The following is a 109242-nucleotide window of genomic DNA, read 5'->3' on the forward strand; positions in this document are numbered from 1 at the left end:
CCGAGCGTGCGCCGGCAGGGCGGGTGCGTCGCACCGGTCTGGCGGTGTGGCTGCTGCTGGTCGGCACGCTGCTGCCGGGACTGGCGGCCAAGCTGCTGGTCGGCAGTCTGGATGCGATCTCGGCGATCGCGCCACGGCTGGTGTCGGTGGCCGACACCTTCGTGGTGGCCACCTTCATCGCCGCCTTCATCGCCGCGCTGGCCGCGTGCCTGCTGGTGCCGACCCGACCGTCGTGGCGGTTGCTGGACATCGATGACCTGGCGGCGGTGCGCCTGCGCCGCTTCGCCTGGGGCGCGGCCTGGCTGACCTGGTTGACCATGCTGATGCGCGCGGTCAGCCGCGCGGCGCTGACTTCGAATGTGGGCACGATCACCCTGGACGGGCTGATCGCGCTGACCTACGTCGGCCTGATCATGAGCATGCTGGCCACGCTTGCCGCCCTGCACCGGCGCCGGTCGGCCGAAGCCGCGCAGGCCGAGCAGGAGGCCGAGGCGGCGGGCAAGCCGCACGCCACGCGCGGGTCGCGCAGCGGCTGGCTGGTGGTGGCGCGGCTGGGTGGCCACCTGGCCGTGTTCGGCGCGTTGATCGCCACCTTGCTGGGTTACCTGAACTTCGCCATGTTCACCGCGCAGCAGATGGTGTGGGTGACCGTGGTGGTGCTGGCCACGCAGTTGCTGATGAAGTTCGCCGATGACTTCGCGCTGTGGCTGCTGGCGCCGGAGAGCGCCATCGGGCGCACGCTGCGGCTGTCCACCGGCCTGCCGCCGGGACGGCTGGAGCAGGGCGGGGTGCTGGTGTCGGCGACGCTGCGGGTGGTGCTGGTGATCGTCGGCATCACCGCCGTGGTGGCGCCATTCGGCAATGTCAGCGTGCTGTACGACTGGGTGCAGGCGCTGGCGGGTGGGGTCCGGATCGGCGGCAGCGTGCTGCGGCCGTCGTCGGTGTTCTGGGCGATCGTGGTGCTGCTGTGCGGGCTGGCGCTGATGCGCGTGGTGCAGCGCTGGCTGACCGAGACCTACCTGCCCAAGACCGACCTGGACACCGGCGCACGCAACTCGATCAGCACCGTGGCCCATTACACCGGCATCGTGCTGGCGGCCTTGTGGGCACTGGCGACGCTGGGCATCGGCTTCGAGAAGCTGGCGCTGCTGGCCAGCGCCCTGTCGGTGGGCATCGGCTTCGGCCTGCAGGCGATCACCCAGAACTTCGTGTCCGGCCTGATCCTGTTGGCCGAGCGCCCGGTCAAGATCGGCGACTGGGTGAAGATCGGCGACCAGGAGGGCGACATCCGCCGCATCTCGGTGCGTTCGACCGAGATCCAGGTGGGCGACAAGTCCACGCTGATCGTGCCGAACTCCGAACTGATCACCAAGACCATCCGCAACATGACCATGGCCAATGCGCTGGGGCGGATCCAGATCCAGTTCTCGGTGCCGCTGGGTACCGACGTGGGCAAGCTGCGCGGCCTGATGCTGGACATCTACGCGGCCAATGAAACCGTGCTGAGCGAGCCGGCGCCGTCGGTGTTCATCGATTCGATCAACGGCGGGCTGGTCGCGATCAACAGCTTCGCCTACGTGCCGTCGGCGCGGAGCGTGTACGGCACGCGCAGTGCGCTGCTGTTCGAGCTGTTGCAGCAGTGTGCGGCGAACGGCATCGCATTGGTCACGCCGACCGACATCCACCTGGTCCGCGACCCCCAGCCGTAGGCGCGGCCTCGGCCGCACCCCATCGCCCCCCCGGTTACCCCCCCCCCACCCCCCCCCTGCCCGGGGGGGGGGGGGGGGCGACACCGTCATGCGCACCGGGGTCGGCAGGCGCGGCCTTGGCCGCGAAGCCACCGGATCGTCTCAAACCCCGCCCGGCGGTGCAGCGCCCGGGTTGCTTCCCGCGCCCTCAGGAGCGCGGGAACCCCGTCGGTGCCGGCAGCAGCGCATAGCCTTCCACCGCCAGTGACTCGGCGTGGCTGAGCCAGGCGCGGATCTCCAGGTCGTCGATGTCATGGTCCACGCCCACCGGCATGGTGATGCGTCCCTGGCTGTCCGGTTGCACCCATTGCTGGGCCAGCACCACCTTGCGGCTGGAGGACACCGCTTCCACCCAGAACGCACGCGTGGGCCGCTGCGCGGCGTACAGCTCCAGCACGTACTGGCCCGGCTTGGCGTGGCTGGGCTGGCGGCTGATCATGCGCGACTGGCGCACGCTCGGGCGTGGTCCGGTGAACGGCTGCAGCGGTGCATCGATGGCGATGCCACGGCGCAGCTGCGCGTCGCGGAACATGCGCATGCCCTGGTCGGCATCGACCAGCAGCGCACACCACTGGCCGTCGGCCGAGCCGTCCTCGAAGGCGGTGCAGCGGTCCACGTAGGCCAGGCGATGCGTGGGGTCGGCCTCCTCGAACTTGCGCGAGGTGTTCTCCAGGTACATCGATGCCAACTGCCAGTCCTTGTCGTACTCCAGCAGCACCGGCGGCTGCACCTGCTGCACGCCGACCAGTACCTTCTCGTCCTCCAGGCGCAGCATGCGCGGTTGGTCGCCACCCAGCCACAACGAGCGCGCGAACGCACGGTACGGCGCGTAGCTGCTGCCGGCGTCGCCGCGCAGGGCCGCGACGCTGGCGCTGGCCGGGCGCGGCGAGGCCAGCAGCGAGCGGCCGAAGCCGATCGCCGAGATCGCCGGGTCGATCAGCTGCAGCGCGGTGGCGCCGGAATCCAGCGTGGTGCCCGCGGTGGCGGTGACCTGGCGCGGGGTGATGTCCTTGCCCAGGAACACCAGCAGGTTCTCGCGGCGCTGCTGTTCGAGCACGTGGCTCAGGTCGTTGGGCATGGCCAGGTGGTCGGAGGCCAGCACCACCAGCGTGTTGTCGCCGAACTCGCTGCTGCGGATGCGCTCGATCAGGCGCGAGATCAGCCGGTCGCTGCACTTGAGTGCATTGAGCAGGCCGATGTTGCCCAGCGCGCTGCGGTAGCGCGTGCCCTTGCAGGCCACCGGCAGGTGCCCGGCCGGGTGATGGGTGTCCATGGTCAGGGTGGTCAGCATGAACGGCTGGCCGCCGCGCGAGAGTTCCAGGAAGCGGTCGAACGCGCGGTCCAGCAGCACGTCGTCATGCACGCCCCAGTTGGAGAAGTGCTTGCGCGCGATGTCCTGCTGCTCGAACCAGGCCAGGTCACGCACGTCGTCGAAGCCGTGCGTGCGCAGGAAGTCCGCCTTGGCCGCGAACTGGCCGTTGGCTCCGCCCATGTAGTGGTTGCCGTAGCCCTGCTGCTTCAGGTAATCGCCCAGGCAGAACGCCTCGGGCAGGAAGCTGCCCATCCGGCCCATGCTGTTCTCGTCGCCCTGCGCGGTGGTCAATGGCACGCCGCACATCGAGGACACCAGCCCGGCGATGGTCCAGCCGCCGCCATCGGCCGAGGCGATGTCACGGAAGTCCAGGCCCTGGCTGGCCAGGCGCTGGATGTTGGGCATCAACCCGGGGAAGACGCGCTCGTCCAGGTAGGTCCGTTCTAGGCTTTCGCCGTAGATCCACACGATGTTCGGGCGACGCGCCAGCGGCGCCGAGGGCATCACGTATTCGGGCACCACGGCGCTGTAGTCCACCGGCTTCATCTGCTGCTGCAGGCGGCGCAGGTCGCTGTACAGCGGGCTGGCCAGCACGCAGGCCACCAGCAGCGCGGCGAAGCCGGCGAACACCGGCATGCCGAAGCGCGGCAGGCGCAGGCGGCGCACCCGCAGCAGCAGCAACGGCGAGAACGAGATGATCACCAGGCACGCGAAGCCGAGGATGTAGGCGCTGAAATCGCCGACGCCGGCACCGTCCATGTCGCTGCGCAGGTGGTAGAGCGTGGCCGAGTTGATGCCATCGCCACTGAGCTGGTCGATCAGCCACCAGCCACTGAAGGCCAACAGCAGCGCGGTGAGCAGGCTGGCCTTGGTCCGGGCCAGGGTGGAGGACAACAGCAGCAGGACGACAAGCGCCGCCAGATACAGCCCGATGATCCAATGCATGCGGTCACGTGGGTAGCGGAGGGAAAGCCTGCGGTGAGCGCAGGCCCGCACCATCGCTGCATTGCAGGCGTATGACGATGCGGGGAATCGATGTTGCCTACAGGAACCTGACTGAAATGTTTCGGTCAAAAACGGGCAATTCGCCTATTCATGATCCAGCCATGACGTGCTAGGCATCATTTTGTGCATCGCAAGGTGAAGTGGCGCCGCAGGCCATCACCGATCTCCGGGGAACAGCAGCTCTTACGGTCGCCATCGATGGCTGCCAGCAACAGGAGCCGGCCCCCGCCTCAAGGGGAAATCAATGGAATTGCAACGCATGCCGGCCTTGTTCGCCGGCCTGGAAGAGTTGTCCGTGCCTGGCTGGGATGCCGCCGCGTTGCAGCAGGCCACCCAGGCCTACCCGCGCCCGCGCGCGATCGTGTGTGTCTCGCCGCGTTGGCAGACGCGCGGGGTCTGCATCAGCATCGCGCCCGAGCAGGACAGCCTGCACGCGATGGAATCGGTATCCACGCGGGTGGCGCGCCGCGTCGCCGGCCTGCTCGACATGCCGAGTGCACGCCTGGACAGCAGTCATCCGCTGGATCCGGAAGTCGTGCAGCTGGTGCAGGCGCTATACCCGCAGGCGGATATCCCGGTGGTGCAGATCAGCCTGGATTCGGAGCTGTCGGCGCTGGAACATGCCGCGTTGGCGGCATGGCTGCGGCCACTGCGCGAGCAGGGCGTCCTGATCGCCGGCATCGGCACCATCTGCCCGGATGCTGACGATGCCACGCGCCAACAGGTGTCGTGCTTCCGTGACCAGGTGGGCCAGTTGATCGACGCGGGCGACATCGTGCGCCTGGCCGAATGCCGGCTGCCCGCGCCCGGTGGTGAGCGGGACATGCACCTGGCGCCGAGTGCGCTGCCGTTGCTGTATGCGCTGGCCGTGCGCGAGGCCGGCGACAGCGTCGAGTTCTTCAATGGCAAGTGCGCGGGCATGCCTGCGACGCCCTCGGTCGTGCTGCATCCCAAGGCTGCCTGAGCCTTCAGCGGTGGCCGCGTTCCTCGCGTTCGCGTGAGCGCGTGCGGCGATCGAACAACAACGCGCTGACGATCAGGCCCATGCCGATCGCCACGCCCAGCAGGAACAGCAGGATCGCGAACGCCGGGTAACCGAACAGCGTGAAGCGCGTGGGCACCTGCATCAGCAAGGCCGAGGAGAGCAGCAGCGCGGCGGTGATCAGCCCGGCGGCGATGCGGTTGGCGACCTTCTGGATGTTTTCCATCAGGCGCGACTCCTCCAGCCCGGTGACCTTCATCTGCAGGCGGTTCTCGGCGACCAGGCTGAGGATGTCGGACATGCGCCGTGGGCCGTCGCGCAGCAGGTGCTGCAGCTCCATCGCCTCACTGGCCAGGTTGGCGCGCGAAAGCGACTTGCGGAACCGCGCGCGCATCACGTGCTGGAGCTGCTTTTCCACCACCTTGCGCGTATCCATCTCCGGTGCCAGTACCCGGCACACGCCTTCCAGGTTGAGCAGCGCCTTGCCGAGCAGGCTCAGTTCCGGCGGCGTGCGCAGGTTGCTGGCGGTGGCGATGCGCACGATCTCCAGCACCACCTGGCCCTCGGAGACGGTGCCGTTGGCGGCGTAGCGGGCAATCATCTGCCCGGTCTCGCGCAGGTGGCGTTCCTCGTTGTAGTCCTCCAGCCGGGTGCTGATGGCGATGATCTCGTCGGTCACTTCCTCGCCGCGGCCATCGACGGCGGCGAACAGCAGCTTGAGCAGGCGTTCGCGCAGGCGCGGCGGCACGTGCGCGACCATGCCCAGGTCGAAGATGGCCAGTTGCCCGTCCGGGGTGACGCGCAGGTTGCCCGGGTGCGGGTCGGCGTGGATCTCGCCATGCACGAAGATCTGGTCCAGGTAGCCGCGCACCAGCGCCGCGGCCAACGGCAGCATCGGCTGTTCGGTACGGCGAACCGGCGGGATCGCGTCCACGCGCACGCCTGGCACCAGTTCCATGGTCAGCACGCGCCGGCTGCACAGGTCCCAGATCGGCTGCGGCACCCACAACTCCGGATAGGGCGCCAGGTGCTGGCCGAAACGCGCCAGGCTGGCCGCCTCGGCCTCGTAGTCCAGTTCCATGCGCAGGGTCTTGGCGAACTCCTCCAGCCAATCGGAGAAGCGCACCTTGCGGCCAACCCGGGTGAGGTGGTCGGCGGCGCTGGCGAAGCTGCGCAGCACGCCGATGTCCGAGCGCAGCTGCGCGGCGATGTCCGGCTTCTGCACCTTGATCGCCACTTCCCGGCCATCGCGCAGCTGCGCGCGGTGGACCTGGGCGATGGAGGCGCAGCCCAGCGGTTCGGGGTCGAACCAGTTGAACAGCTTGCTGATCGACGCGCCGAGGTCTTCCTCGACGATGGCGCGGATCTGCTCGACCGGGATCGGCGCGACCTTCTCCTGCATGCGCTCCAGCGCGGCCACGTACTCGGCGGGGATCATGTCCGGGCGGGTGGACAACACCTGGCCGAGCTTGACGAAGGTGGCGCCCAGCGCCTCCAGGTCGGCGACGAACTGGGTCGGGTCACCGGCGGCCGGCGCGCGCGCCAGGCGCGGCAGCTCGCCGTCGAGCGAGATGCCGGAGAACACGCCGGAGTTGCGATAGCGCAGCAGCAGGCGAACGATCTGCTGGCGGCGGCTCATGCCGCCAACGGTGGCCGGGCTGTCACTGGTGGTGGGCTGCTCGTTCAAACGCAGGGGTCCACAGGGGCAGGGATCCCCAGTGTGGCCGCGGAAGGGTGGGCGAAGGGTGAATGCGGCCCCCTCGCGTTGCGGCGCACCGATGAGTGAGAATCGGCAGCTCTTCCCCCTTCGGAACCTCCCCATGGCTGGAGCCAGCCTGTTCGCCCTGCTCGACGACATCGCCACCCTGCTTGATGACGTTTCCATCCTGACCAAGGTCGCGGCCAAGAAGACCGCCGGCGTGCTGGGCGACGACCTGGCCCTCAATGCCCAGCAGGTGACCGGGGTCAGCGCCAACCGCGAGTTGCCGGTGGTGTGGGCGGTGGCCAAGGGCTCGCTGCTCAACAAGGCGATCCTGGTGCCGGCGGCGCTGGCGATCAGCGCCTGGCTGCCGTGGGCGATCACCCCGTTGATGATGCTCGGCGGTGCCTTCCTCTGCTACGAGGGCGTGGAAAAACTCGCGCACAAGTTCCTGCATTCCAAGGACGAGGACGACGCCCACAAGGCCGAGCTGACCCGCGCGCTGGCCGATGACAGGACCGACGTGGTGGCCTGGGAGAAGAACAAGATCAAGGGTGCGGTGCGCACCGACTTCATCCTCTCGGCGGAGATCATCGTGCTGTCGTTGGGCGTGGTGTCCAGCGCGCCGTTCGGCCAGCAGGTGGCCACGCTGATCGCCGTGGCACTGGGCATGACGGTGTTCGTCTACGGCCTGGTGGCGGGCATCGTGAAGCTCGATGACATCGGCGCGTGGATGCTGGACAAGGGCAAGGCGATGGCCGCGCTCGGGCGCGGCATCCTGTATGCCACGCCGTGGCTGATGCGCGGGCTGTCGATCGCCGGTACGGCGGCGATGTTCCTGGTCGGCGGCGGCATCCTGGTGCATTCGATCCCGGCGCTGCACCACTTCGTGGTCGGGCTGGCCCCGTCCCACCTGGAGTGGCTGGCCAACGCGCTGGGCAGCGTGGTGGTGGGCGTGGGCATCGGTGCGGTGGTGCTGGCGGTGGTGACGTTGGTGCAGAAGCTGCGCGGTGGTTCCACGCCGGCGCACTGAGGTGCCGGCATGCAGCGCGGCCCGGGCCGCGCTGCATGCGATGACGCCCCGTGGCGTGGATCACGGCGGGGTGGAGAGCTCACGCAGGTGCTGTTGCGCGCGTGCCAGTGAGTGACCGGACAGGCTCTGCAGCAGGCACTGCAGGCCATGCGTTGGTGGCAGCCGACGCAGTGCCCAGCGCGCCAGCGCGGCGCTGGCGAGCATCGCCACGATGCCGAAGCCCAGCGTGGCAACGAACCATTGCGGCGCCAGCCGGTACAGGTCCAGGTGCAGCCACTGCACGCACAGCCACTGCGTGGCCAGCAGCCACAGGCAGAACCACGGCAGTCCCAGCGCCAGTTCGGTGGCTGCGGTGAAGCGTTGCAGCCGTGCCAGCTGCTGCATCCGCTGGAGGACCGGCGCATCGAGCATGTCGATGCGCAGCGCCAGCAGGGCGCGGGTGATGGACACCCAGATCGCGGCGATGCCATACACGTGGAAGGCCAGGCCGGTGAGCAGCAGGTGCGGGACGTCGCGATGCGCGATCCAGAACCCCGCCGCCAGCATCGTCACTACGATCCACGCCAGCAGCCAACCCAGCTGCAGCGCGCTGAAGCCGCGCAGGCGGCGGCGTACCTGCTGCTGGCGCGGTTGCCGCCAGGCCTCCAGCGCGGTGGCTTCCAGCGCGTCGATGCGTCGTGCCTGGTCGGCCCAGGCGGCCTTGAGCTGTTCCAGTTCCATCGGGGGCCTCGTCAGTCTTGGGAAGGGGACAGGTGCCGGCGCAGCTGCTGGCGCAGGCGGTGCAGGCGGGTGGCGGCATTGCCGGCGCTGATGCCGAGCACCTGGCCGATCTCCTGGTGGCTGCAGTCATCCAGGTGCAGCAGCAACAGGGCGCGGTCCAGTGGCGGCAGGGCGTGGATCACGGCATGCAGTTGCGCGCGCTGGGCAGCCTGCTCGGCGGTGTCCTCCACGGCCAGGCCTGATTCCATCGGGTCGGGGGCGAGCGTGCCGTGGTGGCGCTGCCGCAGCTGCCGGCTGCGCTGCTGGGAGATGGCCACGTTCAGGGCCACCCGGTACAGCCAGGTGCCGAACCGGGCCTTGTCCGGGTCGAACGAGGCGAAGCCGCGCCAGGCCTGGATGCTGATGTCCTGGACCAGGTCGCGGCGGTCCTCCGCTGCCTGGCTCCAGGCGCGGGCCACCTTGAGCACGATGCCCTGGTGCTGCTGCAGCAGGTCGGCGAAGTGGTGCTGCAGCGTGGCGTTGGCGGTCACGGGGATGTCCATGCAAGGGTGATTCGCACCAGCGCAGGGAATATCACAGCGGCGGGGAGGAGGCGGTCGCGGTCGGCCGGTGCCGGCCGCACGGCAGGCGGCTCAGTCGGCGTTGCGGATCTGGTCGCGGCCGGCCTGCTTGGCGGCGTAGAGCGCGCGGTCGGCGCGCTGCAGCAGCAACTCGGTCGGCTCGCCGGGGCGGCGTTGCGCCGTGCCGGCGCTGAAGCGTACGTGCACCCGCTGGTCGTCCTGCAGGAAGGGGCGCTGGGCCAGCGCTTCCTGCAGGCGGCGCAACTGGGTCTGTGCCTGCGCCTGCGGCATGGCGGGCAGCACCAGCACGAACTCGTCGCCGCCGAGGCGGGCGACGTGGCCGTGGCTGCCCAGTCGCGCCTGCGCGGTGGCGACCAGGTGGCGCAGCGCACGGTCGCCGCCGGCGTGGCCGAAGGCGGCATTGGTCTGGCTGAAGTGGTCCAGGTCCAGGAGCGCGATGCTGAGTGTGGCCCCGTCGTCGGGCAGGCTTGAAAGCAGGGCATCGAGCCCGCGCCGGTTCAGGGCGCCGGTCAGCGGGTCGGTGCGCAGTTGGTTGCCGGCTTCGGCCAGTTCGGTTTCCAGCTGGCGCACGCGCTGCTCGGCGGCCTGTGCTTCGGCGCGCGCATTGGCCAGGTGGTCACGCGCCCGCGCGGCCTGCGCTTGCACGCGCGCGGTGTCCTGCAGCACGTCCTGCAGCAGGCTGGTCAGGTCGGCGATGCTGCGGCTCTGGCGCACGGCGATGGCATAGCTGGCGATGCGGTCGTGGTACTCGCCGGTTTCGGTGGCCATGCCGTCGACCTGGTCGATGAAATCGACCATCAGTTCCTTCATCGCCTGCTTGGATTCGTCGATGCCCTGGCGCAGCAACCCCTGCCGGTAGATCACTTCGCGCAGGTCATTGCGGGTCTGCTCCAGCGCATCGCCGTCCAGCGGACCGGACAGCAGCTGGCGCACGCTGCGGATCTGGCCGTGCAGCCAGCTGTCGGCGTCGAGCAGCTCGGTGATGTTCTCCAGCAGCAGATCGAACAGGCTCAGCAGCAGGTCGCGCTGCTCCTGCAGGCCCTCGCTGCGCACGCCGACCTGGTGGCACAACTCGCGCAGGTGCTGGGCCACCGGCTGCAGGGCCTGGCCGCTGCGCCAGGCCCGCAGTTCCTCGCCCATCCGCCGTGCCTGCTGCTCCAGCTCGGGCGAATGCTGCATCAGGCTCGCCAGCACCGCATCGAGCGTGTTGGCCAGCAGGTCGCGCAGCTGCGCGGCCTCGCCATTGCCGACGGGCGGCTCCTGCTCGATGGTGCGGATGTACTTGTCGATCAGCTGCCGCATCAGGCGGCCATAACGCTCCCAGTCCCGCTCGGCATGCGCGCTGTGCAGGCGCTGGCCCATGTCGCCCAGTTCACCCGGCAGGCTGCACATGCCCTGGGCAAAGGCACCGAGCAGCGGCTCGGGGCTGTCGGCGCCGACGAACAGGCGCTGCAGCAGGGCCATGCCGGGGTTGTCCAGCGTCGCCGGTTCGGGCCGCGGCGCAGAGCTGGTCCGACGCGACAGGATGCGTCCCAGCCCGAGGCTGCCTGGTGCGGAGGAATCGGAGCTGTCGGCCATGGCGCGCGGGTTCGGGTGGGGGTGCGGGGGCGCGCAGGCGCCCCCGGGCGGGGTGGTATCCAAGCCTCATTATCGGCAAGGTGGTGGGGGGCTTGAATCGCAGTCGATCACAGGAGCGGGACATGCGGGTGCTGTTGGCGGGGGCGACCGGGTTGGTCGGGGCGCAGGTGCTGCGGCGCCTGCTGGCCGATGCGCGTTGCAGCGCGGTGGTGGCGCCGACCCGGCGGCCATTGCCGGTGGTCGATGCACGCCTGCACAACCCGGTGCAGGATTTCGCCGCCTTGCCGCTGGACGCGCCGTGGTGGCAGGTGGATGCGGCGATCTGCGCACTGGGGTCGACCTTGAAGCAGGCCGGTTCGCGCGAGGCGTTCCGCCAGGTCGACCATGGCTACCCGCTGCTGATCGCCCGCACGGTACGGGCGCGGGGCTGCGCGGTGTTCGCGTTGAACTCGGCGATGGGAGCCGATGCCGGTTCGTGGTTCTTCTACAACCGGGTCAAGGGCGAACTGGAACGCGACCTGCGCGCGCTGGGGTTCGATGCGTTGACCTTGGTCAGGCCCGGGCTGATCGGCGGTGAGCGACTGGAGAAACGTGCCGGTGAGCACGCCGCCCTGGTGGTATTGAGCGCGCTGGGGCCGGTGCTGCCCAAGGCCTGGCGGATCAATCCGGCCGAACGGATCGCCGGGGCGTTGGTGGAGGCGGTATTGGCACCCACGCCGGGCGAACGGGTGGTGGGCTCGGCGGCGTTGGCGTGAGTTCTGGAGGGCGGGGGGACGTTGTTTCTGACGCAGGCTCGCGGTCGAAGCCGTTCCTACGCCCCCTCCCTTTGCCGCAGGCAAGGGGAGGGCTGGGGAGGGGTGCTCTCGTGCAGGAACCCTGATCGGCTTCGTGACCGAGGCCGTTCCTGAGAGGGTCACGCAGGCAGCGATTGGCCGCCATCCACCGCCAGCACCTGCCCGGTGATCCAGCGCGCCGCCGGCGAACACAGGAACAACGCTGCCTGCGCCACGTCCTCGACATCGCCGAAGCCGCCGAACGGGATCCTGTCGCGGATCCGTGCGTACAACGCCGGCTCCTCGCTGCGGCGACGCTCCCACAGGCCACCGGGGAATTCGATCGAGCCTGGCGCCAGGGCATTGACCCGGATGCGCTCGTGCGCCAGCTCGGTGGCCAACGCGGTGGTGTAGTAGTTCAGCGCGGCCTTGGCCGTGGAGTACGCCGCCGCGCGTGGGGTCGGCACCGAGGCGTTGATCGAGCTGATGTTGAGGATGGCCGGCATCGCGCTGCGGCGCAGGTGGGGCAGCACGCAGCGGTTGGTGCGCACGGCCGCCATCAGGTCGATGTCGAAGCCGGCCTGCCAACTGGCATCGTCATTGCCGTTGCCATAGCCGGAGGCGTTGTTGACGACGATGTCGATGCCGCCAAGCGCGGTGGCCGCGGCGTCCACCCACTGCGCGATCTGCGCCGGATCGGCGAGGTCGCAGGACTGCGCATGGACCGCCTGCGCTCCGGTGGCCTCCAGCAGCACGGCGGCCTGCTGCAATATCTGTGCATTGCGTGCGCACAGGCTGATGCGCGCGCCGGCGCGGGCAAAGGCGTCGGCGATGGCCAGGCCGATGCCGCGGCTGCCGCCGGCGATCAGCACGCGGGCACCGGTGAGGGTGGGAACGGACATTGGCTGCATCTCCAGGGAAGGCTGCGCGGATTATCCGATGCCGTGGGTGTTCACTCCCAGACGCGCGGTGGCGCGCCCTGCTCGGGGTGATGCATGCGTACCACGCAGAAACGATGGCCCGTTGGCGCTTCCATCACCCACCAGCGCTTGACGAAGCCGATGCGGCGGGCGCCCAGGGCTTCCAGGCGGTCGGCCTCGGCGTCGATGTCGTCCGCTTCGATGTCCAGGTGCACGCGCGAGGCGTGGCTGACACGCTGCACCTCGACATTCAGGTGGCCGGGGGCATCGCGCAGGCGGCTGTACTGCGAACCATCGGTGTTGGATTCGCTGGGCTCGGCCTCCAGCCCCAGTGCGGCGCCCCAGAACGCGGCGGCGGTGTCGCTGTCGGTGTCCTGGCAATCGATGATGAATCCGGCAAGACGGCTGCGGTGGCTCATGGAGGGCTCCGGGTGGCAGGGGAGCCGGCAGCTTACCCGCGTGTGGTTGCAGCGCCGGTTGCGATGGCGCGCGGGCCGGCCAGGTGCCAGGCGGCGCTGCACAACGCCCCGTAGACCAGCCATTCGGCCAGGCGTTGCAGCAAACCGCGCACGTCAGCCAGCGCGGGAGTGCCCATCAGCAGGAACAGCAGCAGCCAGGCCATCGCCAGTGCGATCCACAGCAACCGGGTGGCGGGCCGCAGGCCGGGCGCGGCCGCCATCAACACCAGTCCCAGCGTGGTGCCCAGGTAGGTCAGCACGCCCAACAGGTTGTGCAGCACCTGCCAGACGCTGCCGCCGTGCGGGCAGCCCAGGTCACATGGCGCCAGCGCCGAGCCGATCCAGGCCAGGGGTTCGCACAGCAGCAGCCAGTAGCCGACGCGCCCGATACCCACCAGCGGTACGCGCGCGGCCATCACCACCAGCAGCACCGCGCCCAGCACGCCCACCGGGATGAAGCCGGCCAGGCTGATCAGCCGCGCGTGCGCGCTGCCGGTGGCACCGAGTTCACTGATGTACTGCGCCACCGGCGAATACCCGGGCTTGAGCGCCGCGCCGCCCAGCAACATGGCCAGGTAGACCAGCACGAACAATCCGACCAGCCAGCGCCTGTCCTGCATCGGCGCGCCTTACTGCGGGCTGCTGGACAGGAACAGTTCCACCTTGCCGCACGACGGGCAGGCGTACAGGTCGAACTCCTCGCGGTGCACGAACAGTTCGCCCAGTTCGCCGAGCAGGAACGGCATCGCCTGCGCGCCCTCGTGGAAGCGGCGGCGACCGATGAAGGCCATTTCGCTGTCGGTGCAGCGCAGGCAGGTCATCTGTCGCGGCCCCTGGACATGCACGACGCCCGGCGCGTGCGCCTCGGGGTCGGGGGCACTGCCGTCGGCATGCGTGCCGCAACGCCAGCACACGCGTGCCTCGATGCCATTGCGTACACCGCATTGCGTACAGATCCAAGCGTCCATGGTGTTTACCGAATCGTGTGCGTGGCTTGCCGGCCCATCGTAACGCCGGAGGATGACACCGCGGTATCCGCCGGCCCGGCAACGATCAGTGGATTGGCGGCGCGTGCAGCTGGGCGAACAGCAGGTTCTGCGCCTTGCGGGCCATTGCGCGCGGCACGCTGGCGACGAAGCTGCCACCGCTCAGGGCCATGTCACCCTTGATGATCAGGCCGTTGATGCGGGTGTAGCTGCGGAAGGTGTAGCGGTTCCCGTCGCGGCTGACTTCCAGGAACATCGGTGCGGTCAAGAAGCCTTTGCCCTTGCGGTAGACGCGGTTCGGGCCGGCTTCGCTGGCAAGGTGGTAGCCATTGGCCTGTGCCCAGGTGGCGACCTGCGCCAGGACGTCCTCATCGCTGGTCAGCGTGGTCTGGTCGAACGGCCGGCCGCTGTTCCTGGCGATCAGTGCCATCACGTTCAATGCCCCCAGCCCGATCACGGCGCCGACAACCATCCCTGTCATTATTCCCATTGCGTTTTCCCATTGAAGTAGCGGGCCGTATGGTAACGGCCCGCAGGCGTGCATGCGTGTTCAGCAGGGGGGAACCGCTGCATCGATCCCAAAAAAAGGGCCCGCATCACTGCGGGCCCCGGGACTGCGGTGGCAGGACCGGTCAGTTGGCCCGTGCCAGGTCGTCGATCAGCGCACGCAGGAAGCGGGCGGCTTCGCCGCCGGTGCAGGCGCGGTGGTCGAAGGTGACGGACAGCGGGATGACCTTGTGCGTTTCCACGCCACCCATCACCGGCGTCAGCTGGAAGCGGGCGCGGCCGGCGGCGACGATGGCCACGCACGGCGGCACGACGACCGGCGTTGCGTAGCGGCCGGCGAACATGCCGAAGTTGGACAGCGAGATGGTGTAGCCGCTCAATTCCGAAGCGGCGATCGAGCGGTCTTCCACCTGCTGGCGCAGGCGGTTGATGCCCTCGCGCACGCCACGGGCGTCGAGCATGTCGGCATTGCGCAGGGCCGGCACGAACAGGCCGTCGTCGGTGTCCACCGCGATGCCGATGTCGACCTGCGCGTGCAGGGTACGGGTGAGGTTGTCGCCGTCGAACCAGGCATTCATCGCCGGCACGGTCTGGCAGGCGACCACGATCGCGCGCACCAGGCGCGAGGTCATGTCATTGCCCGGTGCCCAGGCGTGGATGTCGGCGTCGTCGGTCAGCGTGGTCGGCACGACCTTGCTGTGCGCATCGGCCATCACCCGCGCCATGTTGCGGCGCACGCCCTTGAGCGGTTCCGGCTGGCCCTTGGCGACCACGCCCGGCGGCGCGGTACGCATCGGCTTGCCGGCGGCGGAAAGCGGGGTGCGTGCGGCTTCATCCCTTCCACCGCCTGCGGGGGAAGGTGCCCGCAGGGCGGATGGGGAAGCGCCCTCACCCGGCGCACGCTGTGCGCCGACCTCTCCCGCACGCGGGAGGGGTGCGCCGACGCGGGCGGTACCGGCTTCGGCGGCCTGCTTCACATCGTTCATCGTCACCGCGCCGTCGGCGCCGGTGGCACGCACGCGGGCCAGGTCCACGCCCAGCTTGCGCGCCATCGCGCGCACGGCCGGCACTGCCTTGACGCCACCGACGGCCACGGCCTGCTCGGTGTGCACGGCATTGGAGCTGACCATCGCGCCGACCACGGTGCCTTCGTCGGCACGTTCGGCGGCGGCAGCCTGTGCCGGCGCTGCGGCAGGTGCAGGTGCCGCAGCGGCCGGTGCCGGGGCGCCGTGGTGGTGGCCGGTGTCCTGGCCTTCGGCTCGCTGTGGCAGGTTCGGGTCGATCTCGAAGTGCGCCAGCATGTGGCCGGTGACCACGATGTCACCCGGCGCGCCGGCCAGCTTCAGTACCTTGCCGGACACCGGCGAGGGCACCTCGACCACGGCCTTGGCGGTCTCCATCGAGACCAGCGGCTCGTCCAGCTTGATCACGTCGCCTTCCTTGACGAACCACTCCACGATGGTGGCGTCCGGCAGGCCTTCGCCCAGGTCGGGCAGGTTGAAGCTCTTGGTCTGGCTCATGTGCAGTTCTCTTCCAGCAATTCAAGTTCGCGTGCCGGTAGCCAGCCCTGCGTGCCATCGGCACGCTCGGACCACCACCAGCCGCCATGTTCATGGTGCAGCCGCACCTGCTCGCCACGGTCCACGTCCAGTTCGCGCGCGCTGTAGTCGCGCAGCACTTCGGCGCGGCCGTCGTCGAGCATCCGCAACCAGGCAATCGGCGTCCATCCGGCATCGCCGGCGTCGGTGGTCACCCACGCGAACGCCGGCCATTCCTCGTCACGCACACCCAGGGCGACGATCTGCCCGGTGTGCACGTGCAACGGATTGCGGTACTGGCTGCGGTGGCTGCCGGTCAGGCGTGCCTGCATGTCAGCCCGCCGCCACCGCGCGCTTGGCCGCCGCCACGATCCGCTCCACGCTCGGCAGGTACTTCATTTCCAGGCGGAACAGCGGGATGTGGGTGTCATAGCCGGTGACGCGCTCGACCGGGGCGAGCAGGTCGTACATCGACTCCTCGGCCAGGCGGGCGGCGATCTCGGCGCCGAAGCCGGCGGTCTTGGGCGCTTCCTGCACGATCACGCAGCGGCCGGTCTTGGCCACCGACTCGGCGATGGTGGCGAAGTCCAGCGGGCGCAGCGTGGCCACGTCGATCACCTCGGCGCTGATGCCTTCGCCGGCCAGCTTGTCGGCTGCTTCCAGGGCTTCCTTCACCTGCGCGCCCCAGGTCACCAGGGTCACGTCGGTGCCGTCGCGCAGCACGAAGCACACGTCCAGCGGCAGTGCCTCGCCGTCGTTGGCGACCACTTCCTTGTACTGGCGGTAGATGCGCTTGGGCTCCATGTAGATCACCGGATCCGGCTCGCGGATCGCGGCCAGCAGCAGGCCATAGGCACGCTGCGGGCTGGACGGCAGCACCACGCGCAGGCCCGGCACGTTGGTGAAGATGGCCTCGTTGGCCTCGCTGTGGTGCTCCGGTGCACGGATGCCGCCGCCCCACGGCACGCGCAGCACCATCGGGCAGTGCAGGCGGCCACGGGTGCGATTACGCAGGCGCGCGGCGTGGCAGATGATGTGGTCCACCATCGGGTAGACGAAGCCGTCGAACTGGGCCTCGGCCACCGGCTTCATGCCCTGCGCGGCCAGGCCGACGGTGAGGCCGGCGATGGTGGTCTCGTCCAGCGGGGTGTCCAGCACGCGCTGTGCGCCGAACTGCTGCTGCAGGCCGGCGGTGGCGCGGAACACGCCGCCGTTGACGCCCACGTCCTCGCCCAGCACCAGCACCGACGGGTCGTGTTCCATTTCCCATGCAAGGGCCTGGGTGACGGCTTCGATGAGGGTGATCGGGGTGGCGGTCATGGTGGTTTCTCCGCTGTTGCTGGCCGCGCTGTGGGCCACGTCGTGGCCGGCCGGGGTTCCGGGAAGGGCGCGCTTGATGTCATCCATGGCGCTGCTCCAGGGCGATGGCGGCGGCGCGCTGGGCCAGCAGGTCCGGCGGCGGATCGGCGTACAGGTAATCGAACATGGCCTCGACCGGCTGCACCGGGCAGTTGAGGTAGGCGTTGACCTCCTCGTCCACGCGGGTGCCGCACTCGGCGATCCAGGCCTTCTCTTCCTCCTCGCTCCACACGCCGGCGGCGGTGAGGTACTTGCGCAGGCGGATCAGCGGCTCGCGCTGCCAGGCGGCCTTGACCTCGGCGTCGTCGCGGTAGCGGCGGGCGTCGTCGGCGGTGGTGTGGTCGGACAGGCGATAGGTGAGGAACTCCAGCACCGTGCCGCCCTTGCCGGACAGGGCACGTTCGCGCGCCTGCTCCATGGCCGCCAGCACCGCGATCAGGTCGTTGCCGTCCACCTGCAGGCAGAACAGGCCGCCGGCCAGGCCCTTCTGGGCCAGGGTCTCGGCACCGGTCTGGGCCGAACGCGGCACCGAGATCGCCCAGCCGTTGTTGACCACGCACAGGATCAGCGGCAGCTGGTAGGCGCCGGCCGAGTTCACCGCGGCGTAGAAGTCGGTCTTGGAGCTGCCGCCGTCACCGCAGACGGTGACCGCCACCTGCGGCAGGCCGCGCAGCTTGAACGACAGCGCCGAGCCGGCCGCGTGCAGGCATTGGGTGGAGATCGGCACGCAGATCGGGAAGTCGCGGACGGCGTCGCTGTCGCGGTCGTAGTCACTGCCGCGCTCGTCGCCGCCCCAGTACATCAACACGTCGCGCGGGCGCACGCCGCGCATGAACATCGCGCCGTACTCACGGTAGCTGGGGGCGAACACGTCGCCGCTCTTCATGGCTGCGCCGATGCCGACGTGGGCCGCTTCGTGGCCCAGGCAGGAGGCGAAGGTGCCGAGTTTGCCGGTGCGCTGCAGGGCAACCGCCTTGGTGTCGAACACCCGGGTGGCCAGCATCTGCTTGAACAGCGGCAGCAGGCTGCGCGGGTCGCGCAGCGACTCCGGCAGGTCGTCGCGTACCAGGCTGCCTTCGGCATCCAGGTACTGCAGGTATTCGATTTGGAACTGGGCGGAAACCGTCATTGCAGCAACACCTTGAACAGATGGTTTCAAATGATAGGAATTGCGCATGGTAAGGAATCAGGCTGGAAAAGCCGTCCTGCGGCGCAGCACGACTGACCGTACAAATGCCGGATTCGTTCCATGGCCCTCGCCACGGCCGAGCAAATACAGCGTATTCAGCAAGGCCGCGCCAAGGCAGGGCATTGTCGCGCCGGTTGCCATCGCAAGTGTTCTTATTCCGTTTGCGCGGAACCGCACCGTGGGGGATGCCCGCCGGGCCGGGCCATGCCCGGCAGGCGATCCCGGCAATGTCCGGCGGCGCCGGGCGCCGCGCTACCGGGCGTGCGGCTGCGTTACCCTTTGCGCCCCGCGCAGATGGCAAGGCCGATGACCGTAGAAAAGAACCAGCGTGAGCTCGAGGCAGGCATCCACACCGACCTGCAGGGCCGGCTCACCTACGGCGGCTACCTGCGCCTGGACCAGTTGCTGTCGGCCCAGCAGCCGCTGTCCAACCCGCCGCACCACGACGAGATGCTGTTCATCATCCAGCATCAGACCTCGGAGCTGTGGCTGAAGCTGCTGGCCCACGAGCTGCGCGCCGCGCGTGCCCACCTGCAGCGCGACGAGGTCTGGCAGTGCCGGAAGGTGCTGGCCCGTGGCAAGCAGGTGCTGCGCCTGCTGACCGAACAATGGGCGGTGCTGGAAACCCTGACCCCGTCCGAATACATGGGCTTCCGCGACGTGCTCGGGCCCTCGTCCGGCTTCCAGTCGCTGCAGTACCGCTACATCGAGTTCCTGCTCGGCAACAAGAACGCGGACATGCTGGGCGTGTTCGCCCACGACCCGGCCGGGCAGGCGCAGCTGCGCGAGGTGCTGGAGGCCCCCAGCCTGTACGAGGAGTTCCTGGCCTACCTGTCGCGCTTCGGCCATGCCATCCCGGCCACCTACGAGGGCCACGACTGGACCCAGTCGCATGTCAGCGACCCGGCGCTGCGCCATGTCTTCGAGAACATCTACCAGGACACCGACCGCTACTGGCGCGAGTACTCGCTGTGCGAGGACCTGGTGGACCTGGAGACCCAGTTCCAGCTGTGGCGCTTCCGCCACATGCGCACGGTGATGCGGGTGATCGGCTTCAAGCGGGGCACCGGCGGCTCCAGCGGCGTGGGGTTCCTCAAGCAGGCGCTGGAGCTGACCTTCTTCCCGGAACTGTTCGAAGTCCGCACCAGCATCCGCGCCGATCCGCCGGCGGGCGCCTGAAAATCCAACGTATTCAGCAACTTGCAGGGGCGCCTCGGGGCGCCCCTGCGGCGTTTCCGGCCGCCGCAGGCCGGCCCGGGCAAGCCGTCTGTGGATTTGACGTGAAGCCGGCCCTTCGGTGATGCTCGCCCGTCGCGCCGGTTCCGGCCGACTTCTTTCGCATCACTTGCCCATCGAATGACTCAGGGGACACCCGCATGAGCGCTGCCGCGCCCAATTCCGCATCCAACCCGGCGCCCGTGCCGGCGTTCACCAACCTCCTCGGCCATCCACGCCCCCTGTGGATGCTGTTCATGACCGAGTTCTTCGAACGCTTCGCGTTCTACGGCATCCGCTGGGCGCTGACGCTGTACATCGTCGCCCAGTTCTCCGAGAGCCAGGCCGGTGCCAGCAAGCTCTACGGCGCCTACCTGGCGCTGGTGTATGCGGCAGCCCTGTTCGGTGGCTTCGTCGCCGACCGGATCATCGGTTACCAGCGTTCGATCCTGATCGGTGCGGCGGTGATGTCGCTGGGCCTGTTCCTGATCGCCATCCCCAACGACCAGGTGTTCCGTATCGGCCTGGCCACGGTGATCGCGGGCAACGGCCTGTTCAAGCCGAACATCTCCAGCATGGTCGGGCAGCTGTACGGCATCAACGACTCGCGCCGTGACTCGGGCTTCACCATCTTCTACATGGGCATCAACGCCGGCGCGCTGGTCGCACCGGTGCTGACCGGCATCCTGGCCGAGAACGTGTTCGGCACCGAAGCCATGCCGGCCTACAAGTACGTGTTCATCGCCTCGGGCGTGGGCATGCTGATCAGCCTGGTGTGGTTCTGGTTCGGCCGTCGCCAGCTCGGTGACATCGGCAAGCCGCCGGCCGGTGCTGAAGGTATGGGCCGCACCATCGCCGTGCTGGTGGGTTCGCTGGTGGCCGTGCCGGTGGCCTATGCGCTGCTGTCCATCGACGCCGGCATCCTGGGCTGGATCCTGGGCGCGCTGTTCACCGCGCTGTGCGTGATGATCCTGGTCGAGGGCATCCGCGAGGGCAAGGTGGCCCGTGACCGTGCCATCGCCATGCTGATCATCTTCGTGTTCAACGTGCTGTTCTTCATGTTCTTCGAACAGGCCGGCAGCTCGTTCAACTTCCTGGCGCAGAACATCGTCAACCGCGACCTGGGCGGCTGGACCTTCCCGATCGGCTGGTTCCAGTCGGTCAACTCGGTGGCCATCCTGGCCCTTGGCCCGATCTTCGTGTGGTTGTGGACCGCGCTGGGCAAGGCCAACCCGTCGATCCCGCGCAAGTTCGGCCTGGGCCTGATCTTCAACGGCCTGGCCTTCCTGCTGCTGATGTACGCGCTGTCCTCGCTGGTCGACGGCGCCGGCAAGATCCCGTTCTGGACCCTGTTCATGGTCTACGTGATCCAGACCGTCGGTGAGCTGTGCCTGTCGCCGATCGGCCTGTCGATGACCACCAAGCTGGCCCCGCTCAAGGTCGTGGGCCTGGCGATGGGCGGCTGGTTCCTGTCTACCGCCATCGGCAACAACCTGTCGGGCATCTTCGCCGCGGTGGTCAGCGGCGAGAGCGGCATGACGGTGGAATCGGCCCTGAAGGGGTATACCTTCGGCTTCTGGTCGCTGCTGGGTGCAGGCGTGCTGTTGTTCCTGATCGCCCCGCTGGTGCAGAAGCTCATGCATGGCGTGAAGTGAGGAAAGACCGATGAACAAGCTGTTTGGAGTGGTCCCGTTGGTGTTCGCCATGGCCGTGGCCGGTTGCAACCAGCCGCCACCGCCGGTGGAGAAGGTGCAGCCGCTGGACACCTCCGAACAGAAGGCGCCGGTGGCTGACACCAGCCAGCCGGTGTCCTCGGGCAACACCCCCACCGCGGCGGATATCGCCGCGGTGGCCGCGCTCAACGCGCAGTTCGACCCCGCCCGCAACCCGGTCGCCGACCTGGAAACGGCCAAGGTCGAGGCCCAGCGTGGCGGCAAGCGGATCATCCTGGACGTGGGCGGGGAGTGGTGCTCGTGGTGCCACCTGCTGGATGCCTTCATGGAAGGGGATTCGGAGATCCGCCGCTTCCGTGATGGCAACTACGTGTGGATGAAGGTCAATTTCAGCGAAGAGAACGAGAACACCGCGTTCCTGTCCGGCTACCCGGAGATCAAGGGCTACCCGCACCTGTTCGTGCTCGATGCCGAGGGCAAGCTGCTGCATTCGCAGTTCACCGGCGACCTGGAGAAGGGCAAGGGCTACGACCGCGAGAAGTTCTTCGCCTTCCTCAAGCAGTGGGCACCGCCGGCCGCGCAATGAGCCGTGGCGGTGGGGATGACAACGGCGCCGGAAGGCGCCGTTGTCGTTTGCGCACGGGCCTCACGGCCGAGGCGCTCCTGCGTGGCAGGCGCAGCTCGCCGTGATCTGCCCTCCCTTTCGCGCAGCGAAGGGGAGGCTGGGGGAGGGGTAGCGCCGCATGCCTTCATATTCCCCCCGCGCTGCCGCTAACGGATGCATCTCCGCCTGCGCACGGCCCGCTCCGTCTTCGCCATGCAGCCTGCTTCTGATTCCCCCTCCATCGTCGATACCCCGCCCGTCGCGTCGGCCAGCGTCAGCCTGCCAAGCGTGGACGAACTGCTCGACGAGACGCCGGCCGCCGAGGACACCTCGCCGGTACCAGCCTCCTCGCGCCTGCCGCAGGCTGCGGTGCCGCCGAACATCATGCTGCAGTCGGCGGTGATACGGCTGGTCGAGCAGAAGGAGCAGATCGACCGGGTGGCCCGCAATGGACTGCTCGCTGGCCTGCTGCCGCCGGAGTGGAGCAGCTCGCCCGGCAATGAACTGCGCGCCTTCGTCGCCTCGGTGTTGCCGTTCGCATCGGACAGCGCCCGCGGCGAGACGGTTGCCGCGCGGGTGCCGTTGAAGTTCCTGCTCGGCCATTCGCAGCGCTGGGGCAAGGCCGATGTCGCCGAGCCGCGTTCGCTGGCGGCCTACCTGGCCAGTGACGAGCGCGCCACCGCCGGGGGCACCGATCTGGCCGAGGTGATGCTGCTCTCGCCCCTGGGCGTGGCGTGGACGCAGACCGGCCGTGCCCGCGCCGGCTTCCTGCGCGCGATGGGCGTGGAAACCCTGGCCGCACGCGTGACCGCATTGCCCTACCCGGCGGCCGAGCAGCTGTCGTTGTACCAGGTGCACAGTGGCGGACGGGCACAGGTCTGGTGTGTGCTGGACAAGCGCCGGCTGCGCGCGTTGGCCGTGCCGGCCCTGAGCCTGCCGGTGCTGTCGGCCTATGGCGTGGAAGCGCCGCAGGCATGGCCTTCGAACTGGCCGGATCCTGCGGAAGTTGACGCCGAGCTGGCGTTGGCGGCGGCCGGCAAGTCCGTGCCGGAGGTCGATCTGGTCAAGCTGGTGGACAAGATAGGACGCAGCAGGGCCAGCGAAGCCTGGGTGGGCGCCAGCCTGATGCAGCTGCACACCTGGGTGCCGCGCTGGCGGTTCTTCCTGTCTTCGTTCATCGGGTTGCCAGCGGTGCTGTTGCTGCTGGCGGCGCTGGCATTGCCCGGCAGCATCGAAGCGGCGGCGGTGGCCGCTGCGCTGGGCTTTGCCGGTGGCGCGATCGCCGCGTTGGCGGCGCCGTGGATCTATGCCCAGCGCAAGCACCTGAGCTGAGCCGCGCGGCCGCGTACCCTCCGCCGCCGGCCCGCGGCCGGCGACGTCTCAGGCTTCGCTCATGCGGGGCAGGCCGGCATCGGCCAGGCGGGTGATCAGGCGCTCGAGCACCTGTTCCTCTTCCTCGCTGAGCACTGACATCAGCCGACGTTCCATCTCGATCACCAGCGGAGCGATGGTCTCGTAGACCTCGAAACCGGCCGCCGACAGCGCCAGCACCGAGCGACGGCGGTCATCGCCGTGCGTCTCGCGCTTGATGAAGCCGCGTTCCAGCAGGCGGGCCACGGCGCGGCTGACCGCCACCTTGTCCATCGCGGTGCGCTCGGACACCTCGCTGGCCGAGGAGCCGGGGTACAGCGCCAGGATGGTGATCACCCGCCACTCGGGGATGGCCAGGCCGTAGCGGTCGCCGTACAGCCGGGCGATGTTGCCGCTGACCCGGTTGGACAGGACGCTGATGCGGTAGGGCAGGAACTGCTCAAGATCCAGCAGGACGTGCGAGGCCCGGATGCTGGTGGACTTGCTGTAATCGGAAGAGCTCATGCTGCAGTGCACCTTGATGGTGGTTTCATGTGAAACTATAACCTTCGGTCCAGACCCGCGTTTGCGCGTGTCTTCCTGTTTTTTACACCGCCGGCACCCGGCAGTGGTCACGCAATCGGAGGCAACCCATGAATACCCAAGCCCACGCCGCACCCCACGCGCCCAATCCGGGCATGCAGGTCACCACCTTCGAAAACCCGATGGGCATTGATGGTTTCGAGTTCGTCGAGTTCGCCGCGCCGGCCGGGCAGGCCGCCCAGCTGCACACGTACTTCCGGAACATGGGATTCACTGCCGTGCTCCGCCACCGGCAGCGTGCTATTACCGTCTACCGTCAGGGCGGCGTCAACTTCCTCGTGAACGAGGAGCCGGATTCCTTCGCCGCCGACTTCGCGGCCAAGCACGGCCCCTGCGCCTGTGGCTTCGCCATCCGCTTCCAGAAGCCGGCCGCCGAGGTGCTCGCCGCTGCGCTGGGCAACGGTGCCGAGGAAGTCAGCCTGCTGGCCGACACCCGTGCCGTCCCGGCCCCGGTGATCAAGGGCATCGGCGACTGCATGCTGTACCTGGTCGACCGCTATGGCAAAGGCGGCAGCATCTACGACACCGACTACGTGCCGGTCGACGGTGCCGAGCAGGACCCGAAGGGCTTCGGCCTGACCTTCATCGACCACCTGACCCACAACCTGTACCTGGGCAACATGCAGCAGTGGTCGGACTACTACGAGCGGCTGTTCAACTTCCGCGAGATCCGCTACTTCGACATCAAGGGTGCCAAGACCGGCCTGGTGTCCAAGGCGATGACCGCCCCGGACGGCATCGTGCGCATCCCGCTCAACGAGTCCTCCGACCCGAAGAGCCAGATCAACGAGTACCTGGACGCCTACAAGGGCGAGGGCATCCAGCACATCGCCTGCTTCACCGACAACATCTATGACACCGTCGAAGCCATGCGCGAGCACGGCATCGAGTTCCTGGACACGCCGGACACCTATTTCGACGTGGTCGACCTGCGCATCCCGGACAACGGCGAGGACGTGCCGCGCCTGCGCCGCAACAAGATCCTGATCGACGCCGACCCGGAGACCAAGCAGCGCAAGCTGCTGCAGATCTTCACCCAGAACTGCATCGGCCCGATCTTCTTCGAGATCATCCAGCGCAAGGGCAACGAAGGCTTCGGCGAAGGCAACTTCCAGGCGCTGTTCGAGAGCATCGAGCGCGACCAGATCAAGCGCGGCGTGCTGTAAGGCATGTGCCCTGAAGCCCCTCTCCCACCGGGAGAGGGGTTGGGGAGAGGGTAGGCTCTGCGGGTGAAATGCCCAAAGGATGCCGGATGGTCAGGATGATCAAGCCCCCGCTCCCCTGCGCCACGCTCGACACTGCCAGGTCCCTGCGAAGGGCGATGACGGATGCAGAGCAACGCCTATGGCAGTACCTGCGTGCGGGCCGCTTGGCGGGCTTCAAGTTCCGACGCCAGCACCCCGTGCCGCCATATGTCATGGATTTCTGTTGCGTTGAGGCGGGAGTGGTGGTTGAACTGGATGGTTCGCAACACAATGCGCAGGTGGACGCTGGGCGCACCCGTTACCTGCAGGCGCAGGGATGGCGGGTAGTGCGTTACTGGAACAACGAGGTGTTGTTGCAGACCGGCGAAGTACTGGAAGAGATTGAACGCATCACGCGTAGTCGTACCCTCTCCCCAACCCCTCTCCCGGAGGGAGAGGGGCTTTGAACACAGGAAACAGGCGGGCAAATCCATGGTCACCAACGGTTATCAATCCGGCTTTGGCAACGAATTCGCCACCGAAGCAGTGCCCGGCACCCTGCCGGTCGGGCGCAATTCACCGCAGCGCGTCGCCCATGGCCTGTATGCCGAACAGTTGACCGGCAGCGCCTTCACCGCGCCGCGTGGCAGCAACCGGCGCAGCTGGCTGTACCGCATCCGCCCGGCGGTGATGCACGGGGAATTCACCCCGTTCGACCAGCCCAACCTGCATGGCGAGTTCAGCCACGCGGCGGTATCGCCCAACCAGCTGCGCTGGAGCCCGTTGCCGCTGCCGTCCACGCCCACCGATTTCATCGAAGGGCTGTACACGATGGGTGGCAACGGCGCGCCCGATGCGCATGCCGGTGCCGGCATCCACATGTACGCGGCCAATGCCGACATGCGTGGCCGCTATTTCTACAACGCCGACGGCGAGCTGCTGATCGTGCCGCAGCTGGGCCGGCTGCGCCTGCGCACCGAGATGGGCGTGATCGACGTCGAACCGCAGCAGATCGCGGTGATCCCGCGTGGCGTGCGTTTCGCGGTGGAGCTGCCCGACGGGCAGGCGCGCGGCTATGTCTGCGAGAACTTCGGTGCGCTGCTCAAGCTGCCCGACCTCGGCCCGATCGGCAGCAACGGCCTGGCCAACCCGCGCGATTTCGAAACCCCGGTGGCCGCCTACGAGAACGTGGAAGGCCCGTTCGAGCTGGTCGCCAAGTTCCATGGCCGGCTGTGGCGCGCGGACATCAACCACTCGCCGCTGGACGTGGTCGGCTGGCACGGCAACTACGCGCCGTACCGCTACGACCTGCGCCGTTTCAACACCATCGGCTCGATCAGCCATGACCACCCGGACCCGTCGATCTTCCTGGTGCTGCATTCGGCCAGCGACACGCCCGGGACCAGCAACCTGGACTTCGTGATCTTCCCGCCGCGCTGGCTGGTGGCGCAGGACACGTTCCGCCCGCCGTGGTTCCACCGCAACATCGCCAGCGAGTTCATGGGCCTGATCCACGGTGCCTACGACGCCAAGGCCGAGGGCTTCGTGCCCGGCGGCGCGTCGCTGCACAACTGCATGAGCGGCCACGGCCCGGACGCGGCCACCTTCGACAAGGCCTCCAACGCGGACCTGTCCAAGCCGGACGTGATCACCGACACCATGGCCTTCATGTTCGAGACCCGCGGCGTGATCTGCCCGACCGAGCAGGCCATCGCCGCACCGCACCGCCAGCGCGAATACCAGGCCTGCTGGAGCGGCCTGCGCGACAACTTCGCCCCGCCCAGGGGCTGAGTTTCAGGCCGCCGGCAGCGGCGTGGCCTGCAGCACCGTCGCCAGGTGCGGCTCGGGCAGTACTTCCTGCAGGCGGCCACGCACGCGTTGCGCGTAGCCGTCCGAGGTCATCGCCGGTAGGTGCGCCAGCGCCAGCCGGATCGCGTTGACCGTCTCGCCTTCCTCGCGCGAGGACTGCAGTTGCCGGTGCAGTTGCTGCGCGGTGGGGTTGCGCTGCAGCGCCAGGATGTCCAGCACATAGATCCGCGCAGCCACCATCGAGCGCCGGCGCTCGGTGGCAGGTGCCGCCGCTGCTGCCGGCGCAGGCGCCGCCATGACCACCGGCGCGGGGACGGCCGGTGGGGCGTCGGGGGCATCGGCCAGCAGGTAGCCGTCGCGGATCAACTGCGCGACCAGCGCCGGCGCATCGTTGCCCAGCAACTGGGACAGGTCGTCCAGGCTGCGCTTGCCATCGCACAGGATCAGGGCACGGCGCTGGCGCAGGTCCAGCGGTGCCCGATGGGCCTGCAGGACGGAGAGGGCGAGTTCGGTTTTGCGCGGATGCATGGGACGTGACACGGCGGCGCGGACGCCCAAGCCTGGGTCCGGCAGGTGAAAGCACGATGACAACCGGCATGCCGCTACACTCGGCCCCGGTCCTCCCTGGAGTTGTCGCATGACCCGCACCGTCCTGTCTTCGCTTGTCCTGCTCGCCCTGCTGGCCGCCTGCAACCGCACCCCTGACGCGCCGGATGCGCCGGTGGCACCGCAAGCCCCTGCGGCAGCGGGCTCGCCCGCGCCGACCCCGGCAGAGGCCGCGGTGACCGGCAACGCCGATTGGCAGGGCTATGGCCCCCTGCAACTGGGGATCGATGCCGAACAGATGCGTGCGGTCTGGGATGGCGAGCTGCAGGGCGATGCCGTGGCCGACGGCGGCTGCTATTACCTGCAGCCGGCCGGACAGGGGGCCGACGGCGTGGCCTTCATGCTCGAGGGCGGCAATTTCGTCCGCTACGACGTGCGCGCCGCCGACGTGCAGGCCCCGGGCGGCGGCAAGGTCGGCATGGCGCTGGGCCCGCTGCAGGCACTGTATGCACAGGCCGAAGCACCCCAGCCCCACAAGTACGTGGAAGGCGGCAAGGTGCTGCGGGTTCCCGCCGCCGATGGCAGCCAGGGCTGGCTGGTGTTCGAACTGGGCGCCGACGGCAAGGTGACGGCGTGGCGGGTTGGCCTGCCGCCGCAGGTGGATTACGTGGAAGGGTGCAGCTGAGTTCCTGCGGAAAGGCGATGACTGCGCCTAGAATCAGCCGCATTGCCGTCGGGAGAGACGCGGATGTTTGAAGCCATTGGATTGTTCGTACTTGGCTTGGTGCTGCTGGCGCTGGGGGGCGACTCCATCGTGAAGGCCGCGTCGGGGCTGGCCCAGCGACTGGGGGCCTCGCCATTCGTCGCCGGCCTGCTGCTGGTGGCCTTCGGCACGTCGCTGCCGGAACTGGTGGTCAATGCCCGCGCTTTCGCGGTGGGGGCACAGGAACTGGCACTGGGCAACGCAGTGGGCAGCAACATCGTCAACGTCGGCCTGACGCTGGCGCTGGCCGCGCTGGCCTACCCGCTGGTGGTGCGCACGCGCCTGCTGTCGCCATTGCTGGTGCTGCTTGCCGTGGCTTCGCTGGCGCTGATCGTGTTCGGGCTCGACGGTGCAATCAGCCGCGTGGAAGGCATCGTGCTGCTGCTTGGCTTCGTCGCGGTGCTGGTGTTCGTGCTGGCGCGCGCCCGGCGCGAGCCAGCCGCGCTGCAGGAAAGCATCGCCGCCTACGCGGCGACCCGCACCGAACTGGGGCTCAACCTGATCCGGCTGGTGATTGCCGGCGTGGTGCTGTACTTCGGCGCGCGCTGGGTGGTGCAGGCGGCACCGGTGATCGGCGCCGGCTGGGGCATGTCGCCGCTGCTGGCCGGCCTGCTGCCGGTGGCCATCGGCACGGCGCTGCCGGAAGTGGCCGCCGCGATCGCGGCAGCGCGGCGCGGCCAGGGTGACATGGTCGTCGGCCACGTGATCGGCTCGAGCCTGTTCAACCTGCTGGTGGTGGTCGGTGGCATGGCGGCATTGCGCCCGATGCCGTTGCCGGCCTCGTTCGTGCGCCTGGAACTGCCGGCGGCGATCGTGCTGGTGCTGATGCTGTACCCGATGCTGCGCGGCGACCTGAAGATCAGTCGCGGCGAGGGCGCTGTGTTGTTCGTCGCGTTCCTGGCCTGGGTCGGCCTGGAACTGGCGCTGTTGAACTGACCGGATTGAGGCAAGGATGCGGAAGTTTCTGATGTTGGGGTTGATGTCGGCGGTATTGGCAGGGTGCGTGCACAGCGGGCGGGCTCCGTCCGCCTGGATTGACCCGGGAATGGCGGTGCAGTTGGCCGCTGCAGCAGGGTTGGGACGTGGCGTGGATGGTGTGTTCGCGCTGAACGTGCGGGCAACGGGGGATGTCAGGGGTTCGTTGTTCCTCAATTCCGAGCGGGACTATCGGGACCCGCGGAACCTGAGCGTGGAACTCATGCCTGCTGCCAGGGCCGCGCTGGCGGACTGGCTGGGACGGGATCCCCGGCAAGCGCTGCTGGGCCGGCCGATCCTCGTGCGTGGCAGCGCACGACTGGTGAAGGTGGTTTTCATCGACGAGGGGCGTGTCATGGACAAGTACTACTACCAGACGCAGGTCATGGTCAGTGATGCTGCACAGGTTCAGCTGCGTTGACCCGGGTGCGCGGCCAAGCTGCGCGGGAACACTCCCGGTAGCGCAGCCATGCTGCGCCGGGGTACGACCGGGAGAGCTACCGCCGAGCGTTGCCCGGCGCTACCGGTGGAGTACGCCGGTCAAGGCTTGTCGCCCGGCGGCTCCGGGCGGCTTTCCATCATCAGCGACAGCGCCGCCTTGGCCATCAGGTGGGCGCTGATCGGTGCGGTGATGAACAGGAACACGGTGATCAGCAGCTCGCGCGGTTGCGGGTCCTCGCCGAGGAAGATGTGGTATGCCACCGAGCACACCAGCACGCAGCCCACGCCCAGCGTGCTGGCCTTGGTCGGCGCGTGCAGGCGCTTGAAGAAGTCGGAAAAGCGCACCAGCCCCAGCGCACCGACCAGGATGAAGAAGCAGCCGAAGGCCAGCAGCGCGGACAGGACGATCTGCAGGAAAGTGATCATTCGACGATGTCCCGGCGCAGTACGTACTTGCTCAACACCACGGTGCTGCAGAAGCCCAGCATCGCGATCACCAGCGCGGCCTCGAAGTAGATGGCCGAATCCAGGTAGATGCCGAACAGCATCAACTCGGCGATGGCGGTGACCGACAGCGTGTCCAGCGCCAGGATCCGGTCCGGGACGGTGGGGCCGCGCAACAGGCGCCACAACGCCAGCAGCATCGCGATGCCGACCACGTGCATGCACACCACCAGCGTGGTCTGGAATATCAGGTAACCGTTCACGGGAAGATCTCCATCAGCGGTGCTTCATAGCGGCTCTTGATCTCGGCGATCAGCGCATCGGCATCGTCCAGGTGCAGCACGTGCACCAGCAGGTGACGGCGGTCATCGGACAGCGCCGCGGACACGGTGCCGGGGGTGAGGGTGATGAAGCTGGTCAGCGCGGCGATGCCGTGGATGTTGGCGATGTCCAGTGGCACCCAGATGAAACCGGGCTTGAGCCGTTGCTCCGGGCCCAGCACCTGCATGGCCACGCGGATGTTGGACACCAGGATATCCCACAGCACCACGCACAACAGCTTGGGCACCGGCCGCAGCGTGCCCAGCCGGGCGAACTCGCGGTCCAGGCGTGCGGCGAACAGCGGCACCACCAGCCCGAGCAGCATGCCCAGCAGCAGTTGGCCCAGGTTGAAGCTGTCGGACATCAGCAGCCAGAAGGCGGTGACCGTCAGCGACAGTGCCGGCGAGGGGAACAGGCGACGCAGCAGGGGGCGGGGCGTACTCATGGCTGCCTCATCTGTGGCGTGGTGCCGCGCACGTCGTTGAGGTACTGCTCCGGCGACAGCAATTGCGTGGCGATGGCGTCGGTCTGTCGCATCAGCGGTGCAGCGAACACGCTCATCAGCACCACGTAGCCGAGCAGCAGGCAGGCCGCGGTGGTCTCGTAGGGGCGCGCCGGGGCCGCGGGCTGCGGCTCGGGTTCCGGTGCATCGTCCTCATCGCCGGGCACGTGCCAGAACAGGCGGATGCCGGTACGGGTCAGGCCCATGATCACCAGCAGGCTGCTGCCCAGCACCACCGCCCATACCACGCCGGTATGGGCCTGCGGCACGGCGCTCAGCAGCGCGGCCTTGGCCAGGAAGCCGGCCAGTGGCGGCAGGCCGGCCACGGCCACCGCGCCGACCAGGAACAGCAGGCCCGGCACGGTCTTGCCCGGCAGTACGGTCTGCTCGCCGTCACGTGGCTGGCCGCCACGGATGCGGCGACGACGGATCAGGTCGACCACCAGGAACAGCGCGGCGGCGGTGAAGGTGCTGTGTGGCAGGTAATACAGTCCGGCCGAGATCGTGCCGGCATTGCCCAGCGCGAAGGCGATGAACAGCGTTGCCGCCGAGACCACCACCAGGTAGGCCACCAGCACGCTCATGCGGGTGGCGGCCAGTGCGCCCAGGCCGGCCAGCAGCAGCGTGGCCAGCCCGGCCCACAGCAGCCAGTCGCCGCCGTAGCCGGCCAGTGCGCCGGCACCGGCGCCGAACCACAGCGTGCTGACCCGCAGCACGGCGTACAGCCCGACCTTGGTCATGATCACGAACAGGGCCGCGACCGCGGCCGGTGCACGTGAGTACGACTCCGGCAGCCACAGGTACAGCGGCAGCAGCGCGGCCTTGGAGCAGAACACCAGCAGCAACAGGCCCAACGCGGCCTTGGCCAGCTTCAGGTGCGACGGCGACAGGCCGGCGATGCGCTGGCTGATCTCGGCCATGTTCAGCGAGCCGAGCGTGGCGTACAGCATCGCCAGCGCGATCAGGAACAGCGTGGAGGCGGCGATGTTGAACATCACGTAGTGCAGGCCGATGCGCAGGCGCAGGCCACGGCCGCCGGACAGCAGCAGGCCGTACGAGGCGATCAGCAGCACCTCGAAGAACACGAACAGGTTGAAGATGTCGCCGGTCAGAAATGCACCGTTCAGGCCCATCAGCTGGAACTGGAACAGCGCATGGAAGTGCGGTGCGCGCCGATCCCAGCCGGTACAGGCATACAGCAGGCAGGCGATGGCCAGCAGCAGGGTGGTGCCGAGCATCCAGCCGGCCAGGCGGTCGGCCACCAGCGCCACGCCCAGCCGGGCCGGCCAGTCGCCCAGCAGGTAGGCGGTGATGCGGCCTTCACCGGTCTGCGCGACCAGCAGCGCCACCGACACCGCCAATGCGGTCATGCTGGCCCAGGCCACGCTGCGCTGCACCTTCGGGCCATAGCGGCGGTGTTCGACGAACAGCGACAGCGCCGCGCCCAGCAGCGGAATCAGGACCGGCAGGATCACCAGGTGGTTCATGCGCCGGCCTCCGGCTTGCCCGCGGTGGGCGGATCCGGCTCGTGGGCGTCGACGTGGTCGCTGTGGTTGTCACTGCGGCTGCGCATGGCCAGCACGATGCTCACCGCGGTCATCGCGAAGGCGATGACGATGGCGGTCAGCACCAGCGCCTGCGGCAGCGGGTCGGTGTAGTGGGCAAGGTCGCTGCTCACCCCGTCCTTGAGCACCGGCGCCTTGCCGGTGACCAGCCGCCCGGCGCTGAAGATCAGCAGGTTGGTCGCATACGACAGGAAGGTCATGCCGAGGATGACGTCGAAGCTGCGTGCGCGCAGCAGCAGGTACACGCCGATCGCGGCCAGCACGCCGATCGCGCTTGCCAGGGCCAGTTCCATCAGTGCATCTCCCCGGTGCGTGCCGAACGGCGGTGGATATCGATTTCGCCGTGGCGGGCGTTGCGGGTGCGCGAGGGCTTGATCGTGCCCATCATCGACAGGATCAGCATCACCCCGCCGAACACCACCAGGTACACGCCGGTGTCAAAGCCCATCGCGCTGGCCAGCGGCACCTCGCCAATCAACGGCAGGTGCAGGTCCAGGTGGCCACTGGTCAGGAACGGCACGCCGAACAGCATCGAGGCCATGCCGCTGAGCACGGCGACCATCAGGCCCAGGCCGATGCAGCGGATGTAGTCGAAGCCGAAGCGCGACTCCACCGACACGGTGCCCTGGATCACGTACTGGATCAGCAGCGGCACCGCCAGCACCAGGCCGGCGACGAAGCCGCCACCGGGCGCGTTGTGGCCGCGCAAGAACAGGAAGATGGACACCGTCAGGGTCAACGGGAACATGATCTGGGCCAGGTCGGCCGGCACCGGCAGCTTGATCGGCGGGCCGGGCATGATCTGTTCCGGCGCCATCCGCGAGCGCCGCAGCAGCGCGTGCACCACCAGTGCGGCGATGCCGAACACGGTGATCTCGCCGAAGGTATCGAAGCCGCGGAAGTCCACCAGGATGACGTTGACCACGTTCTGGCCGTAGGCCTCGGGCAGCGAACGCACCAGCATCTCGCCGGCCATGGTGTTCGGCGGCAGCGTCATCATCGAGTAGGCCAGCGCGGCCAGGCCGCCACCGGCGACGATGGCGATCAGCGCATCACGCCGCCTGCGCCAGCGCGAGCGTTCCGGCGGCGACTGCGCCGGCAGGTAGTTCAGGGCGAGCAGCATCAGCACCAGCGTGACCATCTCCACCATCAGCTGGGTCAGGGCCAGGTCCGGTGCCGACAGGAACACGAAGGTCAGCGCAACCATCAACCCGGTGCCGCCCATCACGATCACCGCCAGCAGGCGCTGCTGGAACAGGAACAGCCCGGCGAACGCGCAGGCCAGCATCACCAGCCACAATACCCAGCCCAGCAGCGGCATCGACTGCGGTGCCGGCCATGCCGGCATCGCCGGGCTGGCGATGAACGGTGCGGCGGCGACGATCACCGCCACCAGCACCAACGCCATCAGCATGCGCTGCAGGCTGCCGTTGGCCAGTGCGGCGGTGACGCGGTGGGCGATGCCGAACAACAGGTCCAGGTTGCGCTGGAACAGCAGCTTGCCGGTGGGGCGGTTGGCGGCGGCGTACAGGTCGGTGAAGCGGCGCAGGCCGAAGTACAGGGCGATGCCACCGGCCACGCCGATCGCGCTCATCGCCAGCGGCAGGTTGAAGCCGTGCCAGATCGACAGGCTGTACGCGGGCATCGCCGGGCCGAGGATGGCGCTGGCGCCGGCCTGCAGCACCGGTGCCACGGTCAGTGCCGGCGAGATGCCGACCGCCAGGCAGATCACCACCAGCACTTCCACCGGCACCTTCATCCAGCGCGGCGGCTCGTGCGGGACCACGTCCAGGTCAAGCGGGCCCTTGCCGAAGAAGGTGTCGTGCACGAAGCGCAGGCTGTAGGCCACGCCGAGGATGCCGGCCAGCAGCGCGGCAGCGCTCATCGCCGTGCGCATCCAGTGCGGACCCTCGGTGGCCAGTGCCTCGGCGAACAGCATTTCCTTGGACAGGAAGCCGTTGAGCAGCGGGATACCGGCCATCGCCAGCGAGGCGATGATCGCCAGCGTGCTGGTGATCGGCATCAACCGGCGCAGCCCGCCCAGCTTGCGCATGTCGCGGGTGCCGGTCTCGTGGTCGATGATGCCGGCGGCCATGAACAGCGAGGCCTTGAAGGTGGCGTGGTTGAGGATGTGGAACACGCCGGCCACAACCGCCATCGGCGTGGACAGGCCGAACAGCAGCGTGATCAGGCCCAGGTGCGAGATGGTCGAGTACGCCAGCAGGCCCTTGAGGTCATGCTGGAAGATCGCGCTCCAGGCGCCGATCAGCAGGGTGATCGCACCAATGCCGCTGACCACGTAGAAGAACAGCTCGGTGCCGGCCAGCACCGGGTGCAGGCGCGCCAGCAGGAACACGCCGGCCTTCACCATCGTGGCCGAATGCAGGTACGCCGAGACCGGAGTGGGCGCGGCCATCGCGTGTGGCAGCCAGAACTGGAACGGGAACTGCGCGCTCTTGGTGAAGATGCCGGCCAACACCAGCACCAGTGCCCACGGATACAGCGTGCTGGCGCGGATCAGCTCGCCGGAGGCCAGCACCACGTCCAGGTCGAAGCTGCCGACGATGCGGCCGATCAGCAGCACGCCGGCCAACAGTGCCAGGCCACCGCCGCCGGTGACGATCAAGGCCATGCGCGCGCCCTCGCGCGCGTCCTTGCGGTGCGACCAGAAGCCGATCAGCAGGAATGAACTGATGCTGGTCAGCTCCCAGAACACCATCAGCAACAGCAGGTTGCCGGACAGCACCATGCCCAGCATCGCGCCCATGAACAGCAGCAGGTAGCTGTAGAAGCGACGCGTGCTGTCCCTGGGCGAGAGGTAGTAATGAGCGTACAGCACCACCAGTGCGCCGATGCCCAGCACCAGCCCGGCGAACATCCAGGCCAGCCCGTCCAGGCGCAGGCTGAAGTCCAGCCCGATCTGCGGCAGCCATTGCCAGCTGTTGCGGATGACCTCGCCGTCGAGCACGGCAGGGGTCACGCTGCCCAGCAGCACCAGCCCGAGTACGGGCGCGGCACCTGCAAGACAGGCAGCGGTGGTCCGTGACAGGCGGGCATACAGGGCGATGACCGCCGCCAGCAGGAAGGGCAGCAGGAGAAGGCACAACAGGACTGGCGTCATGCGGAAGCGCAGGGGTGACGGGCAGGTTTTCCAGTCTAACAGGCGCTTTTTTCCGCCCGGAACCTTTTTATGAACGAGCCGTTCGGGTTCGGCGCGGTCAGTCGTCGTTCCCGGCGGCCGCCGCCAGCGAGCGCGGGTCGCGCACCAGCAGGGTGTCGGTTTCCAGCGTTTCGACGATGCGCCGCGCCACGCTGCCGATCAGCAGGTCGAACAGCGCGCCACGGCCGTGGGTGGCCACGATGACCAGTTCGGTGCCGGCGGACCGCGCGTGGTCGGCGAGGATGCGGGCCGGCTCGCCGGGTTCGATGACCGCGTGCACGTGCGCTTGCCCCAGCCGTGGCCGCAATTGCGCCAGCAAGGCCTGCGCCTGCGTGCGCGCGGCGCTGGCGGCCTGTTCCTGCAGGGTGTCGCGGTCGCCGCCGGGGAGCAGGCTGCCGGGGGCATCAAGTGCGTGCACCAATGACAACTGCAATGGCACATCGAACAGTTCCAACGCGCTGCCAGCCGCCTGCGCGGCGCTGTCGGAGAAGTCGCAGGCCACCGCGAGGTGGCGGTAAGGGCCGCGTACCCGGTCATGCACGATCAGCACCGGCAGCCGGCTGTGGCGGGTCAGCCACATCACGGTTGAGCCAAGCGTGGGCTGCTCGAACAGGGAATCACGGGCGATGCCGGTGATGATCAGGCCGCAGTCCTCCTGCGCGGCCAGCTGCAGCAGTGCACGACCGACGTGGCCGTGGCCGATGCGCAGCTCCACCTGCAGGTCATCGGCGTCGCCTTCCAGCAGGCGTTGCAGGCGACGTTCGGCTAGCTGCCGGGCCTGGCCGTCGTCGACCGCCGGGGCCGAGGACAGCAGCCCGCCGGTGATGCCGGTGGCCGCTGCGTCCGGCAACACGGTCGCCACCACTAGCCGTGCGTTCCATTGCCGCGCCAGCTGCAACGCACGGGCCAGTGCACGGTCGGTGCGGGCGCTCAGGTCGGTGGCGAGCAGGAGAGCGGTGGGGGTGGAGCTGGCGGTCATGGCGTCCTCGCGGCGATTCCTTTCATCCGGGCACGTCAGGATGCCTCATCGGATCGCCTATCCTGTGATGCATGGAAGATAGCACTCGTACCAATGAGGGACAGCGCAAGGCGCTGGTGTTTGGCGGCAGCGGTCAGATCGGCGAGCGCCTGCTGGACAACCTGCGCCGCGCGGGCTGGCAGGTGAGCGCGGTCTCGCGCACCGCCCGTCCGGCGCGGCCCGGCCTGGAATGGATTGGCGGTGATCTGTCCGGCCACTGGCAGGGCGCCCGCGATTTCGATGTGGTTTTCAGCTGCGGTCCGCTCGATCATTTCGCGCGCTGGTACGCGGCGTCGGATCTGGGGCCGGCACGCGTCGTGGCATTCGGCTCGACCAGCGTCGACGTCAAACAGGATTCGGCCGATCTGGCCGAGCGCGACGTGGCGCGCCGGTTGCGTGAGGCCGAAGCGACGCTGTTCGCCGCCGCGCAGGCGCGTGGCGTGGCCGCCACGGTGCTGCGCCCCACGCTGGTCTACGGTGCGGGGCGCGACAAGACGCTCAGCGTCATCGCCGCGATGGCCCGCCGCAGCGGTGTGTTCGTGCTGCCGGCATCGGCCAATGGCCTGCGCCAGCCGGTGCATGTGCAGGACCTGGCCGATGCGGCCATGCAGGTGCTGGAACAACCGGCCACCGCGGGCCAGGCCTATGCGCTGGGCGGCGGGGAAGTACTGGGCTACGGGGAAATGGTCCGCCGTGTGCTGGCTGCGTTGCAGCCGCCTGCACGGTTGCTGCGGATACCGACCCCGCTGTTCGCCCTCGCGCTGCGCGTGGCGCATGCGTTCGGGCGCCTGCGTGGCATGAACGCGGCCGCGCTTGCCCGCATGCAGGAGCCGCTGGCGTTCGACACCGCACCGGCACGGCGTGATTTCGGCTATGCGCCGCGTCCGTTCATGGTGGATGCGGCCATGCTCGGACTGGCCGACGCACCCGCCGGCGAGGCGTCACCGTAGCGCGGGTGGACACCCCGGACTGAAGGGGCCGGCAATGCCGGCCCTTTGCATCAGTAGCGCCAGCCGAACTGGCGGAACAGCTTGGCCAGCACCCAGATCGGCCCGATCAGCAGGTAGGTCAGGTCGGTCAGGAAGCTGGGCCGGCGGCCCTCGATCTTGTGGCCGATGAATTGTGCGATCCACGCCACCACGAACACGCCGATGGCGATGCGCAGCAGCATCGGGATGCCCAGTCGGTCTTCCAGCAGGCGGCACAGGCAGCCGCTGACGAAGAACAGGAACAGCATGCCGATGCCCAGCGGGCGGGACAGGCGGTTGTAGTAGGCCCAGGTGCCGAACATGGCCAGGGCGGCCCAGATCCCGTGCTGGAACCAGGGCATCAACGGCGGGATGCACCACAGCAGGGCGATCACCGACCACAGGATGGCCGGCACCGCGACCACGTGGATGGCTTGGTTGGTTTCATTGCGGTGGTCGCCGGAGTAACTGGCGAAATAGCGGTCCACCGGACGCGCGGTACTCATGTCCATACTCCCTCCCGGATGTGGCCGGCAGAGCATAGCGCGCCTTCCCTACGGGCGCGCATGGTTGCCCAGGCGCGCCCCCGGGGCGGGATCAGTCGAGGTGGATCCCGGCCAGCTTCTGCAGTGCCTCGGCGTATTTGTCGCGGGTACGCCCGATCACCTCGGCCGGCAGCGTCGGGCCCGGCGCGGACTTGCCCCAGTCCAGCGTCTCCAGGTAATCGCGGACGAACTGCTTGTCGTAGCTGGGCGGGCTGATGCCCACCTGGTACTCGTCGGCCGGCCAGTAGCGCGAGGAATCCGGGGTCAGCATCTCGTCCATGATGTACAGGCGGCCGTCGGCGTCGGTGCCGAACTCGAACTTGGTGTCGGCCAGCAGGATGCCGCGCTCGGCCGCGTACTCGGCGGCGAACTTGTAGATGCGCAGGGTGGCGTCACGCACCTTCTCGGCCAGGTCCGCGCCGACCGCCTTGACCATCGCGTCGAAGTCGATGTTCTCGTCGTGGTCACCGACGGCGGCCTTGGTGGACGGGGTGAAGATCGGCTCCGGCAGCTTCTCGGCCTGCTGCAGGCCATTGGGCAGCTGGATGCCACTGATCTTGCCGGTGCGCTGGTAGTCCTTCCAGCCACTGCCGATCAGGTAGCCGCGGGCGATGGCTTCCACCGGGACCGGCTTGAGCTTCTTGGTCACCACCGCGCGCTTGGCGTACAGCGCCGGGTCCACGCCTTCGGGCAGCACGCTGGCCACGTCGATGCCGGTCAGGTGGTTGGGCATCAGGTGGGCGGTCTTGGCGAACCAGAAGTTGGAGACCTGGCACAGCATCTCGCCCTTGCCCGGGATCGGGTCGGGCAGCACCACGTCGAACGCGGACAGGCGGTCGGTGGCCACGATCAGCAGGTAGTCGCCCGGGGGAGTACCGGCAGGCAGGCGTTCGCGCGGGATATCAAACACATCACGCACCTTGCCGCGATGGCGCAAGGGCAGGCCGGGAAGATCGGATTGCAACAGCGTGGTTGGCACGGGCACTCCTGGGACTTGGCTATGAAGCCGCCGGCACGGAGGGACCCTTGGGGCCCGCGGCAGGACGGCGGGCGGCCTAGTGTAAAGCCGGATTGGGCCGCTGTGGCATAAAATGCAGGGCCCGCCCGCCCTGAATCGCCACCCCGCCCATGCGCTGGTACGGAAAACTGCTTGGTTTCATCGCCGGGGCCCTGCTTTTCAGGCCCAATCCGCTGTTTGGCGCGGTGATCGGCCTGTTGCTGGGGCATGCCTTCGACAGTGACTGGTTCAAGCTGGGCAAGGACCTCCCGTACCGTGAACTGGGGGTCACCCGCGACGCCACCGACGCCGAGATCGACCTGGCCTACCGCCGCCTGATCTCCCAGTACCACCCCGACAAAGTGGCCGGCGCCGCGCCTGAACTGCGCGAACAGGCCGAAAAGAAGGCGCGGCAGATCAACGCCGCCTACGACCGCATCAAAACCCTGCGCAAGCGCTGAAAGGCTTTCCCATGTCCAACTGCATCATCGCCCCGTCCATCCTGTCGGCCAACTTCGCCAAGCTGGGCGAGGAGGTCGACAACGTCATCGCCGCCGGTGCCGACTGGGTCCATTTCGACGTGATGGACAACCATTACGTGCCCAACCTGACCATCGGCCCGATGGTCTGCCAGGCGCTGCGCAAGCATGGCGTGACCGCGCCCATCGACGTGCACCTGATGGTCGAGCCGGTGGACCGCATCGTGCCGGACTTCGCCGAGGCCGGTGCCAGCCTGATCAGCTTCCACCCGGAGGCCAGCCGACACGTGCACCGCACCATCCAGCTGATCAAGTCGCACGGCTGCAAGGCCGGCCTGGTGCTGAACCCGGCCACCCCGGTGGAAGTGCTGGACTGGGTGCTGGAAGACCTGGACCTGGTGCTGCTGATGTCGGTCAACCCGGGCTTCGGTGGCCAGGCCTTCATCCCGTCCACGCTGGACAAGCTACGTGCGGTGCGCGCGATGATCGACAAGCTCGGCAAGCCGGTGCTGCTGGAAGTGGACGGTGGCGTGAAGGCCGACAACATCGGGCAGATCGCCGCCGCCGGTGCCGATGCCTTCGTCGCCGGTTCGGCCATCTTCAATGCGCCGGACTACGCCGAGGTGATCGCGAAGATGCGCGGCAACGTCGCGGCGGCGCGGGGCTGACCCATGGCTGCGCGCGGCTTGCAGATCCGTCCGGCCACCGCCGATGACGCAGGCCTGATCCTGCATTTCATCCGCGAGCTGGCCATCTATGAGAAAGCCGAATCCTCGGTGCAGACCGACGAGGCCGGCATCCGCGCCAGCCTGTTCGGGCCGGACGCCAAGGCGCAGGCGCTGGTGTGCGAGCGTGACGGGCAGGCCATCGGCTACGCGGTGTTCTTCTACAACTATTCCACGTGGCTCGGCCGCAACGGCATCTACCTGGAAGACCTGTACGTGAGCCCGGAGCAGCGTGGCAGCGGTGCCGGCAAGGCGCTGCTCAAGCACATCGCGCGGTTGGCGGTGGCGCAGGGCTGCGGGCGCTTCGAATGGTCGGTGCTGGATTGGAACACGCCGGCCATCGCGTTCTACCGCGCCGCCGGCGCGTTGCCGCAGGACGAATGGACGGTCTACCGGCTGCAGGGGGATGCCCTGCGACAGTTCGCCCAATCCGAATGAGGGACAGTGCCGGGGCCGTGCGCGGCATCGGCCTTCCCGGCCATGTCCGGCGCAGCAGGGCTGCGCGCTGCGGGACGGGGCAAAAAGAAAGCCGCAGTGCTGCCACTGCGGCCGGGGAATTCATTCGGAGGCTGATCCTGCCTCCATCCGTCGTCCTTGCTATGGGCTCCCATTCTCCGGGGAGTTGATGACGGGCATGTGACATTCACCGGATGCATTGCCGGTGCCTGCTAGCCTGCGCGCCTTCGATGGAGAGCCGCATGCCAACGCCCCCCTGGTTCCTGATCCTCAACGGCAAGTCCGCCGGCGATGACGCCGTGCGCGATGCGGTCGCGTGCGTACGTGACCGTGGCCAACCACTGTTGGTACGGGTGACCTGGGAAGCCGGTGATGCGGAGCGCTACGTGCACGAAGCCATCGCCGCGGATGCGGCGGTGATCGTTGCCGGCGGCGGGGATGGCACCTTGAGCGAGGTGGCCGAAGCACTGGCACATACCGGCGAAGCGGCGGCCGCCTTGCCGGCGCTGTCACTGCTGCCGCTGGGCACGGCCAACGACTTCGCCACGGCAACGGGCATCCCGGTCGAGCCATTGGCGGCGCTGGATCTGATCAGCAGCAGCGGCGCACGGCCGATCGACCTGTTGCAGGTGGACGGCGACGGTGCGGTGCATTGGTGCGCCAACCTGGCCAGCGGTGGCTTCGGCACCGAGGTTACGGTGGAGACCCACGACGGCCTGAAGAAGATGCTCGGCGGCCTGGCTTACGTCATCACCGGCATCGCCCGGCTGGGCAGGATCGAGCCGATCCGCGCCCGCATCCATGGCGAGGGCTTCCAGTGGGAAGGCGGCTTCATCGCGCTGGGCCTGGGCAACGGTCGCCAGGCCGGTGGCGGCCAGGTGCTGTGCCCGGACGCGGTGCTGGATGACGGCCTGCTGGAGCTGACCGTGGTTCCCGAGCTGTCCGGGGAGCTGGTGTCGACCCTGGGCACCCTGTTCAGCGACGGCAAGCACGCTGCGCTGGAGCAGGTGGCCGAACGCGCCCGGCTGCGTGAGGTCTGGATCGAGGCCGAGCGGCCGATGACCCTCAACCTGGACGGCGAACCCCTGCAGGCGCGCCGTTTCCATGTGCGCTGCGAGGCGGGGCGGGTACGGATGCATCTGCCGGCTCCCACCCCCCTGCTGTCCGGATGAACCGTTTCCGTTGCAAGCAATGGATCATGCTGCGGACGCACACCGCGGCCCATTCTTGCGGTAGAGTTGCCCGGTGCCCATTCTGACGACCAAGCGTTCCCTTTCTTCCGCTCGCCGCTGGTGGCGATGGTGGCCCGTTGCCGTCGTCCGTCCCGCCACCGTCGTTTCCCGGAAGGAAAGCCGTCTTGATCTCGCAAGAGCAGTTCCAGCAGCAGGCCGCTGAAGGCCACACCCGCATCCCCGTCGTCCGCGAAGTGCTGTCCGACCTGGACACGCCGCTCTCGGTTTACCTGAAGCTCGCCGACGGCCCGTTCACCTATCTGTTCGAATCGGTCGAAGGCGGCGAGCGCTTCGGGCGCTATTCCATCATTGGCCTGCCGGCCCGCCGCATCTACAGCTTCCGTGGCCACACGCTGGAGACCAGCGAGCTGGGCGAGGTGATCGAACGTCGCGACGTCGCTGACCCGTTGGCCGAGGTGGAAGTGCTGCGCGCCCAGCATTCGGTGCCGCAGTTCGAAGGCCTGCCGGGCTTCACCGGTGGCCTGGTCGGCTGGTTCGGCTTTGAATGCATCCAGTACATCGAGCCGCACCTGGGTGCCGGCGACAAGCCCGACGAGCTGGGCACGCCGGACATCCTGCTGATGCTCTCCGAAGAGCTGGCGGTGTTCGACAACCTCAAGGGCCGGCTGTACCTGATCGTGCATGCCGATCCATCACAGCCGCAGGCGTGGGCGCGCGCCAACCGTCGCCTCGACGAACTGGCGCACCGGCTGCGCCAGGGCGGCGCCGGCTACCCGCAGGCGCAGGTGTCCGATGCGATCGACGAGCAGGACTTCAAGTCCTCCTTCACCCGCGAGCAGTACCACGACGTGGTGCGCAAGGCGCAGGAGTACGTGCGCGCCGGCGACATCTTCCAGGTGGTGCCCAGCCAGCGCCTGCGGGTGCCGTTCCGCGCGCGCCCGATCGACGTGTACCGCGCGCTGCGTGCGTTGAATCCGTCGCCGTACATGTATTTCATCGATGTCGGTGGCACCCAGGTGGTGGGTTCCTCGCCGGAGATCCTGGCGCGCCTGCGCGATGGCGTGGTCACCGTGCGCCCGATCGCCGGTACCCGCCCGCGTGGCGCCACCCCGGAGCTGGACCAGGCGCTGGAGGCCGAGCTGTTGGCCGATCCGAAGGAACGCGCCGAGCACGTGATGCTGATCGACCTGGGCCGCAACGACGTCGGTCGCATCGCCGAGCCCGGTACGGTCAAGGTGGGCGAGCAGTTCGTGATCGAGCGCTACAGCCACGTCATGCACATCGTCAGCGAAGTCACCGGCACGCTGAAGGCGGGGCTGAGTTACAGCGACGTGTTGCGCGCGACCTTCCCGGCCGGCACCGTCAGCGGCGCGCCGAAGATCCGCGCGCTGGAGATCATCCGCGAGCTGGAACCGGTCAAGCGCAACGTGTACTCCGGCGCGGTCGGTTACATCGGTTGGCACGGTGATGCCGACACCGCCATCGCCATCCGCACCGCGGTGATCCAGGACGGCCACCTGTACGTGCAGGCCGGTGGCGGCGTGGTCTACGACTCCGACCCGGATGCCGAGTGGCACGAAACCATGAACAAGGGCCGTGCGTTGTTCCGCGCGGTGGCGCAGGCGGCGAAGGGTTTGTGAGTCCTGCTTCAACGTCTTCCGTTTCCGGCGTCAATGCTGTTCCTCTCACCATGACAAGGAGTGCCGCATGAAGTTTTCCCGCATGTTGCTGTGGTCAGCGTTGCTGGTTGCCGTGGTTCCGCACGCGTGGGCCCAGGCCAACTCCGTTCCCTCGCAGCCGCATCTGCTGGTGAAGGGGGACGCAAGCCGCAAGGTGATGCCGGATCGCTTCGTGGTGAAGATCGCACTGGAATCGGTGGATATGCAGACAGATATCGCTCGCCGCAAGGTTCAGGACAATGCCGAGCGGATCGTGGGTTTGTTCGCCAAGCACGGTGCCATCGCCGAGACGGTGCGCATGGACAACCTGAGCATCGAGCCGTCCACGCGTTACAAGGAGGATGAGGAAGTGTTCGAGGGCACGGCTGTCAGCCGTGACCTGGAAGGCGCCTTCGGGAATCCAGAGCAGTTGCGGGACTTTCTTGCCGAGTTGAAGGCCAGCAAGGAGGTTCAGGTGCGGACCGCTACCCCGCTGTATTCGGGGGAGTCGCGCCTGCGCGCTGAGCTTAAGGCCGAAGCCGCTGCACAGACACGGGCATCGGCCAAGGGGCTTGCCGATGCCTACGGGGCGAAGATTATTGGCCTTTACACGATTTCCGACGTTGCCCCAAGTTTTGCCTACGGCGTGCAGGCCGGCAGCTGGCCGAGCGCCAACAACGGAGGGGATTTCTACGCGCGTGGCGGCTCGTTGGATCGGGTGCAGGTGTCCGGTAGCCGCAACCAGGCTGCGGCTGCGCCTGCAGCGGGCGAGCTGCTCACGGCCGCCCCCATCACCTACACCGAAAATGTTTACGCCATCTTCCTGATTAGCGACGGAAACTGAACCATGCTGTTGATGATCGACAACTACGACAGCTTCACCTTCAACCTCGTGCAGTACCTGCAGATGCTCGGTGCCGAGGTGAAGGTGGTGCGCAATGACGCGATGAGCGTCGAGCAGATCGCCGCGCTCAAGCCGTCGCACATCGTGGTCTCGCCAGGGCCGAAGACGCCCAACGAAGCCGGCGTGTCGCTGGAGGTGATCCGCCAGCTCGGCCCGAGCATCCCGGTGTTCGGCGTGTGCCTGGGCCACCAGAGCATTGGCCAGGTGTATGGCGGTGACGTGATCCGTGCCAGCAACATCATGCACGGCAAGACCTCGCCGATTCGCCATGAAGGCAAAGGCGTGTTCGCCGGCCTGCCGGACCGCTACGAGGCCACCCGCTACCACTCGCTGGTGGTGGACAAGGCCACGCTGCCGGCCGAGCTGGAGATCACCGCCTGGACCGAGAACCCGGACGGCTCGATGGAGGAAATCATGGGCCTGCGCCATCGCCGGTATCCCGTGGAAGGCGTGCAGTTCCATCCCGAATCCATCCTCACCCAGCACGGCCATGCGCTGATGAAGAACTTCCTGGATCGCACGGCATGATGATCGAGCCGTCCCAGCTGCTGTTGTTCATGCTGGCCGGCTGGGTGCTGAACCTGACCCCGGGCCCGGACGTGCTCTACATCATCAGCCGTTCGCTGCGTGGCGGGCGCCGTGCCGGCTTTGCCGCGGTGGCCGGCATCAGCACCGGTTGCCTGGTCCACGTGGCGCTGGCATCACTGGGGCTGGGCGTGCTGCTGGCCACTTCGGCGACGTTGTTCATGGTGGTCAAGGGCGTCGGCGCCGCCTACCTGTTGTGGGTCGGCATGCGCCTGCTGCTGGCCAAGGGCAGCCCGGACACCCTGCAACAAGGCGTGGATGCCGGCGGCGGCGCGGGCTCGTGGTGGCAGGTGTTCGCCGGTGGCTTCCTGACCAATGTGCTGAACCCGAAGGTGGTGCTGTTCTTCCTGGCCTTCCTGCCGCAGTTCATCTCGCCGTCGGTGCAGAACAAGACGCTGGCCTTCGCCATGCTCGGGCTGATCTTCACCGTCAACGCGCTGCCGATCACCGCGCTCTACGTGCTGGCGGCCGACCGCATGCGCAGCAGTCGCTGGGCCGCGCGCGGCATGCAGTGGCTGGACAAGGTGGCCGGCGTGCTGTTCATCGGCTTTGGCGTGCGCCTGGCATTGAGCGCGAGGCCGGTGCCATGAGTGATGCCGACCTGCGCCTGTTTGTGGTGATGCTGGGTGGGCGCCATGCCCGCGCCAACACCGAAGTGCACGACGTCGTGTTCGCCGTGGCACCCAGCATCGAGCAGAGCTACCCGCAGCTGCGCCAGCAATGGTTCGGCGAGCGGGCCGGGCTGCACCTGGATTCGTGGATGACCGTCGATGGGGTGGAGCAGTGGCAGGTGCGCCTGTCCACCGAAGCGCCCGCCGCCGAGGCACCCCGGCTGTACTTCGTGAACCTCGGTGGCTACGTTGCCGGCGAGTTCGGCGAGGCCCATCGCTACCTGCTGGTGGTCGCCGGCGACAGCGTCGATGCCAAGCGCAAGGCGCTGGCGCAGGCCGAAGCGGAGTGGATCAAGCCGCACCGTGACGCGCTGCTGGACGTGGACAGCTGCCTGCCGGTCGGCCCGATCGGCGGCCTGCACGTGCAGCTGCTGCCGGGCCCGCATGCCGGCATCCACAGCCAAAGCGACTACATCGTTATTTCCTGATTCCTGGAGTTGTCATGACCCTCACCGCGCAGGAAGCCCTGCAACGCACCATCGAGCACCGCGAGATCTTCTTCGACGAGATGGTCGACCTGATGCGCCAGATCATGCGCGGGGAAGTCTCGCCGACCATGACCGCGGCCATCCTCACCGGCTTGCGGGTGAAGAAGGAGACGGTCGGTGAGATCGCCGGCGCGGCCACGGTGATGCGCGAGTTCGCGTTGCCGGTGGCGGTGCAGGACAAGACCCACCTGGTCGACATCGTCGGCACCGGCGGCGATGGCTCGCATACCTTCAACATCTCCACCTGCTCGATGTTCGTGGTGGCCGCGGCCGGCGCCAAGGTGGCCAAGCACGGCAACCGCAGCGTGTCCTCCAAGTCCGGCAGCGCCGATGCGGTGGAGGCGCTGGGCGCGATCATCGAACTCAACCCGGGGCAGGTCGCGCAGGCCATCGAGCAGACCGGCATCGGCTTCATGTTCGCGCCGATGCACCACCCGGCGATGAAGGTGGTGGCACCGGTGCGCCGCGAGATGGGCGTGCGCACCATCTTCAACATCCTTGGCCCGCTGACCAACCCGGTCGGGGCCACCAACATCCTGATGGGTGTGTTCCATCCCGACCTGGTCGGCATCCAGGCGCGCGTGCTGCGCGAGCTTGGTGCCGAGCGCGCGCTGGTGGTGTGGGGACGCGACAACATGGACGAGATCTCGCTGGGGGCCGGCACGCTGGTCGGCGAACTGCGCGATGGCAAGGTGCGCGAGTACGAGATCCATCCGGAGGACTTCGGCATCGCCATGTCCGCCAGCCGCAACCTGAAGGTCACCAACCCGGAAGAGTCCATCGCCATGCTGCGCGGCGTGCTCGACAATGTGCCGGGCCCGGCCAATGACATCGTCGCGCTCAATGCCGGCGCGGCGCTGTACGTGGCCGGTGTGGCCGACAGCATCGCCGATGGCCTGGCCCGTGCCCGCGCGGTGATCGCCGATGGCAGTGCCCGCGCCCGCATGGAACAGTACGTGGCCGCCACGCGCCGGCTGGCCGCTGTCATTTGAACCCCGGGTCGCCCCGGTCCTCCCGATCACCCGCGCCCGCAACGCCCGTCTTCCAGGAAGCAGAACCATGAGCGACATCCTCAACACCATCCTCGCCCGCAAGTCGCAGGAGGTGGCGCAGCGCAGCGCCCGCGTGCCGCTGGCCGAGTTGAAGGCGCGCGTGGCCGACGCCTCGCCGGTGCGCGGCTTCGCCAATGCGCTGCAGGCGGCCATCGCCAACGGCGACCCGGCGGTGATCGCCGAGGTCAAGAAGGCCAGCCCATCCAAGGGCGTGATCCGCCCGGACTTCCGCCCGGGCGAGATCGCGGTGAGCTACGAGTTCGGCGGCGCCAGCTGCCTGTCGGTGCTGACCGACGTGGACTTCTTCCAGGGCGCCGACGCCTACCTGCAGGAAGCGCGCGAGGCCTGCACGCTGCCGGTGTTGCGCAAGGATTTCGTCATCGATCCCTACCAGGTGGTGGAAGCGCGCGTGCTGGGTGCCGACTGCATCCTGCTGATCGTCTCGGCGCTGGATGACCGCCAGCTGGCCGAACTGTCCGACCTGGCGATGCAGCTGGGCATGGACGTGCTGGTCGAGGTGCATGACATCGACGAGCTGGAGCGCGCCATCCAGGTGCCGGTGCCGCTGGTGGGCATCAACAACCGCAACCTGCGCACCTTCGAGGTCTCGCTGCAGACCACGTTGGCGATGAAGGATGCGGTGCCGCGTGACCGCCTGCTGGTCACCGAAAGCGGCATCCTCGGCCCGGCCGACGTGGCGACCATGCGCGGGGCAGGCGTCAATGCCTTCCTGGTCGGTGAGGCCTTCATGCGGGTCGAAGAGCCGGGCGAGGGCCTGCGTCAGCTATTCTTCCCGGCATGACCGAGTCCTACCCTGTTCCCCGCGACGATGCCCCGCTGGTCGTCTTCGATTTCGATCACACGCTCTACGACGGTGATTCCGGCAGCCACCTGTTCGCCTGGCTGATCAAGCGCAACCCGCTGCGGATGCTGGCCGCGCTGCTGATCACGCCCATCGCCGGCCCGCTCGTGGCGATGCTGCCGACCCGCCGCATCGGGATCTCCGCCTATGTGTGGGTGGCCACCTTCGGCCTGCACAAGGCACGCGAGTTCAACAGCGTGATCGACCAGTACGTGCTCAGGCACGAGGCGGAAATCCGCCGCAAGCTGCTGCCGCATGCGCTGGACGTGTTTGCCGCGCATCGCCGTGCCGGCGACCGGGTGGTGGTGGCCACCGGCGCGCCGCCGGAACTTGCCCGCGCCATCCTGGCCTTCGTCGCCCAGCAGGGCGTGCCGGTGATCGGCAGCGAGGTTGGCCCGCGCCTGGGCGCGGTGGGTGCCACCCGCCACTGCCACAACGAGGAAAAGATGCGCATGCTGCGCGAGCGCGGTTATGGCGACATCGCCATGGCCTATTCGGACAGCACCGCCGACCTGCCGCTGCTCAAGGCCGCCAAGGCCCCGGTGGTGGTCAATCCCAAGCATTCGCGCGTGGCGTACTTCGGCAAGGTGCTGCCGGCCGGCACGCCGATCCTCAACTGGGGCTGCGTCGGCCGCGGCGGCGATCCGCTGCCGAAGTAACGAACGGTTCTCCCGCGCGGGGTGAAGGCATGCGGCTTGCGAGCCATTGGCCCGTGCATGGCCGAACGCCACGCGCGCTGTGCGTGGCCGGGGCGCGCAGCGAGGTGCGCAACGGGCGGACGTGCGGCTTCTGTGCTCAGCCGGCGCGCAGCTTCAGCACCGCCATGCCGATCTGGAACAGGCTGATCGACAGCACCAGCACGCCCACGGCGACCAGCACCCAGCGCTCCTTGACCCGCTTCACCAGCAGCGCCGCCACCGGCGCGGCCATCATCCCGCCGACCAGCAGGCCGGCGACGATGGACAGGTGCTGCAGCCCCATCGAGAGCAGGAAGGTGATCGAGATCGACAGCGTCACCACGAACTCGGCCGCGTTGACCGAGCCGATGGTGGTGCGCGCCTGCCCGCCGCGGGCCAGCAGGGTGGAGGTGGCCACCGGGCCCCAGCCGCCGCCGCCGCTGGCGTCCAGCAGGCCGGCGAAGAAGCCCAGCACCGGTACCCGCTTCACTTCCTGGCGCGGCGCGAACCTGCCGGCCGCACGGGCCAGGATGAAGACCGCCAGCACCAGCAGGTAAAGATAGATGAACGGCCGGACCACCTCGCCGGGCAGCTGGGTGAGCACATAGGCCCCGATCGCCCCGCCGACCGCGCCGGACACGGCCAGGCGCAGGAACAGCCGCTTGTCGACGTTGCCGGCGACCAGGTGCGAGACCCCGGACGCGCCGGTGGTGAACACCTCGGCGGTATGGATGCTGGCGCTGACCGCCGCCGGTGGCAGCCCCATGCTCAGCAGGACCGAGGACGAAATCAGTCCGAACGCCATCCCCAGCGCGCCGTCCACGAGTTGGGCGCCCAGGCCGATCAGGATGAACCAGTAAAACTCGGTGCCGAATTCCATTCCCTGAGCCTGCGGGCTGGGGCAGGGTAGGTCAAGGCGCAGCGCCCAGGCTGACCGGCTTCAGTGACAGTGGCAGGCCGGGGGTAACGCTCCGGCAACGTCGTGGTCGTGGCCTACGGGCAAGCGACCGTGGGCGGTGCGGTTGTCGGCGCGATGGACCTGTCGGCCCTTTGCGGCAAAGGGCGTGAGGGTGTGAGATTCAACGGGGCGCCCAATGTTCGCCCCCTGTAGCAAACATCGGGTGGGGTGGGTCGGGCTCAGCGCGTTCCGTACAGGACCACGGTCTTGCCGCGGGCATGCAGCAGCCCGTCGGCCTGCAGCTTCTTCAGCACGCGCCCGGCCATTTCACGGGAGCAGCCGACCAGTCGGGCGATCTCCTGGCGGGAGACGCGCAGCTGGGTGCCCTGCGGATGGCTCATCGACTCCGGCTCCTTGGCCAGGTCGTGCAGGGTGCGGACGATGCGGTCGGTCACGTCCAGGAAGGCCAGGCGGCTGGCCTTGCGGCTGGTGTGCAGCAGCCGGCGGGAGATCTGCGAGCCGATGGCGTACAGCAGCTTCGGCGCGTCGGTGGACAGCGGCCCCAGGAACAGCTGGTGCAGCCGCTCGTAGCTGATTTCGGCCAGCTCGCACGGCGTGCGGGTACGCAGGATGACTTCACGCTTTTCCGACTCGATGAACAGGCCCATTTCGCCGACGAACTCGCCGGCGCCGAAGTAGCCCAGCACCAGCTCCCGGTCATCTTCCTCCTCGGCGATGATGCTGACCGAGCCGCTGACCACGTAGTACATGGTCCCGGCGGGGTCGCCCGGGCGGAACACATCGGTGCGGGCCGGATAGCGCCGGCGGTGGCTATGGGCCAGGAAGCGGTCGATGGTCGCGATATCCAGCGCAAGCGGGCTGGAGGCGAGGCGCACATTGGTCACAGTGTTTGTGTTCCCAGGGCTCATGTTTGGAGTCCATAAATGAATGAACTTGACGGAGTTCACAAAAAGAATGAACTTGCTTAATGGGCAAGCTTAACGAGCCCGATCATAAGGGGCAAACGGCCTTACGTGGGAACCGTATCGCGGGGGGGAACTTTGCCCCATAATTCGCGCTTTCCACCATCTACAGGATCGACCGCCGTGGTCAAGCCTTTGCCTCGCCTGAGGTTGCAAGGATTCAACAACCTCACCAAGGCCCTGAGCTTCAACATCTATGACGTCTGCTATGCGCGTACCGAAGAGGAGCGCCAGCGTTATATCGAGTACATCGACGAGGAATACAACGCCGATCGTCTCACGCAGATTCTCACCGATGTGGCCGAGATCATCGGCGCAAACATCCTCAACATCGCGCGTCAGGATTATGACCCGCAGGGTGCATCGGTCACGATCCTCATTTCCGAGGAACCGGTGATCGACAAGAAGGCCGCCGGCAAGGAGCTGATCTCCGACGCCGTGGTCGCGCACATGGACAAGTCGCACATCACCGTGCATACCTACCCGGAGACCCATCCGCAGGAAGGTATCGCCACGTTCCGTGCCGACATCGACGTGGCCACCTGTGGCGTGATCTCGCCGCTGAAGGCACTGAACTACCTGATCGAGAGTCTGGAATCGGACATCGTGATCATGGATTACCGCGTGCGTGGCTTCACCCGTGACGTGAAGGGCAAGAAGCACTTCATCGACCACAAGATCAACTCGATCCAGAACTTCCTGGCCAAGAACATCAAGTCGCGCTACGAGATGTTCGACGTCAACGTCTACCAGGAAAACATCTTCCACACGAAGATGCACCTGAAGGACTTCGACCTGGACCAGTACCTGTTCGAAGAGAAGGCCAAGAACCTGTCGTTCAAGGAACGCATGAAGATCGAGGCGCTGCTGCGCCGTGAGATCGAAGAGCTCTTCCACGGCCGCAACCTGGCCGAGTAAGCACAGGCAACACCGGCGGGACGGCCCGCCCTGCAGTCACTGCAGAACGAAACCGACGGCGGCCCGGTGCGGAAGTACCGGGCCGCTTTGTTCTTGAATGAGGAAAACAACGATGCCCTGGATCTACCTGCTGCTCGCCGGCGTGTTCGAGATCGGCTTTGCACTGGGCCTGAAGTACAGCGAAGGTTTCACCCGGCCGCTGCCCAGCGTGATCACCGTGGTGATGGCCGGCATCAGCCTGTGGCTGTTGACCCAGGCACTGCGCACCATTCCGGTGGGCACCGGCTATGCGGTATGGACGGGCATCGGCGCGATCGGCGTGGCCATCGCCGGCATGCTGCTGTTCGGCGACAGCACGTCGTGGCCGCGGCTGCTGTGCATCGCGCTGATCGTCTCCGGTGTCATCGGCCTGAAGCTGGTCAGCTGACCCGTAGTGCCGAGCCAGGCCCGGCAGGTTCTGAGGGCGTGTCACGGCCGGGCAGGCGCGCTCTACCCGGAATCCAGGGAATGCCGAGACACGCTCGGCATGGGCTTCACCGACATGTCGCAGCGAGGCATGACACCGGTCGGCCGGGCTGTCCCCCCCCTGACGAATGTCTCAAATTCGATACGCCACCGACTTCATCGCCCGGGAGGCCAGGGCCATCACCGAGGGGATCGGGAACGGCAGCTTGCGCGCGCCGGCATGCTCGGCGTGTTCGGCATGGCGGGCCTCGTCGAGCTTCATCACCTTCAGGATCTCGCGGCTGCGCTGGTCGGCCGGCGGCAGGGTCTCCAGGTGCTCGTCCAGGTGCGCTTCGACCTGGCGCTCGGTCTCGACCACGAACCCCAGGTTCCAGCCATCCCCGCGCAGGCCGGCCAGGGTGCCGATGGTGTAACTGCCGGCATACCACAGCGGGTTGAACAGGCTGGGGCGGCTGCCCAGTTCGCGCAGGCGATCGGCGCACCAGCTCAGGTGATCGGTCTCCTCCTGTGCGGCCGCCAGCAGGTGTTCGCGCGTGGACGGGTCGCGGGCGACCGCCGCCTGGCCGAAGTACAGGCCCTGGGCGCAGACCTCGCCGACATGGTTGATCCGCATCAGGCCCGCTGCATGGCGGGTTTCGGCGGCGTCCAGCACCACCTCGGGGGTGTCGCCGGCCGGGTTCGGGCGTGCGGCCGGCGGATTGCCGAACACCGTGTCCAGGGCGCGCTGGGCTTCGGTCAGCAGGTGGTCCAGGGGCGTCTGTATGCGGGCAGCGGTCATGGCGGGCCGGTGGAGTGGGGTGGCCCGATTCTCGCCCCTGGTCCCTGGCCTGCCAAGGGCACCCGGGCCAGGGGTTGGGGATAACTTGCGCCGGCCCGGCGACCCCGGTACAATCCCGCGCTTCTGTTTCACCATTCACAACGCGTGGCAAAGTTCCGGTGGGATCCTCCGCCGCAATCCGCCCGACCTACCTTGAGTTCTTTATGAGCACTTTCACTGCAAAGAACGAGACCGTCCAGCGCGACTGGTACCTCGTTGACGCCGCCGGCAAGACGCTGGGCCGTCTGTCCACCGAGCTGGCTCGCCGCCTGCGTGGCAAGCACAAGCCGACCTACACCCCGCACGTTGACACCGGTGATTACCTGGTCGTCATCAATGCCGAGAAGATCGCCGTCACCGGCAAGAAGCTGAAGGACAAGAAGTACCATCGCTTCACCGGCTACATCGGCAACCTGAAGACCGAAACCCTGGAGCAGGCGCTGGAGCGTCACCCGGAGCGCGTGATCGAGATCGCGGTCAAGGGCATGCTGCCGAAGGGCCCGCTGGGTCGTCAGATGTACCGCAAGCTCAAGGTCTACGCCGGCACTGAGCATCCGCACGCCGCACAGCAGCCGCAGGTTCTGGATATCTAATCATGGCTATCACTCAAAACTACGGCACTGGCCGCCGCAAGTCCTCCACCGCCCGCGTGTTCCTGCGCAAGGGCACCGGCAACATCACCGTCAACGGCCGTCCGCTGGACGAGTTCTTTGGCCGTGAGACCGCGCGCATGATCGTGCGCCAGCCGCTGGAACTGACCAAGAACACCGAGAGCTTCGACGTCATCGCCACCGCTGCTGGCGGCGGCACCACCGGCCAGGCCGGTGCGATCCGTCTGGGCATCGCGCGCGCGCTGGTCGAGTACGACGCAACCCTGAAGGTTGAGCTGCGCAAGGCTGGCTTCGTGACCCGCGACGCCCGTGAAGTCGAGCGTAAGAAGGTCGGCCTGCACAAGGCACGTCGCGCCACCCAGTTCTCCAAGCGTTAATCGCCTTGGGCTGGGATTCTTCGGAATCCCCCTGGGAAAGCAAAAGCCCGGCTTCGGCCGGGCTTTTGTCGTTTCCGCGGTGTGGATCCGGCGCGGGTGTTCACCTTGCTGGAATCTTCCGGGCCCGGTCGATGCATAAAAAAAGACCCGATCTTTCGATCGGGTCTTTCGTGTCTGGCAGCCCCGGAAGGATTCGAACCTCCGAATGTCTGAGTCAGAGTCAGATGCCTTACCGCTTGGCGACGGGGCTGTGGTGCAGCGCGATTATCGCACATCCGGCCCGATGGTTGGGCATTGGCGCGAGAGGGTGGAACAGAAAAGGCCTGATCTTTCGATCAGGCCTTTTTGTGTCTGGCAGCCCCGGAAGGATTCGAACCTCCGAATGTCTGAGTCAGAGTCAGATGCCTTACCGCTTGGCGACGGGGCTGTAGTGCAGGTGGAACCTGCGTTCCCATGGTGGCTATGGGTGGACTCGAACCACCGACCCCAGCATTATGAGTGCTGTGCTCTAACCGGCTGAGCTACATAGCCTTGGGAGCCGGTAATTCTGGTGGTGCCGCGTCATTCTGTCAACAGATTTTTTCGCGCTTGTGGCCTGCGCAAGGCCATGGCAGAGTCCTCGGCAGTAGAAATTTTAGGAGTCCGCATCGTGATCGATCCGGACGGCTATCGACCGAATGTCGGCATTGTGCTGATGCGGGAGGATGGGCAGGTGTTCTGGGCACGACGCGTGCGCCGGGATGGCTGGCAGTTCCCGCAGGGCGGAATGAATACCGACGAAACGCCTGTCGAAGCCATGTACCGCGAGCTGCAGGAGGAAACCGGCCTGCTGCCCGAACACGTCGAAGTACTGGGGGCGACCCCCGGATGGCTTCGCTACCGGCTGCCCAGCCGGGCCGTACGCCGCAACGAACGCCAGGTCTGCATCGGCCAGAAGCAGGTCTGGTTCCTGTTGCGCCTGACCGGCGACGAGGCGCATGTGCGCCTGGACCAGACCGAGACCCCCGAGTTCGATCATTGGCGCTGGGTGGATTTCTGGTACCCGGTCGAGCATGTGGTGATCTTCAAGCGCGGTGTCTATGCCCGTGCGTTGCGGCACCTGGCGCCATTGGCGCGGGGCATCGCCGGGTCCGGCGTGCAGTCGATGCCGACATCGGCGCTGGAGGCATGGCTGCCGGGCAATACCGCCGGGCACGACCGGCCGCGCAAGCGGCAGCGGCGGCAGGGGCCATGGCGGAAGAAGATTAATAATGATTAACGGCTGGAATTGACAACCATTATCATTTGCGGTGGAATGCGCTCAGCCAATCAAGGCTGTCCAACGAGCAAGCATCCGTGTACGTCTGCATCTGCAATGGGGTTACCGATCACCAGATCCGTGAAGCCGCGCTTGCCGGTTGTGACAGCGTGGCCGAACTGACCATGCGCACCGGATGCGGCTCCAATTGTGGCTCCTGCCTGGACATGGCCGCAGGCCTGCTGGAGCAGGCGCGGCTGACCCGCGAGTTGCCCTTGCCGATGTTGCAGGCCGCCTGAGCCTGCCCGCGCCCGCGGCGGCTAATGATCACGATTCGCGTTCCTTCATTGCGCGCCGACAACGGGTAGAGTTCGCCCGTTCACATCGTCGGAGTCCGTGCCATGAAAGGCGACGCCAAAGTCATCGAGTTTCTCAACAAGGTCCTCTACAACGAGTTGACCGCGATCAACCAGTACTTCCTGCACGCCAAGATGCTGAAGAACTGGGGCCTGAAGGAACTGGCCGAGCACGAGTACAAGGAATCGATCGACGAGATGAAGCACGCCGATGCGCTCTCCGATCGCATCCTGTTCCTCGAGGGACTGCCGAACTTCCAGGCGTTGGGCAAGCTGCGCATCGGCGAGAATCCGACCGAGATCCTGAAGTGCGACCTGGCCCTGGAGAACGAGGCCGTCGTGGTGCTGCGCGATGCCGTGGCCTACGCCGAGTCGATCAGCGACTACGTCAGCCGCGAGCTGTTCGTGAAGATCCTCGATTCGGAGGAGGAGCACATCGATTGGCTGGAGACCCAGCTGGACCTGATCGAGCGCATTGGTGAGCCGAACTACCTGCTGACCAAGATCGACGACTGAGTTCCGGCGTCTCGCCACGACGGCGTCATGTGCGGTGGATGACCGCGCATGGCGCCGTTGTCGTTTGTGCGGCTTGGTGCCTGGGGCGGCGTTGCCGTGTCGCGTTGAGCGGATGTGCCGGGTGCGGACGGGGTTGGGGACGGGGCCGGGATTCCATCCCGGCCCGCGCAACCGGTAGCCAAGGCGCAGGGCTGGCGGGGACCTTCGTCCCGCCGGTGTCAGGACTGCGGCAGGCCGTGCTGGTAGGCGGCCAGGGCGATGCGGGCGCGGGCGAATTCGGCGATCACCAGCGCGGCCATGACCGTCGGGCGTTCCAGCGTGCCGGTGCGCGCGGCGTGTTCGATGCGGCGGGCGGCATCGGACAGGGCCTGCGCACCGACATTGCCGCTGGAAGACTTCAGGCTGTGCGAGATCTCGCGGATGCGCTCGTTGTCCGCCATCGCGGCAGCCTGCTGCAACTGTTCGACCAGGCGGGGCGTTTCGTCCAGGAACAGGGCGATGATCGCGCCGGTTTCATCGCCGGCTATCTCGAACAGCTCGTCCAGCACGGTGGTGTCCAGCACGGCCATGGCCGGCACGTCGGCCGGGCCAGGTGACGGGGGCGCCGCGGGGGCGCTGGGGACTTCTGAAGGCATGGGCGTGTCGGTCGTGGTGGTGGCAGCGGGCGGCAGGTGCCGATGGCGTTGCAGGCAGGCCTGCAGTTGGGCGCGTGAGATGGGTTTGGAGAGGTAGTCATCCATGCCGGCATCCAGGCAACGCTGGCGGTCGCCGGCCATGGCGTTGGCGGTCATGGCGATGATCGGCAGCCGCGCGCTGCCGGTGCTGGCCTCGTGCGCGCGCCAGCGGCCGGTGGCGGCATAGCCGTCCAGTACCGGCATCTGGCAGTCCATCAGCACGGCCTCGTAGTCGTGCCGGCGCAGCTTGTCCAGGGCAATGGCCCCGTTCTCGGCGGCGTCGGGGATGCAACCCAGGACCTTGAGCAGCTTCTGCGCCACCATCAGGTTGACCGGGTTGTCCTCGACCAGCAGCACCTTCATGCCGGTCAGATCGACGTTGTCGGTCGCGGGAAGCGCCTCGGGCGCAGCCGGCATGAGCGTTGGCGCGCTGATAGCCGGCGCAGCTGGCGTGGCAGGGGGAGCGGGAACCGGCGGGGTCGTCGGTACCGCGTCGGGCGCGGCAGTGGCTTGAACGTTCGTGGCCGTGGCAACAGGTGCGATGCCGGTCGCAATCGATGCTGCCGGCGCATCGTCGTGGCGCGGTGCGACCACCCGTGGTGCCGCCAGCGCCTGGCGCAGCTGTGCGTCGGCCAGGTGTTTGGGCAGCAGTATCGCCGCGCCGGTCTGCACGTCCTCGGCTGGCAGCGCATCACCCTGCAGCCACACCAACCGGGGAGCGGTATTGCCCATGCGCTCGACGGCACGCCGCAAGGCGACCGCACTGCCGCGCTGGGACTCCAGGTCGCCGATGACGGCATGGAAGCTGCTGCTGGTGGCGGGGTTGCGCAGGTACTCCAGGGCTTCCTGCAGGCCCGGCGCCGCCAGCGGCTCGTAGCCCCAGGTGGCGAGGATGCGCTCGAAGCGCTGGCGCAGGCGTTGTTCGGGCAGCAGCAGCAGGACCTTGCGGGGCTTGCCGAGGTGATCGGGTTGCTGCAGGTCGCCGATGACCTTGAGCAGCGGGATCTCGAACCAGAACGTGGCGCCGCGCCCCGGCTGTGACTGCACGCCGATGGTGCCGCGCATCAGGTCGATGATGCGCTTGCAGATGGCCAGGCCCAGCCCGGTGCCGCCGTACAGGCGGGTGGTGGAGGCGTCGGCCTGGGTGAAGGCATTGAACAGGCGTTCCTGCTGCGCGCTGTCCAGGCCGATGCCGGTGTCGCGCACCTCGAAGCGCAGCTGGTGCTGCGCCGGGGTCTCGCCGAGCCGCTTGACGTTGACCTGCACGCTGCCGCGCTCGGTGAACTTGATCGCATTGACCAGCAGGTTGCCCATCACCTGGCGCAGCCGCACCGGATCGCCGCGCACCGGCAGGCGCACGGCCGGATCGATGTGCAGCGACAGGCGCAGGCCCTTGTGTTCGGCGGCGCGCTGCATCAGCAGCAACATGCCTTCCAGGGTCTCACGCAGGTTGAAGGTGGTGATCTCCAGCTCCAGCCGGTTCGCCTCGAGCTTGGAGTAGTCCAGGATGTCATCGACGATGCGGAACAGCTGCCGTGAACTCTCGGTGGCCGTGTTGAGCATGTTGCGCTGCTCCGGATCCAGCGGTCCCTGCGAGACCATCTCCAGCATCGGCAGGATGCCGTTGAGTGGCGTGCGGATCTCGTGGCTCATCGTGGCCAGGAATTCACCCTTGGCCAGCGTGGCGGCCTCGGCGGCCTGCTTGGCCTGCAGCAGTTCCTGCTCGAGCTTGCCGTGGCGCTGCTCGGCCTGGCGCAGGCGATTGCCTTCCAGCTGCAGCTCATCGTGCTGCAGCTGCAGGGCATGTGCAGCGCGTGCCAGGCCATTGCCGCTGATCGCCGCCAGCAGCGCGGCGATGGCCGCGGCGATAGCGGCCGCGCCACCGGCCACGGCCGGCACCTGCGGCAGCCAGGCGGTGGCAGCGGAGGCCGCCGCGCAGCCGGCGGCCAACAGCGCCCAGTTGCGCGCTCCCCCGTGGCCGGCCACTTACAGCACCGCGTTCTGGAAATCGAAATTGAGCTCGGCGCCGGCGTGCTGCACGACGTTGCCCTGGATGAAGTCCACGCCCCCCATCCACATCGCCGCGGCGGCCTGCGGGTCTTCGATCTGCTGGCCGATGATCTGCACGTTGGCGCGGTGGGCCAGGTCGATTGTGGTGCGCAGCTCATCGCGCAGCTTCTGGCTGGTGTGGCTGCCGGCGTAGCGCGCGGCCATGCGCACGTAGCTCAGCGGCAGCTGGGTCAGCAGGGCGTTGGCTTCATCGCCGGGTTCGAACTGGCTCAGGCAGAACTGCACGCCGGCCGGCATCAGCCGTGCGCAGAACTGCTGCAGGCCGACCACGTGCACGAGTGCATCGGACAGGCGGACGTCGATGACCAATCCGTTGCCGGCGACCTGGCGGTCCTGCAACGCCTTGAGCAGCCAGTCGGCATAGGCACCGCGGGCCAGCGTGCGCAGCGACTGGGACACGAACAGGCGCATCGGCGGGGTGGCGAACTGGTACAGGTGCAGCAGGCCGAGCGCGTGTTCGACCACCTGCTGGTCGAGGTCGGCGATGCGGCCGGCGGCTTCGGCGGCCGGGATCACCTGGCCGGCCGAAAGCAGGGTGCCGTTGCTCTGGCGCAGGCGCAACAGCAGCTGGTACTGCGCCGTGTCGCTGCCGGCGACGGCGACGATGGGCTGGTAGGCCAGCTCCAGCTGGCCGTCCAGCAGGGCCAGGTGTTCCTTGTTCTGGGCCTCGTCCTCGGGCACGTAGGCAGCGCTGCCGGTATGGCTCAGGCGCGCCTGCAGGGTAGTGCGCTCGACCGCTTCCAGCGCGTTGTCCGCGTCGGCGAAGCCCTGCGACAGGCGGGCATGGCCGACGGCGCAACGCAGGAAGACCGATTCTTCCTCGCGTGCGGAGAACGGCTGCGCGGACAGGATAGTGCGGGTGAACTGGGCCAGTTCCTCGACCTTGGTCTCGTCCAGGTCGCGCGCCAGCAGCAGGAAGCTGTTGTCGTTCAGGCGTGCCAGCTGGTAAGGCTTGAGCCCGCCGAACAGGCGCTGCGCGGCCTGCACCATCAGCCGTTCGAAGCTGGCGTAGCCGTAACGCTCGCGCAGGCCCAGCGCGCTGGCGATCTCGATGAACAGCAGTCCGCCGCTGGCCGAGGCCGCCAACGCCGCCTGCAGCTGCTGCATGACGTTGTGGCGCGTGGGCAGGCCGGTTTCCGGGTTGTTCAACAGCGGGCCGGGCTCGCTGCGGCCGGCCGGCTGCATGCGGTTGCGGCGGATCCGGTTGGCGACCGCGGCGACCAGGTGGCGAGGGCGGATCGGCTTGACCAGCACGTCGTCGGCACCGCAATCGAGTACTTCGAACTGGCGGTCCGGGTCGGCTTCACCGGTCAGGAACACGATCGGCAGCAGCTGCTGCTGCGGATGCTGGCGGATCATCGCGGTCAGGCGCATGCCGTCGATGCCGGGCATGTGCAGGTCCATCAGGATCAGGTCGGGGCGGTGCTCGGTGATGGCCTGCTGCACGCCGTCGACATCCATCTGCACGAAGGCCTGCATGCCGGCGCCATGCAGCACGCTCTGCGCGAACAGCGCCTGGGAGCGGTTGTCCTCGATGATCAGTACCCGGTACGGCGCTTCGGCATCGGTGGCCTGCGCCGGATCGGCGGCCGGGGCGTCCTCGCCGCTGCTGCGGATCTGCGCCTGCACGGCTTCGGCCGGCGGCGCATTGCGCACGCTCCAGCGCTGCCAGTAGCCGGCGGGCGGGGTTTCCGCACGAATGGGTCGGGCGGTCGGGGTCGGGGTGTCGGTGCTTGCCATTTCTGCTCCCGGTGGGCCGGGCGATTATGCGTTCAGGAAGAGGGTGGCAGCGACCGTTCGCCACTGCCGGAAAGGGGAGGCGTCGCCGCCGGGGCCGCGAACAGGCGCTTGAGGCCGCGCCACAGCATGCGCCAAACCAGCCAGACCACCAGCGCTCCGAGGATGCTGGCGCCCAGCACGAAGCACAGTGCCAGCCACGGATGCGCCAACGCCAGCGCCAGGCCGCCGACGACCACGGTGTCCTCGGCGACGGAGGCGACCCAGTTGCTGGCCGGCTCGGGCGAGGTGTTGAGCAGGGCGCGGGTGCCGGACTTGAGCCCATGGCTGGCCAGCGCGACGCCGGCGCCGGCAACGAGGGCGCCGGTGCCGAGCTGGCCGTCCGGCGACAGCGTGGCGGCGGCCAGGAACGCCCCGGCGGGCACGCGGGCCAGGGTCTGGACCAGGTCCCAGATCGAATCCACGCCGGGGATCTTGTCGGCGAAGAACTCGGCCGCGGCCAGCGCGGCGGAGGTGCCCAGCACCCACCACGATTCGGTGGCCTGCAGGGCCGGAGGCAGGTCCACCCAGCCCAGCAGCCCGGCCAGGCCGACGCCGAACACGGTCAGGTAGACACGGATGCCGGCCAGCCAGGCCAGCAGGATGCCGATGACGAATATGTGGGCTTCGGTCATGGGAGGGGCCGCGTGCGAACCGTGAGCAGGGTCCCAACTATCGGATATGCCCGCGATGATTGCCAGATGCGCGGGTACAGGCGTCGGCCATCGACTCTCGTTTACACTGGCCCGTCGTTAGTCAGACCGAGCAAGGCCGCCCTGCCGGGGCGCCGGAGCCTGCCATGAGCCCTCGACCCACTTCCCGTTTCCAGATCACCCCCCGTGGCGGCGCATCGGCGCGGCCGGGCTGGGTGCCGCTCGCGCTGCTGGCCGGTGCCTGGCTGTTGTCACTGCTGCTGGTGGGCTGGTTGTCGGCGCGCTATGCCTCCCCCGATGCCGGAGGCCTGCGCGAGAAGCTGCGCCAGGCCGAGAGCCAGGTGAAGGTGCAGCGGGACAAGGTCGAGGAACTGCAGCAGCGCCAGGCCACGCTGGAGGCCTCGGACAAGATCAGCCGCGCCGCCAACACCGAGGTGCAGGCCTCACTGGCCGAGCGCGACGAGGAAATCGCCGGCCTGCGCGCCGATGTGGCGTTCTACGAGCGGCTGGTGGGTTCGACCAGCCAGCGCAAGGGGTTGAACACCCATTCGATCGAGTTTTCCCCCGAGGCCGCGGGCAGTTGGCACTACAACATCGTGCTCACCCAGAACCTCAACCGTGGCGCGATCAGCCAGGGGCAGATGCGGTTCTCGGTCGAAGGCGTGAAGGACGGCAAGCTGACCACGGTCAGCTGGGACGACCTGCACCAGCAGAAAAGTGCACCCGGCAAGGACTATTCGTTCCGCTACTTCCAGCAACTGGACGGTAGCGTGATGCTCCCCCGGGATTTCACCCCGCAACGTGTGCGAGTCTCGCTCACCGGGCCTGGGGGAGGCGCCACACAGACATTTGATTGGAAACTCGCCGGCAACGGCAGAGGGGAGTAACTATGTTCGGAAGCAAGTCCAGCCGCGACAACCACCTGGTCGTGGACGCCCTGATCGGGCCGCAGGTGGAGATCAGGGGTGACGTCGTATTCAGCGGTGGCCTGTACGTGGAAGGCCGCATCCTGGGCAAGGTGATCGTCGAGGACGGTGGCAACGGCACCCTGACCCTGGCCGAGCAGGGCCATATCGAGGGCGAGGTGCGGGCCACCGTGGTGGTGCTCAGCGGCCGCCTGGACGGTGACGTCCACGCCAGCGAGCGGATCGAGCTGACCCCCAGCGCCCGGGTGACCGGCAACGTGCATTACCAGGTGGTGGAGATGAGCGCCGGCGCGCAGCTCAATGGCCGCCTGGTGCATGCGGCCGCGATGGCCGCGCTGCCGCCGCCGGAGGACAAGCCGGCCGGCAAGGCGAAGAAAACTGAAGCCTCCGAGGCTTGAAAGCCCGCTGCCCGGCCCCCATGCTGGGCAGCATGAGTACGTTAGTGTCCCTGCCCGGCGTCCAGCCGGCGCCTGATTACCAGTCCCTGGACCGCCCGCTGAACTTCACGGCTTCGGCGGCATCGAAGGTGCGCGAGTTGATCCAGGACGAGGGCAATGCCGCCCTGGCCCTGCGCGTCTACATCCAGGGCGGTGGCTGCTCGGGCTTCCAGTACGGGTTCGAGTTCGACGAGAACCGTGCCGAGGACGATCTAGCGGTGGTCACCGAGGGCGTGACCCTGCTGGTCGACCCGTTGAGCCTGCAGTACCTGATGGGCGCCGAGGTGGACTACACCGAGAGCCTGACCGGCGCGCAGTTCGTGATCCGCAACCCGAACGCCCGCACCACCTGCGGCTGCGGCAGCAGCTTCTCGGTCTGATCCGCTGATCCACGCCATGCGTGGCATCGCCGTGCTTGCGGTGGGCGCGCTTTGGCGGCAGGCTCTGGGCGATGTCGACTCCTGACCGTACATTTTCCGGATACGCCTTTGCCGGCGTGCCACTGGACCGTGCCGATGCACTGCGCGGTGATGCCGAAGCGCTGGCGCGGCTGTGGCCGCAGGCCAAGGTGCTGGTGCTGGATGCCGATGGCACCGCATTCGCCGATGGTGAAGGGCAACCCTTCATCGCCGAGGGCCACGCACTGGGCGGCGGGCCGGGTGCGGCGACCTTCCTGGGCCGTGATGGCAATGGCCACCCGTGGTTCGCCGCCGAGGCGACCGGGCTGACCCTGCAGGCGCCGGGGCGCATCGACCTGCGGCTTGCCGCGGCCACCTGGCCGCCGGAACTGGCCGATATCTTCTGTTACGCGCGCGGGATGTCGTACTGGCATTCGCGCAACCGGTTCTGTGGCGTCTGTGGCGCGGCGATCCGCTTTGGCCGCGCCGGCTTCATCGGCCATTGCGACCAGTGCGGCACCGAGCATTACCCGCGCGTGGATCCGGCGATCATCGTCGCGGTGGAAAACCAGGGCCGCCTGTTGCTGGGGCGGCAGTCCAGCTGGGCGCCGCGCCGCTATTCGGTGCTGGCCGGCTTCGTCGAGCCCGGCGAGAGTTTCGAGCAGACGGTGGCCCGCGAGGTGTTCGAGGAATCGCAGGTGCGGGTGCTTGCCTCGCGTTACCTGGGAACCCAGCCGTGGCCGTTCCCGGGGGCGTTGATGGTCGGTTTCATGGCCACCGCCGAGGACGACACGCCACGTGTCAACGGCGAGCTGGAGGACGCGCGTTGGTTCAGCGTCGAAGAGGTCGGTGCGGCGCTGCAGCGCGAGGCCAACGACGACGGGCAGGGCATCCTGCTGCCGCCACGCATCTCGATCGCGCGCAGCCTGGTCCAGCACTGGTACGAGCGGCAGGGAGGCTGATCCGGTGGCGATCCCGGGCGTACGCCATGTGATGGCAGGGCCTACAATCGCCAGCGGAGGAATCACATGTTCACGACCCTGGTAGCAGTGATCGCAGCACTGGTGGTGGGCCATCTGGCCCCGGCCATGATGGCGGCCGTGCGCGATTGGCGCTGGTTCGGCCGCTGGATGCACTGGCTGCAGGGGCAATCCGGCCAGGAGGGCGCCGGGCGCTACTGGCTGGCCCTGCCGATCCTGCCGTGCGTGGGGCTGGTGGCGCTGCTGCAATGGGCGCTGGACGAGCGCCTGTACGGGCTGCCGGCGCTGCTGTTCGGCGTACTGGTGCTGGCGGTGTGCTGGGGCCCGCGTGACCTGGACCGCGATGTCGAGGCGGTGATCGATGCCGAGGACGCGCCCGCGCGCGATCTGGCGATATCCCACCTGCAGGCCGCCGGCGGCAGCCTGCGCGAGGACGCGCCGTCGCTGGTCGAGGCGACCGTCATCGATGCGCTGCGGCGCTGGTTCGCGCCGTTGTTCTGGTTCCTGTTGCTGGGCCCGTTCGCGGTGGTGCTGTACCGGTTGCTGGCGCAGTCGGTGCAGGGGCCGCAGTCCGCGCAGGTGGGCCCGGCCAGCCGCGAAGGCGGTGGCTGGTTGCTGGCGGTGCTGGAATGGCCGGTGGCGCAGCTGATGACCCTGGCGATGGCGCTGGTCGGCAACTTCGATACGGTGTTCTCCGCGTGGCGGCAGGCAGGCGGCAACCGCTGGGCGCTGTCGTCGGCGTTCGTGGGCAAGGCGGCGCGTGCCGGCGTTGGTGCCGAGCTGGTGGATGAAGCCGAAGAAGCCCGCCTGTCGGGGCAGATGGCCCCGGACGAGCGTTACCCGGAGCTGCGCGATGCGATGAGCCTGGTCTGGCGCATGCTGCTGTTGTGGATGGCGCTGCTGGCCCTGTTGGTGATTGCAGGCTGGGTGGGCTGACCCCCGCAGGAGCGGCCTCGGCCGCGAAGCCGAGGCACTCTCAGTGGCACGGAACGCGGGACATCGTGCAGGTGATCACACGTACTGCCGGGACCGGCACGCAGTTTCTGCTTGGCGGCCGAGGCAACCGGGTCAGCCGGGGGCGAGCAGGTTGAAGGGGTACCAGGGCAGGTTGCGGGCGACCCAGTAGCCGAGCACCAGCACCAGCCACGGTATCGGCCGGGCGAACAACCGCACCAGCGGCAGCCATCGCGCGGGCCACAGGCCGGCGCCATGCAGGGCCATCACCAGTACCGGGATGATCGAGAGCACCAGCAGGGGGTTCATCGCCATGGCCTGCGGAAGGTCCAGGTGGACCAGTGCGTGCAGGCAGCGGGTGCTGCCACAGCCCGGGCACCAGATGCCGGTGAGGGCGTAGAACGGGCAGCCGGGGAGCGGATTGCCGGGGACGTTCGGGTCCACCCGGCGCAGGATCACCGCGGCACCGGCGCTGATGCTGGCAATCGCGGCCAGGGGCGCGTAACGGAGCAGGTGCTGCGGGAATTTCATGTCGATCAGGACCGGCCGGTTGCGGGCAACCGGCCGGCCAGGTGCATCAGTAGCTCGAAGCGCCGCTCATCGCGCCGCCCAGGCCCAGCATGGTGAACAGCACGAAGTACAGGATGGTCACGACGATGCCGGCGATGGCAGCGTAGATGGCCCACTTCTTGGCCTTTTCCGAGGCATCACGGGCACCGGCGATATCGCCGGCAGCCAGCAGGCCGTTGACCTTGGCGGCATGGATGATCGACACGATGCCCAGCGGCAGGCAGCAGAACAGGGTGGACAGGATCGCCCAGACGAGGTTGTTGGAAACGGCAGGACTGCTGGTATTCACGTAAAGCTCCTTGTAGAAAAAATCAGCGTGACTTGCAGGAATTTGCGGCAATGATCGGCGAAATGACCATGGTGGCCACCCAGCACAGCGGCCAGGTGATCCATCCGATGAACACGAACAGCAGCAGGAAATTGACGAAGGCCAGCGCCCAGTAACCGAACATGACGATCAGCCCGGTGACGACGTTGCCCGCATACAGGTGGCCGATGCCGAACACCTGGAACAGGCCGGGCACCACTTCCAGCAACGCAGCCACGCCACCGGACTTGTGCGGGTGGTAATAGTGATGCACCTGCTGCGGAGCGGCAGGTGGTGCCGGTGGCGGTACTGGCAATGTCGAGGTGGTGTTCTGGTCCATGAATCCCCTTTCGCGAGGCATGCCGCGATCCCCTTGCAGCACGCTTGGGCGGTAGGGTATCCAGTTGTCCTACTTCTGGAAAGCGTGATCTCTTACGCTTCACCACCTCTTAACGTCCGCACGAGCGTTTCCAGCCGTGCGGCGTCGGTGTCCTGCCCATTCACGGGAGCGGCGGCGACCACCTCCACGTGCGCGCGGAAGCGGCGCGGCACGCGCATCCGGCCCAGGCGGGTATCGCGGCGGCTCCACATGCTGGCCCACATGCCCTTCAGGGCCATCGGCACGACCGGAACCGGGCGGCGGGCCAGGATCTTCTCCACGCCCGACCTGAAGGCGGCGATCTCGCCATCGCGGGTCAATGCGCCCTCGGGGAAGATGCAGACCAGCTCGCCTTCGGCCAGCGCGGCATCGACTTCGTCGAAGGCACGCTGCATCAGCGCGGCGTCTTCCTTGGGGCTGGCGATCGGGATGGCCTTGGCGGTACGGAAGATCCAGCGCATCACCGGGATGTTGAAGATCTTGTAGTACATGACGAAGCGTACCGGGCGCGGGATCGTCGCCGACAGGATCAATGCATCCATGTAGCTGACATGATTGCAGACGATCAGCGCAGCACCCTCGTCCGGCACGTTGTCCTCCACGCCCCTGACGCGCAGCTTGTACAGCGTGCGCACCATCAGCCAGCTGAGGAAGCGCATCAGGAACTCGGGGACGATGCTGAAGATGTAAACCGCCACCACCACGTTGGCGATGGTCAGTACCAGCAGCAGTTGCGGGATGGTCAGGCCGGGCAGCGGCAGCGTGTAGCCGAACAGGGTCAGCTGCTTGAGCTGCAGCAGCAGTCCAAGCACGGCGGCGGCGACGATGAAGCCGGAGTTCTGGATGTTGAGCGCGGCGAACACGCGCGACATCTCCGACCGGGGCGTGCGGCTCTGGATCAGCGCGAACAGCGGCACCACGAAGAAGCCGGTGAACAGGCCGATGCCGAGCAGGTCGATGACTATGCGCGCGCTGCCGGGCTGCTGCAGGAAGCCGGCCACGTCCAGCCCGGCCGCGGTCACCGCGCCGGTGCGGGCGAAATACAGGTCCAACAGGAACACGCTCATGCCGAACGCGCCCAGCGGTACCAGGCCGATCTCGACGATGCGCCCGGACAGCTTCTCGCACAGCAGCGAGCCGACGCCGGTGCCCAGCGAGAACAGCGCCAGGGCGAAGATGTACAGGGTATCGCCACCGCCGAGGTTGACCACGGCATAGGTGGGCAGCTGGGCGGTCAGCACGGTGCCGAAGAACCAGAACCAGGACACGCCGAGGATGGCGTTGCGCACCGCCTTCTGCTTCCTGGCCAGGCGCAGCACCGCCAGCGATTCGGTCCACGGGTTCCAGTTGATCTTCAGCTCCGGCGCACCGGCGTCCAGCCGCGGGATCATGCGCGCGGCGGTGTTGCCGGCCAGGGCCAGCGCGATGATCGCCACCGCCGCGACGACCGGCCCGTGGCTGCCGGCCAGCGAGAAGATCAGGCCGCCGGCGATCATGCCGGTGAGGATGGAAATGGAGGTGCCCATCTCGACCAGGCCGTTGCCACCGGTCAACTCCTCCGGCTTGAGGATGGAGGGCAGCACCGAGTACTTCACCGGCCCGAACAGCGTGGACTGCAGGCCGGTACAGAACAGCGCGACCAGCAGGACCGGCATGCTCTGGGTCAGGAAGCCGACCGCGGCCAGCGCCATGATCACGATTTCCATCGTGGTGGTGATCACGATGAGCTTCTGCTTCTCCATGCGCTCGGCGACCTGCCCGGCCAGCGCCGAGAACAGGAAGTACGGCAGGATGAACAGCGCCGGGGCCAGGTTGGTGTAGAGCGTGCGTTCTTCGGTGCTGACGCCGAGGAAGAACAGCAGGCCGATGATCGCCTGCCGGTAGATGTTGTCGTTGAAGGCGCCCAGCGCCTGGACGATGAAGAACGGGAGGAAGCGCCGTTGCTTGAGCAGGGCGAACTGGTTGTGGCCGGACATCGTGTCTCCTCGGTGCTGCGCGGCACATTAGCAGAGCCGGGTCAGCCCTTGGGCGAGGGCAACAGCGCCAGCAGGGCGCGCGCGGCCGGGGTGGGATCGGCCCGCCAGACCGCGCAGGTGCGGAACTGGAAGGGTTCGTCCAGCGGCCGGGCGATCACGCCGTGCATGTTTTCGGCCATGCTGGCTGGCGTCACCGAGACCGCCAGCCCCGCCGCGACCAGCTGCCGCTGCAACTCGCCGTGGGTGACTTCGTACTGCAGCTGCGGGTGGATGTCGCGGCCAAGCAGGGCGTCATCGACCAGGCGGCGCACGCCGGCGCCGGGCACCAGCGTGGCGTAGGGCTGGCCGTCGAGCGCCTGCAGCGGGATGCGCTCCAACGCCGCCAGCGGATGCCCGGGCGGCAGCACCATCGACAGCCCTTCCTCGTGCAGCAGGCGGTGTTGCGGCGGCAGCGGTACCTGCGGGCCGACCCCGACCAGGGCCACGTCGAGCAGGCCTTCGGCCAGGTCGGCCAGCAGCGCCTCGCTCATGCCCACCCGCAGGTGCACGTCCACCGCGGGATGGGCGGCGCGGAAGGTGGCCAGCAGCGCCGGGACGTCGACCACGTGCAGCGAGGTGATCTGGCCGATGTTGATGCGGCCGCGCACGCTGCCCAGCGCCAGTGCCATTTCCTCCTGCAGGCGGGCGGCCGCCTGCAGGGTGAGCCGGGCATTGCGCACGAACACCTCGCCGGCGCTGGTCAGCCGCACCCGGCGTGGGCCGCGTTCGAACAGGCGGGCACCGAGGGCCTCCTCCAGCCGGGCGATCTGGTGGCTCAGCCCCGATTGCACGGTGTGGCAGCGGCTGGCAGCGGCGGTGAAGCTGCCTTCCTCGGCCACGGCCACGGCGAATTCCAGCTGGCGCAGGGTGAACATGCCATCACTGAAACAGATGGATTGAATGAAAACAATACATTTGTGTCATTGAAAGGTGGGGGCCAGACTGCGTGCACTTTCCCCCGGCGACCGCAGCCATGTCCTCCTCCCCCACTTCCGCCCCGACCCTGCCGCAATCGCGGGTACTGCTGCTGGCCATCGCGACCGGCCTGATCGTGGCCAGCAACTACTACGCCCAGCCACTGCTGCAACTGCTGGCCGGTGATTTCAAGGTCAGCGCCAGCCAGGCCGGCTGGGTGGTGACCACCGCGCAGTTGGCCTATGCCACCGGCCTGTTGTTGATCGTGCCGCTGGGCGACCGCGTCGAACGGCGGCGATTGATCGTCGGCCTGTTCGTGCTGGCCGCGGTGGGGCTGGCGATCAGCGGCAGCGCCGGGCACCTGGGCCAGCTGCTGGTGGGCACCGGCCTGAGCGGGTTGTGCGCGGTGGCCGCGCAGGTGATCGTGCCGCACGCGGCGACGCTGACCGCCCCGGAGCACCGCGGTCGCGTGGTCGGCACGATCATGGCCGGGCTGCTGCTGGGCATCCTGCTGGCCCGCACGGCCTCCGGCGTGCTGGCCGGGATCGGTTCGTGGCACACGATCTATTGGGTGGCCTGCGTGGCGCTGCTGCTGTCGGCGTTGGCGCTGGCCCTGTTGCTGCCGGCGCATCGGCCCAGCACGCAGCTGTCCTATCCGCGCCTGATCGGCTCGGTGCTGGCCCTGCTGCGCGACGAGCCGGTGCTGCGCCAGCGTTCGCTGCTCGGTGCGTTGCTGTTTGCCGGGTTCAGCGTGTTCTGGACGCCGTTGGCGTTCCTGCTGTCCGGGCCGGCCTATGGCTATTCGATCGCCACCATCGGCCTGTTCGGCCTGGTCGGGGCCGCCGGTGCGCTGGCGGCCAGCCGCGCCGGCCGTCTGAGTGATCGTGGCTACGGGCGCTGGGTGGCCGGCGGAGGCCTGGTGATGATGCTGGCCTCGTGGGGCGTGCTGCTGCTGGCGCCGGTCTCGCTGGCGGCGCTGGTGGTGGGCGTACTGCTGCTGGATGTCGCCGTGCAGGCGGTGCACATCAACAACCAGAGCGTGATCTACCAGTTGGATGAAAACGCGCGCAGCCGCATCACCTCGGCCTACATGACCTGCTACTTCATCGGCGGTGCCACCGGCTCGGCGCTGGGCACCGCGGCCTGGACGTCGCACGGCTGGATGGGGGTGTGCATGGTCGGCATGGTGCTGGCGCTGGTGGGCGTAGGCGTGTTCTTCCTGCCGGCCAGGGCGGGCGCGGGCGCAACGGCCCGGTAGCGCCGGGCCACGCCCGGGCGGTGGTACGCGATGACGTGCAGCGCAGCGTGGCCCGGCGCTACCGTTGGCGGGGTTGGATGGCTTCGGCGGCGGTGCCGCGCAGCCGCGGCAGCAGGCGCAGCATCAACGCCAGTTGGGTGCGGACCAGGCGTGCCTTGTCGTCGATGTCATCGGGCACCTGTTCCAGCGCATCGGCCAGGGCGATTTCCTCTTCCTGCGGCGAGGCCGCCTCGCGCCGGCCCAGCGCGTCGGCCAGTTGTGCCAGCGACTGCTGCAGCTGACGGTGGCCGGCATCGATGATCGGGTCGGCATCGACGCTGGCCGATTGCGCGCGGTGTGCCCCCAGCGCGGATAGGTAGCTGAGCAGGGTGTTGGACAGGGCGAGGAAGCGGAAGCCGCCATCGAGGTTGCCGCGGGCATAGCCGGGCTCGCGCAACATGTTGGACAGTGCCACCGACAGCGCGACGTCGGCGTTGTGCATGTCGCGGCGGGCAATGCGGTAGGGCAGGTCGTCGCGCATGCCACTGCGGTACTGGCCCAGCACCTGCTCCAGGTAGGCATTGCTGGTGGCCAGCACCTGCGCCATCACCCGGTGCAGGCGCCGGCCCTGCCAGTCGGGCAGGATCAGCAGCGAGGCCAGCGCGGCGATCGCGCAGCCGATCAGGGTGTCGAACAGGCGTGGCCAGATCAGCACGAATCCATTGCCGAGCAGGTTGAAGCAGACCAGCGCCATCACCGTGATCGCGGCGGTGGCGACCAGGTAGCGGTCGGTGCGGGTGAAGAAGAACAGCAGTGCCGCCGCCAATGCCAGCAGCAGCTGCAGCTCGGTGCCGGGGAACAACTGCAGCACTGCCCAGGTGACGCCAAGGCCGGCGAGGGTGCCGCCAATGCGTTCGAACAGGCGCCGCCGGGTGGCACCGAAATGCGGCCGGCACACGAACACGATGGTCAGCAGGATCCAGTAGCCGTTCTCCGGGTGCACCAGCTTCAGCACCGCATAGCCGGCGATCAACGCCAGGGCGATGCGCAGGCCGTGGCGGAACAGCAGCGAGCCGGGGGTGAGTGCCTGACGCAGGCGCGTGGCCATTTCGCGCAAGGTGTGCGGCGAGGAATCGCGCAGGCGGGTGTCCACGCCTTCCAGCGGCGTATCGGCCAGCGAGGCTTCGGACAACTGCCGCTCGATGCTGGCCAGGTTGTGTGCCAGCAACTGCAGCGAGCCGAGCAGGCGCGCCCAGTGCGGGCGCTGCTGCTCGCGCAGGTATCGCAGGGATTCGTGCAGGTCCTGGCCGGCCTGGCGTGCCTGCTCGCCATAGTCGAACGGCTGGCGCAGGCGGATGGCCTGGCCCAGCGCCTGGCAGGCCTTGCCCTGCAGCGACAGCAGGCGCCGGCAGCGGTACAGCACGTCGCTGTGGAAGAAAGTCTCGGCCAGCGCCTCGTAGGGGTAATGCGAGGAGCTGGCGCGCTCGTGGAAGTCCTGCGCCATGTAGTACAGGCGGAAGTACAGGCCCGACTGCACGCCGGGCCGGCCGGAGCGGCCGAAGCGGCTGAGGATGGCGCTCTTGGCTGTGTTCAGCGCCTCGACCACGCGCACGTTCTGCTCGGCCAGCGCCAACCGCCGCGCTTCCAGGTTGCTGTGCCGCACCGGCTCGAACAGATCGGCCTTGAGCTGCAGGAAACGGCCCAGCTCGAAGAACAGCCGTGCCAGCCGCTCACGTACCGGGCGGTTGGCGAACATCGCCGTCCACAGGATCGACAGCGCGCCGTACCACGCAGCGCCGATCAACAGGTGTGCCACCTCGCGCCAGGCCATGTCCGGGGCCTTGAGCTGGTCCATCGCCAGCATGGTGTAGATGGCCAGCGTCACCGTGGCCTGGCCGATCGAGGCGTAGCGCTCGCCCAGCGCGCCGAGCAGGGTCAGGCCGAAGGCGGCCAGTGCCAGCGCGCCGATGAACGGCAGCGGGTGCGGGAACAGGTACACCACCGACGCGGCGGCAGCGCCGAAGCACAGCAGCGAGAGCAGGACCGATTTGGTGCGTCCCCACCCGTTGTCGTCGGTCTCGGCGATGGCGCTGGCGATGATGCCCAGGAACAGGCCGGGGATGGCGGCGATCTGGTCGTCGTACCAGCCATAGGCGAGCACGGTGGACAGGGCGATGAACACGCGCAGGCCATAGCTGGCTTTTTCGTGGGCCCAGAGCTGGCCGAGCTGGCGTTCGAGGCGGGGCATATCGACAGAAGGCAAGGCCATTGCGGTGGAGGAAGCGTGCGGCATCGACACGATTACCATCACCGGGTTGGCAATGAAAGGAGAATGGGATGAGACAGCGTAGCGTGGGCATGCTTGTGGCCGTGCTGATGACGGTGCCGGCCTGGGGGCAGGCACAACCCTCGGCCGAGGTCAGTCAGGCGGTGCAGGCCGCCACGCCGCAGCTGCAGGCATGGCGACGTGACCTGCACCAGCATCCGGAGCTGGGCGGGCAGGAGCGGCGTACCGCCGACCTCGTGGCCAGGCACCTGCGCGCGCTGGGGCTGCAGCCGCGCACCGGCATTGCCGGCACCGGTGTGGCCGCGGTGCTCAAGGGCGGCCGACCGGGGCCGAAGATCCTGATCCGCGCCGACATGGATGCGCTGCCGGTACGTGAGGAAACCGGCCTGCCGTTCGCCTCGCAGGTGACGGCGACCTATCGCGGCCAGTCGGTGGGGGTGATGCATGCCTGCGGCCACGATGCGCACGTGGCGATCCTGCTGGGGGTGGCACAGGCGCTGGCGGCACGCCGCGACAGCCTGCCGGGCGAGGTGATGTTCGTGTTCCAGCCGGCCGAGGAAGGCCCGGCCGTGCCCGGTGCGCCGTTCGGCGCCAAGTTGATGCTCGACGAGGGCCTGCTGCGCGACTTCACCCCGGAAGCCGCGTTCGGCCTGCATGTGTGGGCCGGCCTGCAGGTGGGGCAGGTCGGTTTCAGGTCGGGGCCGTTGCTGGCCTCGGCCGATGAGTGGTCGCTGACCGTGACCGGCAAGCAGACGCACGGCTCGCGGCCGTGGGATGGCGTGGACCCGATCACGGTGGGCGCGCAGGTGCTGCTGGGCACGCAGAGCATGATCGCGCGCCAGGTCAACATCGCGCAGACCCCGGTGGTGCTGACCGCCGGCCAGTTCAACAGTGGCGTGCGCTTCAACATCATTCCCGAGCAGGCCACGCTGGTGGGCACGTTGCGCACCTTCGATGCGCAGGTGCGCGAGGACGTGATCGCGCGCTTCGAGCGCATCGCCACCGATTACGCGCATGCCGCCGGCGCCACCGCGGCATTGACCGTGGACAACAATGCACCGGCGACGATCAATGACCCGGTGTTGTCGCAGCGGGTGCGGCCGTCGTTGGAAAAGGTGGCCGGCGCCGGGCAGGTGGTGGAGATGCCGTTGCAGACCATCGCCGAGGATTTCTCGCAGTTCGCCAACCGCGTGCCGGGGTTCTATTTCCTGGTGGGTTCGACCGGTGCCGGGATCGATCCGGCACAGGCACCGGCCAATCATTCGCCGCGTTTCCTGTTGGACGAAGCAGCCTTGGCCAACGGCATGGCGGCGATGTTGCAGGTGACCACGGATTACCTGGAGGCCGGCGCAACCCGCTAGCGCGCCGGCATGCCGCGGCGCTACCGGTTCGCCGCGCGCATGAAGTCGATGAACACCCGCAGCTTGGGGGCGAGCTGGTCGCGCGACGGGTAGTAGAGGTGGAAGCCGGCGAAAGGCGGTTGCCATGCTTGGAGCACCGCTTGCAGATGGCCGGCGGCGATGTCGGCGCGCACGGTGTGCGCGAACACCTGCTGCAGGCCCAGGCCGCTGCGCGTGGCCTGCAGCGCCAGGTGGCTGTCGTTGAGCAGCAGCGGACCGTCGACTTCGACATGGAAATCGCGGCCGTCGCGGCTGAACTCCCAGGCCATGATGCGGCCATCGCTGCTACGGTGGCGGATGCAGGCATGCCCGACCAGTGCTTCCGGGCGGTCCGGGACGCCATGCCGTCGCAGGTAGGACGGTGCACCCACCACCACCAGTTGCAGCGGTGGCCCCAGCGGCACGGCGATCATCCCGGCGGCCAGCGATTCGCCCAGGCGGATGCCGGCATCGAAGCCTTCGGCCACGACGTCGACCATGGCCGGCTGCACCGACAGCTCGACCTGCACCTGCGGGTAGCGGGCGTGGAAGCCGGGCAGGAACGGCAGCAGCAGGTGCTCGGCCGGGAAGCGCGGGGTGGTGATGCGCAATTGGCCGCCGGGAACGTCACGGCTCTCCTCCACCGCCTGCAGCGCCCCACCGATGCGTGCCAGTGCGGGCACCGTTTCCTGCAGAAGACGCTGGCCGGGCTCGGTCAGCCCGACGGTACGCGTGGTCCGCTGCAGCAGGCGGGTGCCGAGGCGGCGCTCCAGGCTGCGGATGGTCTGCGACAGCGCCGAGGGTGACACGCCCAGTTCCGCCGCCGCCTGGCGGAAGCTGGCCAGCCGGGCCACGCAGGCGAAGGCGACCAACGCGGGCAGCAGGGCAGGGTCGATTGTGCGGTCTGGCTTCATGGTCAGTCCCGATTATGCGGGTTTATCGCCTGCCGGGCGCGGCCTACAGTGGCCGTCCCCCTGATCCTTGGAGTCGACGATGCAGACCCGCGTATTGGGCCGTGACGGCCCGGTTGTTTCCGCCCTTGGCCTTGGCTGCATGGGCATGAGTGCGTTCTATGGCGGCCGTGGCGATGACGCGGCGGCGATCCAGGTGATCCATCGTGCGCTGGAGCGTGGCGTCACCCTGCTCGACACCGCTGACATGTATGGCCCGCATACCAACGAGGTGCTGGTCGGGCGTGCGATCGCCGATCGCCGCGCGCAGGTGTTCCTGGCCACCAAGTTCGGCGTGCGCCTGGATGCCTATGATCCGCAGGCGCGTGGTGTGGATGGCCGCCCGGAGTACGTGCAGGCCGCGTGCGAGGCCAGCCTGCAGCGGCTGGGCGTGGAGCATATCGACCTGTACTACCAGCACCGCGTGGACCCGAATGTGCCGATCGAAGACACCGTGGGGGCGATGGCGCGGCTGGTCGAGCAGGGCAAGGTGCGTTATCTGGGCCTGTCCGAAGCGGCGCCGGAGACCATCCGTCGTGCGCATGCGGTGCATCCGATCACCGCGCTGCAGACCGAGTATTCGCTGTGGTCGCGCGAGCCGGAGCACAACGGCGTGTTGCATACGGTGCGCGAGCTGGGCATTGGTTTCGTGCCGTACTCGCCGCTGGGGCGTGGCTTCCTGACCGGTGCGATCCGCAGCCCGGATGATTTCGAGGACGGCGATTACCGGCGCAATTCGCCGCGCTTCCAGGGCGAGAACTTCGCCCGCAACCTGGCGTTGGTGGAGCAGGTCAACGCGATTGCCGCCGCCAAGGGCGTCAGCCCCGGGCAGCTGGCATTGGCCTGGGTGCTGGCCCAGGGCGATGACCTGGTGCCGATCCCGGGTACCAAGCGCCTGGCCTACCTGGAGGAAAACCTGGGTGCGCTCGACGTGGTGCTGGATGCCGACGAGCTGGCCCGCATCGACGCGGTGTTCCCGGTGGACGTGGCCGCCGGTGCGCGTTACCCGGCGGCGAGCATCGGCAGCGTGCATCGCTGAGGGGGCGTGAGGGCGGCTCTGCGCTTGGGCTTCTCGCTCGGGTGCTGTGTTTCATCCCGCCGGAAAAAGGGAAGCAACAAAAAAGGGCGGCCTCAAGGCCGCCCTTTTCGTCTTCCGTCACGCCGATGCCTTACTGCTGCTCGCGCGCGATCGCGCGCCAGCCGATGTCGTTGCGATGGAACTCGTTGGCCCAGTGGATCTTCGCAACGCCTGCATAGGCATGCTGCTGCGCATCGGACACGCTGTCGCCCAGTGCCGCCACGCACAGCACGCGGCCACCGGCGCTGACCACGTTGCCGTCGGCATCCAGCGCGGTACCGGCATGGAACACCTTGGCGCTGCCCGGCACGTCCGCCAGGCCGCTGATGACCTCGCCGGTGATCGGCGTTTCCGGGTACGGCTTTGCCGCCATCACCACGCCCAGCGACGGGCGCGGATCCCACTGCGCGTCCACGCCGGCCAGCGCGCCGTCGATGGCGGCTTCGACCAGGTCGACCAGGTCCGACTGCAGGCGCAGCATCACCGGCTGGGTTTCCGGGTCGCCGAAGCGCACGTTGAACTCGATCACCTTCGGTGCACCGCTGGCGTCGATCATCAGGCCCGCGTAGAGGAAGCCGGTGAACGGCACGCCGTCGGCGATCATGCCGGCCACGGTCGGTTCCACCACTTCACGCATCACCCGCGCGTGCACGTCCGGCGTCACCACCGGGGCCGGCGAGTACGCACCCATGCCGCCGGTGTTCGGGCCGGTGTCGCCATCGCCCACGCGCTTGTGGTCCTGGCTGGTGGCCATCGGCAGCGCGACGCGGCCATCGACCATCGAGATGAAGCTGGCTTCCTCGCCCTCCAGGAACTCCTCGATCACCACGCGCGCCCCGGCATCGCCGAAGGCATTGCCGCTGAGCATGTCGCGCACCGCGGCTTCGGCTTCGTCCAGCGTCATCGCCACGATCACGCCCTTGCCGGCGGCCAGGCCGTCGGCCTTGATGACGATGGGCGCACCCTTCTCGTGCAGGTAGGCCAGCGCGGCATCAACCTCGGTGTGCACGGCGTAGTACGCGGTGGGAATGCCATGGCGGGCCAGGAAATCCTTGGCGAACGCCTTGCTGCCCTCCAGCTGCGCGGCGGCGGCGGTCGGCCCGAAAATGCGCAGGCCGGCGGCACGGAAGGTGTCGACCACGCCAGCCACCAGCGGTACTTCCGGGCCGACCACGGTCAGGCCCACGGCCTCATCCTGGGCCAGCTTCAGCAGCCCGGCGATGTCGGTGACCTTGACCGCGACGTTGCGGCACTTGCCTTCGGTGGCGGTGCCGGCATTGCCCGGGGCGACGATCACTTCGCTCACGCGCGCGGACTGCGCCAGCTTCCAGGCCAGGGCGTGTTCACGGCCACCAGAGCCGATGACGAGGATTTTCATGGGGGTCGGTTCCTGTGGGGCTTTCAATGGGAGACGCATTGCGACGAGGCCAGCGTGACTTCGAAGAACACCGCGCCGTTGGCATCGATGAAGCGTCGGCGTACGCCACCACCATTGGCATAGATCGGCTGCAGGGTGGTGTCCTGGCAGAGTTGCACGATGAACTCGGCTTCATCCCTGCGCAGGGACGCGAACACATCCGGCTTGGCCTTGGCCATCGCCACGGTGGCATCGGGGAAGCGGATCACCTGCACCAGGTCATCGCCGTGGCGGTGCATCGAGTCGATCACCAGCCCTTCGCGGTAGGGCGCGGGCAGCTGCTCCTGCATCTGCGCCACCACCTGTTGTTGTGCCGCGCGCAGGGCACTGTCGCCGCAACCGGCGAGCAGCGTGACGCCTCCCAGCAGGAAAACGCGAAGGATCGAATGCATCAGTTGCAGCCCTCCAGTTGCAGTTCGGCAGGCATCGGGTAGCGCGACTGCGCAGGCTCGTAGGTGATGACGTGGGTCTTGCTGACACGGCCGCGGCAGCCGTTGCCATTTTCGTGTACCTGCAACGGCCAGTACGCAAGGCCGGGCTGGCTGTCGTCGAGGCGGACCTCGAGGTTGAGGTCCAGGCGCCCGTGCGAGCAGTGCCCGGCGTCATTGCACTCGATGGCGTTGTGGTCGTCCAGGTGGGTGCGCAGCCAGCCGGCGTCGGCCACCTTGTCGCCGCCGTCGAATACCAGCCAGGCCCGATTGCGCATCACCGAGCCGACCGCGACCAGTTCGTCGTCGATCTGGTACGCCCAGGCACCGGCGCCAACCTGCAGCGTGCTGACCGTGCCCGGTTGCCCGCCGGCACCGCTGGCACGTCCGGGCAGCTCGGCGGCCAACGACATGCGGCCGTCGGCCGCTTCGTGCAGCACGATGAAATCGGTGGTGCCCAGTTCGATGGAAGTGGCGTCATCGTAGTGGGTGCAGACCGCAAGCATGCGGTACCGCTTGCCGCCGATGACCGCGGCCTGGTCGGCGCAGACGTCGCGGTGGATCGGGCGGACGTGATCCATGTCCGGATCCGTCAGCTGCTGCGCCCAGGGTCCCTTCAGCTGTGCAGGCGCGCCGTAGCGCTCCTGCAGCAGTGCCAGCACGGCGTCGTCGTGGCGCAGCACCGGCACCTTCGCCTCCGCCTGGGCGGGGGCGGGCTTGTCCTGCTGGCAGGCGGCCAGCAGGAGCACGGCGCCCAGGGAAACCGATCGTAGAAACACCCCCGTCGCCATCGTCGCGGTACTCAGTGACGGAAGTGGCGAACGCCGGTGAACACCATGGCGATGCCATGTTCGTCGGCCGCGGCGATCACTTCGGCATCGCGCATCGAACCGCCCGGCTGGATCACCGCGGTGATGCCGGCTTCGGCGGCCGCGTCCAGGCCGTCGCGGAACGGGAAGAACGCATCGGAAGCCATCACCGAGCCCGGCACCACCAGCCCGGCATCGGCGGCCTTGATGCCGGCGATGCGCGCGGAGTACACGCGGCTCATCTGGCCGGCGCCCACGCCGATGGTGCGCTCGTCCTTGGCGTAGACGATCGCGTTGGACTTGACGTACTTGGCCACGCGCCAGGCGAACAGCAGGTCGCGCAGTTCGGCGGCGCTCGGTGCACGCTGGGTCACCGTCTTCAGCTCATCGGTGGTCATGCCGCGGTTGTCGGCGCTCTGGATCAGCAGGCCAGAACCAATGCGCTTGGTGTCGTAGTTGTTGCGCGCCTCACCGGCCGGGATGCGCAGCACGCGCACGTTGGCCTTCTTGGTGGCGTACTCCAGCGCGGCCGGCTCGTAGTCCGGGGCGATCAGCACTTCGACGAACTGGCGGTCGAGGATGGCCTTGGCGGTGGCCGCATCCAGCGTGCGGTTGAAGGCCAGGATGCCGCCGAAGGCGCTGGTCGGGTCGGTGTTGTAGGCCATCTCATACGCGGCGCCGACATCGGCGGCCACGGCCACGCCGCAGGGGTTGGCGTGCTTGACGATGACGCAGGCCGGCACGTCGAACTGGCGCACGCATTCCCAAGCGGCATCGGCGTCGGCCAGGTTGTTGTAGCTCAGTTCCTTGCCCTGCAGCTGCACGAAGGTGGCCAACGTGCCCGGTACCGGCCACAGGTCACGGTAGAACACACCGCTCTGGTGCGGGTTCTCGCCGTAGCGCAGGTCCATCACCTTCACGAAGGTGGAGTTCATCTGCGCCGGGTATTCCTCGCGCACCGGTACCGCGGCGGTGGTGTCGCTGACTGCGGACAGGTAGTTGCTGATCGCTGCGTCGTACTGGGCGACGCGGTTGAACGCGGCCACCGACAGCTCGAATCGCTTGGCGGCCGACAGCTTGCCGTCGTGGGCATTCAATTCGGCCAGCAGGGCGTCGTACTGGTCCGGGCTGGTGGCCACGGCGACGCGGGCGAAATTCTTCGCGGCGCTGCGCAGCATGGCCGGGCCGCCGATGTCGATGTTCTCCACCGCGTCGGCCAGGGTGCAGTCGGCCTTGGCGGTGACCGACTCGAACGGATACAGGTTCAGCACCAGCAGGTCGATCGGCGCGATGCCGTGTTCGGCCATCACCGCATCGTCGGTGCCTGCGCGGCCGAGCAGGCCACCATGCACCAGCGGGTGCAGGGTCTTGACCCGCCCGTCCATCATTTCCGGGAAGCCGGTGACATCGGAGACGTCGGTGACCGGCAGGCCGGCGTCGCGGATCGCCTTGGCGGTACCGCCGGTGGAGAGCAGCTCGACGTTGCGGGCGGCCAGGGCGCGGGCCAGTTCGACCAGACCGGTCTTGTCGGAAACGGACAGCAGGGCCCGGCGGACGGGCAGCAGATCAGCAGACATGGGGACAGGGGGCAGCGGAAGCGGGCCGGTATTGTAGCCGGGCCGTCACATCCGTGACCTGTGGCTGGGAGGTTGCATCTGCCGACAAGGGGCAGGTGGCGCCGAGCCATGCCCGGCGGAAATACCCGGTGAACGCTTCAGCGCAGCGTGGCTGCGCGCGACCGGGCGGGGCGGCTCAGGCCAGCCCGTATTCCTTGAGCTTCTTGCGCAGGGTGGCGCGGTGGATGCCCAGCAGCGCGGCGGCGCGGCTCTGGTTGCCTTCGCAATGGTTGAGAACTTCCACGAACAACGGGATTTCCATCTCGCGCAGGACGATTTCATACACGTCATCGGCGTCACAGCCGTCCAGATCGCGCAGGTAGCGGCGGACGGACTGGGCGACGTGTTCACGAAGCGGCGGCTTTGCAGCGCCACGACTGATGTCAGGACGTGTGGGGGCAGCGTTCAAGGGAGTTCCCGCAAATTCGACGGAGTCGGGCGCGCTTGGCCCGGCGTGGGGGGAGGAGTCTAGCGCGTGGGCCGGCAGCCCGCCACGCCGTTGTTCCTCCAGTTACTGGAATTCGAAGCTGAAGGCGACCGTCGCGGCGGCCGGTTCGCGCAGCCGGAAGGACACCTGCGCGCTTTGTCCGGGCGCCAACCGGCCCTGCGCATCGGCAGCCGGGCCCAGGTACTCCGCCGGTTGCAGCGTGCGCCGGCCGATCACCCGGCCATCGGCGTCGGACAGCGACAGCCGCAGCGCTGGCCATGCCTGCTCCCAACGCGCTTCATTGCGGAAACTGGCCTGCACCTGCAGGACGCCCGGCTGGCCCGGCACCGGGCGGATCTCGCGGCTGAGCATGCTGTAGGCACTGGGCTCATGCCATGCCGGCAGGGTGCAGCGCAGCACCGTGCACAGGGCGCTGACCAGGGGCCGGGTGCCGGCATCGGCGGCAAGCCGGGCGCGGTCGGCGACCAGCACCTGCACCAGCAGCAACAGCCCCAGCGCGGCGACCACGCCCCATTGCCAGCGCGGCGTCGCACGCGGCGGTGCGCCGGCCTGGCGCTCGGTGCGCATGAAACTGGGAGCGGTCACCGCAGGGGCCGGTGGGGCCGGTTCCTCGTTCAGCGTGTTGCTGTTGGCCTGCTGCGATGGAATGAGGTCATCGGCAACGGTGATGTCGCCGCCCTCGTGCAGCGCCTGCACGGCCTCCTGATCCGATGCGACGGGCGCAACGGGCTCCGCCGGGAGCGGTGCCGTGGCCGGTGCCTGGCCCTGCAGGAAGGTGGCCAGTGACGGTTGCGATGGCGTGGGTTTGTCGCTCATGTCAGGCGGTGACGGGGCAATGCGCCCATTCAAGCACGGCGCACGCCGGTGATGCGCATCCAGTCGCCGTCCTGCACCGCCTCAAGCTGGTCGAACCAGGCCGCGTAGCGTTCCAGCAGTTCGCCCTCCTGGCCATGCAGGATGCCGGACAGGGCGATCCGCCCGCCGGTGGCCACGCGCGTGGCCAGCAGTTCGGCCAGGGCGTCCAGCGCCGAGGCCAGGATGTTGGCCACCACCACCGGATAGGTGGCGACCGGTTCGTCCTCAGGCAGGTAGGCGGCGATATGCACGCCGTTGCGCTCGCCGTTGTCGGCGGTGGCGATCAGCGCCTGCGGGTCGTTGTCCACGCCCACCGCCGCACCCGCGCCGAGCTTGAGCGCGGCCAGGGCCAGGATGCCGGAGCCACAGCCGAAGTCGAGCACGGTGCGGCCTTCCAGTTCGCCTTCGGCCGAGAGCTGGTCGAGCCAGCGCAGGCACAGGGCGGTGGTCGGATGGGTGCCGGAGCCGAAGGCCAGGCCCGGGTCCAGCCGCACCACGGCGGCGTCGGCGGCCTGTGCCGCTTCCGGCAGGTCATGGTTCCACGGCACGATCCAGGTGCGCTGGCCGAACGACATCGGCTGGAACTGGTCCAGCCAGGCGCGTTCCCAGTCCTCGTCCTCGACCGCGCGGAAGCTGGCGCTGCTCCAGTCCAGGCCCGGGTCGAATGCCTCCAGCGCGGCCAGCAGGGCCAGGCCGTTGGTATCGGCCGGGAACAGCGCGGTCAGCACCAGGTCGTTCCACAGCGGGGTCTCGCCCACGCCCGGCTCCAGGATCGCGCGCTCGTTGCTGGTGTCGGCATCGGCGTCGAGCATGGTCACCGCCAGCGCACCCACGTCGTCGAGTGCATTCTCGTAACGGGGCTGGGTGGTTTCGGTGCAGCGCAGGGTGAGTTCGAGGAAGGGCATGGCGGGGGACGGCAGCGGCAGGACAGGGCACGCATCCTAGACGAGGCGGGCCCGGATTGCGCGCGGCCGGGGCTGTTGACATCCACACGCCAGTCCATTGCTACACTTGCGCCTTGCACTCGGCCGTCCTGTCCCTGCCTCCGGATGTTCTCCCTGCTTGCCAAAAAGCCCTGGTACCTGCTGGCGCTGCCCGTTGCGGTGCTGCTGGGCGTGCTTGGCTATCGCGGTGGCATCGGGCTGCATGCCGGCGGCGGTGGCAACGCTGAATTGGCGGCCGTCGGTGCCGGTGCGGAGGTGAGCACCGCCAACGGCTTCAGCAGCGGCCCGGCGCAGCCGGAAGTGGCCGCATCCACCGCGATCGGCCCCGGCCTGCCGGTGGACCTGCGTGCGGTGTTCGAGCGCGGGCGCGACCTGTACGCATTTGCCCGCGAGCTGCGTGCCGCCGCCGATGCCGGCGATGCGGAGGCGGCATGGATGGTCAGCCGCATTCATGATTACTGCGGTGTCTATGCGATGGACCCGCGCGGGTATGCGCTGGACAGCAGCACGCTGGCCAGCATGGGCCTGAGCGACGTGCCCGGCCTGAACGCCGCGCGTGAGCGCGTCAGCGTGGGCTGCGTGGGCTTCACCACCGCCGATGCGATCGGCCGTGGCGTGATCCTGCAGGAGCGCCAGCAGGCCGCCGCGGCCGGCAACCTGGCCGCCGAGGCCGCGCTGCTGGCGATGGGGGAGCCGCTCAAGCGTGATGCGGACTACCGCCGTGGCCTGGTCGAGCGCGTGCTGAACTCGCAGGATCCGGAAGCCTTCCTGGCGGTGTCCTCTGCAATGGGTGTCACAGCCGCCGGCGATGATGCCTACCGCGGGATGGTGGCGGGCGACCAGTTTTCCCAGCTGGCCTGGCAGGTTGCGGCCTGCCGGTTGGGGTTGGCCTGCGGGCCGAACAGCATGTTGATGACAAGCTATTGCGCCAACGGCGGGATCTGCTCCAAGGATCCAGGCCAGGATTTCGAATCGTTCGTGTATGACGCCGCCGTGCCACGGCAGAGCGAGGGAAGAATGAACCAGCTGGTAGACAGCCTGCGCGGTGCGCGGGGAGGTAAGTGATGAATTATCGTCAGTTCGTCCATGGAGCCAAGTTCTGGGTCTGGGTGGTGTTGTTCGTCGCCTACTCCGCCGGTGCGGTGGGAGTGGTGCTGATCGATACCTACGAGGACCGTTACCGTGCGATGAGCAAGGTCAAGCTCACCACCGTGAAATCGGACCTCGACACCCGCCGCGCCGGTGCCAGCCAGGCCGCGGCCATCTACCGCGCGCAGAGTGGCGCGCCGTTCTCCACGCTGCAGCCGGGCAGCAGCTTCCAGATCGTGTGGCCGGACGGCTCGGTGGAGACGGTGACGGTGATGGATCCGTCCTCGCCACTGGGGACCGAGCCGGTCACCGGCAGCGCGATCGACGCCCGGTAAGCGGGCGCGAGGCAGGCAACGCGGAAGGGCGGGTTTCCCGCCCTTTTGTTTGCCCGCAAGTATTCCCGCGCGCGGCCGATATCGGGGCGTGCGAATGAGTGTGTTGAAAGACCCGTGATGATGATTGCCCGTTACGACCACACCCTGGTCGGCTTTTCGATAGTGGTCGCCGTGCTGGCGTCATACACCGCGTTGGACATGGCCGGGCGGCTGGCCACGGCGCAGGGCAGGGTCGCGCGCTGGTGGTTGCTGGGCGGCGCGGTGGCGATGGGGTTGGGCATCTGGTCGATGCATTTCATCGGCATGTTGGCCTTCGACCTGCCGATCCCCCTGGGCTACGACCTGGCGCTGACGCTGTGGTCGCTGGCGGTATCGGTGGGCGCGTCGGCTTATGCGCTGTGGCTGGTGTCGCGCCCCAGCCTGCAGGGCCTGCGGCTGCTGGCCGGTGCGGTGCTGATGGGGCTGGCGATCGCGGCCATGCACTACCTGGGCATGAGCGCGCTGCGCATGCAGCCGGGCATCGACTACCACCCGGGCTGGTTCCTCGCCTCGATCATGGTCGCCATCGGCGCGGCGGGCGCGGCATTGTGGATCGCCTTCCGGCTGCGCAACGAGCGCCGCAATACGCTGTACATGCGCGCGATGGCGTCGCTGCTGATGGGGTTCGCCATCGTCGGCATGCACTACACCGGCATGGCCGCCGCGCGCTTCCCGGAGGGCAGCATCTGTGGCGCGGTGAGCGCCGGCGGCATCGACACGCGCTGGCTGGCGGTGCTGGTGATCGTCACCACGGTGGCCACGCTGGGCATCGCCACGGTGGCCTCGTTGTTCGACCGTCGCATGCGCGAGCGCACCGGCGTGCTGGCCGACTCGCTGGCCGACGCCAACCAGAAGCTGGTGCAGGCGGCGCTGCATGACCCGTTGACCCAGCTGCCCAACCGCATGCTGCTGCAGGACCGCATGGGCCAAGCGATCAAGCGCGCCCAGCAGGAGGGACGCATGGTCGCGGTGATCTTCTGTGACCTGGACGGCTTCAAGACGGTCAACGATGCCTATGGCCACCATCTCGGTGATCGCCTGCTGGTGGCGGTGGCACGCCGCATCGGCGCGCTGCTCGGGCCACAGGACACCTTCGCGCGGCTGGGTGGCGACGAGTTCGTGATGGCGCTGGGCGTCGGAGGCCCGGACGACGCGCTGCTGGTGGCCGAGCGCATCGTCGCGGCGGCGGCGCAGCCGTTCCTGATCGACGCGGCGGAGCTGCAGGTCAGTGCCAGCCTCGGCATCGCGTTGTACCCCAGCGACGCGCGCAACGAGCGCGAACTGATGGCCCATGCCGACGTGGCCATGTACCACACCAAGCGGCTGGGCCGGAACGGCTACACCTTCTTCACCCCGGCCATGCAGGTCAACGCCAATCGCCAGCTGCGCCTGCTGCAGGACCTGCGCAAGGCGGTGGAGAACGACGAGCTGGTGCTGCACTACCAGCCCAAGTTCGATGCCGGTGGCCAGCGGGTGATCGGCGCGGAGGCATTGCTGCGTTGGCAGCACCCGGAGCTGGGCATGCTGGCGCCGGACATGTTCATTCCCATCGCCGAGCGCAGCGGATTGATCCTGCCGATCGGCGACTGGGTGCTGGACCAGGCCTGCCGGCAGCTGCGGCAATGGCATGACGCCGGCAACCGGGAATGGACGATGGCGGTGAACCTGTCGCCGCTGCAGTTCGATTCGCCGGTGCTGGTGGAGACGGTGCGACGGATCATCCAGGTGCATGGCATCGACCCGACCTGCCTGACCCTGGAGGTCACCGAGACCACGGCGATGAAGGATGTCGAGGCCAGCCTGGACGTGCTCAACCAGTTGACCGCGATGGGGTTGAAGATCGCCATCGACGATTTCGGCACCGGCTATTCCAGCCTGCTCTACCTCAAGCGCATGCCGGCGGCGGAGTTGAAGATCGACCGTGCCTTCGTGCGCGACCTGGAGCGCAACGAGGAGGATGCAGCGATCGTGTCCTCGATCGTGGCACTGGCGCGCGCGCTGAACATCAAGGTGGTGGCCGAGGGCGTGGAGACCGCGGCGCAGCGCGAGTTCCTGCGTTCGCTGGGCTGCGACTCGCTGCAGGGCTACTTCCTGGGGCGGCCGACGGCGGCTGCGGCCTTCATGGGGTTGGCAGCGCCGACGTGACCCATCGGTGATGCCCGCCATCCACTGCGCGTGGTCGCGAACGACGCGCCGCAGGCGGGAAGGGGGCGCAGCGCAATCCCGGCGCACCCGCGGCGCCAGGCAAAAGAAAAGGCGGGTTTCCCCGCCTTTTCCTGTTCCATCAAACCGTCGATCAGGTCAGCGCGATCGACTGGTTCTTGCGCTCGGCCAGGCGCTTTTCCAGGTAGTGGATGTTCTGTCCACCGGCCTGGAAGCCCTTGTCGCGCATGATGCGCTGCTGCAGGGCGACGTTGGTCTTGATGCCGTCCACGACCATCTCGCTCAGCGCCACGCGCATGCGCGCGATGGCGGTGTCGCGGTCCGGGCCATGCACGATCAGCTTGCCGATCATCGAGTCGTAGTTCGGCGGGACCTTGTAGCCGGCGTAGATGTGGGTATCCACGCGCACACCCGGGCCACCCGGCGGGTAGAAGCCGGTGATCAGGCCGGGGCTGGGGATGAAGGTCTCCGCGTCCTCGGCGTTGATGCGGCATTCGATGGCGTGGCCGTGCAGCACCACGTCGCTCTGCTTGATCGTCAGCTTCTGGCCCGAGGCGATGCGCAGCTGCTCGGCGACCAGGTCGATGCCGGTCACCATCTCCGTCACCGGATGCTCCACCTGCACGCGGGTGTTCATCTCGATGAAGTAGAAGCGGCCGTCCTCGAACAGGAACTCGAACGTGCCGGCGCCGCGGTAGCCGATGCGGATGCAGGCTTCCACGCAGACCTTGCCGATCTGCTCGCGCAGTTCGGCGGTGATGCCCGGTGCCGGTGCTTCTTCCACCACCTTCTGGTGACGGCGCTGCATCGAGCAGTCGCGCTCACCCAGGTGGATGGCGTTGCCCTGGCCATCGGCCAGCACCTGGATTTCCACGTGGCGCGGATTCTCCAGGTACTTCTCCATGTAGACCTCGCCGTTGCCGAAGGCTGCCTTGGCTTCGGACTTGGTGGTCTCGATGGAGGCCTTCAGCGCGCCCTCGGCATGCACCACGCGCATGCCGCGGCCGCCGCCGCCACCGGACGCCTTGATGATGACCGGGTAGCCGATCTCGCGGGCGATCTTGGTGTTGGCGACGATGTCATCCCCCAGCGGGCCGCCCGAGCCGGGCACGCACGGCACGCCGGCGGCCTTCATCGCGCGGATGGCTTCGACCTTGTCACCCATCAGGCGGATGGTTTCCGCACGCGGGCCGATGAAGATGAAGCCGGACTGCTCCACGCGCTCGGCGAAGTCGGCGTTCTCGGACAGGAAGCCGTAGCCAGGGTGGATGGCCTGGGCGTCGGTGACTTCAGCGGCGGCGATCAGTGCCGGGATGTTGAGGTAGCTTTCCGACGACGGTGCCGGGCCGATGCAGACCGACTCGTCGGCCATGGCCACGTGCTTGAGGTTGCGGTCGACGGTGGAGTGCACCGCGACCGTGCGGATGCCCAGGGTGTGGCACGCGCGCAGGATGCGCAGCGCGATTTCCCCTCGGTTGGCGATTACGACCTTGTCGAGCATGGCCGGCGCCTCAGGCGATCACGAACAGCGGCTGGTCGAATTCCACCGGGCTGCCGTTCTCGCCGAGGATGGCCACCACGGTGCCGGACACTTCGGCCTCGATCGGGTTGAACATCTTCATCGCCTCGATGATGGCCAGGGTTTCACCGGCCTTGATGGTCTGGCCGACGCTGACGAAGGCCGGCTTGTCCGGCGCGGACGAGGCATAGAAGGTGCCGACCATCGGCGCGCGCTGCACGTGGCCTTCCGGCAGGGCGTTGCCCGGCTTGGCGGTGCCACCGGTGGAGGCCTCGGTCGGGCCGCTCATCGGCATGGCCGCCGGCGCAGCGGCCGGGGCGGGCGCGTAGACCGGGGCGGCGACCGGGGCGGCGTAGCCGCCGACCGGGGTGCGCGACAGGCGCACGGATTCCTCGCCCTCCTTGATCTCGATCTCGGCCAGGTTCGACTCTTCCAGCAGGTCGATGAGCTTCTTGATTTTGCGCAGATCCATGAGGGCCTCTTTCGTTCTGTTGTAGCGGTAAGGTGGGGGCGCGGTGCGCCGGGTCAAAGTTCGTAGAAGTCGCGCAGTTGCCGGGTGCGGTCCTGCGCGTGGATGGTCAGGCAATGCGACCGCGCACCATTGCGCGAGGTTCCATCGGCATTGAAGGCGTAGACCGCGGCGCAGTCCTGGTCACGCAGGGTGATCCAGGCGCGTTGCGCGGCCACCAGCTGTTGCTCGGCGCTGTCGCAATGGCTGCAGCTGCCGTCGGTGGCCTGCTGCCGCAACTGCTGGCGCACCTGGCGGTAGACGGCATTGAGTGCCTCGTCGGCGTCCTCGGCGCGGTCGGCCGCGCACAGGTCGCTTTCCATCGTGCTGACGGCGGTCGTGCAGTCGATGCCCTCGGCGGCACGGTCACGGGCCTGGCGCGCATGCGCCGGCGCCAGCAGCACGCTGCCCAGGGCCAGGGCCAGGCCGACCAGCAGGTGCGGCAGCGCTTTCACGCGGCAGCCGCCAGCCGCTGCAGGGCGGCGTCCATCGCATAGCGGTAGCTGTCGGCGCCAAAGCCGCAGATCACGCCCACCGCCTTGTCGCTCAGGTAGCTGTGCTGCCGGAACGGCTCGCGGCTGTGCGGGTTGGACAGGTGGATCTCGATGAAGGGAATGGCCACGGCAGCCAGCGCGTCGCGCAGGGCCACCGAGGTATGCGTGAAAGCAGCCGGATTGATCAGGATGAAAGCGGTTCCATCGGTACGCGCGGCCTGCACCCGGTCCACCAGCACGTGTTCGGCGTTGGACTGCAGGTGGTCGGTGGCATGGCCGGCGGCCTGTGCCTGCGCGGCCAGCGCCGCATCGATCTGGGCCAGTGTGGTGTGGCCGTAGACCTCGGGCTCGCGAGTGCCCAGCAGGTTCAGGTTGGGGCCGTGGAGAACCAGCAGTTTTGCCATGGACCGAGGGAAGGCGGGAAAGGGCGGCAGTGTGATCGAAGCCGGCAATGCTGTCCAGTTCGGCGAAATTAGCCGTGTTTAAAGCAATCGTTTGAATCCTAATGCGGCTGGACCCATGCGGCATGGTGGGCCATTTCCGTCATGCCCGCAGCGGTTTGGTGGGAAGAGTCGCAGTGCAGGGCCTACTGCCCACGAACAGCCGCCCGGCGCAATGGGCAACGGTTGGCAGCGTGATGGGCGACGTTCGCGGATATCGCACCGCGTAGCTGCACGGCCAGGCGCGCGCGGCCATCTCCCTTCTCCCGAAAAGTGGGAGAAGGTGCCCCGAAGGGGCGGATGAGGGCGGCTTTCCCTGCCGCCGGACACTGCAAGTGAACTCACGAATCCCCCGGATCGCGGTCCAGCGGATGCCCCCCATCCAGTTCGCTTCCGTTAATAGACGACCGGTCTATTTGAAATACGATGCGCCCCATGAACTTGTCCCCCAAAGCCCAAGCCACCCGCCAGCACATCCTCGATACCGGCTACCGACTGGTATTGCAGAAGGGATTTGCCGCGCTCGGCCTTCAGGAAATCCTCAAGGCCTGCGCGGTGCCGAAGGGCTCGTTCTATCACTACTTCCCGTCCAAGGAAGCGTTCGGCTGCGAACTGCTGCAACAGTACGTCGACGGCTACGGGCGCAAGCTGGAGCAGTTGCTGGCCGATGGCGGCACCGGCCGCGAATGCCTGATGCGCTACTGGGAGGCATGGATGCGTGACCCGGCCGACCCGGCGCAGGGCTGGGCCGAGGAGTGCCTGGTGGTGAAGCTCGCCGCCGAGGTCGCGGACCTTTCCGAGGACATGCGCCGGGTGTTGGATGACGGCGTGCAGCGGCTGTTGCAGCGGATCGCCGTGCTGGTCGAGGAAGGCCGCGCCGATGGCTCGCTGCCGGCCGGCAAGCCCGCCCTGGATGTGGCGCGGGTGCTCTACCAGATGTGGCTGGGCGCAGCCCTGCTGTCCAAGCTGAGCCAGGACCACCTGCCCCTGCAGCAGGCGCGCGAGGCCACCGAACACCTGCTGACCTGCGGCCATCGCGCCGCGTGATTCCCCCACCGCCCCAACGATTGAAGGCACTGACATGAACGTCCTGTTCGTACTGACCTCGCACGACCAGCTCGGCGACACCGGGCACAAGACCGGCTTCTGGCTGGAGGAATTCGCCGCGCCGTACTACGTGTTCAAGGATGCCGGCGCCACCCTCACCCTGGCCTCGCCGGCCGGTGGCCAGCCGCCGCTGGACCCGCGCAGCGACGAGCCCGACGCACAGACGCCGGCCACCCGGCGCTTCAACGGCGACGATGCGGCGCGCCAGCACCTGGCCACCACGCTGCCGCTGGGGCAGGTCGATGCCAGCCAGTTCGATGCGGTGTTCTACCCCGGCGGTCACGGTCCACTGTGGGACCTGGCCCGCGATGCCGATTCGATCGCGCTGATTGAAACCTTCGACCGTGCCAACAAACCGCTGGGGTTGGTCTGCCACGCGCCGGCGGCGCTGGTCGCGGCGAAGAAGGCCGACGGCAGTCCGCTGGTGGCTGGCCGCAAGGTCACCGGCTTCTCCAACAGTGAGGAGGACGCGGTCGGCCTGAGCGCAGTGGTGCCGTTCCTGATCGAGGACGCGTTCACCCGCCTGGGAGGTGACTACGTCAAGGGGCCGGACTGGCAGTCCTTCGTTGTGACCGACGGTCGGCTGGTCACCGGGCAGAACCCGGCCAGCTCCGAAGCCGTGGCCCAGGCGCTGCTCGCGCAGCTCGGTTGAGCGGGCCCGTCACTTTCCCCTGGTTCCTGGCTGCGCGGCTTGCGCGGGCCACCTCACATACAAGGAATTCCGCCATGAAGATCTTCTACAAGACCCGCGCCACCGCGACCGGTGGCCGTGCCGGTCGTACCGCCCTGGACGACGGCAGCCTTGCGCTCGACCTCGCCCTGCCGGGCTCCGGCAAGGCCGGTGCCAATCCCGAGCAGTTGTTCGCGCTCGGCTATGCGGCCTGCTTCGACAACGCGCTGCCGGTGGCGGCCAAGAAGCTGCAGCTGCAACCCACCCACACCGCCACCTCGGTGGAAGTGGGCATCGGCCAGACCGCCGAGGGCGGCTATGCGTTGGACATCGACCTGAGCGTGGCGGTGCAGGGCCTGGACGAGGCCGACGCGCGCCGCCTGGTCGAGGCCGCGCACCAGATCTGCCCGTACTCCAACGCCACCCGCGGCAATGTCGACGTGCGCCTGCACGTGACTGTCGGCTGAGCCCCAGGAGAGAACGTCATGCGCAGTGCGATCCACGCCACGTTTGGTGAACCGTCCCAGGTCCTGGTCCTCGGCGACAGTGCCGTGCCGCAACCCGGCCCGGGCGAAGTACGGATCAGGACGATCCTCGCGCCGATCCACAACCACGACCTGTGGACGGTACGCGGCCAGTACGGCTACAAGCCGGAGTTGCCGGCCATTGGCGGCAGCGAAGCGGTCGGCACCGTCGACGCGCTCGGCGAAGGCGTCGAAGGCTTGGCGATCGGCCAGCGGGTGATGGCGGCCTCGGTGCACGGCACCTGGGCCGAGTACTTCATCGCACCGGCGCGCATGGTCATCCCGGTGCCTGCCGGCATCGCCGATGAAGCCGCCGCGCAGCTGGTCGCGATGCCGTTGAGTGCGCTGATGCTGCTGGAATTCCTGCAGGCCCGCCCGGGCCAATGGATCGTGCAGAACACCGCCAACGGTGCGGTCGGCAAGACCCTGGCGATGCTTGCCGGCGCGCGTGGCGTGCCTGTGCTTGGGCTGGTGCGTCGCGATGCCGGCGTGGATGAACTCAAGGCGCTGGGCATCGACACCGTGCTGTCCACCACACAGCCGGACTGGAAGGCACGCGCCCGCGCGCTGCTCGGCGACACGCTGGCGCATGCAGCGGTGGATTCCATCGGTGGCCAGGCCAGCGCGGACCTGGTATCGCTGCTGGGAGACAACGGCACGCTGGTGTCGTTCGGCACCATGGCCGGTGAGCCGATGCAGATTCCTTCCGGTGACCTGATCTTCAAGCAGGCCACGGTCAAGGGTTTCTGGGGCAGCAAGGTCAGCCGCGAGATGTCGGGCGACAACAAGCGTCGTCTGGTCGGCGAACTGTTGCAGCGTGCGATGAGCGGTGAACTGACATTGCCGGTGCAGGCGACCTATGACCTGGCCGACGTCGCCGAAGCCACGCGCGCAAGCCTGCTGCCAGGCCGCAGGGGCAAGGTGCTGTTGCGGCCGTGAGGCACGACGCGCCGCTGGAGCGACACTGCCCCACGCCGAAGCGCGGGGCAGTGTCGTTGTGCGATGCGGTGCACGCTCAGGGGGCGCCGGACGTGGCCCAGGCCTCGATCTCGCCGGCCTTGAACGGGCCAAGCTTGTGCTTGACGAAACGCCCCTGGGCATCGAGCAGCACACTGTAGGGCAGCAGCCCCTGCGTGTTGCCGAGCTTGACGCTGGCATCGTCGGGGCCGGGCGTGTCGATCACGATCGGGTAGTACACCGGCACATTGCTCAGGAAATCCTGCACCGCTTCCGGGGTGTCCAGGGCGATGCCCACCACCCGTGGGCCGTCGTCGGCATGCGCGGCGGCCAAGCGTGCCAGCTCCGGCATTTCCTCGATGCATGGCGCGCACCAGCTGGCCCAGACATTGATCAGCACCGGGCGGCCCTTGAAGTGCTCCGGGAAACGCACCGGCATGCCATCCAGGTCGGGCAGGGTGAACGCAGTCAGTGCACTGCCGGGGCGGACGTCATAGGTGGGAGCCACGGCTGGCGCGGCCGGGAACGGGGTCTGCATCGGCGGCGGCGGGGCGGGGCGGGTCAGCCAGGCCCCGGCTGCCAGACCGGCCGCAGCGGCGATGCCCGCCACCCACGCTGCCGTGCGGCGCACTTCAGCGTGCCGCGCGCAGCAGCGCGTCTTCGACGATGGACTGGGTCAGCACGGTGGGCAGCACGCGCGGCGGTGCGCCCGGGCCGTACACCACGTACAGCGGCACGCCCACGGCCTTGTGCTGCTCCAGGAAGGCGCTGATCTGCGGATCGACGTTGGTCCAGTCGCCGTGCATGTACACCGCGTCCACGCGCTTGAGCGAATCACGGAACGCATCGCGGTTGAGCACGCCGCGCTCGTTGGCTTTGCAGGTCACGCACCAGTCGGCGGTCATGTTGACGAACACCACGCGGTTGTCGGCGCGCAGGCGGTCGAGCATTTCCGGCGAATAGGCGACCACGCCTTCCTGGGCGGCGGCCGCGGCAGGCGGCGGCAGGCGGGTGACGCCCCACACCGGGATCAGCGACAGCACCGCCAGTACCAGGCCAAGCACCATGCCGGTCCGGCGGCTGTGCCAGCGGCTGCGCTCGAACCACCACAGGCCCAGCGCCAGCGTCGCCGCACCGGCCAGCATCAGCGCCATCGCGTCGATGCCGCGCTGCTTGCCCAGCACCCACAACAGCCAGATGGCGGTCAGGTACATCGGGAACGCCAGCACCTGCTTGAAGGTTTCCATCCATGCGCCCGGCTTGGGCAGGCGACGGGCCAGCGACGGCACGAAGCCGATCAGCAGGAACGGCAGCGCCAGGCCCAGGCCCAGCGCCACGAACACGAGGAAGGCCAGCGGCGCCGGTGCGGTGAACGCGTAGGCCAGCGCCGAGCCCATGAACGGGGCGATGCACGGACTGGCCACCACGCAGGCCAGCACGCCGGTGAAGAAGTCGCCGCTGGGGCCGCTGCGGCGCGCCAGCGACTGGCCGATGCCGCCCAGGTTGGTGCCCAGGGTGAACACACCGGTGAGGCTCAGGCCGACCATGAACATCAGGTAGACCAGGGTGGCGATGAACCAGGGATGCTGCAGCTGGAAGCCCCAACCGGCGGCCTGGCCGGCCGCGCGCAATGCCAGCACCAGGCCACCGACCGCGGCGAAAGCCACCAGCACGCCGGCGGTGTACCACAGGGCATGGCTGCGGGCGTGGGCACGGCTCTCACCGCTCTGCGCCAGGCCCAGCACCTTCAACGACAGCACCGGCAGCACGCACGGCATCAGGTTCAGCACCAGGCCACCGGCCAGTGCCAGCAGCAGGGCCCACAGCAGCGAGCCGTGGTCTTCGGTGGTGCCCGGCGGTTGGCTGCGCTGGCTGTTCTCGGCCGAGGCATCGGGCGCCGGTTCGGTCAGGTTGGGCGCGCCGGGGTCCGGGCGTACCACCAGCGGCTGCGGGGTCGGCGGGCTGGTCGGGTCGATGGCCGGCAGTACCGGCGCGCGATCCTTCTTGCCGCTGGGCAGCGGCGGGATCACCAGGGGCGCGACGGTGGCTTCCTCGCGCGCGGAGATGCGGCCGGCGGGCAGCTGCAGCTTCACCCGGCGGGTCATCGGCGGGTAGCAGATGCCGTCGGTCTGGCAGCCCTGGAAGGTCACCACCAGGGTGGCGGGGCTGGCTTCGGCGCGGTCGCGGCGCAGCGGCAGCGGCACGTCGACCTGGTCGAAGTAGACCACCACGTCGCCGAAATGCTCGTCGCGGTGCGAGGTGCCGTTGGGCCATTGCGGGCGGCCGGTGCGGATGCCCGGTGCGCCTTCCAGGCCCAGCGAGGTGCGGTCGCGGTACAGGTAGTAGCCCGGTGCCGGCGAGAAACGCAGCAGCAGGCGGTTGCCATCATCGACGATGGCCTCGAAGCCGAACGCCTTGTCCGCCGGCAGCGGCAGGTTCTGCGTGGCGGCGGCGCCGGGCAGCTTCAGCCCGCCGCTGTTGTTGGCGGCCAGGGGATTGAACATCGGTGCCGCGGCGGTGGCGGCCGGCGGCTCGCCGCCGGTGCCGGGCAGGCGGACCTCGATGCTGCGCTTCTGCGGCGGGTAGCACACCCCGGCGTCGGCGCAGCCCTGGTAGCGGACCTCCAGCGTGACCGTCTGCGTACCCGCTTCGGCGGTGCCGGGCAACACGGCGCGCAGCTGGCGGTGGTAGGTCTCCACGTCGCCGAAGAACTCGTCGTGCTTCTGCTCGCCCCTGCTGGGGAACTGCAGTGCCTCGGCGGTGAAGCCGGGGCCGGCCTTGATGCTGGTGCGGTGCCGGTAGAGGTAATAGCCGGGGGCGATGTCCCAGCGCAGTTCAATGCGGTCGCGACTCGGCGCGGTGGCCTGCAGGGCGAAGGCCTGGTCCACCGGGAGCAGGTCCTTCTCGCTGACGGCCAGTGCGGGCAGGGCGGTCAGGCAGAGCAGGCAAAGGGCGATAAAACGTCGCAGCAGCATCATCAACTCAGGTTTCCTCCCGGGTCTGTGCCCGGATCCAATCCAGATACGCCGGCAATCCGGCGCTGGCGGAGATCGCCACGATCTCCGGTAGTTCGTAGGGGTGCCGCTCGAGGATGGCGGCTTGCAAGGCCTCCAACCGGTCCGCGCAGGTCTTGATCAACAGCTGGACCTCCTCGGCCTGCTCGATCTGCCCCTGCCAGCCATACACAGACTGCATCGGGGGCAACAAGTTCACGCACGCCGCCAGCCGCCGCGCCACCAGGTGGTGGGCCAAGGCCTGCGCGCTGTCGTGATCGGGGCAGGTGCAGAAGACCAGTCTTACGTCCATCCGCGGGATTGTCGCAGAAGGCGCTGCGGCACTTTCGGATGGAAGTGTTGACATCGTTGTCATCGATTGTATATTGCCCTGCGTCACGATTTCACTCTGCCCTTGGCGTGACTGGCGCTGGTTTGCGACGGTCAGGAGAGTGAAACCGCTGGATGAGGCGCGTTGGCTGATACCTGACGGAGCCGAGTCCGCCTTTGGGGTGGGGCTGCGCGGCTCAGGCATGCGCAGCCAGCGGTCGCGCTAGCACTCATCGATACAGAGCTGGAAGAAAAGAAAAGCGGTCACCGTTCCATCGGTAACTCTCTCTGGCTTCATGGCGCGGCCCGCTTATCCCCCGGGACGCGCCATTTTTTTTGTCACTGCAGGCCCGGTTCGCGGACCTGCAATGGCCTGCGAGCCTGCTCAGTTCAGTTGGCAGCTCGCCGGCTTGGCCGAGGTGAACAGCGACTCGCTCGCCCACTCGGGGTGGTCGATGAACGGGTTGCGGTTGCCCTGGAAGCTGTAGACCACCTCGTTGCGCTCGCGTTCGCGTGCGGTCGGCGGGTCGGCCAGGTGCCACTGCAGCAGCGTCGACAACAGGCCCATGTACGCCGGCGAGCTGGAGGTCAGCACGATCTTGCTGCGGTCGTTGGTCAACTCCAGGTCCGGCTCGCCCTGGCCGGTGACCGGATGCGGGTCGCCTTCGTAGCGGATGGCCATGTACATCACCGCGCGCGCGATGTCGCCCTTGCGGCCGTCCCAGGTCTCGAAGCTGCCGGCGTTGCCGTCGGGGCCGACGAACCAGTTCTTCTGCCCGCGTGCGCTGCCGCCGCCATCACCGTCGTTGGCTTCGGTGGCCAGCGCGGTGCACCCGCTGCTGCAGTTGGCCAGCGGCTTGTTGCCACGGCTGGAATTGAAGTTGGTGTCGCTCAGGTAAAGCATGTGTGCATCGGTGTGTGGCGCGTAGGGCAGGCCCTTGTCACCGGTGGCCGAGGAGAAGCCCAGCGACTTGGGCCAGGTGTGCTCGCGGTTGTAGGTGAGGCCCGAACCGGTGCCGGCGCGCGCCGAGACCTTCGGGTAGCTGCGGTTGCGGTAGATGTCCAGGATGTTGTTGGGGTTGTTGGGATCCTCGTCGGCCACTTCCAGGATGGTCCAGGTGTTGGTGCCGGTGCCACTGTACGGATAGGAGGTGTGGCCCTTGATGGTGGCGTGCAGCGAGCAGCGCAGCTGCGACGGGCTGCTGGTGTTGACCTTGGACCAGTAGCCGGCGGTGGTGGCGCTGGCGACGGTGAAGGACACCGAGGTGTTGCTGGCCGGGGTCATGCCGTCGACGTCGGTGATGCGGCTGGCGGTGACGGTCAGCTGGCAGCTGTCGCCGGCCGGCAGTACGTTCTGCGGTGCCAGCGGGAAGTGCGTGCCGCTGCCCGGGTAGGACAGGGGGATCGCGCCGGCCTGGGTGCATTGCAGGGCGAACGCACCGCTGCTGGCGGTGACGGCTTCGCTGAAATGCACCTGCAGGTCGGTGGCCACCGCGACGTTGCTGGCGCCGTTGGCCGGCAGCGTGCTGGTCACCGACGGACGCATGCCGGTGCCGGTACCGGTGCCGTTGAAGCTCTGGTTGAGGTTGCATTGGCCGAAGGTCTGGGCGGCGGAGGTTTTCCACGCGAAGTCGACGTATGCACTGCCACTGCCGCCCAACTGCAGCGAGGTGCCTTCCGGGGTGCTGTTGGTTTCCGAAACCGGAAGGTTGGTGCTGCTCATGCCGGCCGCGGGGCCGTTGCTGGCGGTCAATGCGCCTTCGTAACTGAGGAACTGCACGACCTGGCCATTGCCATCGACCAGTGCGATGCCATCGTTGCCGCCGTTCTGGATCAGGTTGGTCGAACGCAGGCTGGCGATGGTGACGGCGCTGCCGCAGTTGACCGCACTGCCCGCGGGCAGGTTGCGGGTGCTGTAGGTGACGCCGGCCGAGGGCGAGGCGCCGTTGTAGAGCACCACCTTGTAGGTGGACAGGTCCTCGCCGGCGGTGGCGACGACCTCGATGCCTTCATTCGCATCGCCGTTGCTGTTGTCGTAATGCAGTTCATTGACGAATACCGCGGCGGTGGCCGGACTGCTGGCCAGGGCGGCGAGCAGGGCCACGCCGAGTGGCCCGGTGATCGAACGCTTGGTCATTGTGCTGTGTTCCCGGATTGGGTGGTGGATCCCCGCCGCCGGCAAGCGTAGTGCCTGCAGATGACCGAATGAAGTGAAGGCGGCCGTTCCGCCGCAACCGGTGCGGCCACCTCCACACCGGCCCGGCGGCGTTGCTGCTAGGCTGCCGGGATCAACGGCAGGGCGTGGGTCCGGCAAGGTGGTAATGGAAGCGGATGATTACGAGGTCGAGATCGGCCAGCGGCTGGAAAGCCTGCTGGGCGGGCGCAAGGTGGACCTCTCCCAGCTGATGACCGACATGCAGGGAGAACTGCGCCAGATCGCCCGTTACCGCCGGCGCCGTGGTGCGGTTGGCGAGACCCTGTCCACCACCGCGTTGATCAACGAGGCCTACCTGAAGTTCGCGGCCTCGCCCGAGCTGTTCCAGCAGATCGATCGCAACCATTTTCTGGCCATCGCCGCGCGCGCGATGCGCAACATCGTCATCAACCATGCCCGCGACCGGGTCGCGCAGAAGCGCGGCAGCGGCGTACGCCACGAGACACTGGGCCAGGTGGAGGTGATGCAGGCCGACCTGGACGAGGCCGAGGAGCTGCTCGAGCTCAACGACGCGCTGGAGCGGCTGGAGAAGCTGCGCCCGCGGCTGGCGCGGGTCGTGCAGCTGCGTTACTTCGCCGGCCTCAGCGAGGAGGAAACCGGCGAGGTGCTGGAGATCGACCGCAGCACCGTGCGCCGCGACTGGCTCAAGGCGCGCGGTTGGCTGTACGAACGCCTGCATCCGGACGCCTGATGGAATCCACGCCCGACGACTGGCTGCGCCGCGAGGCGCTGCTGGACCAACTGCTCGACCTGCCCGAACCCGAGCGCGCGGTGTTCATCGCCCGGGTGGCGGACGACAACACCGAGGATGCCGCCGCCCTGCGCGGCTGGCTGGCCGGCATCGAGCGCTCGGTGGGCTACCTGGTGCCGCGCGCGGCGGCCGACCCGATCGGCCATAGCGGCGAGATCGTCGGCAACTGGCGTGCGCTGCGCATGATCGGCCGCGGCGGCATGGGCGAGGTGTGGCTGGGCGAGCGTGCCGACGGCCTGTTCGTGAAGCAGGTGGCGATCAAGTTCATCCGTGACGACCGCCCGGCGCTGGCCCGCAACATCGAATCCGAACGGCGCGTGCTGGCCGGCCTGCAGCACCCGGGCATCGTGCGCCTGCTGGACGCCGGCAGCATGGCCGACGGCCATCCGTTCCTGGTCACCGACCATATCGAAGGCAGCACGCTGGACGTGTGGCTGGCCCGCGTGCAGCCGGACCTGCAGGCGCGCCTGGCGCTGTTCCGGCAGGTCGCCGTGGCCGTGGCGTATGCGCACGAGCAGCTGGTGATCCACCGGGACATCAAGCCCGGCAACATCCTGGTCGACGCGCAGGGCCAGGCGCACCTGCTCGACTTCGGCATCGCACGCGTGCTGGCGTCGGACCAGAGCGAAGCCGCCGGTGCGACCCAAGTGGCGCTGACGCCGGAGTTCGCCGCGCCGGAACTGATCATCGACAACAGCGCCAGCGTGCGCTCGGATGTGTATGCGCTGGGCGGGTTGCTGTTCTACCTGCTGTGCGGCCGCGCGCCGCTGGACCTGGATGGCCTGCCGCTGGGCGCGATGGTGGCGCGCATCCGCGACGAGCTGCCGCAGGCACCGGCCGCGCAGGCCGTGCCCGCCGTGGCGCAGGGCGGCGCCAGGCCGCTGCTGCAGGACCTGGATGCCATCGCGTTGAAGGCCTTGGCCAAGTCGCCGGCGCAGCGTTATGGCTCGGTGGACGCGTTGCTGGCCGACATCGATGCCGCCATCGCGCGGCGTCCGGTATCGGCACGCGCGCCGGACCGCTGGGATCGCCTGCGCCGCTACCTGCATCGCCATCGCATCGGGGTCAGCGTGGTCACGGTGCTGTTGCTGACCCTGCTGGCGGGCATGGGCGGCACCCTGTGGCAGGCCCATGAGGCACGCCTGCAGCAGCAGCGCGCCGAGAGCGAAGCACTGCGTGCCACCGAGCAGGCGCGCACTGCCGATGCGGTACGCGACTTCCTGATCAACGTGTTCGAGTCGGCCAACCCGGAGCTGACCGGCGGCAAGACGCCCACCGCGCTGGAACTGGTGGATGCCGGCGTGCGCCAGGCCGAGACCACCCTGGCCGGACAGCCGGAGATGCAGGCGCGCCTGTTCGATGCGCTGTCGCGCACCTACATCGGGCTGGGCGAGTACGCCAAGGCCGAGGCACTGTCCCGGCGCGGTCATGACGCGGCGGTGGCTGCGCTGGGCGAGGATTCGATGCTGGCGACGGAACTGGCCATCACCCATGCGCGCGTGGCCGGGCAGGGCGATGCGCCGGACCCCACGGCGATGCGGATGCTGGAGCGGATCCTGGCCCGGCCCCCGGGTACCAGCACCGCCGCGCGCCTGCAGCGTGGCGTGGCGGCCTACCAGTTGGCCACGCTGTACCGGCGCGCCGGCCAGCTTGATCCGGCCGAACGCTGGTTCAGGCAATCGGTGACGCAGCTGCAGGCGCTGGGCGCGCAGGGCGAAGGCCGGCTCGCCGAGGCCTTCCACCAGTACGCAGGCCTGGACGAATCGCGTGGCAAGCGTGCCGAAGCCATTGCCCACCTGCGCCAGGCCATCGCGCTGGCGCAGCGGCAGGTGCCGCAGTCGGTGGCCGAACTCAACCAGATGCGCGAGGACCTGGCCAACCTGCTCAGCGCCACCGGTGGCAGCGAAGAAGCGGTGAGCCTGCTGCGCCAGGTGGTGGAGGCCAACGGCGGGTTGTACGGGCCGAACCACCCGCGCAGCCTGGTCAGCGCGGCATGGCTGGGCCGTGCGCTGGTCAAGCAGTCCGATTACGCGCAGGCCGATGCCATCCTCGAACCGACGCTGGCCGCCACCCGCGCACAGTTCGGCGAGGAATCCGAGCCGACCGCCGCCGCGGCGATCGCACTGGCCGCATCCAAGCTGGGGCAGGGGGACGTGGATGCAGCCATCGCATTGAGCGACATCGCCCATCGCTACGCGGTGGCCAACGGTGGGCCGGACAGCTTCCGCGCCATCATCACCACCCAGAACGGCGCGCGCATGCACCTGTACAAGGGCGACTACGTCACCGCCGAGCGCATCGCCCGCCAGGTGCTGGCGGCGCTGGAGCGCATCGGCTCGGACAGCACCAACGACGCGCTGGAGCTGATCGGCAACAGCCGCAGTTTCATGGGTGATGTCCAGGGTGCGCAGGCGCTGCACCAGCAGGCCCTGCAGGTGCTGGCCCGCAACGGCGACGACAGCGGCGTCGACGTGCAGCTGTTGAAGCTGGAACTGGCCGGTGATGCCCGTGACCTGGGCCGGATGGATGCCGCGCGCGCGCTTGCCGGGGAGGCATTGGCCGGGCTTACCGCGCTGGGCCAGACGCCGAAGGACGAACTATTCGTGTCCACGCGCTTCATGCTGGCCGAACTGGAGGTGCTGGAAGGGCGTTGCAGCCGCCCCGATGACCTGCTGGAGCAGGTGCGGCGCAACGAGGGCAGGCAGGGCCAATCGCCGTTGCTGGAGTGGCAGGCCGCCTACGAACGGCTGATCCTGCAGATGTGTCATCGCTTGCAGGGCGCCGAGCGGGAGGCCGTGGATGCACGGATCGCCACCGATGCCCGGTTCCTGCTGGCTTCGCCGATCACGCCGCCGCAGGTCAAGCGGGTCGCTGCCCAGGCCTTGCGTCTTCAATCCCCCTCCCCGCGCGGGGGAGAGGGAAAGTCACCGACGATCTGACCTCCCTGTCGTCCGGCTCCTGTGTACCGCACCGCGTCCTTGCGGTGGCGTCTTACTCTTCTTCGCTGGGGGCCTGCATCTGCAGGGTGATGCGGTGCTTCTTGGCGTAGGCCTCCTGCATCACGTCCAGTTCGTCGGTGAGCGTGTCGAACTTGCCGGCGGCGCTGTCGACCGCGTCCAGCAGCGGCTGAGCCTGTTCGTTGCTGAAGTCGTCCGGCAGTGCGGTCAGCTTGAGCATGGCGTCGAACCATTCCACCGCCGAGTCCAGCGAAGCCATGGTCTTGGCGTGCAGTTCCTGTGCATCTTCCGGCACCGGCTGCTGCTGCATCGACTCGCGCAGGGTCACCGTCTCGGCGCGCGCGGTGTCCAGCACCGGCTTCATCTCGACCAGGCCCTTGCGCTCTTCCAGCTTGGCGTTCAGCTGCTCGGCCTTGCTGCCGTCGCTCCACTGGTTGAACTTGGCGATCAGGCTGTTCCAGACGCTCAGGTTGCGCTCCATGTAGTCGGAGGCGGAGGGGCCCATCAGCTGGCTGCAACCGGCCAGCAGGGCAAGCAACAGCAACGGGGTCAGGAATTTGATTTTCTTCATCGTGGATCTCCTTGTTGTAATGGTGTCAATCGGCCTGCATCCGGCGCAATTCATGGCGGGCCTGGGCCGCGGCGAAAAAATCACCAATGCGTTTGGCGAGTTTTTCGCAGTTCATGCCGCGGGCACCGGCGTGCAGGGTCAATCGGGTTTCGTACAGTCCGCTCTTGCGGTCGCGCGTGCTGCCGCCGAACAGTACCAGCAAGCCGAGCTTGGGTGGAGTGAAACCTTCGCTGTGCAGCAGCGTCACCGAGGTGTGCGTGCTGAAGCCGTTGTACGAATGCTCGACCACGCCGTAGTCGACGATGGTGTCCCAGGGCAGCAACTGCTGCTTCACCCGGATGCCCTCCTCAGTGAGCGTGAAACGCGCCGCGCGCGGGGCAAGCAGGGCCCACAGGCTGGCCAGCACCAGCACCACGCCGACCGCGATGGCGATCATGGCGCTGGTGCCCGACATTGCGCTGGAGGTGGACGCGCCATAGGCCACGATGCCACCGGTGAAGCCGAACAACAGCGGCAGCATGATCGCGTGCGGCTTGATCTCGGTTCGGCCCCGCCCTGCGGCCTCGATCCTGCGCAGCTCGGTGAGGGTGCTCTCGCGTTCGCGTTGGGAGATGTCGCCGTATTCCTTTTCCAGCGACGAAGCGATGTCGATCATGGTGTCTCCATTGGCGTGGGGGTGCTGGCCTCCAGGCCCAGTTCCGCGAGCAGGCTGCTCTGGCGGCGGTCGCGGGTGCGGACCAGCAGTTCGGGGGTGATCGCAACGCCCAGTGCATCCAGGCGTTGCTTGAGCGTGGGATGGGTGTCCAGCGGATGCGACTGCTGGTCGTCCAGGTGGTTGCGTGGGTCGCCCAGGCCGTGTTCGGCCACCTGTCGCCGTACCCGGGACAGCACGCCTTCACGCAGGTGCGGGGGGGCCTGCTGGTTGTGTGCCAGCGCCTCGTCGACGAACTCCTGCAGCACCGCGCTGCGCAGCAGGGCCAGCGCCGCCGGCGCGGTGCCGGCGATGCGGCTGCTGAACGCATCGGCCGCCAGTTCACGCTCGCGGCTCCAGTGATGCACCGCTTCGTCGAAGCTGTGCAGGAACCACTTGCCGTACAGGTTGGCCGGCGCGGTGATCCACGCGCGCCAACCGTCATCGTCGGCGGCGTGCTCGTTGGTCACGGCCAGGATGCTGTTGAGCAAGGAACGGTAGATCGGGCTGAACTGCAGGCCGTAGCGGGTGTCCTCGCCGGTAAAGTGGCCCAGCTCGTGCGCCACCACGGCCGAGACCTCGGGGCGTTCCATGAAGCTCATGTACGGCAGCGGCAGGTACAGCACGCGGCCCTCGGGCACGCGCTGGCCATTGGCCAGCTGCACCGCGTGCTCGGTGACGAAGAAGCCTTCGTTCAGGCCCACCACCACCGTGTCCGGCACGCGTGCCTCGGTACGCCGGGCGATGTCCTGCACGAACGACCACAGCTGTGGCGCCTGTGCCGGCGACAGCGTCTGGCCGATGATCTGGATTGGCTCGGCGTCCTGGCGGCGCAGGGTCACGCGCAGCGTGTCCCAGATGATCCGCGCGCCATACCAGAGCAGGGCCAGCACGATCAGGCCGGCGAACATCACCATCTTCATCGCGTTGCCGGAGACGTAGTGCTGGTCGATGGCGCGGCCGATCTCGAACAGCAGCACGCCGATCAGGCCGCCGAACACCAACAGGGTCTGCGCCACCATGAACGCCGGCAGCCAGCGCCTGCCGCGGTTGAACGCCTCCACCAGCGCATCGCGCGAGAGCAGGGCATGCGAGGCGGCGCGGCGCATGCCGAGCAGGGCCAGGCAGAACGTGGCGATGGCGGTCATGCCCAGCAGCAGCGTGACCAGCGCCAGCGGTCCCAGGTACGGCCCGGCGTCGTGGCCGCTGGCCACGTCCAGCCGCCAGTGCGCGGCGCGGTACCACTGCCAGGCCGCGACCAGCACGATCGCCAACGGCACGCCGAGCCCGACCCAGAAGGCGGTCGGGCGGGTCGAGGGCGTACGCAGCGTGCTCATGCCGCGCTTCCCCGTTTGGCCTGCAGCGTGCGCCAGGCGTCACGCAGCGCGAAGGCATAGACCATGTTCAGCAGGTAGCGGCAGCTGAGGGTGAGGACGAAGCCGAGCAGCAGGCCGGGCGGGCAGCCTCCGTCATCGGACGCGGCGATGTGCAGCCGCAGCTCGTGCATGGACATCACCATGCCGACGCAGACCGCCACCAGCGCCAGGCAGGCCAGCCAGAAGCCGGCGGCACGGTGCCGCATCAACAGCAGGTTGCCGCTGATGCCGAATACCGCGATGGCCGACTGCACGACGGTCTGGCCAATGGCCAGCGCCGGCGGATAGTCGCCGACGTCGCCGCGGCTGAGGTGGTAGGTGGCCACCAGCGCCAGAATGCCGGTCAGCGTGCACAGGGTCAGGTCCACGCCCAGCCAGATCTGGACGAAGCGCGGGTAGGCGGGCGTGGCCACCGCGGCGGCGGGTCCGGCCGGGACGGTGGAGGCCAGGGAAGGGGTCATCGGCGGGTTCTCGCAGGCCGGCTCAGAACGGCCGGACCGGCAGCCAGCCCTTGTCGCCCAGCACCTTGAAGGAATAGAAGTCGCGCGGGGCCATGATCCCGAAGGCCACGCCGCCCAGGTAGCGGGCGCCACCGGCCAGGGTTTCGCCGCCGATCAGGTACAGCACCGTCACCAACACGGTCAGGCCCACGAAGGTCATCAGTGCCAGCACCAGGCCCTTCTTCCACATGCCCTTGACCAGGTAGTAGAAGAAGCCGAACACGAAGGCCAGCAGGAAGGCCGACATCGGCGGGGCCATCTCCTTGGCCGCGGCCAGGCGCTCCGGTCCTTTGGGGATGGCCTTGAACAGCTGGCCTTCCAGCCCGCCGTACTTCTGCAGGCCCTTGAAGTACTGCTTCCAGCGGTCGGACACGTCCAGCGTGTCGATCTGGGTGCCGGTGGGCGTGCTGACCGGGGTGGCGGTCGCGGCGTAGGGATTCTGTTCCATGGGGCTCTCCGGTTCGGGGGTCTCGGGTGGCCGCCGTGTGCGGCCGTACCAGGACAATCACCAAAGCGGGCGCGATTGCGTCATTTATTTGGGCACTCAATTGCCGGCCGGCCCTTGAAAGCCTCCGGGCGGGCCCCATCTCCCGAGCAAGCCCGTTGGACGGGCGTTTTTGCGCGTGGCACCGGCACCCTCTGGTCGGGGGTGGTGGTGTCGCCGGATCTTCAGGCCAATCAAATACTTAAGAGGTTCTTCATGAGCATCAAGCCGCTTCACGACCGCGTTGTGGTCAAGCCGATCGAAGCCGACGAAATCTCCGCCGGCGGCATCCTGATCCCGGATTCGGCCAAGGAAAAGTCCACCAAGGGCGAAGTCGTGGCCGTCGGCCCGGGCAAGCCGCTGGACAATGGCTCGGTGCGCGCCCCGTCGCTGAAGGTCGGTGACAAGGTCATCTACGGCCAGTACGCCGGTTCGACCTACAAGGCCGAAGGCGTCGAGTACAAGGTGCTGCGCGAAGACGACGTGCTCGCCGTCATCGGCTGAGCCGCGCTCCCCCTGCTTTCGAAACAGACCCCTTTCCCGATAAAAGCGGCCGAGCATGGCTCGGCTCTACTCAGAGGTAATCGCAATGGCTGCCAAGGATATTCGTTTCGGTGAAGACGCCCGTTCGCGCATGGTGCGCGGCGTCAACGTTCTCGCCAATGCCGTCAAGGCCACCCTCGGCCCGAAGGGCCGCAACGTCGTGCTCGAGAAGAGCTTCGGCGCCCCGACCATCACCAAGGACGGCGTGTCCGTGGCCAAGGAAATCGAACTGGCTGACAAGTTCGAGAACATGGGCGCGCAGATGGTGAAGGAAGTCGCCTCGCGCACCAACGACGACGCCGGCGACGGCACCACCACCGCCACCGTGCTGGCCCAGGCCCTGATCCGCGAAGGCGCCAAGGCCGTTGCCGCCGGCATGAACCCGATGGACCTCAAGCGCGGTATCGACAAGGCCGTGGTTGCTGCCGTCGCCGAGCTGAAGAACATCTCCAAGCCCACCGCTGACGACAAGGCCATCGCCCAGGTCGGCACCATCTCGGCCAACTCGGACGAGTCGATCGGCAACATCATCGCCGAAGCGATGAAGAAGGTCGGCAAGGAAGGCGTGATCACCGTCGAGGAAGGCTCGGGCCTGGAGAACGAGCTGGACGTCGTGGAAGGCATGCAGTTCGACCGCGGCTACCTGTCCCCGTACTTCATCAACAACCAGCAGGCCCAGACCGCCGACCTGGACGACCCGTTCATCCTGCTGCACGACAAGAAGATCTCCAACGTGCGTGACCTGCTGCCGGTGCTGGAAGGCGTCGCCAAGGCAGGCAAGCCGCTGCTGATCATCGCCGAGGACATCGAAGGCGAGGCGCTGGCCACCCTGGTGGTCAACACCATCCGTGGCATCGTCAAGGTCGTGGCCGTCAAGGCACCGGGCTTCGGCGACCGTCGCAAGGCGATGCTGGAAGACATGGCCGTGCTGACCGGCGGCACCGTGATCTCCGAGGAAGTGGGCCTGTCGCTGGAAAAGGCCACCATCAAGGACCTGGGCCGCGCCAAGAAGGTGCAGGTCTCCAAGGAGAACACCACCATCATCGACGGCGCCGGCGATACCGCTGCCATCGAGTCGCGCGTCAAGCAGATCAAGACCCAGATCGAGGACACCTCCTCGGACTACGACCGCGAGAAGCTGCAGGAACGCGTGGCCAAGCTGGCCGGCGGCGTTGCCGTGATCAAGGTCGGCGCTTCGACCGAAATCGAAATGAAGGAAAAGAAGGACCGCGTCGACGACGCCCTGCACGCTACCCGTGCAGCCGTTGAGGAAGGCGTGGTCCCGGGCGGCGGCGTCGCGCTGGTGCGCGCTGTCACCGCGCTGGCGGGCCTGAAGGGCAACAACGAAGACCAGAACCATGGCATCCAGATCGCCCTGCGCGCGATGGAAGCCCCGCTGCGCGAAATCGTTGCCAACGCCGGCGAAGAGCCGTCGGTCATCGTCAACAAGGTCAAGGAAGGCACCGGCAGCTTCGGTTACAACGCTGCTTCGGGCGAGTTCGGCGACATGCTGGAATTCGGCATCCTGGACCCGACCAAGGTGACCCGTTCGGCCCTGCAGAACGCCGCTTCGATCGCTGGCCTGATGATCACCACCGAAGCGATGGTGGCCGAGGCACCGAAGAAGGACGAGCCGGCCATGGGCGCCGGTGGCATGGGCGGCATGGGTGGCATGGGCGGCATGGACTTCTAAGTCCGCCGCAGCCTCACCGCTGCTGGTAACACACAGAACCCCGCCGCAAGGCGGGGTTCTGCTTTTCTGCAGGTAGCGTGGCGGCCTGCGCCGCGGCAGCCTCCCGGCGCAGGGCGGACGGGCTGGGCGCAGCGCACCCGGATGCCGGGGGAGCCCGCCGGCGGTGGGCAGGGCGGGCCTGGGGACATGCGCCGCTACCTGCTGTGTGCACCGCCATGGGCAGCACCCGGATGCGCTGCGCTCAGCCCGTGCCGTCCGGCCTCATGTCCCGCTCCAGTGCGGCGGTCGTCGCTCCAGGAAGGCGCGCGGACCCTCCAGGTAGTCGCGGCTGCCGGCGACCGCGCGGATCGCGCTGGCGCTCATCTCGCGCAGCACGCGGTCGTCATGGTCGAACGCGGCACGGGCCACCGCCAGGCTTTCGCAGACGGCCAGTGGCGCGTTGGCGCTGATGCGCTCGGCCAGCGTGATGGCCGTGGCCAGCAGCTCCGGCCCGGGCACCACCTGGTTGACCAGGCCGATCGCCTGCGCACGTGCGGCCGGCAGTTGCTCGCCGGTGAGGATCAGCTCGATGGCCAATGCACGCGGTATCGCGCGGGTCAGGCGGTACAGGCCGCCGGCGGCGGCGACCAGCCCGCGCCGGACTTCAGGCAGGCCGAAGGCGGCATGCCCGGCGGCGACGATCAGGTCGCAGGCCAGCGCGATCTCGGTGCCGCCCGCCAGCGCCAGGCCATTGACCGCGGCGATCCAGGGCTTGCGTCGGGGCTGGTGCACGAAACCGGCGAAGCCGCCGCGCGTCGTGCTCAGCGCGGCGGCCTCGCCATTGGCGATGGCCTTCAGGTCGGCGCCGGCACAGAACGCCTGATCGCCGGCACCGGTAAGGATCACGCAGCGCACGTCGTGGTCGGCATCGGTCAGCTGCACCGCCTGCTCCAGGTTGAGCGCGGTGATGGCGTCGATGGCATTGCGCACCTGTGGCCGCTGCAGCGTGACCAGGGCGACGTGCGCGCCGACGAGTCGCACGCTGACCGTGCGACCCAGCTGGATGACGGCTTCATTGTTCATCGGGGCAGGCTCCATCGGGAATGGCCGCGCGAAGTCGGCTGCAGGAGGCCGCACCTGCCGATCGGCGCGACCTCGCTGCGGGTCAGCACCGCCAGCGTCCAGGCATCGTCGGCGGCCACTTCGGCCAGCGTGCGGGTGCCGCTGGGCGTACGCAGGATGGCCACGCCGTGCGCGACGGAACCATCGCGGCGATGGATGACCGTGAAGGCTTCCAGCTGGCCTTCGCCGGCCGGGCTGATTTCCAGCGGCGGCACTTCGCCGCGCCGGCTGTCCGCGATGGACTGCACGCTGCTGAAGGCCAGGTCCGGATGGCCGGGGTAGGGACGCCGGGCCAGCAGCAGTGCATGGTGCTTGGTGACGAATTCCCCCTGGCCATAGAGCAACCCGGGAAAGAACGAACGCGAAGCGCGCAGGCGCCGCACCATCGCGCAGGTGGCATGGGTCATGTAGTTGCTCATCGGTGCGCCGAAGAAGGTCAACCCGCCGGTGACGGTGGGCTCGAAGCGCGCCGGCAACCCGAGCGCGCGGCGCGCCATCTTGGGGACGCAGGGAAAGCAGCTGTACAGCTCCATCGCTTCGAACACGCCGCCGGCGAGGTGGCGTGCGCTTTCCAGCACCGTGCTCTGGGCGTGGCTTTCCCAGTAGTGGTCGCGTGCCAGGAAGTCGCCGGGCTCGTTGGCATGCACGCCGCCCCAGATGTGCACGAGGCGTTCCTCGGGCAGGCCGGCGC

General features: G+C 68.2%; 113 protein-coding genes and 3 tRNA genes (2 of these 116 only partly in view). 53 read left to right on the top strand and 63 right to left on the bottom strand.

Going from position 1 to position 109242, the window contains the following annotated elements:
• Positions 1–1709, top strand: partial view of a DUF3772 domain-containing protein gene (locus ATCM_RS05445; RefSeq protein WP_243693966.1) — the 3' portion only. The gene continues 724 nt to the left of window position 1, outside the view; only the last 1709 of its 2433 coding nucleotides appear in the window; its start codon lies off the left edge, out of view; the stop codon is at positions 1707–1709.
• 187 nt (positions 1710–1896) lie between these two features.
• Here ATCM_RS05445 and ATCM_RS05450 read toward each other — a convergent pair whose 3' ends face one another.
• Positions 1897–4005: a phosphoglycerol transferase I gene (locus ATCM_RS05450; RefSeq protein WP_132863226.1), complete on the bottom strand. Its 2109-nt coding sequence runs from the start codon at positions 4003–4005 to the stop codon at positions 1897–1899.
• 304 nt (positions 4006–4309) lie between these two features.
• Between ATCM_RS05450 and ATCM_RS05455 the strand changes: the two genes are divergently transcribed.
• Positions 4310–5029 carry a class III extradiol ring-cleavage dioxygenase gene (locus ATCM_RS05455; protein WP_132863227.1) on the top strand — a complete coding sequence of 240 codons (720 nt, stop codon included), beginning with the start codon at positions 4310–4312 and terminating at the stop codon, positions 5027–5029.
• A 4-nt stretch (positions 5030–5033) separates the two neighbouring features.
• Here the strand turns inward: ATCM_RS05455 and ATCM_RS05460 are convergent, their stop codons facing one another.
• Positions 5034–6686 (bottom strand): AarF/UbiB family protein, encoded by a 1653-nt coding sequence (locus ATCM_RS05460; protein ID WP_243694074.1) that lies wholly within the window; start codon positions 6684–6686, stop codon positions 5034–5036.
• A 181-nt stretch (positions 6687–6867) separates the two neighbouring features.
• Here ATCM_RS05460 and ATCM_RS05465 point away from each other — a divergent pair, with 181 nt between their 5' ends.
• Complete coding sequence (locus tag ATCM_RS05465) at positions 6868–7779, top strand: DUF808 domain-containing protein (RefSeq protein WP_132863231.1); 912 nt, start codon at positions 6868–6870, stop codon at positions 7777–7779.
• 60 nt (positions 7780–7839) lie between these two features.
• Here the strand turns inward: ATCM_RS05465 and ATCM_RS05470 are convergent, their stop codons facing one another.
• The 3 genes from ATCM_RS05470 to ATCM_RS05480 all read right to left on the bottom strand — a co-directional run bounded on the left by ATCM_RS05470 (position 7840) and on the right by ATCM_RS05480 (position 10658).
• A complete protein-coding gene (locus ATCM_RS05470) occupies positions 7840–8499 on the bottom strand; it encodes a hypothetical protein (RefSeq protein ID WP_132863233.1) in 660 nt (219 codons plus the stop codon).
• 11 nt (positions 8500–8510) lie between these two features.
• On the bottom strand, positions 8511–9041 hold the full coding sequence (locus ATCM_RS05475; protein WP_132863234.1) for a sigma-70 family RNA polymerase sigma factor: 531 nt from the start codon (positions 9039–9041) through the stop codon (positions 8511–8513).
• 90 nt (positions 9042–9131) lie between these two features.
• On the bottom strand, positions 9132–10658 hold the full coding sequence (locus ATCM_RS05480; protein ID WP_132863236.1) for a GGDEF domain-containing protein: 1527 nt from the start codon (positions 10656–10658) through the stop codon (positions 9132–9134).
• A gap of 122 nt (positions 10659–10780) precedes the next feature.
• Here ATCM_RS05480 and ATCM_RS05485 point away from each other — a divergent pair, with 122 nt between their 5' ends.
• The gene (locus ATCM_RS05485; RefSeq protein WP_132863238.1) at positions 10781–11413 is read left to right on the top strand and encodes an NAD-dependent dehydratase; all 633 of its coding nucleotides are present in this window, start codon (positions 10781–10783) and stop codon (positions 11411–11413) included.
• 158 nt (positions 11414–11571) lie between these two features.
• On the opposite strand, the gene ATCM_RS05490 is transcribed toward ATCM_RS05485, so the two are convergent.
• The 9 genes from ATCM_RS05490 to pdhA all read right to left on the bottom strand — a co-directional run bounded on the left by ATCM_RS05490 (position 11572) and on the right by pdhA (position 18328).
• Positions 11572–12333 (bottom strand): SDR family NAD(P)-dependent oxidoreductase, encoded by a 762-nt coding sequence (locus tag ATCM_RS05490; protein WP_132863240.1) that lies wholly within the window; start codon positions 12331–12333, stop codon positions 11572–11574.
• A 50-nt stretch (positions 12334–12383) separates the two neighbouring features.
• Complete coding sequence (locus ATCM_RS05495; protein ID WP_132863242.1) at positions 12384–12770, bottom strand: VOC family protein; 387 nt, start codon at positions 12768–12770, stop codon at positions 12384–12386.
• Between the two features lie 32 nt (positions 12771–12802).
• Complete coding sequence (locus ATCM_RS05500) at positions 12803–13429, bottom strand: DUF998 domain-containing protein (protein WP_132863244.1); 627 nt, start codon at positions 13427–13429, stop codon at positions 12803–12805.
• A gap of 9 nt (positions 13430–13438) precedes the next feature.
• On the bottom strand, positions 13439–13777 hold the full coding sequence (locus ATCM_RS05505) for a hypothetical protein (RefSeq protein ID WP_132863246.1): 339 nt from the start codon (positions 13775–13777) through the stop codon (positions 13439–13441).
• Positions 13778–13862: 85 nt separating this feature from the next.
• Positions 13863–14276 carry a hypothetical protein gene (locus ATCM_RS05510; protein WP_132863247.1) on the bottom strand — a complete coding sequence of 138 codons (414 nt, stop codon included), beginning with the start codon at positions 14274–14276 and terminating at the stop codon, positions 13863–13865.
• Positions 14277–14427: 151 nt separating this feature from the next.
• Complete coding sequence (locus tag ATCM_RS05515) at positions 14428–15822, bottom strand: dihydrolipoamide acetyltransferase family protein (RefSeq protein WP_132863249.1); 1395 nt, start codon at positions 15820–15822, stop codon at positions 14428–14430.
• Complete coding sequence (locus tag ATCM_RS05520; protein ID WP_132863251.1) at positions 15819–16172, bottom strand: SH3 domain-containing protein; 354 nt, start codon at positions 16170–16172, stop codon at positions 15819–15821. The genes ATCM_RS05515 and ATCM_RS05520 overlap by 4 nt, the downstream gene beginning before the upstream one ends.
• A gap of 1 nt (position 16173) precedes the next feature.
• Complete coding sequence (locus tag ATCM_RS05525) at positions 16174–17247, bottom strand: alpha-ketoacid dehydrogenase subunit beta (RefSeq protein WP_132863253.1); 1074 nt, start codon at positions 17245–17247, stop codon at positions 16174–16176.
• Positions 17240–18328: a pyruvate dehydrogenase (acetyl-transferring) E1 component subunit alpha gene (gene pdhA / locus ATCM_RS05530; protein ID WP_132863255.1), complete on the bottom strand. Its 1089-nt coding sequence runs from the start codon at positions 18326–18328 to the stop codon at positions 17240–17242. Before pdhA ends, ATCM_RS05525 begins: the two co-directional genes overlap by 8 nt.
• A 366-nt stretch (positions 18329–18694) precedes the next feature.
• Here pdhA and ATCM_RS05535 point away from each other — a divergent pair, with 366 nt between their 5' ends.
• The 4 genes from ATCM_RS05535 to ATCM_RS05550 all read left to right on the top strand — a co-directional run bounded on the left by ATCM_RS05535 (position 18695) and on the right by ATCM_RS05550 (position 23212).
• Entirely contained in the window at positions 18695–19567 is an 873-nt protein-coding gene (locus tag ATCM_RS05535; RefSeq protein WP_132863256.1) for a tryptophan 2,3-dioxygenase family protein, read from the top strand.
• Between the two features lie 197 nt (positions 19568–19764).
• Positions 19765–21258: an oligopeptide:H+ symporter gene (locus tag ATCM_RS05540; RefSeq protein WP_132863257.1), complete on the top strand. Its 1494-nt coding sequence runs from the start codon at positions 19765–19767 to the stop codon at positions 21256–21258.
• Between the two features lie 49 nt (positions 21259–21307).
• Positions 21308–21862 (top strand): thioredoxin family protein, encoded by a 555-nt coding sequence (locus tag ATCM_RS05545; protein WP_225591751.1) that lies wholly within the window; start codon positions 21308–21310, stop codon positions 21860–21862.
• A gap of 231 nt (positions 21863–22093) precedes the next feature.
• On the top strand, positions 22094–23212 hold the full coding sequence (locus tag ATCM_RS05550; RefSeq protein WP_132863261.1) for a hypothetical protein: 1119 nt from the start codon (positions 22094–22096) through the stop codon (positions 23210–23212).
• A 48-nt stretch (positions 23213–23260) separates the two neighbouring features.
• On the opposite strand, the gene ATCM_RS05555 is transcribed toward ATCM_RS05550, so the two are convergent.
• Positions 23261–23755: a MarR family transcriptional regulator gene (locus ATCM_RS05555; protein WP_132863263.1), complete on the bottom strand. Its 495-nt coding sequence runs from the start codon at positions 23753–23755 to the stop codon at positions 23261–23263.
• Between the two features lie 173 nt (positions 23756–23928).
• On the opposite strand from ATCM_RS05555, the gene hppD reads away from it, so the two are divergent.
• The 3 genes from hppD to hmgA all read left to right on the top strand — a co-directional run bounded on the left by hppD (position 23929) and on the right by hmgA (position 26808).
• Positions 23929–24999: a 4-hydroxyphenylpyruvate dioxygenase gene (gene hppD / locus ATCM_RS05560; protein WP_132866083.1), complete on the top strand. Its 1071-nt coding sequence runs from the start codon at positions 23929–23931 to the stop codon at positions 24997–24999.
• Positions 25000–25094: 95 nt separating this feature from the next.
• Positions 25095–25484: a DUF559 domain-containing protein gene (locus ATCM_RS05565; protein WP_132863265.1), complete on the top strand. Its 390-nt coding sequence runs from the start codon at positions 25095–25097 to the stop codon at positions 25482–25484.
• A 25-nt stretch (positions 25485–25509) separates the two neighbouring features.
• The gene (hmgA, locus tag ATCM_RS05570) at positions 25510–26808 is read left to right on the top strand and encodes a homogentisate 1,2-dioxygenase (RefSeq protein WP_132863267.1); all 1299 of its coding nucleotides are present in this window, start codon (positions 25510–25512) and stop codon (positions 26806–26808) included.
• 3 nt (positions 26809–26811) lie between these two features.
• Here hmgA and ATCM_RS05575 read toward each other — a convergent pair whose 3' ends face one another.
• Positions 26812–27354, bottom strand: a complete 543-nt coding sequence (locus tag ATCM_RS05575; RefSeq protein ID WP_132863269.1) for a hypothetical protein — start codon at positions 27352–27354, stop codon at positions 26812–26814.
• Positions 27355–27463: 109 nt separating this feature from the next.
• Here ATCM_RS05575 and ATCM_RS05580 point away from each other — a divergent pair, with 109 nt between their 5' ends.
• From ATCM_RS05580 to ATCM_RS05590, 3 genes are all read left to right on the top strand, one after another.
• Positions 27464–28057, top strand: coding sequence for a lectin (locus ATCM_RS05580; RefSeq protein ID WP_132863270.1), 594 nt, complete (start codon positions 27464–27466; stop codon positions 28055–28057).
• 63 nt (positions 28058–28120) lie between these two features.
• Positions 28121–29071 carry a calcium/sodium antiporter gene (locus ATCM_RS05585; RefSeq protein ID WP_132863272.1) on the top strand — a complete coding sequence of 317 codons (951 nt, stop codon included), beginning with the start codon at positions 28121–28123 and terminating at the stop codon, positions 29069–29071.
• Between the two features lie 16 nt (positions 29072–29087).
• Positions 29088–29531, top strand: a complete 444-nt coding sequence (locus tag ATCM_RS05590; protein WP_132863273.1) for a hypothetical protein — start codon at positions 29088–29090, stop codon at positions 29529–29531.
• A gap of 119 nt (positions 29532–29650) precedes the next feature.
• On the opposite strand, the gene ATCM_RS05595 is transcribed toward ATCM_RS05590, so the two are convergent.
• The 7 genes from ATCM_RS05595 to ATCM_RS05625 form a co-directional block, all read right to left on the bottom strand.
• Positions 29651–29977 (bottom strand): Na+/H+ antiporter subunit G, encoded by a 327-nt coding sequence (locus tag ATCM_RS05595; protein ID WP_132863274.1) that lies wholly within the window; start codon positions 29975–29977, stop codon positions 29651–29653.
• Entirely contained in the window at positions 29974–30258 is a 285-nt protein-coding gene (locus ATCM_RS05600) for a K+/H+ antiporter subunit F (protein WP_132863276.1), read from the bottom strand. The genes ATCM_RS05595 and ATCM_RS05600 overlap by 4 nt, the downstream gene beginning before the upstream one ends.
• Positions 30255–30761, bottom strand: coding sequence for a Na+/H+ antiporter subunit E (locus ATCM_RS05605; protein ID WP_132863277.1), 507 nt, complete (start codon positions 30759–30761; stop codon positions 30255–30257). Before ATCM_RS05605 ends, ATCM_RS05600 begins: the two co-directional genes overlap by 4 nt.
• Complete coding sequence (locus ATCM_RS05610; RefSeq protein ID WP_132863279.1) at positions 30758–32305, bottom strand: monovalent cation/H+ antiporter subunit D; 1548 nt, start codon at positions 32303–32305, stop codon at positions 30758–30760. Before ATCM_RS05610 ends, ATCM_RS05605 begins: the two co-directional genes overlap by 4 nt.
• Positions 32302–32676 carry a Na+/H+ antiporter subunit C gene (locus ATCM_RS05615; protein ID WP_132863281.1) on the bottom strand — a complete coding sequence of 125 codons (375 nt, stop codon included), beginning with the start codon at positions 32674–32676 and terminating at the stop codon, positions 32302–32304. The genes ATCM_RS05610 and ATCM_RS05615 overlap by 4 nt, the downstream gene beginning before the upstream one ends.
• Entirely contained in the window at positions 32676–35504 is a 2829-nt protein-coding gene (locus tag ATCM_RS05620; protein ID WP_132863283.1) for a monovalent cation/H+ antiporter subunit A, read from the bottom strand. The genes ATCM_RS05615 and ATCM_RS05620 overlap by 1 nt, the downstream gene beginning before the upstream one ends.
• A 97-nt stretch (positions 35505–35601) precedes the next feature.
• Positions 35602–36522 carry a universal stress protein gene (locus tag ATCM_RS05625; RefSeq protein WP_132863284.1) on the bottom strand — a complete coding sequence of 307 codons (921 nt, stop codon included), beginning with the start codon at positions 36520–36522 and terminating at the stop codon, positions 35602–35604.
• A gap of 71 nt (positions 36523–36593) precedes the next feature.
• Between ATCM_RS05625 and ATCM_RS05630 the strand changes: the two genes are divergently transcribed.
• Positions 36594–37511 carry an NAD-dependent epimerase/dehydratase family protein gene (locus ATCM_RS05630; protein WP_132863286.1) on the top strand — a complete coding sequence of 306 codons (918 nt, stop codon included), beginning with the start codon at positions 36594–36596 and terminating at the stop codon, positions 37509–37511.
• A 50-nt stretch (positions 37512–37561) separates the two neighbouring features.
• Here ATCM_RS05630 and ATCM_RS05635 read toward each other — a convergent pair whose 3' ends face one another.
• Both ATCM_RS05635 and ATCM_RS05640 read right to left on the bottom strand, forming a co-directional pair.
• The gene (locus ATCM_RS05635; RefSeq protein WP_132863287.1) at positions 37562–38041 is read right to left on the bottom strand and encodes an Mpo1-like protein; all 480 of its coding nucleotides are present in this window, start codon (positions 38039–38041) and stop codon (positions 37562–37564) included.
• Positions 38042–38126: 85 nt separating this feature from the next.
• A complete protein-coding gene (locus ATCM_RS05640; RefSeq protein WP_165931129.1) occupies positions 38127–39053 on the bottom strand; it encodes a phosphoribosylaminoimidazolesuccinocarboxamide synthase in 927 nt (308 codons plus the stop codon).
• Positions 39054–39202: 149 nt separating this feature from the next.
• On the opposite strand from ATCM_RS05640, the gene ATCM_RS05645 reads away from it, so the two are divergent.
• The 12 genes from ATCM_RS05645 (at position 39203) to ATCM_RS05700 (ending at position 48803) form a co-directional block, all read left to right on the top strand.
• Complete coding sequence (locus tag ATCM_RS05645) at positions 39203–39532, top strand: DnaJ domain-containing protein (protein ID WP_132863290.1); 330 nt, start codon at positions 39203–39205, stop codon at positions 39530–39532.
• Between the two features lie 11 nt (positions 39533–39543).
• Positions 39544–40218, top strand: a complete 675-nt coding sequence (rpe, locus tag ATCM_RS05650; RefSeq protein ID WP_132863292.1) for a ribulose-phosphate 3-epimerase — start codon at positions 39544–39546, stop codon at positions 40216–40218.
• Between the two features lie 3 nt (positions 40219–40221).
• Positions 40222–40713 carry a GNAT family N-acetyltransferase gene (locus ATCM_RS05655; RefSeq protein ID WP_132863294.1) on the top strand — a complete coding sequence of 164 codons (492 nt, stop codon included), beginning with the start codon at positions 40222–40224 and terminating at the stop codon, positions 40711–40713.
• Positions 40714–40973: 260 nt separating this feature from the next.
• Positions 40974–41903, top strand: a complete 930-nt coding sequence (gene yegS / locus ATCM_RS05660) for a lipid kinase YegS (RefSeq protein ID WP_132863295.1) — start codon at positions 40974–40976, stop codon at positions 41901–41903.
• 185 nt (positions 41904–42088) lie between these two features.
• Positions 42089–43564, top strand: coding sequence for an anthranilate synthase component I (gene trpE / locus ATCM_RS05665; RefSeq protein ID WP_132863297.1), 1476 nt, complete (start codon positions 42089–42091; stop codon positions 43562–43564).
• A 67-nt stretch (positions 43565–43631) separates the two neighbouring features.
• Positions 43632–44426, top strand: a complete 795-nt coding sequence (locus ATCM_RS05670) for an SIMPL domain-containing protein (protein ID WP_132863299.1) — start codon at positions 43632–43634, stop codon at positions 44424–44426.
• A gap of 3 nt (positions 44427–44429) precedes the next feature.
• A complete protein-coding gene (locus tag ATCM_RS05675; RefSeq protein WP_132863301.1) occupies positions 44430–45014 on the top strand; it encodes an aminodeoxychorismate/anthranilate synthase component II in 585 nt (194 codons plus the stop codon).
• Positions 45011–45661: a LysE family translocator gene (locus ATCM_RS05680; protein WP_132863303.1), complete on the top strand. Its 651-nt coding sequence runs from the start codon at positions 45011–45013 to the stop codon at positions 45659–45661. The genes ATCM_RS05675 and ATCM_RS05680 overlap by 4 nt, the downstream gene beginning before the upstream one ends.
• Positions 45658–46170 carry a DUF1543 domain-containing protein gene (locus tag ATCM_RS05685; RefSeq protein WP_132863305.1) on the top strand — a complete coding sequence of 171 codons (513 nt, stop codon included), beginning with the start codon at positions 45658–45660 and terminating at the stop codon, positions 46168–46170. Before ATCM_RS05680 ends, ATCM_RS05685 begins: the two co-directional genes overlap by 4 nt.
• 14 nt (positions 46171–46184) lie before the next feature.
• Positions 46185–47222 (top strand): anthranilate phosphoribosyltransferase, encoded by a 1038-nt coding sequence (gene trpD / locus ATCM_RS05690; RefSeq protein ID WP_132863307.1) that lies wholly within the window; start codon positions 46185–46187, stop codon positions 47220–47222.
• Between the two features lie 67 nt (positions 47223–47289).
• Positions 47290–48084 (top strand): indole-3-glycerol phosphate synthase TrpC, encoded by a 795-nt coding sequence (trpC, locus tag ATCM_RS05695; RefSeq protein ID WP_132863308.1) that lies wholly within the window; start codon positions 47290–47292, stop codon positions 48082–48084.
• Positions 48081–48803: a haloacid dehalogenase-like hydrolase gene (locus tag ATCM_RS05700; protein WP_132863309.1), complete on the top strand. Its 723-nt coding sequence runs from the start codon at positions 48081–48083 to the stop codon at positions 48801–48803. The genes trpC and ATCM_RS05700 overlap by 4 nt, the downstream gene beginning before the upstream one ends.
• Before the next feature lie 136 nt (positions 48804–48939).
• On the opposite strand, the gene ATCM_RS05705 is transcribed toward ATCM_RS05700, so the two are convergent.
• Both ATCM_RS05705 and crp read right to left on the bottom strand, forming a co-directional pair.
• Positions 48940–49701 carry a sulfite exporter TauE/SafE family protein gene (locus tag ATCM_RS05705; RefSeq protein WP_132863311.1) on the bottom strand — a complete coding sequence of 254 codons (762 nt, stop codon included), beginning with the start codon at positions 49699–49701 and terminating at the stop codon, positions 48940–48942.
• 257 nt (positions 49702–49958) lie between these two features.
• Positions 49959–50648 carry a cAMP-activated global transcriptional regulator CRP gene (gene crp / locus ATCM_RS05710; RefSeq protein WP_132863313.1) on the bottom strand — a complete coding sequence of 230 codons (690 nt, stop codon included), beginning with the start codon at positions 50646–50648 and terminating at the stop codon, positions 49959–49961.
• A gap of 177 nt (positions 50649–50825) precedes the next feature.
• On the opposite strand from crp, the gene speD reads away from it, so the two are divergent.
• Together speD and ATCM_RS05720 are read left to right on the top strand one after the other, a co-directional pair.
• Positions 50826–51620 (top strand): adenosylmethionine decarboxylase, encoded by a 795-nt coding sequence (gene speD, locus ATCM_RS05715; protein ID WP_054667806.1) that lies wholly within the window; start codon positions 50826–50828, stop codon positions 51618–51620.
• 112 nt (positions 51621–51732) lie between these two features.
• Positions 51733–52047 (top strand): multidrug efflux SMR transporter, encoded by a 315-nt coding sequence (locus ATCM_RS05720; RefSeq protein WP_132863314.1) that lies wholly within the window; start codon positions 51733–51735, stop codon positions 52045–52047.
• A 171-nt stretch (positions 52048–52218) separates the two neighbouring features.
• Here ATCM_RS05720 and coq7 read toward each other — a convergent pair whose 3' ends face one another.
• Positions 52219–52863 (bottom strand): 2-polyprenyl-3-methyl-6-methoxy-1,4-benzoquinone monooxygenase, encoded by a 645-nt coding sequence (gene coq7 / locus ATCM_RS05725; protein WP_132863316.1) that lies wholly within the window; start codon positions 52861–52863, stop codon positions 52219–52221.
• Between the two features lie 203 nt (positions 52864–53066).
• Between coq7 and rplM the strand changes: the two genes are divergently transcribed.
• A complete protein-coding gene (rplM, locus tag ATCM_RS05730; RefSeq protein ID WP_132863317.1) occupies positions 53067–53495 on the top strand; it encodes a 50S ribosomal protein L13 in 429 nt (142 codons plus the stop codon).
• Between the two features lie 2 nt (positions 53496–53497).
• On the top strand, positions 53498–53890 hold the full coding sequence (gene rpsI, locus ATCM_RS05735) for a 30S ribosomal protein S9 (RefSeq protein WP_132863318.1): 393 nt from the start codon (positions 53498–53500) through the stop codon (positions 53888–53890).
• A gap of 175 nt (positions 53891–54065) precedes the next feature.
• On the opposite strand, the gene ATCM_RS05740 is transcribed toward rpsI, so the two are convergent.
• From ATCM_RS05740 to ATCM_RS05750, 3 genes are all read right to left on the bottom strand, one after another.
• Positions 54066–54140, bottom strand: a tRNA-Gln gene (locus tag ATCM_RS05740).
• A 102-nt stretch (positions 54141–54242) separates the two neighbouring features.
• Positions 54243–54317: transfer RNA gene (locus ATCM_RS05745), tRNA-Gln, on the bottom strand.
• A 27-nt stretch (positions 54318–54344) separates the two neighbouring features.
• Positions 54345–54421 (bottom strand) — tRNA-Met (locus tag ATCM_RS05750).
• A 118-nt stretch (positions 54422–54539) separates the two neighbouring features.
• Between ATCM_RS05750 and ATCM_RS05755 the strand changes: the two genes are divergently transcribed.
• The 3 genes from ATCM_RS05755 to bfr all read left to right on the top strand — a co-directional run bounded on the left by ATCM_RS05755 (position 54540) and on the right by bfr (position 55999).
• Positions 54540–55148: an RNA pyrophosphohydrolase gene (locus ATCM_RS05755; protein ID WP_132863320.1), complete on the top strand. Its 609-nt coding sequence runs from the start codon at positions 54540–54542 to the stop codon at positions 55146–55148.
• A gap of 77 nt (positions 55149–55225) precedes the next feature.
• Complete coding sequence (locus ATCM_RS05760; RefSeq protein ID WP_132863322.1) at positions 55226–55426, top strand: (2Fe-2S)-binding protein; 201 nt, start codon at positions 55226–55228, stop codon at positions 55424–55426.
• A 102-nt stretch (positions 55427–55528) separates the two neighbouring features.
• A complete protein-coding gene (gene bfr / locus ATCM_RS05765) occupies positions 55529–55999 on the top strand; it encodes a bacterioferritin (RefSeq protein ID WP_132863324.1) in 471 nt (156 codons plus the stop codon).
• A gap of 218 nt (positions 56000–56217) precedes the next feature.
• Here bfr and ATCM_RS05770 read toward each other — a convergent pair whose 3' ends face one another.
• The 3 genes from ATCM_RS05770 to ATCM_RS05780 form a co-directional block, all read right to left on the bottom strand.
• A complete protein-coding gene (locus tag ATCM_RS05770; RefSeq protein ID WP_243694075.1) occupies positions 56218–58581 on the bottom strand; it encodes an ATP-binding protein in 2364 nt (787 codons plus the stop codon).
• A 78-nt stretch (positions 58582–58659) separates the two neighbouring features.
• The gene (locus ATCM_RS05775; protein ID WP_132863328.1) at positions 58660–60483 is read right to left on the bottom strand and encodes an EAL domain-containing protein; all 1824 of its coding nucleotides are present in this window, start codon (positions 60481–60483) and stop codon (positions 58660–58662) included.
• 32 nt (positions 60484–60515) lie between these two features.
• Positions 60516–61154 carry a DUF4126 domain-containing protein gene (locus ATCM_RS05780; RefSeq protein WP_132863329.1) on the bottom strand — a complete coding sequence of 213 codons (639 nt, stop codon included), beginning with the start codon at positions 61152–61154 and terminating at the stop codon, positions 60516–60518.
• Between the two features lie 164 nt (positions 61155–61318).
• Between ATCM_RS05780 and ATCM_RS05785 the strand changes: the two genes are divergently transcribed.
• The 5 genes from ATCM_RS05785 (at position 61319) to ampE (ending at position 64849) form a co-directional block, all read left to right on the top strand.
• Positions 61319–62059 carry a DUF6776 family protein gene (locus ATCM_RS05785; protein WP_132863330.1) on the top strand — a complete coding sequence of 247 codons (741 nt, stop codon included), beginning with the start codon at positions 61319–61321 and terminating at the stop codon, positions 62057–62059.
• A gap of 2 nt (positions 62060–62061) precedes the next feature.
• Positions 62062–62496, top strand: a complete 435-nt coding sequence (locus ATCM_RS05790) for a polymer-forming cytoskeletal protein (RefSeq protein WP_132863332.1) — start codon at positions 62062–62064, stop codon at positions 62494–62496.
• A 32-nt stretch (positions 62497–62528) separates the two neighbouring features.
• Positions 62529–62915 (top strand): iron-sulfur cluster insertion protein ErpA, encoded by a 387-nt coding sequence (gene erpA, locus ATCM_RS05795; protein WP_132863333.1) that lies wholly within the window; start codon positions 62529–62531, stop codon positions 62913–62915.
• A 71-nt stretch (positions 62916–62986) separates the two neighbouring features.
• Complete coding sequence (gene nudC, locus ATCM_RS05800; RefSeq protein WP_132863335.1) at positions 62987–63895, top strand: NAD(+) diphosphatase; 909 nt, start codon at positions 62987–62989, stop codon at positions 63893–63895.
• 66 nt (positions 63896–63961) lie between these two features.
• Complete coding sequence (ampE, locus tag ATCM_RS05805; RefSeq protein WP_132863336.1) at positions 63962–64849, top strand: regulatory signaling modulator protein AmpE; 888 nt, start codon at positions 63962–63964, stop codon at positions 64847–64849.
• A 132-nt stretch (positions 64850–64981) separates the two neighbouring features.
• Here the strand turns inward: ampE and ATCM_RS05810 are convergent, their stop codons facing one another.
• The 5 genes from ATCM_RS05810 to ATCM_RS05830 form a co-directional block, all read right to left on the bottom strand.
• The gene (locus ATCM_RS05810; RefSeq protein ID WP_132863338.1) at positions 64982–65398 is read right to left on the bottom strand and encodes a DUF2752 domain-containing protein; all 417 of its coding nucleotides are present in this window, start codon (positions 65396–65398) and stop codon (positions 64982–64984) included.
• A gap of 46 nt (positions 65399–65444) precedes the next feature.
• The gene (locus ATCM_RS05815) at positions 65445–65726 is read right to left on the bottom strand and encodes a CD225/dispanin family protein (RefSeq protein ID WP_132863340.1); all 282 of its coding nucleotides are present in this window, start codon (positions 65724–65726) and stop codon (positions 65445–65447) included.
• Between the two features lie 22 nt (positions 65727–65748).
• Positions 65749–66084 (bottom strand): hypothetical protein, encoded by a 336-nt coding sequence (locus tag ATCM_RS05820; protein WP_132863342.1) that lies wholly within the window; start codon positions 66082–66084, stop codon positions 65749–65751.
• A 92-nt stretch (positions 66085–66176) separates the two neighbouring features.
• A complete protein-coding gene (locus tag ATCM_RS05825; protein WP_132863344.1) occupies positions 66177–68099 on the bottom strand; it encodes an MFS transporter in 1923 nt (640 codons plus the stop codon).
• A 41-nt stretch (positions 68100–68140) separates the two neighbouring features.
• Positions 68141–69013 (bottom strand): LysR family transcriptional regulator, encoded by an 873-nt coding sequence (locus ATCM_RS05830; protein ID WP_132863345.1) that lies wholly within the window; start codon positions 69011–69013, stop codon positions 68141–68143.
• Between the two features lie 98 nt (positions 69014–69111).
• Here ATCM_RS05830 and ATCM_RS05835 point away from each other — a divergent pair, with 98 nt between their 5' ends.
• A complete protein-coding gene (locus tag ATCM_RS05835) occupies positions 69112–70311 on the top strand; it encodes an MFS transporter (RefSeq protein ID WP_132863346.1) in 1200 nt (399 codons plus the stop codon).
• A 58-nt stretch (positions 70312–70369) separates the two neighbouring features.
• Here ATCM_RS05835 and yccS read toward each other — a convergent pair whose 3' ends face one another.
• Positions 70370–72538: a YccS family putative transporter gene (yccS, locus tag ATCM_RS05840; protein ID WP_132863347.1), complete on the bottom strand. Its 2169-nt coding sequence runs from the start codon at positions 72536–72538 to the stop codon at positions 70370–70372.
• A gap of 89 nt (positions 72539–72627) precedes the next feature.
• On the opposite strand from yccS, the gene ATCM_RS05845 reads away from it, so the two are divergent.
• The gene (locus tag ATCM_RS05845; RefSeq protein WP_132863349.1) at positions 72628–73938 is read left to right on the top strand and encodes an amidohydrolase; all 1311 of its coding nucleotides are present in this window, start codon (positions 72628–72630) and stop codon (positions 73936–73938) included.
• 20 nt (positions 73939–73958) lie between these two features.
• On the opposite strand, the gene ATCM_RS05850 is transcribed toward ATCM_RS05845, so the two are convergent.
• Positions 73959–74870: a LysR family transcriptional regulator gene (locus ATCM_RS05850; RefSeq protein WP_207911780.1), complete on the bottom strand. Its 912-nt coding sequence runs from the start codon at positions 74868–74870 to the stop codon at positions 73959–73961.
• Positions 74871–74949: 79 nt separating this feature from the next.
• Between ATCM_RS05850 and ATCM_RS05855 the strand changes: the two genes are divergently transcribed.
• On the top strand, positions 74950–75945 hold the full coding sequence (locus ATCM_RS05855; protein ID WP_132863350.1) for an aldo/keto reductase: 996 nt from the start codon (positions 74950–74952) through the stop codon (positions 75943–75945).
• Positions 75946–76075: 130 nt separating this feature from the next.
• Here ATCM_RS05855 and purD read toward each other — a convergent pair whose 3' ends face one another.
• The 7 genes from purD to prmA form a co-directional block, all read right to left on the bottom strand.
• Positions 76076–77362 carry a phosphoribosylamine--glycine ligase gene (gene purD / locus ATCM_RS05860; protein WP_132863352.1) on the bottom strand — a complete coding sequence of 429 codons (1287 nt, stop codon included), beginning with the start codon at positions 77360–77362 and terminating at the stop codon, positions 76076–76078.
• Between the two features lie 23 nt (positions 77363–77385).
• The gene (locus ATCM_RS05865; protein ID WP_132863354.1) at positions 77386–77793 is read right to left on the bottom strand and encodes a hypothetical protein; all 408 of its coding nucleotides are present in this window, start codon (positions 77791–77793) and stop codon (positions 77386–77388) included.
• Positions 77793–78578: a hypothetical protein gene (locus tag ATCM_RS05870; RefSeq protein WP_132863356.1), complete on the bottom strand. Its 786-nt coding sequence runs from the start codon at positions 78576–78578 to the stop codon at positions 77793–77795. Before ATCM_RS05870 ends, ATCM_RS05865 begins: the two co-directional genes overlap by 1 nt.
• 53 nt (positions 78579–78631) lie before the next feature.
• Positions 78632–80215, bottom strand: coding sequence for a bifunctional phosphoribosylaminoimidazolecarboxamide formyltransferase/IMP cyclohydrolase (purH, locus tag ATCM_RS05875; protein WP_132863358.1), 1584 nt, complete (start codon positions 80213–80215; stop codon positions 78632–78634).
• A 175-nt stretch (positions 80216–80390) separates the two neighbouring features.
• Positions 80391–80663, bottom strand: coding sequence for a DNA-binding transcriptional regulator Fis (fis, locus tag ATCM_RS05880; protein ID WP_132863360.1), 273 nt, complete (start codon positions 80661–80663; stop codon positions 80391–80393).
• Positions 80664–80765: 102 nt separating this feature from the next.
• On the bottom strand, positions 80766–81518 hold the full coding sequence (locus ATCM_RS05885; protein WP_132863362.1) for a DUF3426 domain-containing protein: 753 nt from the start codon (positions 81516–81518) through the stop codon (positions 80766–80768).
• 29 nt (positions 81519–81547) lie between these two features.
• Complete coding sequence (prmA, locus tag ATCM_RS05890) at positions 81548–82462, bottom strand: 50S ribosomal protein L11 methyltransferase (RefSeq protein WP_132863364.1); 915 nt, start codon at positions 82460–82462, stop codon at positions 81548–81550.
• 144 nt (positions 82463–82606) lie between these two features.
• Between prmA and ATCM_RS05895 the strand changes: the two genes are divergently transcribed.
• From ATCM_RS05895 to ATCM_RS05905, 3 genes are all read left to right on the top strand, one after another.
• The gene (locus ATCM_RS05895; protein ID WP_132863366.1) at positions 82607–83566 is read left to right on the top strand and encodes a hypothetical protein; all 960 of its coding nucleotides are present in this window, start codon (positions 82607–82609) and stop codon (positions 83564–83566) included.
• Positions 83566–83925, top strand: a complete 360-nt coding sequence (locus ATCM_RS05900) for a hypothetical protein (RefSeq protein WP_132863368.1) — start codon at positions 83566–83568, stop codon at positions 83923–83925. Before ATCM_RS05895 ends, ATCM_RS05900 begins: the two co-directional genes overlap by 1 nt.
• A gap of 120 nt (positions 83926–84045) precedes the next feature.
• The gene (locus ATCM_RS05905) at positions 84046–86109 is read left to right on the top strand and encodes a bifunctional diguanylate cyclase/phosphodiesterase (protein ID WP_207911842.1); all 2064 of its coding nucleotides are present in this window, start codon (positions 84046–84048) and stop codon (positions 86107–86109) included.
• Positions 86110–86260: 151 nt separating this feature from the next.
• On the opposite strand, the gene accC is transcribed toward ATCM_RS05905, so the two are convergent.
• From accC to aroQ, 4 genes are read right to left on the bottom strand one after another with little or no spacing between them, the layout of a single operon-like run.
• Positions 86261–87628, bottom strand: a complete 1368-nt coding sequence (gene accC / locus ATCM_RS05910) for an acetyl-CoA carboxylase biotin carboxylase subunit (protein WP_132863372.1) — start codon at positions 87626–87628, stop codon at positions 86261–86263.
• Positions 87629–87638: 10 nt separating this feature from the next.
• Positions 87639–88118, bottom strand: coding sequence for an acetyl-CoA carboxylase biotin carboxyl carrier protein (gene accB, locus ATCM_RS05915; protein ID WP_132863374.1), 480 nt, complete (start codon positions 88116–88118; stop codon positions 87639–87641).
• Between the two features lie 53 nt (positions 88119–88171).
• Entirely contained in the window at positions 88172–88588 is a 417-nt protein-coding gene (locus ATCM_RS05920; RefSeq protein WP_243694076.1) for a lysozyme inhibitor LprI family protein, read from the bottom strand.
• A 17-nt stretch (positions 88589–88605) separates the two neighbouring features.
• The gene (aroQ, locus tag ATCM_RS05925; protein ID WP_132863376.1) at positions 88606–89052 is read right to left on the bottom strand and encodes a type II 3-dehydroquinate dehydratase; all 447 of its coding nucleotides are present in this window, start codon (positions 89050–89052) and stop codon (positions 88606–88608) included.
• Positions 89053–89523: 471 nt separating this feature from the next.
• Between aroQ and ATCM_RS05930 the strand changes: the two genes are divergently transcribed.
• The 4 genes from ATCM_RS05930 to ATCM_RS05945 all read left to right on the top strand — a co-directional run bounded on the left by ATCM_RS05930 (position 89524) and on the right by ATCM_RS05945 (position 92328).
• Complete coding sequence (locus ATCM_RS05930) at positions 89524–90135, top strand: TetR/AcrR family transcriptional regulator (RefSeq protein WP_132863377.1); 612 nt, start codon at positions 89524–89526, stop codon at positions 90133–90135.
• A gap of 34 nt (positions 90136–90169) precedes the next feature.
• Positions 90170–90847, top strand: coding sequence for a type 1 glutamine amidotransferase domain-containing protein (locus tag ATCM_RS05935; protein ID WP_132863379.1), 678 nt, complete (start codon positions 90170–90172; stop codon positions 90845–90847).
• 74 nt (positions 90848–90921) lie between these two features.
• Complete coding sequence (locus tag ATCM_RS05940) at positions 90922–91332, top strand: organic hydroperoxide resistance protein (RefSeq protein ID WP_132863380.1); 411 nt, start codon at positions 90922–90924, stop codon at positions 91330–91332.
• A gap of 18 nt (positions 91333–91350) precedes the next feature.
• The gene (locus tag ATCM_RS05945) at positions 91351–92328 is read left to right on the top strand and encodes a zinc-binding dehydrogenase (RefSeq protein ID WP_132863381.1); all 978 of its coding nucleotides are present in this window, start codon (positions 91351–91353) and stop codon (positions 92326–92328) included.
• A gap of 76 nt (positions 92329–92404) precedes the next feature.
• Here ATCM_RS05945 and ATCM_RS05950 read toward each other — a convergent pair whose 3' ends face one another.
• The 4 genes from ATCM_RS05950 to ATCM_RS05965 form a co-directional block, all read right to left on the bottom strand.
• Positions 92405–92977, bottom strand: a complete 573-nt coding sequence (locus ATCM_RS05950; protein WP_132863382.1) for a TlpA disulfide reductase family protein — start codon at positions 92975–92977, stop codon at positions 92405–92407.
• Between the two features lies 1 nt (position 92978).
• The gene (locus ATCM_RS05955) at positions 92979–95324 is read right to left on the bottom strand and encodes a protein-disulfide reductase DsbD (RefSeq protein ID WP_132863383.1); all 2346 of its coding nucleotides are present in this window, start codon (positions 95322–95324) and stop codon (positions 92979–92981) included.
• A 4-nt stretch (positions 95325–95328) separates the two neighbouring features.
• On the bottom strand, positions 95329–95652 hold the full coding sequence (gene cutA, locus ATCM_RS05960) for a divalent-cation tolerance protein CutA (RefSeq protein ID WP_132863385.1): 324 nt from the start codon (positions 95650–95652) through the stop codon (positions 95329–95331).
• Between the two features lie 402 nt (positions 95653–96054).
• Positions 96055–97806: an endonuclease gene (locus ATCM_RS05965; protein WP_132863386.1), complete on the bottom strand. Its 1752-nt coding sequence runs from the start codon at positions 97804–97806 to the stop codon at positions 96055–96057.
• A gap of 184 nt (positions 97807–97990) precedes the next feature.
• Between ATCM_RS05965 and ATCM_RS05970 the strand changes: the two genes are divergently transcribed.
• Complete coding sequence (locus tag ATCM_RS05970) at positions 97991–98575, top strand: ECF-type sigma factor (RefSeq protein WP_132863388.1); 585 nt, start codon at positions 97991–97993, stop codon at positions 98573–98575.
• A complete protein-coding gene (locus tag ATCM_RS05975) occupies positions 98575–101574 on the top strand; it encodes a serine/threonine-protein kinase (protein ID WP_132863389.1) in 3000 nt (999 codons plus the stop codon). The genes ATCM_RS05970 and ATCM_RS05975 overlap by 1 nt, the downstream gene beginning before the upstream one ends.
• 52 nt (positions 101575–101626) lie before the next feature.
• On the opposite strand, the gene ATCM_RS05980 is transcribed toward ATCM_RS05975, so the two are convergent.
• From ATCM_RS05980 to ATCM_RS06000, 5 genes are read right to left on the bottom strand one after another with little or no spacing between them, the layout of a single operon-like run.
• Positions 101627–102163 (bottom strand): hypothetical protein, encoded by a 537-nt coding sequence (locus tag ATCM_RS05980; protein WP_132863390.1) that lies wholly within the window; start codon positions 102161–102163, stop codon positions 101627–101629.
• 25 nt (positions 102164–102188) lie between these two features.
• The gene (locus tag ATCM_RS05985) at positions 102189–102818 is read right to left on the bottom strand and encodes a hypothetical protein (RefSeq protein ID WP_132863392.1); all 630 of its coding nucleotides are present in this window, start codon (positions 102816–102818) and stop codon (positions 102189–102191) included.
• Positions 102815–104191: a M48 family metallopeptidase gene (locus ATCM_RS05990; RefSeq protein ID WP_132863393.1), complete on the bottom strand. Its 1377-nt coding sequence runs from the start codon at positions 104189–104191 to the stop codon at positions 102815–102817. The genes ATCM_RS05985 and ATCM_RS05990 overlap by 4 nt, the downstream gene beginning before the upstream one ends.
• Positions 104188–104691, bottom strand: coding sequence for a hypothetical protein (locus ATCM_RS05995; RefSeq protein ID WP_132863395.1), 504 nt, complete (start codon positions 104689–104691; stop codon positions 104188–104190). The genes ATCM_RS05990 and ATCM_RS05995 overlap by 4 nt, the downstream gene beginning before the upstream one ends.
• A gap of 22 nt (positions 104692–104713) precedes the next feature.
• Complete coding sequence (locus ATCM_RS06000; protein WP_132863396.1) at positions 104714–105178, bottom strand: DUF2628 domain-containing protein; 465 nt, start codon at positions 105176–105178, stop codon at positions 104714–104716.
• A 252-nt stretch (positions 105179–105430) separates the two neighbouring features.
• Between ATCM_RS06000 and ATCM_RS06005 the strand changes: the two genes are divergently transcribed.
• Positions 105431–105718 (top strand): co-chaperone GroES, encoded by a 288-nt coding sequence (locus tag ATCM_RS06005; RefSeq protein ID WP_132863397.1) that lies wholly within the window; start codon positions 105431–105433, stop codon positions 105716–105718.
• Positions 105719–105803: 85 nt separating this feature from the next.
• Positions 105804–107450 carry a chaperonin GroEL gene (groL, locus tag ATCM_RS06010; RefSeq protein WP_132863399.1) on the top strand — a complete coding sequence of 549 codons (1647 nt, stop codon included), beginning with the start codon at positions 105804–105806 and terminating at the stop codon, positions 107448–107450.
• A gap of 261 nt (positions 107451–107711) precedes the next feature.
• On the opposite strand, the gene ATCM_RS06015 is transcribed toward groL, so the two are convergent.
• Both ATCM_RS06015 and ATCM_RS06020 read right to left on the bottom strand, forming a co-directional pair.
• On the bottom strand, positions 107712–108512 hold the full coding sequence (locus ATCM_RS06015) for an enoyl-CoA hydratase-related protein (protein ID WP_132863400.1): 801 nt from the start codon (positions 108510–108512) through the stop codon (positions 107712–107714).
• Positions 108509–109242: the end of an acetyl-CoA acetyltransferase gene (locus ATCM_RS06020; RefSeq protein WP_132863401.1), read on the bottom strand. 772 nt of this gene lie beyond the right edge of the window; the window shows 734 of its 1506 coding nt (coding positions 773–1506); its start codon lies off the right edge, out of view; the stop codon is at positions 108509–108511. The genes ATCM_RS06015 and ATCM_RS06020 overlap by 4 nt, the downstream gene beginning before the upstream one ends.

The sequence above is a fragment of the Stenotrophomonas sp. ATCM1_4 genome (assembly GCF_004348115.1).
GTDB classification, from domain to species: domain Bacteria; phylum Pseudomonadota; class Gammaproteobacteria; order Xanthomonadales; family Xanthomonadaceae; genus Stenotrophomonas; species Stenotrophomonas capsici.

Coding starts and splice junctions, on each gene's coding strand:
- ATCM_RS05450 (WP_132863226.1), bottom strand. CDS start 4,005: ATGCATTGGATCATCGGGCTGTATCTGGCGGCGCTTGTCGTCCTGCTG.
- ATCM_RS05455 (WP_132863227.1), top strand. CDS start 4,310: ATGGAATTGCAACGCATGCCGGCCTTGTTCGCCGGCCTGGAAGAGTTG.
- ATCM_RS05460 (WP_243694074.1), bottom strand. CDS start 6,686: ATGAGCCGCCGCCAGCAGATCGTTCGCCTGCTGCTGCGCTATCGCAAC.
- ATCM_RS05465 (WP_132863231.1), top strand. CDS start 6,868: ATGGCTGGAGCCAGCCTGTTCGCCCTGCTCGACGACATCGCCACCCTG.
- ATCM_RS05470 (WP_132863233.1), bottom strand. CDS start 8,499: ATGGAACTGGAACAGCTCAAGGCCGCCTGGGCCGACCAGGCACGACGC.
- ATCM_RS05475 (WP_132863234.1), bottom strand. CDS start 9,041: ATGGACATCCCCGTGACCGCCAACGCCACGCTGCAGCACCACTTCGCC.
- ATCM_RS05480 (WP_132863236.1), bottom strand. CDS start 10,658: ATGGCCGACAGCTCCGATTCCTCCGCACCAGGCAGCCTCGGGCTGGGA.
- ATCM_RS05485 (WP_132863238.1), top strand. CDS start 10,781: ATGCGGGTGCTGTTGGCGGGGGCGACCGGGTTGGTCGGGGCGCAGGTG.
- ATCM_RS05490 (WP_132863240.1), bottom strand. CDS start 12,333: ATGTCCGTTCCCACCCTCACCGGTGCCCGCGTGCTGATCGCCGGCGGC.
- ATCM_RS05495 (WP_132863242.1), bottom strand. CDS start 12,770: ATGAGCCACCGCAGCCGTCTTGCCGGATTCATCATCGATTGCCAGGAC.
- ATCM_RS05500 (WP_132863244.1), bottom strand. CDS start 13,429: ATGCAGGACAGGCGCTGGCTGGTCGGATTGTTCGTGCTGGTCTACCTG.
- ATCM_RS05505 (WP_132863246.1), bottom strand. CDS start 13,777: ATGGACGCTTGGATCTGTACGCAATGCGGTGTACGCAATGGCATCGAG.
- ATCM_RS05510 (WP_132863247.1), bottom strand. CDS start 14,276: ATGACAGGGATGGTTGTCGGCGCCGTGATCGGGCTGGGGGCATTGAAC.
- ATCM_RS05515 (WP_132863249.1), bottom strand. CDS start 15,822: ATGAGCCAGACCAAGAGCTTCAACCTGCCCGACCTGGGCGAAGGCCTG.
- ATCM_RS05520 (WP_132863251.1), bottom strand. CDS start 16,172: ATGCAGGCACGCCTGACCGGCAGCCACCGCAGCCAGTACCGCAATCCG.
- ATCM_RS05525 (WP_132863253.1), bottom strand. CDS start 17,247: ATGGATGACATCAAGCGCGCCCTTCCCGGAACCCCGGCCGGCCACGAC.
- pdhA (WP_132863255.1), bottom strand. CDS start 18,328: ATGACGGTTTCCGCCCAGTTCCAAATCGAATACCTGCAGTACCTGGAT.
- ATCM_RS05535 (WP_132863256.1), top strand. CDS start 18,695: ATGACCGTAGAAAAGAACCAGCGTGAGCTCGAGGCAGGCATCCACACC.
- ATCM_RS05540 (WP_132863257.1), top strand. CDS start 19,765: ATGAGCGCTGCCGCGCCCAATTCCGCATCCAACCCGGCGCCCGTGCCG.
- ATCM_RS05545 (WP_225591751.1), top strand. CDS start 21,308: ATGGCCGTGGCCGGTTGCAACCAGCCGCCACCGCCGGTGGAGAAGGTG.
- ATCM_RS05550 (WP_132863261.1), top strand. CDS start 22,094: ATGCAGCCTGCTTCTGATTCCCCCTCCATCGTCGATACCCCGCCCGTC.
- ATCM_RS05555 (WP_132863263.1), bottom strand. CDS start 23,755: ATGAGCTCTTCCGATTACAGCAAGTCCACCAGCATCCGGGCCTCGCAC.
- hppD (WP_132866083.1), top strand. CDS start 23,929: ATGCAGGTCACCACCTTCGAAAACCCGATGGGCATTGATGGTTTCGAG.
- ATCM_RS05565 (WP_132863265.1), top strand. CDS start 25,095: ATGATCAAGCCCCCGCTCCCCTGCGCCACGCTCGACACTGCCAGGTCC.
- hmgA (WP_132863267.1), top strand. CDS start 25,510: ATGGTCACCAACGGTTATCAATCCGGCTTTGGCAACGAATTCGCCACC.
- ATCM_RS05575 (WP_132863269.1), bottom strand. CDS start 27,354: ATGCATCCGCGCAAAACCGAACTCGCCCTCTCCGTCCTGCAGGCCCAT.
- ATCM_RS05580 (WP_132863270.1), top strand. CDS start 27,464: ATGACCCGCACCGTCCTGTCTTCGCTTGTCCTGCTCGCCCTGCTGGCC.
- ATCM_RS05585 (WP_132863272.1), top strand. CDS start 28,121: ATGTTTGAAGCCATTGGATTGTTCGTACTTGGCTTGGTGCTGCTGGCG.
- ATCM_RS05590 (WP_132863273.1), top strand. CDS start 29,088: ATGCGGAAGTTTCTGATGTTGGGGTTGATGTCGGCGGTATTGGCAGGG.
- ATCM_RS05595 (WP_132863274.1), bottom strand. CDS start 29,977: ATGATCACTTTCCTGCAGATCGTCCTGTCCGCGCTGCTGGCCTTCGGC.
- ATCM_RS05605 (WP_132863277.1), bottom strand. CDS start 30,761: ATGAGTACGCCCCGCCCCCTGCTGCGTCGCCTGTTCCCCTCGCCGGCA.
- ATCM_RS05610 (WP_132863279.1), bottom strand. CDS start 32,305: ATGAACCACCTGGTGATCCTGCCGGTCCTGATTCCGCTGCTGGGCGCG.
- ATCM_RS05615 (WP_132863281.1), bottom strand. CDS start 32,676: ATGGAACTGGCCCTGGCAAGCGCGATCGGCGTGCTGGCCGCGATCGGC.
- ATCM_RS05620 (WP_132863283.1), bottom strand. CDS start 35,504: ATGACGCCAGTCCTGTTGTGCCTTCTCCTGCTGCCCTTCCTGCTGGCG.
- ATCM_RS05625 (WP_132863284.1), bottom strand. CDS start 36,522: ATGACCGCCAGCTCCACCCCCACCGCTCTCCTGCTCGCCACCGACCTG.
- ATCM_RS05630 (WP_132863286.1), top strand. CDS start 36,594: ATGGAAGATAGCACTCGTACCAATGAGGGACAGCGCAAGGCGCTGGTG.
- ATCM_RS05635 (WP_132863287.1), bottom strand. CDS start 38,041: ATGGACATGAGTACCGCGCGTCCGGTGGACCGCTATTTCGCCAGTTAC.
- ATCM_RS05645 (WP_132863290.1), top strand. CDS start 39,203: ATGCGCTGGTACGGAAAACTGCTTGGTTTCATCGCCGGGGCCCTGCTT.
- rpe (WP_132863292.1), top strand. CDS start 39,544: ATGTCCAACTGCATCATCGCCCCGTCCATCCTGTCGGCCAACTTCGCC.
- ATCM_RS05655 (WP_132863294.1), top strand. CDS start 40,222: ATGGCTGCGCGCGGCTTGCAGATCCGTCCGGCCACCGCCGATGACGCA.
- yegS (WP_132863295.1), top strand. CDS start 40,974: ATGCCAACGCCCCCCTGGTTCCTGATCCTCAACGGCAAGTCCGCCGGC.
- ATCM_RS05670 (WP_132863299.1), top strand. CDS start 43,632: ATGAAGTTTTCCCGCATGTTGCTGTGGTCAGCGTTGCTGGTTGCCGTG.
- ATCM_RS05675 (WP_132863301.1), top strand. CDS start 44,430: ATGCTGTTGATGATCGACAACTACGACAGCTTCACCTTCAACCTCGTG.
- ATCM_RS05680 (WP_132863303.1), top strand. CDS start 45,011: ATGATGATCGAGCCGTCCCAGCTGCTGTTGTTCATGCTGGCCGGCTGG.
- ATCM_RS05685 (WP_132863305.1), top strand. CDS start 45,658: ATGAGTGATGCCGACCTGCGCCTGTTTGTGGTGATGCTGGGTGGGCGC.
- trpD (WP_132863307.1), top strand. CDS start 46,185: ATGACCCTCACCGCGCAGGAAGCCCTGCAACGCACCATCGAGCACCGC.
- trpC (WP_132863308.1), top strand. CDS start 47,290: ATGAGCGACATCCTCAACACCATCCTCGCCCGCAAGTCGCAGGAGGTG.
- ATCM_RS05700 (WP_132863309.1), top strand. CDS start 48,081: ATGACCGAGTCCTACCCTGTTCCCCGCGACGATGCCCCGCTGGTCGTC.
- ATCM_RS05705 (WP_132863311.1), bottom strand. CDS start 49,701: ATGGAATTCGGCACCGAGTTTTACTGGTTCATCCTGATCGGCCTGGGC.
- crp (WP_132863313.1), bottom strand. CDS start 50,648: ATGAGCCCTGGGAACACAAACACTGTGACCAATGTGCGCCTCGCCTCC.
- ATCM_RS05720 (WP_132863314.1), top strand. CDS start 51,733: ATGCCCTGGATCTACCTGCTGCTCGCCGGCGTGTTCGAGATCGGCTTT.
- coq7 (WP_132863316.1), bottom strand. CDS start 52,863: ATGACCGCTGCCCGCATACAGACGCCCCTGGACCACCTGCTGACCGAA.
- rplM (WP_132863317.1), top strand. CDS start 53,067: ATGAGCACTTTCACTGCAAAGAACGAGACCGTCCAGCGCGACTGGTAC.
- rpsI (WP_132863318.1), top strand. CDS start 53,498: ATGGCTATCACTCAAAACTACGGCACTGGCCGCCGCAAGTCCTCCACC.
- bfr (WP_132863324.1), top strand. CDS start 55,529: ATGAAAGGCGACGCCAAAGTCATCGAGTTTCTCAACAAGGTCCTCTAC.
- ATCM_RS05775 (WP_132863328.1), bottom strand. CDS start 60,483: ATGGCAAGCACCGACACCCCGACCCCGACCGCCCGACCCATTCGTGCG.
- ATCM_RS05780 (WP_132863329.1), bottom strand. CDS start 61,154: ATGACCGAAGCCCACATATTCGTCATCGGCATCCTGCTGGCCTGGCTG.
- ATCM_RS05785 (WP_132863330.1), top strand. CDS start 61,319: ATGAGCCCTCGACCCACTTCCCGTTTCCAGATCACCCCCCGTGGCGGC.
- ATCM_RS05790 (WP_132863332.1), top strand. CDS start 62,062: ATGTTCGGAAGCAAGTCCAGCCGCGACAACCACCTGGTCGTGGACGCC.
- erpA (WP_132863333.1), top strand. CDS start 62,529: ATGAGTACGTTAGTGTCCCTGCCCGGCGTCCAGCCGGCGCCTGATTAC.
- nudC (WP_132863335.1), top strand. CDS start 62,987: ATGTCGACTCCTGACCGTACATTTTCCGGATACGCCTTTGCCGGCGTG.
- ampE (WP_132863336.1), top strand. CDS start 63,962: ATGTTCACGACCCTGGTAGCAGTGATCGCAGCACTGGTGGTGGGCCAT.
- ATCM_RS05810 (WP_132863338.1), bottom strand. CDS start 65,398: ATGAAATTCCCGCAGCACCTGCTCCGTTACGCGCCCCTGGCCGCGATT.
- ATCM_RS05820 (WP_132863342.1), bottom strand. CDS start 66,084: ATGGACCAGAACACCACCTCGACATTGCCAGTACCGCCACCGGCACCA.
- ATCM_RS05825 (WP_132863344.1), bottom strand. CDS start 68,099: ATGTCCGGCCACAACCAGTTCGCCCTGCTCAAGCAACGGCGCTTCCTC.
- ATCM_RS05830 (WP_132863345.1), bottom strand. CDS start 69,013: ATGTTCACCCTGCGCCAGCTGGAATTCGCCGTGGCCGTGGCCGAGGAA.
- ATCM_RS05835 (WP_132863346.1), top strand. CDS start 69,112: ATGTCCTCCTCCCCCACTTCCGCCCCGACCCTGCCGCAATCGCGGGTA.
- yccS (WP_132863347.1), bottom strand. CDS start 72,538: ATGCCCCGCCTCGAACGCCAGCTCGGCCAGCTCTGGGCCCACGAAAAA.
- ATCM_RS05845 (WP_132863349.1), top strand. CDS start 72,628: ATGAGACAGCGTAGCGTGGGCATGCTTGTGGCCGTGCTGATGACGGTG.
- ATCM_RS05850 (WP_207911780.1), bottom strand. CDS start 74,870: ATGAAGCCAGACCGCACAATCGACCCTGCCCTGCTGCCCGCGTTGGTC.
- ATCM_RS05855 (WP_132863350.1), top strand. CDS start 74,950: ATGCAGACCCGCGTATTGGGCCGTGACGGCCCGGTTGTTTCCGCCCTT.
- purD (WP_132863352.1), bottom strand. CDS start 77,362: ATGAAAATCCTCGTCATCGGCTCTGGTGGCCGTGAACACGCCCTGGCC.
- ATCM_RS05865 (WP_132863354.1), bottom strand. CDS start 77,793: ATGCATTCGATCCTTCGCGTTTTCCTGCTGGGAGGCGTCACGCTGCTC.
- purH (WP_132863358.1), bottom strand. CDS start 80,215: ATGTCTGCTGATCTGCTGCCCGTCCGCCGGGCCCTGCTGTCCGTTTCC.
- ATCM_RS05885 (WP_132863362.1), bottom strand. CDS start 81,518: ATGAGCGACAAACCCACGCCATCGCAACCGTCACTGGCCACCTTCCTG.
- prmA (WP_132863364.1), bottom strand. CDS start 82,462: ATGCCCTTCCTCGAACTCACCCTGCGCTGCACCGAAACCACCCAGCCC.
- ATCM_RS05895 (WP_132863366.1), top strand. CDS start 82,607: ATGTTCTCCCTGCTTGCCAAAAAGCCCTGGTACCTGCTGGCGCTGCCC.
- ATCM_RS05900 (WP_132863368.1), top strand. CDS start 83,566: ATGAATTATCGTCAGTTCGTCCATGGAGCCAAGTTCTGGGTCTGGGTG.
- ATCM_RS05905 (WP_207911842.1), top strand. CDS start 84,046: ATGATTGCCCGTTACGACCACACCCTGGTCGGCTTTTCGATAGTGGTC.
- accC (WP_132863372.1), bottom strand. CDS start 87,628: ATGCTCGACAAGGTCGTAATCGCCAACCGAGGGGAAATCGCGCTGCGC.
- accB (WP_132863374.1), bottom strand. CDS start 88,118: ATGGATCTGCGCAAAATCAAGAAGCTCATCGACCTGCTGGAAGAGTCG.
- aroQ (WP_132863376.1), bottom strand. CDS start 89,052: ATGGCAAAACTGCTGGTTCTCCACGGCCCCAACCTGAACCTGCTGGGC.
- ATCM_RS05930 (WP_132863377.1), top strand. CDS start 89,524: ATGAACTTGTCCCCCAAAGCCCAAGCCACCCGCCAGCACATCCTCGAT.
- ATCM_RS05935 (WP_132863379.1), top strand. CDS start 90,170: ATGAACGTCCTGTTCGTACTGACCTCGCACGACCAGCTCGGCGACACC.
- ATCM_RS05940 (WP_132863380.1), top strand. CDS start 90,922: ATGAAGATCTTCTACAAGACCCGCGCCACCGCGACCGGTGGCCGTGCC.
- ATCM_RS05945 (WP_132863381.1), top strand. CDS start 91,351: ATGCGCAGTGCGATCCACGCCACGTTTGGTGAACCGTCCCAGGTCCTG.
- ATCM_RS05955 (WP_132863383.1), bottom strand. CDS start 95,324: ATGATGCTGCTGCGACGTTTTATCGCCCTTTGCCTGCTCTGCCTGACC.
- cutA (WP_132863385.1), bottom strand. CDS start 95,652: ATGGACGTAAGACTGGTCTTCTGCACCTGCCCCGATCACGACAGCGCG.
- ATCM_RS05965 (WP_132863386.1), bottom strand. CDS start 97,806: ATGACCAAGCGTTCGATCACCGGGCCACTCGGCGTGGCCCTGCTCGCC.
- ATCM_RS05970 (WP_132863388.1), top strand. CDS start 97,991: ATGGAAGCGGATGATTACGAGGTCGAGATCGGCCAGCGGCTGGAAAGC.
- ATCM_RS05975 (WP_132863389.1), top strand. CDS start 98,575: ATGGAATCCACGCCCGACGACTGGCTGCGCCGCGAGGCGCTGCTGGAC.
- ATCM_RS05980 (WP_132863390.1), bottom strand. CDS start 102,163: ATGAAGAAAATCAAATTCCTGACCCCGTTGCTGTTGCTTGCCCTGCTG.
- ATCM_RS05985 (WP_132863392.1), bottom strand. CDS start 102,818: ATGATCGACATCGCTTCGTCGCTGGAAAAGGAATACGGCGACATCTCC.
- ATCM_RS05990 (WP_132863393.1), bottom strand. CDS start 104,191: ATGAGCACGCTGCGTACGCCCTCGACCCGCCCGACCGCCTTCTGGGTC.
- ATCM_RS05995 (WP_132863395.1), bottom strand. CDS start 104,691: ATGACCCCTTCCCTGGCCTCCACCGTCCCGGCCGGACCCGCCGCCGCG.
- ATCM_RS06000 (WP_132863396.1), bottom strand. CDS start 105,178: ATGGAACAGAATCCCTACGCCGCGACCGCCACCCCGGTCAGCACGCCC.
- ATCM_RS06005 (WP_132863397.1), top strand. CDS start 105,431: ATGAGCATCAAGCCGCTTCACGACCGCGTTGTGGTCAAGCCGATCGAA.
- groL (WP_132863399.1), top strand. CDS start 105,804: ATGGCTGCCAAGGATATTCGTTTCGGTGAAGACGCCCGTTCGCGCATG.
- ATCM_RS06015 (WP_132863400.1), bottom strand. CDS start 108,512: ATGAACAATGAAGCCGTCATCCAGCTGGGTCGCACGGTCAGCGTGCGA.